Annotated in this window: 92 protein-coding genes, 3 tRNA genes and 2 pseudogenes (2 of these 97 only partly in view); 29 read left to right on the top strand and 68 right to left on the bottom strand. The window is 33.3% G+C overall.

What is annotated here, in order from left to right; all coding sequences use genetic code 11:
- The 5 genes from J2W48_RS06565 to J2W48_RS06545 all read left to right on the top strand — a co-directional run.
- Nucleotides 1-1496, top strand: the 3' portion of a protein-coding gene (locus J2W48_RS06565) for a two-component regulator propeller domain-containing protein (RefSeq protein WP_310279607.1). Its footprint begins 2194 nt before the window's first position; 1496 of the gene's 3690 nt are visible here — the last part of the coding sequence; its start codon lies off the left edge, out of view; the stop codon is at nucleotides 1494-1496.
- A 176-nt stretch (nucleotides 1497-1672) separates the two neighbouring features.
- Nucleotides 1673-4639, top strand: a complete 2967-nt coding sequence (locus J2W48_RS06560; RefSeq protein WP_310279605.1) for a SusC/RagA family TonB-linked outer membrane protein — start codon at nucleotides 1673-1675, stop codon at nucleotides 4637-4639.
- A gap of 16 nt (nucleotides 4640-4655) precedes the next feature.
- Complete coding sequence (locus tag J2W48_RS06555; RefSeq protein ID WP_310279603.1) at nucleotides 4656-6398, top strand: RagB/SusD family nutrient uptake outer membrane protein; 1743 nt, start codon at nucleotides 4656-4658, stop codon at nucleotides 6396-6398.
- A 218-nt stretch (nucleotides 6399-6616) separates the two neighbouring features.
- Entirely contained in the window at nucleotides 6617-7459 is an 843-nt protein-coding gene (locus tag J2W48_RS06550; RefSeq protein ID WP_310279601.1) for a metallophosphoesterase, read from the top strand.
- A gap of 248 nt (nucleotides 7460-7707) precedes the next feature.
- Nucleotides 7708-9534 carry an alkaline phosphatase gene (locus J2W48_RS06545; RefSeq protein WP_310279599.1) on the top strand — a complete coding sequence of 609 codons (1827 nt, stop codon included), beginning with the start codon at nucleotides 7708-7710 and terminating at the stop codon, nucleotides 9532-9534.
- 401 nt (nucleotides 9535-9935) lie between these two features.
- Here the strand turns inward: J2W48_RS06545 and katG are convergent, their stop codons facing one another.
- Both katG and J2W48_RS06535 read right to left on the bottom strand, forming a co-directional pair.
- The gene (katG, locus tag J2W48_RS06540) at nucleotides 9936-12212 is read right to left on the bottom strand and encodes a catalase/peroxidase HPI (RefSeq protein ID WP_310279597.1); all 2277 of its coding nucleotides are present in this window, start codon (nucleotides 12210-12212) and stop codon (nucleotides 9936-9938) included.
- Nucleotides 12213-12843: 631 nt separating this feature from the next.
- Nucleotides 12844-13785 (bottom strand): LysR substrate-binding domain-containing protein, encoded by a 942-nt coding sequence (locus tag J2W48_RS06535; RefSeq protein WP_310279595.1) that lies wholly within the window; start codon nucleotides 13783-13785, stop codon nucleotides 12844-12846.
- A 92-nt stretch (nucleotides 13786-13877) separates the two neighbouring features.
- Between J2W48_RS06535 and J2W48_RS06530 the strand changes: the two genes are divergently transcribed.
- The 3 genes from J2W48_RS06530 to J2W48_RS06520 all read left to right on the top strand — a co-directional run bounded on the left by J2W48_RS06530 (nucleotide 13878) and on the right by J2W48_RS06520 (nucleotide 17465).
- Complete coding sequence (locus tag J2W48_RS06530; protein ID WP_409025166.1) at nucleotides 13878-15401, top strand: catalase; 1524 nt, start codon at nucleotides 13878-13880, stop codon at nucleotides 15399-15401.
- 17 nt (nucleotides 15402-15418) lie between these two features.
- Entirely contained in the window at nucleotides 15419-15940 is a 522-nt protein-coding gene (locus J2W48_RS06525; protein WP_310279594.1) for an ankyrin repeat domain-containing protein, read from the top strand.
- A 571-nt stretch (nucleotides 15941-16511) separates the two neighbouring features.
- Entirely contained in the window at nucleotides 16512-17465 is a 954-nt protein-coding gene (locus J2W48_RS06520) for a hypothetical protein (RefSeq protein ID WP_310279592.1), read from the top strand.
- Nucleotides 17466-17637: 172 nt separating this feature from the next.
- Here J2W48_RS06520 and J2W48_RS06515 read toward each other — a convergent pair whose 3' ends face one another.
- The 38 genes and pseudogenes from J2W48_RS06515 to mraZ form a co-directional block, all read right to left on the bottom strand.
- On the bottom strand, nucleotides 17638-18969 hold the full coding sequence (locus J2W48_RS06515; RefSeq protein ID WP_310279590.1) for a DUF4302 domain-containing protein: 1332 nt from the start codon (nucleotides 18967-18969) through the stop codon (nucleotides 17638-17640).
- A gap of 18 nt (nucleotides 18970-18987) precedes the next feature.
- Nucleotides 18988-19845 carry a zinc-binding metallopeptidase gene (locus J2W48_RS06510; protein WP_310279588.1) on the bottom strand — a complete coding sequence of 286 codons (858 nt, stop codon included), beginning with the start codon at nucleotides 19843-19845 and terminating at the stop codon, nucleotides 18988-18990.
- A gap of 13 nt (nucleotides 19846-19858) precedes the next feature.
- Nucleotides 19859-21337: a RagB/SusD family nutrient uptake outer membrane protein gene (locus J2W48_RS06505; RefSeq protein ID WP_310279586.1), complete on the bottom strand. Its 1479-nt coding sequence runs from the start codon at nucleotides 21335-21337 to the stop codon at nucleotides 19859-19861.
- An 8-nt stretch (nucleotides 21338-21345) separates the two neighbouring features.
- Nucleotides 21346-25041, bottom strand: a complete 3696-nt coding sequence (locus J2W48_RS06500) for a SusC/RagA family TonB-linked outer membrane protein (RefSeq protein ID WP_310279584.1) — start codon at nucleotides 25039-25041, stop codon at nucleotides 21346-21348.
- Between the two features lie 163 nt (nucleotides 25042-25204).
- Nucleotides 25205-26320 carry a FecR family protein gene (locus J2W48_RS06495; RefSeq protein WP_310279582.1) on the bottom strand — a complete coding sequence of 372 codons (1116 nt, stop codon included), beginning with the start codon at nucleotides 26318-26320 and terminating at the stop codon, nucleotides 25205-25207.
- Nucleotides 26321-26414: 94 nt separating this feature from the next.
- Nucleotides 26415-27008 carry an RNA polymerase sigma factor gene (locus J2W48_RS06490; RefSeq protein WP_310279580.1) on the bottom strand — a complete coding sequence of 198 codons (594 nt, stop codon included), beginning with the start codon at nucleotides 27006-27008 and terminating at the stop codon, nucleotides 26415-26417.
- Between the two features lie 1004 nt (nucleotides 27009-28012).
- Nucleotides 28013-29134: an efflux RND transporter periplasmic adaptor subunit gene (locus J2W48_RS06485; RefSeq protein ID WP_310279578.1), complete on the bottom strand. Its 1122-nt coding sequence runs from the start codon at nucleotides 29132-29134 to the stop codon at nucleotides 28013-28015.
- A gap of 62 nt (nucleotides 29135-29196) precedes the next feature.
- A complete protein-coding gene (locus tag J2W48_RS06480; protein WP_310279577.1) occupies nucleotides 29197-32334 on the bottom strand; it encodes an efflux RND transporter permease subunit in 3138 nt (1045 codons plus the stop codon).
- A gap of 8 nt (nucleotides 32335-32342) precedes the next feature.
- Nucleotides 32343-33701, bottom strand: a complete 1359-nt coding sequence (locus J2W48_RS06475) for a TolC family protein (protein WP_310279576.1) — start codon at nucleotides 33699-33701, stop codon at nucleotides 32343-32345.
- 118 nt (nucleotides 33702-33819) lie between these two features.
- Nucleotides 33820-34638: an AraC family transcriptional regulator gene (locus tag J2W48_RS06470; protein ID WP_310279574.1), complete on the bottom strand. Its 819-nt coding sequence runs from the start codon at nucleotides 34636-34638 to the stop codon at nucleotides 33820-33822.
- 402 nt (nucleotides 34639-35040) lie between these two features.
- The gene (locus tag J2W48_RS06465; RefSeq protein WP_310279572.1) at nucleotides 35041-36585 is read right to left on the bottom strand and encodes a sulfatase-like hydrolase/transferase; all 1545 of its coding nucleotides are present in this window, start codon (nucleotides 36583-36585) and stop codon (nucleotides 35041-35043) included.
- 206 nt (nucleotides 36586-36791) lie between these two features.
- Nucleotides 36792-37166 (bottom strand): 6-pyruvoyl trahydropterin synthase family protein, encoded by a 375-nt coding sequence (locus J2W48_RS06460; RefSeq protein ID WP_310279570.1) that lies wholly within the window; start codon nucleotides 37164-37166, stop codon nucleotides 36792-36794.
- A 15-nt stretch (nucleotides 37167-37181) separates the two neighbouring features.
- Nucleotides 37182-38129 (bottom strand): MDR/zinc-dependent alcohol dehydrogenase-like family protein, encoded by a 948-nt coding sequence (locus J2W48_RS06455; RefSeq protein WP_310279568.1) that lies wholly within the window; start codon nucleotides 38127-38129, stop codon nucleotides 37182-37184.
- Nucleotides 38130-38132: 3 nt separating this feature from the next.
- Nucleotides 38133-39026 (bottom strand): RibD family protein, encoded by an 894-nt coding sequence (locus J2W48_RS06450; RefSeq protein ID WP_310279567.1) that lies wholly within the window; start codon nucleotides 39024-39026, stop codon nucleotides 38133-38135.
- Nucleotide 39027: 1 nt separating this feature from the next.
- Nucleotides 39028-40437, bottom strand: coding sequence for a lipopolysaccharide biosynthesis protein (locus tag J2W48_RS06445; protein ID WP_310279565.1), 1410 nt, complete (start codon nucleotides 40435-40437; stop codon nucleotides 39028-39030).
- Nucleotides 40434-41096: a class I SAM-dependent methyltransferase gene (locus J2W48_RS06440; RefSeq protein ID WP_310279563.1), complete on the bottom strand. Its 663-nt coding sequence runs from the start codon at nucleotides 41094-41096 to the stop codon at nucleotides 40434-40436. The genes J2W48_RS06445 and J2W48_RS06440 overlap by 4 nt, the downstream gene beginning before the upstream one ends.
- A 112-nt stretch (nucleotides 41097-41208) precedes the next feature.
- Nucleotides 41209-41904: a class I SAM-dependent methyltransferase gene (locus tag J2W48_RS06435; RefSeq protein WP_310279561.1), complete on the bottom strand. Its 696-nt coding sequence runs from the start codon at nucleotides 41902-41904 to the stop codon at nucleotides 41209-41211.
- A gap of 9 nt (nucleotides 41905-41913) precedes the next feature.
- The gene (locus J2W48_RS06430) at nucleotides 41914-42540 is read right to left on the bottom strand and encodes a methyltransferase family protein (RefSeq protein ID WP_310279558.1); all 627 of its coding nucleotides are present in this window, start codon (nucleotides 42538-42540) and stop codon (nucleotides 41914-41916) included.
- Nucleotides 42537-43511 (bottom strand): glycosyltransferase, encoded by a 975-nt coding sequence (locus J2W48_RS06425; RefSeq protein WP_310279557.1) that lies wholly within the window; start codon nucleotides 43509-43511, stop codon nucleotides 42537-42539. Before J2W48_RS06425 ends, J2W48_RS06430 begins: the two co-directional genes overlap by 4 nt.
- Entirely contained in the window at nucleotides 43508-44182 is a 675-nt protein-coding gene (locus J2W48_RS06420) for a CDP-alcohol phosphatidyltransferase family protein (protein WP_310279555.1), read from the bottom strand. Before J2W48_RS06420 ends, J2W48_RS06425 begins: the two co-directional genes overlap by 4 nt.
- A gap of 15 nt (nucleotides 44183-44197) precedes the next feature.
- Nucleotides 44198-44797 carry a GTP cyclohydrolase II gene (ribA, locus tag J2W48_RS06415; protein WP_310279553.1) on the bottom strand — a complete coding sequence of 200 codons (600 nt, stop codon included), beginning with the start codon at nucleotides 44795-44797 and terminating at the stop codon, nucleotides 44198-44200.
- A gap of 407 nt (nucleotides 44798-45204) precedes the next feature.
- A tRNA-Arg gene (locus tag J2W48_RS06410) sits at nucleotides 45205-45278 on the bottom strand.
- A gap of 68 nt (nucleotides 45279-45346) precedes the next feature.
- A complete protein-coding gene (locus J2W48_RS06405; RefSeq protein WP_310279551.1) occupies nucleotides 45347-45796 on the bottom strand; it encodes a GatB/YqeY domain-containing protein in 450 nt (149 codons plus the stop codon).
- A gap of 197 nt (nucleotides 45797-45993) precedes the next feature.
- On the bottom strand, nucleotides 45994-47961 hold the full coding sequence (gene ftsZ, locus J2W48_RS06400) for a cell division protein FtsZ (protein WP_310279548.1): 1968 nt from the start codon (nucleotides 47959-47961) through the stop codon (nucleotides 45994-45996).
- 79 nt (nucleotides 47962-48040) lie between these two features.
- Nucleotides 48041-49450, bottom strand: coding sequence for a cell division protein FtsA (gene ftsA, locus J2W48_RS06395; protein WP_310279546.1), 1410 nt, complete (start codon nucleotides 49448-49450; stop codon nucleotides 48041-48043).
- A 6-nt stretch (nucleotides 49451-49456) separates the two neighbouring features.
- Nucleotides 49457-50179 carry a cell division protein FtsQ/DivIB gene (locus J2W48_RS06390; RefSeq protein ID WP_310279544.1) on the bottom strand — a complete coding sequence of 241 codons (723 nt, stop codon included), beginning with the start codon at nucleotides 50177-50179 and terminating at the stop codon, nucleotides 49457-49459.
- Complete coding sequence (gene murC / locus J2W48_RS06385; RefSeq protein WP_310279542.1) at nucleotides 50166-51515, bottom strand: UDP-N-acetylmuramate--L-alanine ligase; 1350 nt, start codon at nucleotides 51513-51515, stop codon at nucleotides 50166-50168. Before murC ends, J2W48_RS06390 begins: the two co-directional genes overlap by 14 nt.
- Nucleotides 51516-51667: 152 nt before the next feature.
- Nucleotides 51668-52753 carry an undecaprenyldiphospho-muramoylpentapeptide beta-N-acetylglucosaminyltransferase gene (gene murG / locus J2W48_RS06380; protein ID WP_310279539.1) on the bottom strand — a complete coding sequence of 362 codons (1086 nt, stop codon included), beginning with the start codon at nucleotides 52751-52753 and terminating at the stop codon, nucleotides 51668-51670.
- A gap of 45 nt (nucleotides 52754-52798) precedes the next feature.
- A complete protein-coding gene (locus tag J2W48_RS06375; protein WP_310279536.1) occupies nucleotides 52799-54106 on the bottom strand; it encodes an FtsW/RodA/SpoVE family cell cycle protein in 1308 nt (435 codons plus the stop codon).
- Between the two features lie 217 nt (nucleotides 54107-54323).
- Entirely contained in the window at nucleotides 54324-54518 is a 195-nt protein-coding gene (locus tag J2W48_RS06370) for a four helix bundle protein (protein ID WP_310279534.1), read from the bottom strand.
- 74 nt (nucleotides 54519-54592) lie between these two features.
- The gene (gene murD / locus J2W48_RS06365) at nucleotides 54593-55924 is read right to left on the bottom strand and encodes a UDP-N-acetylmuramoyl-L-alanine--D-glutamate ligase (protein ID WP_310279532.1); all 1332 of its coding nucleotides are present in this window, start codon (nucleotides 55922-55924) and stop codon (nucleotides 54593-54595) included.
- Between the two features lie 64 nt (nucleotides 55925-55988).
- A pseudogene (locus J2W48_RS06360) lies at nucleotides 55989-56342 on the bottom strand (four helix bundle protein).
- A 33-nt stretch (nucleotides 56343-56375) separates the two neighbouring features.
- On the bottom strand, nucleotides 56376-57599 hold the full coding sequence (gene mraY / locus J2W48_RS06355; protein ID WP_310279530.1) for a phospho-N-acetylmuramoyl-pentapeptide-transferase: 1224 nt from the start codon (nucleotides 57597-57599) through the stop codon (nucleotides 56376-56378).
- Nucleotides 57600-57677: 78 nt separating this feature from the next.
- Nucleotides 57678-59141, bottom strand: coding sequence for a UDP-N-acetylmuramoyl-L-alanyl-D-glutamate--2,6-diaminopimelate ligase (locus J2W48_RS06350; RefSeq protein WP_310279528.1), 1464 nt, complete (start codon nucleotides 59139-59141; stop codon nucleotides 57678-57680).
- Nucleotides 59138-61144, bottom strand: a complete 2007-nt coding sequence (locus J2W48_RS06345) for a penicillin-binding protein (protein ID WP_310279526.1) — start codon at nucleotides 61142-61144, stop codon at nucleotides 59138-59140. The genes J2W48_RS06350 and J2W48_RS06345 overlap by 4 nt, the downstream gene beginning before the upstream one ends.
- Nucleotides 61135-61482 (bottom strand): FtsL-like putative cell division protein, encoded by a 348-nt coding sequence (locus J2W48_RS06340; RefSeq protein WP_310279524.1) that lies wholly within the window; start codon nucleotides 61480-61482, stop codon nucleotides 61135-61137. Before J2W48_RS06340 ends, J2W48_RS06345 begins: the two co-directional genes overlap by 10 nt.
- A gap of 8 nt (nucleotides 61483-61490) precedes the next feature.
- Nucleotides 61491-62399 (bottom strand): 16S rRNA (cytosine(1402)-N(4))-methyltransferase RsmH, encoded by a 909-nt coding sequence (gene rsmH / locus J2W48_RS06335; protein WP_310279522.1) that lies wholly within the window; start codon nucleotides 62397-62399, stop codon nucleotides 61491-61493.
- On the bottom strand, nucleotides 62374-62847 hold the full coding sequence (mraZ, locus tag J2W48_RS06330; protein ID WP_310279520.1) for a division/cell wall cluster transcriptional repressor MraZ: 474 nt from the start codon (nucleotides 62845-62847) through the stop codon (nucleotides 62374-62376). The genes rsmH and mraZ overlap by 26 nt, the downstream gene beginning before the upstream one ends.
- Nucleotides 62848-63224: 377 nt before the next feature.
- Here mraZ and J2W48_RS06325 point away from each other — a divergent pair, with 377 nt between their 5' ends.
- On the top strand, nucleotides 63225-63989 hold the full coding sequence (locus J2W48_RS06325; protein WP_310279518.1) for an alpha/beta fold hydrolase: 765 nt from the start codon (nucleotides 63225-63227) through the stop codon (nucleotides 63987-63989).
- 42 nt (nucleotides 63990-64031) lie between these two features.
- Nucleotides 64032-64652 (top strand): ribosome biogenesis GTP-binding protein YihA/YsxC, encoded by a 621-nt coding sequence (gene yihA, locus J2W48_RS06320; protein ID WP_310279517.1) that lies wholly within the window; start codon nucleotides 64032-64034, stop codon nucleotides 64650-64652.
- Here the strand turns inward: yihA and J2W48_RS06315 are convergent.
- The 8 genes from J2W48_RS06315 to J2W48_RS06280 all read right to left on the bottom strand — a co-directional run bounded on the left by J2W48_RS06315 (nucleotide 64649) and on the right by J2W48_RS06280 (nucleotide 73467).
- A complete protein-coding gene (locus tag J2W48_RS06315) occupies nucleotides 64649-65935 on the bottom strand; it encodes an HlyD family secretion protein (RefSeq protein WP_310279515.1) in 1287 nt (428 codons plus the stop codon). The two genes, yihA and J2W48_RS06315, sit on opposite strands and share 4 nt — an antisense overlap.
- A 1-nt stretch (nucleotide 65936) precedes the next feature.
- Nucleotides 65937-68129, bottom strand: coding sequence for a peptidase domain-containing ABC transporter (locus tag J2W48_RS06310; protein ID WP_310279513.1), 2193 nt, complete (start codon nucleotides 68127-68129; stop codon nucleotides 65937-65939).
- Between the two features lie 180 nt (nucleotides 68130-68309).
- Nucleotides 68310-70478, bottom strand: a complete 2169-nt coding sequence (locus J2W48_RS06305) for a peptidase domain-containing ABC transporter (RefSeq protein ID WP_310279511.1) — start codon at nucleotides 70476-70478, stop codon at nucleotides 68310-68312.
- Between the two features lie 8 nt (nucleotides 70479-70486).
- On the bottom strand, nucleotides 70487-71629 hold the full coding sequence (locus J2W48_RS06300) for an HlyD family secretion protein (RefSeq protein ID WP_310279509.1): 1143 nt from the start codon (nucleotides 71627-71629) through the stop codon (nucleotides 70487-70489).
- Between the two features lie 308 nt (nucleotides 71630-71937).
- Nucleotides 71938-72426: a CPBP family intramembrane glutamic endopeptidase gene (locus J2W48_RS06295; RefSeq protein WP_310279507.1), complete on the bottom strand. Its 489-nt coding sequence runs from the start codon at nucleotides 72424-72426 to the stop codon at nucleotides 71938-71940.
- Between the two features lie 9 nt (nucleotides 72427-72435).
- Nucleotides 72436-72921: a CPBP family intramembrane glutamic endopeptidase gene (locus tag J2W48_RS06290; protein ID WP_310279505.1), complete on the bottom strand. Its 486-nt coding sequence runs from the start codon at nucleotides 72919-72921 to the stop codon at nucleotides 72436-72438.
- Between the two features lie 75 nt (nucleotides 72922-72996).
- Complete coding sequence (locus J2W48_RS06285; RefSeq protein WP_310279503.1) at nucleotides 72997-73173, bottom strand: hypothetical protein; 177 nt, start codon at nucleotides 73171-73173, stop codon at nucleotides 72997-72999.
- 141 nt (nucleotides 73174-73314) lie between these two features.
- Entirely contained in the window at nucleotides 73315-73467 is a 153-nt protein-coding gene (locus J2W48_RS06280) for a hypothetical protein (protein WP_310279502.1), read from the bottom strand.
- Nucleotides 73468-74006: 539 nt separating this feature from the next.
- Here J2W48_RS06280 and J2W48_RS06275 point away from each other — a divergent pair.
- Nucleotides 74007-75698: an AraC family transcriptional regulator gene (locus tag J2W48_RS06275; protein WP_310279500.1), complete on the top strand. Its 1692-nt coding sequence runs from the start codon at nucleotides 74007-74009 to the stop codon at nucleotides 75696-75698.
- A 214-nt stretch (nucleotides 75699-75912) separates the two neighbouring features.
- Here the strand turns inward: J2W48_RS06275 and tnpA are convergent.
- Nucleotides 75913-76393: pseudogene (tnpA, locus tag J2W48_RS06270) on the bottom strand (IS200/IS605 family transposase).
- A 200-nt stretch (nucleotides 76394-76593) separates the two neighbouring features.
- Here tnpA and J2W48_RS06265 point away from each other — a divergent pair.
- The 6 genes from J2W48_RS06265 (at nucleotide 76594) to J2W48_RS06240 (ending at nucleotide 84932) form a co-directional block, all read left to right on the top strand.
- The gene (locus J2W48_RS06265; protein ID WP_310279498.1) at nucleotides 76594-78765 is read left to right on the top strand and encodes a prolyl oligopeptidase family serine peptidase; all 2172 of its coding nucleotides are present in this window, start codon (nucleotides 76594-76596) and stop codon (nucleotides 78763-78765) included.
- A gap of 233 nt (nucleotides 78766-78998) precedes the next feature.
- Entirely contained in the window at nucleotides 78999-80804 is a 1806-nt protein-coding gene (locus J2W48_RS06260) for a prolyl oligopeptidase family serine peptidase (protein ID WP_310279496.1), read from the top strand.
- Nucleotides 80773-81165, top strand: coding sequence for a prolyl oligopeptidase family serine peptidase (locus tag J2W48_RS06255; RefSeq protein ID WP_310279494.1), 393 nt, complete (start codon nucleotides 80773-80775; stop codon nucleotides 81163-81165). Before J2W48_RS06260 ends, J2W48_RS06255 begins: the two co-directional genes overlap by 32 nt.
- Nucleotides 81166-83385, top strand: a complete 2220-nt coding sequence (locus tag J2W48_RS06250; RefSeq protein ID WP_310279492.1) for a lantibiotic dehydratase family protein — start codon at nucleotides 81166-81168, stop codon at nucleotides 83383-83385.
- A complete protein-coding gene (locus tag J2W48_RS06245; RefSeq protein WP_310279490.1) occupies nucleotides 83386-84237 on the top strand; it encodes a thiopeptide-type bacteriocin biosynthesis protein in 852 nt (283 codons plus the stop codon).
- Between the two features lie 65 nt (nucleotides 84238-84302).
- Nucleotides 84303-84932: a hypothetical protein gene (locus J2W48_RS06240; protein WP_310279488.1), complete on the top strand. Its 630-nt coding sequence runs from the start codon at nucleotides 84303-84305 to the stop codon at nucleotides 84930-84932.
- Nucleotides 84933-85005: 73 nt separating this feature from the next.
- Here J2W48_RS06240 and gldC read toward each other — a convergent pair whose 3' ends face one another.
- Nucleotides 85006-85341, bottom strand: a complete 336-nt coding sequence (gene gldC, locus J2W48_RS06235) for a gliding motility protein GldC (RefSeq protein ID WP_310279486.1) — start codon at nucleotides 85339-85341, stop codon at nucleotides 85006-85008.
- Nucleotides 85341-86297, bottom strand: a complete 957-nt coding sequence (gene gldB, locus J2W48_RS06230; protein ID WP_310279484.1) for a gliding motility lipoprotein GldB — start codon at nucleotides 86295-86297, stop codon at nucleotides 85341-85343. The genes gldC and gldB overlap by 1 nt, the downstream gene beginning before the upstream one ends.
- 98 nt (nucleotides 86298-86395) lie before the next feature.
- Here gldB and nadE point away from each other — a divergent pair, with 98 nt between their 5' ends.
- Together nadE and J2W48_RS06220 are read left to right on the top strand one after the other, a co-directional pair.
- Nucleotides 86396-87202, top strand: coding sequence for an NAD(+) synthase (nadE, locus tag J2W48_RS06225; protein WP_310279482.1), 807 nt, complete (start codon nucleotides 86396-86398; stop codon nucleotides 87200-87202).
- A 92-nt stretch (nucleotides 87203-87294) separates the two neighbouring features.
- Nucleotides 87295-87924: a LuxR C-terminal-related transcriptional regulator gene (locus J2W48_RS06220; protein ID WP_310279480.1), complete on the top strand. Its 630-nt coding sequence runs from the start codon at nucleotides 87295-87297 to the stop codon at nucleotides 87922-87924.
- A gap of 300 nt (nucleotides 87925-88224) precedes the next feature.
- On the opposite strand, the gene dnaG is transcribed toward J2W48_RS06220, so the two are convergent.
- The 6 genes from dnaG to rlmN form a co-directional block, all read right to left on the bottom strand.
- A complete protein-coding gene (dnaG, locus tag J2W48_RS06215) occupies nucleotides 88225-90204 on the bottom strand; it encodes a DNA primase (protein WP_310279478.1) in 1980 nt (659 codons plus the stop codon).
- 129 nt (nucleotides 90205-90333) lie between these two features.
- Nucleotides 90334-91383, bottom strand: a complete 1050-nt coding sequence (locus J2W48_RS06210) for an ATP synthase subunit B family protein (RefSeq protein WP_310279475.1) — start codon at nucleotides 91381-91383, stop codon at nucleotides 90334-90336.
- A 343-nt stretch (nucleotides 91384-91726) separates the two neighbouring features.
- Entirely contained in the window at nucleotides 91727-92440 is a 714-nt protein-coding gene (locus tag J2W48_RS06205) for a hypothetical protein (protein ID WP_310279473.1), read from the bottom strand.
- The gene (locus tag J2W48_RS06200) at nucleotides 92427-92987 is read right to left on the bottom strand and encodes an RNA polymerase sigma factor (protein WP_310279471.1); all 561 of its coding nucleotides are present in this window, start codon (nucleotides 92985-92987) and stop codon (nucleotides 92427-92429) included. Before J2W48_RS06200 ends, J2W48_RS06205 begins: the two co-directional genes overlap by 14 nt.
- Before the next feature lie 189 nt (nucleotides 92988-93176).
- Nucleotides 93177-94154 carry a polyprenyl synthetase family protein gene (locus tag J2W48_RS06195; protein ID WP_310279468.1) on the bottom strand — a complete coding sequence of 326 codons (978 nt, stop codon included), beginning with the start codon at nucleotides 94152-94154 and terminating at the stop codon, nucleotides 93177-93179.
- A gap of 75 nt (nucleotides 94155-94229) precedes the next feature.
- The gene (gene rlmN, locus J2W48_RS06190; protein ID WP_310279465.1) at nucleotides 94230-95273 is read right to left on the bottom strand and encodes a dual-specificity RNA methyltransferase RlmN; all 1044 of its coding nucleotides are present in this window, start codon (nucleotides 95271-95273) and stop codon (nucleotides 94230-94232) included.
- 194 nt (nucleotides 95274-95467) lie between these two features.
- Between rlmN and J2W48_RS06185 the strand changes: the two genes are divergently transcribed.
- The 3 genes from J2W48_RS06185 (at nucleotide 95468) to J2W48_RS06175 (ending at nucleotide 97933) form a co-directional block, all read left to right on the top strand.
- On the top strand, nucleotides 95468-96643 hold the full coding sequence (locus tag J2W48_RS06185) for an IS4 family transposase (RefSeq protein ID WP_310279463.1): 1176 nt from the start codon (nucleotides 95468-95470) through the stop codon (nucleotides 96641-96643).
- A gap of 171 nt (nucleotides 96644-96814) precedes the next feature.
- The gene (locus J2W48_RS06180) at nucleotides 96815-97180 is read left to right on the top strand and encodes a hypothetical protein (RefSeq protein ID WP_310279461.1); all 366 of its coding nucleotides are present in this window, start codon (nucleotides 96815-96817) and stop codon (nucleotides 97178-97180) included.
- A 111-nt stretch (nucleotides 97181-97291) separates the two neighbouring features.
- The gene (locus J2W48_RS06175) at nucleotides 97292-97933 is read left to right on the top strand and encodes an O-methyltransferase (protein WP_310279458.1); all 642 of its coding nucleotides are present in this window, start codon (nucleotides 97292-97294) and stop codon (nucleotides 97931-97933) included.
- A 254-nt stretch (nucleotides 97934-98187) separates the two neighbouring features.
- Here J2W48_RS06175 and J2W48_RS06170 read toward each other — a convergent pair whose 3' ends face one another.
- The 8 genes from J2W48_RS06170 to J2W48_RS06135 form a co-directional block, all read right to left on the bottom strand.
- Complete coding sequence (locus tag J2W48_RS06170) at nucleotides 98188-98757, bottom strand: phosphatase PAP2 family protein (RefSeq protein ID WP_310279456.1); 570 nt, start codon at nucleotides 98755-98757, stop codon at nucleotides 98188-98190.
- Nucleotide 98758: 1 nt separating this feature from the next.
- Entirely contained in the window at nucleotides 98759-99103 is a 345-nt protein-coding gene (locus tag J2W48_RS06165; RefSeq protein WP_310279454.1) for a Sec-independent protein translocase subunit TatA/TatB, read from the bottom strand.
- Nucleotides 99104-99207: 104 nt separating this feature from the next.
- Nucleotides 99208-101451, bottom strand: coding sequence for a M1 family metallopeptidase (locus J2W48_RS06160; protein ID WP_310279452.1), 2244 nt, complete (start codon nucleotides 101449-101451; stop codon nucleotides 99208-99210).
- Nucleotides 101452-101515: 64 nt separating this feature from the next.
- A complete protein-coding gene (locus J2W48_RS06155) occupies nucleotides 101516-102022 on the bottom strand; it encodes a DUF6702 family protein (RefSeq protein WP_310279450.1) in 507 nt (168 codons plus the stop codon).
- Nucleotides 102019-102774 carry a BamP family beta-barrel-assembly machinery protein gene (locus J2W48_RS06150; RefSeq protein WP_310279448.1) on the bottom strand — a complete coding sequence of 252 codons (756 nt, stop codon included), beginning with the start codon at nucleotides 102772-102774 and terminating at the stop codon, nucleotides 102019-102021. Before J2W48_RS06150 ends, J2W48_RS06155 begins: the two co-directional genes overlap by 4 nt.
- Complete coding sequence (locus J2W48_RS06145) at nucleotides 102764-103504, bottom strand: carboxypeptidase-like regulatory domain-containing protein (RefSeq protein ID WP_310279446.1); 741 nt, start codon at nucleotides 103502-103504, stop codon at nucleotides 102764-102766. The genes J2W48_RS06150 and J2W48_RS06145 overlap by 11 nt, the downstream gene beginning before the upstream one ends.
- Entirely contained in the window at nucleotides 103476-103808 is a 333-nt protein-coding gene (locus tag J2W48_RS06140) for a hypothetical protein (protein WP_310279444.1), read from the bottom strand. The genes J2W48_RS06145 and J2W48_RS06140 overlap by 29 nt, the downstream gene beginning before the upstream one ends.
- Nucleotides 103795-104550: a peptidase associated/transthyretin-like domain-containing protein gene (locus J2W48_RS06135; RefSeq protein WP_310279440.1), complete on the bottom strand. Its 756-nt coding sequence runs from the start codon at nucleotides 104548-104550 to the stop codon at nucleotides 103795-103797. The genes J2W48_RS06140 and J2W48_RS06135 overlap by 14 nt, the downstream gene beginning before the upstream one ends.
- A gap of 343 nt (nucleotides 104551-104893) precedes the next feature.
- Here J2W48_RS06135 and pepE point away from each other — a divergent pair, with 343 nt between their 5' ends.
- Nucleotides 104894-105601 (top strand): dipeptidase PepE, encoded by a 708-nt coding sequence (gene pepE / locus J2W48_RS06130; RefSeq protein WP_310279438.1) that lies wholly within the window; start codon nucleotides 104894-104896, stop codon nucleotides 105599-105601.
- Nucleotides 105602-105647: 46 nt separating this feature from the next.
- Here pepE and J2W48_RS06125 read toward each other — a convergent pair.
- Nucleotides 105648-105720, bottom strand: a tRNA-Gly gene (locus J2W48_RS06125).
- A 92-nt stretch (nucleotides 105721-105812) separates the two neighbouring features.
- A tRNA-Gly gene (locus tag J2W48_RS06120) sits at nucleotides 105813-105885 on the bottom strand.
- Between the two features lie 135 nt (nucleotides 105886-106020).
- Here J2W48_RS06120 and J2W48_RS06115 point away from each other — a divergent pair.
- Nucleotides 106021-106458, top strand: coding sequence for a GNAT family N-acetyltransferase (locus J2W48_RS06115; RefSeq protein WP_310279436.1), 438 nt, complete (start codon nucleotides 106021-106023; stop codon nucleotides 106456-106458).
- A 1-nt stretch (nucleotide 106459) separates the two neighbouring features.
- Nucleotides 106460-108046 (top strand): L,D-transpeptidase family protein, encoded by a 1587-nt coding sequence (locus J2W48_RS06110; RefSeq protein WP_310279434.1) that lies wholly within the window; start codon nucleotides 106460-106462, stop codon nucleotides 108044-108046.
- Here J2W48_RS06110 and J2W48_RS06105 read toward each other — a convergent pair.
- Nucleotides 108035-108757, bottom strand: coding sequence for a murein L,D-transpeptidase catalytic domain family protein (locus tag J2W48_RS06105; protein WP_310279432.1), 723 nt, complete (start codon nucleotides 108755-108757; stop codon nucleotides 108035-108037). The genes J2W48_RS06110 and J2W48_RS06105 overlap by 12 nt on opposite strands.
- 321 nt (nucleotides 108758-109078) lie before the next feature.
- On the opposite strand from J2W48_RS06105, the gene J2W48_RS06100 reads away from it, so the two are divergent.
- The 4 genes from J2W48_RS06100 to J2W48_RS06085 all read left to right on the top strand — a co-directional run.
- The gene (locus J2W48_RS06100) at nucleotides 109079-111502 is read left to right on the top strand and encodes a DUF5916 domain-containing protein (RefSeq protein ID WP_310279430.1); all 2424 of its coding nucleotides are present in this window, start codon (nucleotides 109079-109081) and stop codon (nucleotides 111500-111502) included.
- Between the two features lie 140 nt (nucleotides 111503-111642).
- Nucleotides 111643-113160 (top strand): 2,3-bisphosphoglycerate-independent phosphoglycerate mutase, encoded by a 1518-nt coding sequence (gene gpmI / locus J2W48_RS06095; RefSeq protein ID WP_310279428.1) that lies wholly within the window; start codon nucleotides 111643-111645, stop codon nucleotides 113158-113160.
- A 261-nt stretch (nucleotides 113161-113421) separates the two neighbouring features.
- Nucleotides 113422-114093, top strand: coding sequence for a TetR/AcrR family transcriptional regulator (locus J2W48_RS06090; protein ID WP_310279426.1), 672 nt, complete (start codon nucleotides 113422-113424; stop codon nucleotides 114091-114093).
- Nucleotides 114094-114108: 15 nt separating this feature from the next.
- On the top strand, nucleotides 114109-115343 hold the 5' portion of the coding sequence (locus tag J2W48_RS06085) for a peptidase domain-containing ABC transporter (protein ID WP_310279424.1). It continues 436 nt past the right edge of the window; only the first 1235 of its 1671 coding nucleotides appear in the window; its start codon is at nucleotides 114109-114111; its stop codon lies beyond the right edge, outside the window.

The following is a 115343-nucleotide window of genomic DNA, read 5'->3' as shown; positions in this document are numbered from 1 at the left end:
ACAAAAAAATATCTGAGCAGAAAGAAAAGCTCTTAAGGCTGCACAGCAATCTTAAAAACGAAAATTTTGAAATAGAGAAATTTAAAACCTTTATGCTGGCAGAATTTCAGGATCCAATAGCGAAGATAATTAAGATCTCAGGTACGCAAAAAAAAGACAGCGAAGCACAACGTGATTTACTTTTACAATCAGGTAAACTGGCTGACCTGATTTCGGGATGGAATTATTTGAGTTATGTTAAGGACATTGGTCCCATAAAGAAATCAGCAATTAATTTGTTCCCAGTTTTAAAGAACAGTATTGAGAAACTAAAAAAAGAGCTGCAGCGTAATCAGGTTAACTTAAATTGTGAAATAGATAATAGGGCTTATTTTGTTGCCATAGATGTATTACGATTAAAGCTATTATTGCAGTATTTTTTTAATGATATCAGTAAATATTCTGAAACAGGCTGTACTTTAAATATTGAAATTGGGTATGAAAATAACTTTTTAAAAGTTACCGTAGTTTCTGATAGTATAATCTTAAAAAATAATTGGTACAATATTTTGCATTATAGTCCTTATTTTAAAGCTTTACATCTATTATTGGAAGATTTGAACGGTGAGTTTTTCGATAATTCAGAAGAGCAATTTAAAAGTACTTTACAAATTCCATTAGAATTTGCCACCGAAAATTTTAAAATTAAAGAAACAATTTCCTGGAAACATTTCAACGAACCAGAGCCCTCTGCAGATAAAGAATTGTTTTTAGTTTTCAGTGACCAATCTGATTATACGGCAGCAAATCAGGTTTTGGAGAGTCGTAATTATCATTTGCTTTTTGAAGATTCAGTAGCTAATTTAAACTCTGCTGTAAAACAAATACACTTTTCTGCTTTGGTATTTTACCAGGCCACATTCTCAAAAGAGCTGGTTCATTTTTTAGAGTCCAATAAAAAAATGTCAGGTCTTAAAATGCCCATGATTTATATATCAGAAGATATAAACTATGAACTGCATGAACAATTATTAGAGCTAGGCATCGATACGCTCATTCAGTTACCTGCCAGCGCCTCATTTATCATCAAAAAGATCACTTCTTTAATTGATAAAAACAAAGAGGCACAGCAGGAAAATAAAATGCAGCAAAAAATATTTGAAATTTTAACCGAAGATGATCCCCTGACAACTAACAATGATAAGCTGGTAAAAAAAGCATTAGAACTAATAAAAACAGAGTTGCAGGATCCTTCTTTTAATGTAGAAACACTTGTAGAAAATTTAGGGATTTCGAGAGTAAAATGTTATCGCATATTTAAAGAAGCATTGAATCAATCCCCTTCTGATGTGATTACCTCTTTTAGATTACAAAAAGCAGAAATACTATTAAAAACCAAAAAATTAAATATTTCTGAGATCAGTTTTGAGTGTGGCTATAACGATCCGAAGTATTTTGGACGTTCTTTCAAAAAATATTTCGGAAAAAGTCCTAAAGAGTACAAAGTATTGTCTTAGAAGTTCTGTTAGCTCTGTGTTTACACAAAGTTACTTCAATGTTAGCGAACAAAACAACCCTTTTTTGCCGTTAATTTTATCCCAATTTGAATCTAAAATCCTCTTTTATGAATCAAAATTACCCCATTTAGCAAGTCGCATAAAATACTTTTGGCAAAACAAAAAAGAGTATTTAAATGAAAAAATTTTATGTGATTTTAATTCTTGCCTTAGGATGTATGTCATCTTATGCGCAGGTAACAGTATCAGGAGTAGTGTTTTCTGATGTAGAAAAAATACCCGTACCAGGAGTCTCTGTCTATATTAAAGGAGAGCCAAAAGGAGCTGTTACAACAGATTTTGATGGGAATTTTAAAATTAAGGCATCAACAAATGAAGGTGTTTTAGTTTTTTCGTATGTAGGATTTCAAACAAAAGAAGCTCCGTTTTCAGGGAGTCAAAAATTGACTGTTTCTTTAACTGAAGAGATTAGTACTTTAAATGAGGTAGTAGTCGTAGGTTATGGTTCTCAAAAAAGATCAGATGTAACCGGTGCAATCTCTTCTGTAAAAAGTGAAGATTTTAATAAAGGAGTGGTAGCAAATGCCGGACAGCTTATTCAGGGTAAAGTTGCCGGAGTTAACGTAACTGCCGCAAGTGGTGAACCGGGTGCCGCACAAGATATCATTATTCGTGGAGCCGGAAGTTTGCGTTCTGGGACAACACCTCTTTATGTAGTGGATGGATTTGCTTTAGACAATTCTGGCACTGGTGTTGCTTCAAACCCGTTGAATTTTATCAATCCACAGGATATTGAAAGTATTGATGTACTTAAGGATGCATCTGCTTCTGCAATTTACGGTTCAAGAGCTGCTAATGGAGTAATTGTAATTACCACTAAAAAAGGATCAAAAGGCAGAACGCAAATAAACCTTTCAATGACTACCGGATTTTCAACATTAGCTAATAAAGTCGATGTTTTTAGTGCAGATGAATTTAGAAAACAAGTTGTTGCTGTAAATGGGACTTTGCAAGATGGCGGAGCAAATACGGACTGGCAGGATCAATTAACAAGAACCGGTGTTTCTCAAAATGTTAATTTATCAATGAGTGGAGGAACAGATAAATCAACGTATGCAGCATCTTTAGGGGTAGATAATCAGGAAGGTGTATTAAGAAATAGTGATTTAAAACGCTACTCAGGACGTTTGAATTTAAACCAAAAAGCATTTGACGATAAGTTTAATATTGCTTTTAACCTGACTGGAACAAAACTTGACAATGCAAGACCCGATTCGAGAACTATAGTAGGCAATATGCTGACAATGAACCCTACTGATGCGGTTTATATTAATGGAGAACCTAATGCTAATTTAAGTAATGATGCTGTAAATCCTTTAATTAATGAAAGAATTTATTCTGATGAAACGAACAACAGTCGTATTTTAGCGAATATTGCCCCATCTTATGAGTTTATAAAAGGATTAACCTATAAATTTAATCTTGGCGTTGATTACTCAATGACTGAAAGAGACATACAAGTTTTGCCATACAGAACGGCTACTAACACAACTTTAGGGTCTTTAAACAATATTATTACTACCAATAATAATGTTTTATATGAAAATACACTTACGTATAATTTTAATAAAGGGGCTCATAATTTTACCGTTTTAGCCGGTCAGTCTTACCAGAAAATTCAAGTTTATCAAAAGAATTATAATTTGTCTGGATTCCCGGATAATGGAATTGAACCTAAAAATCAAATAGGAACAGCAAGCGAGCGCACAACTCAGTTTTCGTCTGCAGTAGAAAATGAACTTCAGTCTTTCTTTGGAAGATTAAATTATGGATACGATAATAAATATTTACTTACAGCAACTATACGTGCTGATGGTTCTTCCAAATTTGGTGAAAATAACAGATACGGCTACTTTCCATCTGTTGCATTGGGATGGAATATTACCAAAGAAGATTTTTTAAAAGAATCTGAAGTTTTTAACAATCTTAAGCTAAGAGCAAGCTGGGGACAGACTGGGTCCCAAGAGATTCCTGCTAAAATTACCAAAGCAAGTTATAAAGAAAGTAACGGCGGATATGATACTTATCCATTAGATCCGTCAGCTATAGATTTAGGCGGGTATCCGTATGGTACAATCTATTCACGTTTGGCTAGTCCGGATATTCAATGGGAGGTTTCAACACAGACAAATATAGGTTTAGATTTTAGTTTATTTAATAATAGAATATCAGGTACTGTTGATTATTTTAACAAAGTTTCAAGTAAAATGTTACTGCAAATAGCACCTACAGACCCTATTCAGCCTGTGCCGTTGTATTATACAAATATTCCTGAAATGGAGATAAAAAATAACGGTATTGAGGTAGCTTTAGATTATAGCAGCGACAAAAGCCGTGATTTCTCTTATAGCATTGGCGGAAATATATCTTTTACAAATAATGAAGTAGTAAAATCACCATATACAATATTGACAACCGGTGCAGCGCAGGGTGGCGGACAATCCGGAGCAACAATTAATGGAATTATTAACGGGCAGCCTATGGGTTCTTTTTATATGCTTGACTTCATAGGAATTGGTGCTGATGGTTTAAACCAATTTGCAGATACAAATCAAGATGGTCAGATTCTTGACAATGACCGTATCATTGCAGGCAGTGCATTACCGGATTATATATATGCCTTTTATCTGAATTTGAAATATAAGAATTTTGACCTGGGGGCTAATTTTAATGGTGCCGGAGGAAATAAAATCTACAACCACGTTGCAATGTCTTCATTCAACAGAGGAAGTCTGGCAAATTCATTTAACACCACTGACAGAGCTTCAGAATATTTAAACGAAGCAGCTACAAATTCAAACACCGTTTCTACCAGGTATTTAGAAGACGGCAGTTTCTTAAGATTAAATAATGCAACCCTTGGATATAATCTAAGCCCAAAAATGATTGGACTTGATAATATAATGGATAATTTACGTCTAACGATTACAGGACAAAACTTATTTGTGATCACTAAATACAGTGGTTATGATCCTGAAATAAATACAGGAACTTCAGTTGGCGAAGTTCAGGCTTTTGGAATTGATTATTTCAGTTATCCAAAAAGCAGAACCGTTTTATTTGGTTTAAACGTTGCATTTTAATAAAAAACAATATAACATGAAAAATAAAATAATACTAGGAGCTCTCGCATTCAGTTTGCTATTTAATTGGAGTTGTACCGACCTGGAAGAAAAAATATTAGATGAATCCTTAACTGGAATAGGACAGGCAGATGCGATTAACGGAGCAATTGCTCCAGCATATGGTCAGTTAAAAGCAACATGGATTCATACTAACAATTTTGGTCTGCAGTTAATTGCCAGCGATGAAGGTATTTTGCCTTACAGAGGAGGAACTGACTGGTATGACGGAGGTAAATATTTAGCAGTTCATGCACATACCATTACACCTACAAATGATTTGGTTACAACTACCTGGAATGAAGTGACTATAAATCTTTCCAGAACATTAACTGCTATTGGAGTGTTAACCCCTCTGGCTGAAGGCGGAAATACTGAAGCGCAGGGAGCACTTTACGAAATGAAAGCCCTTAGAGCTTATTTGCATATGATGACATTAGACAGCTGGGGAATTGTGTTTAAAAAAGAATCATCGAAGATAGACTCGGAAATAATTCGCGGACAAGAGGCTGTTTCTTACATCGAAAGTGAGTTATTGTCTGTAGCTGATGTAATTAATACAAACAAAGGACCGGGTAGAATGACGCAGGCTGCAGTCTGGGGACTTCTTTCAAGATTGTATCTAAATGCTGCCGTTTATCGTGATCCTTATGGCACACCTCAATTTGCTACTGCTGATATGGATAAGGTCATTAAGTATGCTGACAACATTATAAACTCAGGCAAATTCAGCTTATCTCCTGAATATTTTGATTTATTTGATGATAACAATAACTCCAATAAAGAATTAATTTTTGCATTGGATCAACGAGGTGTTTTAAAAGATGAACATAACCGTTGGGCCTATTGGTCAATTCCGGGATCCATGTTTCCAAGACCGGAATCAATCAATGCAGATGGCACTGATGGCCCAGCCATTACATCCGATTTTTATCAGACGTGGGTAGATGCTTATGGTAGTGTAGATCCTGCGGATGCTGATTCCAGATTTTACAAAGATAATGCTAAGGTTCCTGCACATTTGAAAGATTTGACAGGATTGTCACCGCTAAATGATCAGGATCATTACTATTGCGTAAAAGCAGAGGAATTTGAAATTGACAGAGGAATTATGAGAGGTATTCCATGGGCCGCCAGAAAAGATGCTAATGGAGCTTTCTTTAAATGTGATGGTGGTTACAGAATCTATCCTGTTAAGCAGATAAAAGGAAATGGAGTGGATAAAAATGTAGACTATGTAAATCTTACTCTAAAAGTAGATTTTACCAACGAAGGCAGTTTCCATAAATCTGGATATAGAGTGTCTAAATACCAGTTCAGTCATACTTCTCCAGACGGAAATTATTACAGTAGTGTAGATATGGTATTGCTTAGATATGCTGAAATTTTTATGATGCGTGCTGAAGCTAAACTAAGAAAAGGGGATAATACAGGTGCCTTAGCCGATATGAATACAGTAAGAACTTCGAGAACCGCCCGTACTCCAATTCCTGCTGCGCTTCCTACTATAAATCTAGATATTTTATACAGAGAATATGGGTTTGAATTTTACTGGGAAGGTTTAAGAAGAACCAATCAAATTCGTTTTGGACATTATGAAGATGCCTGGACAGCAAAATCAGATACGGATGTAGACCACAGGCTTTTTCCGATTCCTCAAAAAGCAATCGATGGCGCATCTAATACTCCCGGATATCTGGTACAAAATCAAGGATATTAAATTCAGGTAAATTATATATTTAATTTGAAGGCTATTAGTTTTCTTTTAATAAGACACTAATCAGCCTTCCTATTTTTAATTGCAAAAAAATGAAAACACAAGTGCTGCAAAAAATGATATTAAAGGTATTTATTTTCACAATCCCGATCCATTTCGCTCTTGGTCAAACTAAAGATACTGCTGTCAAAAAACACCCCAACGCGCTAAATTTTATCGTAATGGGAGATTGGGGCAGATTTGGAGAAGATCACCAAATTCCTGTAGCCAGGCAAATGGGACTTACCGCAACGGCTATTAATCGGGATTTTATAATTTCTACCGGTGATAACTTCTATCCGGTAGGCGTAGCAAGTGAATATGACCCGCAGTGGAAATCTTCTTTTGAGGATATTTATACTGATTTTTCACTCCACTGGAACTGGTATCCAATTTTAGGGAACCATGATTATGCCGGTAATCCGGATGCACAGCTTGCCTATTCAAAAATAAGCCGCCGCTGGAATATGCCTGCCCGATATTACAGCAAGACATTTAATATAAACGGAGATGCAAACCAACAGGTATTAATCGCTTTTATAGATACCAATCCGCTAATTCCTGAATTTTATAAAAATGATGTGTATAGCAAAAATGTCATCTCACAGGATACCACGGCACAAAAAAAATGGCTTGTTAAAACCTTGTCAGATGCGCCTAAAAGCGTGAAGTGGAAACTGGTCGTGGGGCACCACCCTCTGTTTACGGCAACTTTAAAAAGAAGAGAAAGTTATGATACCAAAGCAGTACGAAAATCATTAAAATCACTTTTTGATAAATATGAAGTAGATGCTTACATCGCCGGACATGATCATGATTTACAGCATTTACTGCCAGAAGGAAAAACACATTATTTTGTTTCTGGATCAGCTTCTGAAGCTACCGCAATTGACACTTTACCTTTTAGCAAACTGGCTTCGTCAGAATATGGCTTCATGGTGTTTTCAGTTTTAGCCAATACATTGTATGTACAAGCTGTTAATGAAAAAGGAGAAGTCATCTACAGTACTGAAATAAAAAAATAAAATGCATCCAAGAGAATCTGTTCGCGTTTATTGACTCAATTCTTTTATTAATAATCCATAAAAAATGCCAGCCGTAAGTCAGATTAATGAAAGATGCTGGTATTCATTTGTTTTGTGTTGTTTGTTAGTTTTTTACGCTGCAGGCTTATTTGTAGCTTGCAGTTGTAAAAAGAGATATCCCAATAGTAATAAATAAAATTCTTTGCTAAGTTACCTACGGCTTGCAAATGAATAAATTTCCATTTTCGATGAAAAAAATAATATCCCTTTTTTGCCTCCAATTTTTCCTGTTTGCACAAGCACAGGAATACAGTTCTTCAAATATTCATTCCCATAATGATTATGCCGGTACGCTTCCTTTTTATGGAGCCTATTCTAATGAGGCCGGCGTTATCGAAGCTGATGTTTTTTTAGTAAACAATGAGTTGTTTGTGGCGCATACTTCAACAGAAATTGCACAGCACAACACGCTTAAGAGCTTGTATCTTGATCCACTTTCTTCAAAACTCAAAAATTTAGGTGGTAAAGCATATCCAGGTGATAAACCTTTAATTTTAATGATTGATATCAAGTCGGATGCAGAATCAACTTTAAAACTAATTGTACAGCAATTACAAGCATTTCCACAAATCACTTCTAATAAAAATATTAAAGTTGTAATTTCAGGCAACAGGCCTTTGCCGGCACGTTGGGCGACATTTCCTGAATTCATTTATTTTGACGGAAGGCTTACTGAAAATTATTCGCCTGAACAGTTATCCCGGATTGAAATGATTAGTGCGGATTTAAAAGAACTTACCATATGGAATGGTAAAGGTGTTTTGACGCAAGCTGATTTAGAAAAAATTCAATCGACAATTAAAAAAGTACACGATCAACATAAAAAAATTAGATTCTGGGCTACACAGGATAATGTTAATACCTGGATGACATTGATGAATTTAAAAGTTGATTTTATTGGCACTGATAATGTACCAGCACTAACAGAATTCATTAAAAACATAAAAACAACATTCTATCAAAACACAGAATTTTATCCGGCATACGTTCCTAAAAATTCGGAGACTACCTTCAAGAAGAAGCGTCCGAAGAATATCATATTTCTTATTGGTGACGGAATGGGCTTAACCCAAATTTATGCAGGTTACACGGCCAACAAAGGACAATTAAACCTTTTTAATATTCCAACACAGGGACTTTCTATAACCAAATCTTCTGACAGCTATATTACTGATTCTGCTGCCGGAGCAACAGCTATGGCCACGGGGCATAAAACCAATAACCGATTTATTAGTGTCGATGAAAACGGAAAAACCTTAGAATTAATTACACAGCAGTTAGCAAAGAGAAATTTTAAAACAGCCATAATCTCTGCAGGAAATATTACTGATGCCACCCCCGCAGCCTTTTATGCGCATCAGCCTGAAAGAAGTTACAGCGAACCAATAGCTTATGATTTTTTAAGCAATCCGTCAGATATCTTAATCGGTGGCGGGATAAAAGAATTTAAAGAGAGAAAAGACGGAAAAGACTTGTCTCAATTGCTGATTGAAAAAGGATATTCTCTTTCGGATAAATTCAGCAGTCTGGATACCATTAAAAATTCTAAAATTGTAGTTTTAGATGACTCGGCAGTAGTTTCCATAAAAGACGGAAGAGGAGATTTTTTAGCCCAATCTTTAGCGAAAGCCACAAATACTTTTTCTAAAACAAAAAACCCTTTTTTTATTATGGCCGAAGGTGCACAGATTGATCATGGCGGACATAGAAATGATTTAGAATATGTGGTTCGCGAAATGCTTGATTTTGACAAATTGGTAGGACAGGCAATGGAATTTGTAGATAAAAATCCTGAAACACTTTTAATTGTAACAGCTGACCATGAAACAGGCGGATTATCATTAATTGATGGCAGTATAACCAAAGGATATGTACAGGGAAGTTTTAGTACTAACGACCATACAGCAGTTCCGGTTCCTGTTTTTGCTTATGGGCCAGGTGCTCATGATTTTACAGGAGTCTATCAAAACACAGAAATTTATACTAAAATAATAGAAGTTCTCTTTTCAAAATAATGATGTTTTGAATCATTAAAACCCACTTTCAATCTATGCTATTGATGAATTCGAACCGGTAAAACTCAATAAACATTAGGGGTTGTTAATCAAAAACATACAATATTTTTACCAGAAAAGCCTCTAAAATCAACAATTTTAGAGGCTTTTTCTTGTGAACTCCTTGTTACAAACAAAGGATAAACAATAAAATTCAATGGTAAAAAATACGAAACACTGCTTGTTTGACATCAAACAGTTAACGAAAACCGTAATAAAAATAACTCTATGGCAGATTAACCATTCTTAAACAGCAACCCAGCCATAGAGTATTGTATATATCAGCAAATTACTTGCAATTATAATTACCAACAAAAGCATAGAATTGATTAAAAATACTATACTATCACATAAATAAACAACTATGCCAAATCAAAACGATCAAGGTTCATTACTTTAGTCCAGGCTGCAACAAAATCGGTTACAAATTTCTCTTCTGCATCTGCACTACCATAGACTTCAACTATAGCCCTAAGTTCAGAATTAGAACCAAATACCAAATCCGCACGGGTACCAGTCCATTTGATCTCTCCCGTACTACGATCATGTCCATTATATTCTTCCTTATCTTCAGAAACAGTTTTCCAGGCTACATTCATATCAAGAAGATTTACAAAAAAATCATTGCTTAATACTTCAGGGCGATTTGTAAATACCCCTTTTCGTGAACCGTCAAAATTAGCGTCCAATACACGCATACCTCCTAAAAGGACTGTTAGTTCAGGTGCTGTAAGAGTTAATAATTGTGCTTTATCAATCAAAAGGGCCTCAGTAGCTACAGAATACTTGGCTTTTTTGTAATTTCTAAAACCATCTGCAATAGGCTCCAGGAATGAAAAAGATTCAATATCAGTTTTTTCCTGCAATGCATCTGTTCGACCCGGTGCAAAAGGAACTGTTATATCTATACCTCCGTCTTTTGCAGCTTTTTCAATTCCTGCTCCCCCAGCTAACACAATTATATCGGCAAGAGAAACTTTTTTATTGTCCGATTGTACTTTATTAAATTCATTTTGAATATTTTCAAACACTCCTAATACTTTTTGCAGCTGTGCAGGATTATTTGCCTCCCAGTCTTTTTGAGGAGCTAATCTGATACGGGCACCATTGGCACCGCCACGCTTATCAGAACCACGAAATGTAGAAGCTGATGCCCATGCTGTTGAGACAAGTTCAGAAACCTTTAATCCAGATGAAAGAATTTTTACTTTTAAAGATGCAACATCACTCTGATCTATTAGCTTATGATCTACTGCCGGAATTGGATCCTGCCAAAGCAGTTCTTCCGAAGGTACATCTGCTCCCAGATACAAGGCACGTGGTCCCATATCACGATGCGTCAATTTAAACCACGCTCTGGCAAATGCATCAGCAAACTGATCCGGGTTTTCAAGAAAACGACGTGATATTTTCTCGTATTCAGGATCTAATCTTAATGACAGATCAGTAGTAAGCATTGTTGGAAGATGTTTCTTTGTGGCATCAAAAGCATCCGGAATAATAGCTTCAGCATTTTTTGCTGTCCATTGATGTGCGCCTGCCGGGCTTTTAGAAAGTTCCCATTCAAAAGCGAAAAGATTTTCAAAAAAATTATTGCTCCATTGCGTAGGTGTTTTTGTCCAGATAACTTCAAGACCACTGGTAATAGTATCTGCGCCTTTTCCTGAACCAAATTTATTATGCCATCCGAAACCCTGCATTTCAAGACCTTCACCTTCAGGTTCTACACCAACATTGTCTGATGAAGCTGCACCGTGTGTTTTACCAAAAGTATGCCCACCTGCAATAAGTGCGACAGTTTCTTCATCATTCATTGCCATACGGCCAAAGGTGTCACGAATATCTTTAGCTGCAGCAATAGGGTCTGGATTACCGTCCGGCCCTTCGGGATTAACATAGATCAATCCCATCTGAACGGCAGCAAGTGGTTTTTCCAGATCACGTGTATGAATATCACCGTCTGCATTATCATCAGAGGAAACTACTGCATGTTTTGCTACACCTTCAGAACCTTGGGCATACCTGTCGTCTCCACCAAGCCATACTTTTTCTGATCCCCAATATATATCCTGTTCAGGCTCCCAGACATCTGCACGCCCTCCTGCAAATCCAAATGTTTTAAAACCCATAGATTCTAGCGCAACATTCCCGGTAAGTATCATTAAATCAGCCCATGAAATTTTTCTTCCATATTTTTGTTTGATGGGCCAAAGCAGCCTGCGGGCCTTATCAAGGCTAACATTGTCCGGCCAGCTGTTAAGGGGGGCAAAACGCTGTTGTCCTGCACCAGCTCCGCCACGTCCATCCCCCACGCGATACGTTCCGGCACTGTGCCACGCCATACGTATAAAAAGACCTCCATAGTGTCCAAAATCAGCCGGCCACCAGTCCTGTGAATCAGTCATAAGAGCATGGAGATCTTTTTTTACAAGTTCCAGATCTAAGCTTTTAAAGGCTTCGGCATAGTCAAAATTTTCCCCCATAGGATTTGATAAAGAGGAATGCTGACGAAGTATGCCTACCTTTAACTGGTTAGGCCACCAATCCTGATTTTTTGTTCCTGAATTTACTGCAGTAGCCTGCTTTTTACTTCCGTTATGGAATGGACATTTACTGATGTCATTAGAATTGTTTTCCATTTTTCTTTTGAATTTATTATTAATAACTAAATTTTTATAAAATATTTACAGCTTAAAATCAAAAATAATAGTACCTGATGAAGTACTTATCAGCATATAAAGAGCCAACATTATAGATTTGTAATCTACATAAAATAAAGTCATTACAAAAGTATCTATAACTGCATGTCAAAATCAAACTGATATTTTCTATGACCCTATAGTTAAAAGCTAACATCATGTATTTATGCCATTACAAAACGATTAAAAAACATATTATAATCATCCTGAAAAATGGATATGGTAATTTACGTTTTTTTTCTTACATACACTTATGGCAGCTTTAAGCTTTTCCAATTGTTCGTCAGTATGTAATAATTGCCAGGAAAGACAAAATGTAATTCCTTGTAATTAACTGAACCCCTATGCAATTTCAGTTCATAGATTTGGCAGACTGATAGTCTGCAAGATTGTAACAGTATTGATTAGCCACGAATTAGCACGAATTAATTTGTGAAAATTTGTGTAATTTGTGGCTAATAATTTTTTAGAAGCTAAAGCAAAATCCACTAAAACACATAGCTGTAAACCCTAGGCTGAGACCAATAAAAAAGCAAATATATTGTCCTGTTTAAACAATTATAAAAGTGTACTACTTTATTGGCAATACGCAGATATCTTTCTTGGTAAGAACCTTATCCGGAATATTATCGAGAATACATTTTTTTAAAGCCTTTATTAAATTCTTTTTTACATAATTACTGTAGCAGACCAGACCTATCTCGCGCACAGGATAGGGGGCTGAAAAGTTGTTTAGTTTCTTTTTTTGCTTATCATTAAGTGTAAGAAGTGAGAGTTCTGGCAATATTGTTGAACCCAAATTCAGGTCTACCATCTGCTTTAGGGTTTCGATACTGCCTGACTGATATTCGATTCTTAAATCTTTAGAATCCTTAACTCTTAATTCGCAGAGATTAAGAACCTGATCCCTTAGACAGTGTCCCTCTTCCAAAAGCAAAAGCTTATTAAAGTTAATATCCTCGGGAAGGATAAATTTCTTTTTTTTGTCACAATTTACATTGAGTTCACCATAATGAAAGAATTCCTCAAAAAAAAGTGTGTCTTCTATCAGTTCCTTATCCTGCAAAGGCAGTGCCAATATTGCCACATCAATAAATCCTTCTTTTAATTTTTGCTTTATTTTCTCTGTAGTCATTTCATTGATGATGACTTTAATATCCTTATAAGTATCTGTAAAATCAGATATAAAGAGAGGTAAAAGATAAGGTGCCAATGATGGAATAATCCCTATTCTGATGTCGCCTTTTATCTCGCCGCTGTCTTCTGTTACTATTTCTTTGATCCTGTTGGTTTCCCTAAGGGCAATTTTTGCCTGCGCCACTATTTTTTTCCCAACATCAGTTGGAACCACGGGATGTTTGCTTCTGTCAAATAAGATAACATTTAATTCCTCTTCCAGCTTTTTTATCATGCCACTCAATGTGGCCTGGGTAATATAGCATGCCTCAGACGCTTTTAAAAAATGGCGGTATTTATCCACTGCAACTATATATTCCAGCTGTTGTATATTCATACGGTTAGTTTTTACCTATATCGTGTTAGTTAATATCAGTTTGTATCTAGTAAAGCACAAATATATATTTGCCTTCTTAAATAAATAACATTATGAGATTTAAAAACATTATGGCTGTATTGCTGATAACTATGACAGCAGCTGCGCAACAAAAACAAATCACAACTAATACGGGAACACCTATTGGTGACAACCAAAACTCGAAAACCATAGGTCAGAATGGCCAGGTCCTTCTTGAAGACATACATCTCATTGAAAAACTAGCGGCATTTGACCGCGAGCGTATCCCTGAAAGGGTTGTCCATGCTCGTGGCACGGGTGCTTATGGCGAGTTTGTATCAACAGGGGATTTTACAAAATTCACCAAAGCTTCTGTGTTCCAAAGAGGAAAAACCACTCCGGTTTTTGTACGGTTCTCAACAGTAGTACATGGTAATGGCTCTCCGGAAACACTAAGAGATCCGAGGGGATTTGCTGTAAAATTCTATACCGATCAGGGAAATTATGACCTTGTTGGAAACAATCTTCCTGTATTTTTTATTCGAGATGTAATGAAATTCCCTGATATGGTGCATGCATTTAAGCCCTCACCAATAAATAATAAACAGGATGCAAACAGAGTTTTTGACTTTTTTAGCAATATTCCAGAGAGCACACATATGCTAACCCGAGTTTATTCGGACTATGGCATTCCCGCAAGTTACAGGGAAATGGATGGTTCAGGAGTACATGCCTATAAATGGATAAATGACTCTGGTGATGTTGTTTATGTAAAATATACATGGAAATCTCTTCAGGGAGTAAGAAATTTAACAGCGGCACAGGCAACTGAACTACAGGGAAAAGATTTCCAGCATGCTACTGTTGACTTATATGATAACATCAGAAAAGGTAATTTTCCTCAATGGGAACTTTATGTGCAAATCCTGAATGTTTCCGATTTTGACAAACTGGATATAAATCCTTTAGATCCTACAAAAATATGGCCGGCAGATAGTATTCCTTTACAACTGATAGGAAAGATGACCTTAAATAAAATACCGAATAATTTCTTTCAGGAAGTTGAACAGTCTGCATTTTCTCCCGGTACGCTTGTTCCTGGCATAGAACCATCAGAAGATAAATTACTGCAGGGTCGTTTGTTTTCTTATTTTGATACACAACGGTACAGAATTGGGGCTAATTTTCAACAATTGCCGGTCAATATGCCAAAAATAACCGTTACAACAAATAATCAGGATGGTGCTTTTGCGGCAAGAAAAACCAATGGAGATATAAATTACCAGCCAAGTGCCACACAGAATGGTTTCACAGACAATGCTGATTATAAATATTCGAAATCTGCTTTTGTCAATACAGCCACCGTACAGCAAAAAATAAGCAAACCAAATGATTTTAAGCAAGCTGGTGAATTTTATCGCACATTAAGCGAAAAAGAAAAACAAAATTTAATTCTCAACCTCAGCGGTGACCTCAAGAACGTAACAAATAAAGATGTGGTGCGAAAAATGATTGGTTATTTCTATCTGGCCGACAGCGATTACGGAAAGCGTTTGGCAAAAGAGCTTTCTATAACAAGAGAGGAAGTTGAAAAGATGTTTTCTCTAAGACAATAACTTATTTCCCTGAACCAATGATTAATAACAACCTTTTAATATCGCTGCTATTTCTACTGCTCTCGCATCTGGTTTCAGCTCAGGAAAGTATTTTTTCAGCCGCACGCACTAACAATGTAGTACAGCTAAATAAGATTCTGGTTGAAACCAACCAGGTAGATACAAAAGATGAACGTGGCAGTACTGCCCTGATAATAGCATGTTACAATGATAATTATGAAGCCGCATTATTATTGCTAAAACATAATGCAAATCCAGATGTAAGGGATAAAATGGGTAATACCGCTCTTATGGGTGCCAGTTTTAAAAAACTCGACAGGATTGCGCAACTATTACTGGATAATAATACTAATATTGACCAAATTAATTTTAATGGTGCAACTGCATTAATTTTTGCAGCAACCTTCGGTGCAGATAACATTGTAAAGATTTTATGCGAGAAAGGAGCTGATAACACCCTAAGGGATATGTATAATAAAACTGCCCTTGACTATGCCCTCATTCAGGAAAATGAAACTATTGTGAGATTGTTAAAATAAAACGGGACTTCTGCTTAAGAGGCTGTTCAAAAAAATCCAAAGTACCTGTCTGAGGATCGCATATTTGCAAAAATTGTCCGATTAGGTACCCGAATTAAAAAGAGACTGTCTATACTTTTTAGACAGTCTCTTTTGTTTAACTGCGTTGCAAACGCTACGTTTTGTCTTTTAAATTTAAGTAGGTACTACTCATCACAGTGGAGCGGGCGTATAAATAGATTTTAAGAAACACTTTGGTATTTAAAAAAAACTAGGGCGCCCTTCAGTTTTAATAGCCTGAACCGAAGAACCCCAGAGATTCCAATGAAACGACCTCTACAAAAGCTCAATAAAACGAATGGGATTGTCTATTGAAATAGTATCTTACAAATTCGAAAAAAACATTTGATTACGCGGAATTCCTGTGATATGTTGTACTATTAAATATACACCTTATCTTACCTCAATATAATTATTTTGCTACATTTGAAAAGAAATAAACGACGGTTTTTCACAGACTGACGTTGGGAGAAATTGTAAAATACAATACTTGAAAAAATGAGATGAACCTAATAACACTAAATATTTAAAAATGAAAAATTCAATATTATTACTTATTTGTTTTTTTTTATCATTTTTATCTTTTTCACAAATAGGGATAAATAATGTCGACCCAAAAGCAACTCTTGATGTAACCGGCACACCAACTGTAATTACGGTTCCGGATGGAGTAATACCTCCTAGAATTACAAGAGCTGAACTTATTAATAAAACAGCCTATTCTACGGATCAACTTGGAGCTATACTGTTTGTAACAGATTTAAGTGGTACTGTAAATACTGCAACAGCAAATATTACAGAGGTAGGTTATTATTATTTTGATGGTTCAAATTGGCAAAAAATTGCAGGTCCGAAAATTGCGGAATATGGTCAAATAATCCAGGCTCTTTGGAGTTCTGATTTTAACGGTTATGTAAAATTAGATGGTAGGGCAAAAACAAGTTTAACTGCCAACCAACAAGCCCAAGCCACTGCTTTGGGTATTGGGGCTAATTTGCCACTGGCTGACAATACACCTGAATATCTATACGCTAAGTTATCTTCAACAATAGCTAATGTCGTTCAAACATTAACAAATTTTACGGCTGTTGCTGGAAACATGACGATAAACTCGGGCGTAGTTACACTAAAAGCCAATAAAATTTACGATGTTGAGTGCATTATAGGTGCAGTTGGAACTCCCGGATATTCAGCATATGCTTTTTATGAATTGCAAAATGCTACAACTGGCGTAATTTTACCGTCTGCAAATAGCGGTTTTTTTGGAGATTCCCGCACTATTAGTTATGGGGACATTGGGGATGTAGCCACGAAAGCCTTAATAAAACCAACAGTTGACACGGATATAAGAGTAACAATTACTTCCTGTTCGACATCTGGTAATATTGATTCAGTTAAATCTTTTTTAAAAATTGTACAAATTGACTCTTTCGGTCAAAGCATTGGCACTACAAGTACCAATACATTCATTTATTTAGGAAATTAATATAAAAAATAGTAAAAGTAAACATACTTTCAGTTTTATGAAAGTTTTGTCAAATATTGAAATTTAAAGCTATAGATTCTTTAGGATTTATAAAAATAAAAAAAGGCTGCCTAAAAAAACAGGCAACCTTTTCCCGGGATTTGGGGGCACTCGGGTATAAATAATTTAATTATTAAAAATAAGTTGTTAGTCTAAAATTACTTGATGCACTTGTAAAAGTATATATCGTGTTAGAGAAAGTAACTTTAAAGTTTTCACGTTTTACATACAAACCCTTAGGGTTTAGAAGTTCGGCATCAATTTTTGCTAATACAGCTGGTGTGCTACCTGATGCCCATCCAAGATCTTTAAGAATGATTGTTTTATTTTCAGCATCTTCTACAATTTGTACATCATGAAATTCACTTGCTTTGCCACCTTCAAAATAATATCCTATGTAACTCCCATAATCAGTAGTATTAAAATTAAGTTGAACTTCACTAAGAGTAACTCCAGATGGTAGTGTAGCATTTATTTCTGCTAATAAAGTTTTGGCGAATTGTGAATTTGTAGGGGCATTTGTTAAATACGGAGTCAAATAAGAAAAACCTGTTGCCGGATTTCCTTCTAAAAGAATTTTATAGTCATCAGTTAAAACCAAGGGGGTATTAGTATATTTAATAGAAGCTGTTACACCCCCTGTACCAGTGGCAATAAAATCTCCGGTTAAATCATCATAAGTAAATTCAGATAAACTTTGTGTACCCACTTTTACAGCAGGCTTAACGATAATACCAGTGGGTGTGTAGGCGATTGCCATTTTGTATGATACGTTTGTTCCTGGCTCAATAGAACTTGCCACTGCATAACGGGAAGGAGCTGTAAAAATAAAATCAAATTGACTGATTTTTGCCCCGTCATTTGTTTCTAATAATCTAAATAAGGGTCTTGTAGAAGCTCCTATTAGATTAGTAATCATTACTCTGTTTTTAGCTAAATCTGTCCAGTCTGAGGCAGTTGCTTTTACAAAACGGAGTTCTTCAAAACTTCGATTTGTCCTAAAAATGATTTGTCCGTTATCTTGTCCATAATACAAAAACTGAAAGTCACCTTTGTACCCCTTGCCTTTTAGCTCATTGGTTGGGTAATCATTTGAATCAGACAATAGGTGTATTTTATTTTTTGTTGTAAATAAAAGACTTACGGTATTGCTTATAGTAATACTATATTCACTAGAGTGTACAGCCGTATCATCATCGAAATCGGACGCCATATCAACTGTCCCATTTTTAAATTTAAATATGTGGGTGAATCCTCCCAGTTGTGTAGCGTCTGTAAAGTAGATTGCTTTCCAACCAAATTCAGAAGACTCAAGTATATCACTTAACTCCTTTTTCTGTGCATTTAATCGCTCTGTAGGTGTAGCGTTGAATGGAGAATCTAAGGTTTCCTTGTTATCACAAGAAACCAATTGGATTGCTACAACAGCAACCAAAAGATAATTAATTATAGGTTTTAATTTCATAGTATTTTTTTATATAAATTAATTTATAACAGCATTAGTGTTTTTTTCTGCTGCGTCTCTTAATTGATAAAAATCAATCCCAAAAGCAACTTTAAAATATTTCACAACTACAGCTTCCTTAGCTTTAATGTTTGCTACAGCATTTTTATTAGTTATACCCTCCAGAATTGCTTCATATTCCGCTTTAGAGTTTACTAATAACCATGATGCCATTTCAGCAAAATCTTCATTTATATTAGATTTTGCGTAAGAAGTTATGAATCCTTGTTCTAATGCATCTTTATCCGTTGTATTAAACCAGGCTGCACTATAACCGGATGGTGTAATCTTTGACCATGTTTTTTCATCAAATGGCTTATTCTGATTTAGAATATGAATGTATTCGTGTTGAATTGTATGTACAAAACGTTTCACATTTTCACGTTCATTTGTATTTAAATTATCTGTTTCAAATAAGGTTATCCTTTGTCCGGCTTCAGCTAAACCTAATGTAATAAGACCTGTTGAATTTAGATTAACTCCTCCTACAAGTACAAACTCTCTGGGAGCAATTTTTTTTACAAAATCAGGCCCGGCAATTTCTTTATAGGTATCCAGCCATATTTTTTGTACAACTTCGAGAGCTGGTTGTACATTTGATTGCAACGGAGGAAATAAATATCGATTGTTATCTACCACATTTCGATTCCATTTATATTGGATGTTGATGTTATATGGATTTAAATAATTAGTGTCAATCCAATTATCCAAAGCCGTTTTTGATGGAGCAGACACGTCAAGAATACTTTCTTTAAGTGAATCATCACTTGAACAGCCTCCCAGAAATAAAACTAAGGAGAGTACGACTGCTTTTTTATATAGATTTAATGTTTTCATTTTGTTTTAGGTATTAACGTGGATTTTTCTCTATTCCGGTGCTTGTTACATATAGTGGTAATTGAATCGCTTTGCGAAGATCCTCTTTTGTTAAAACATTATCCGGTTGGTTATATCTTTTATGCGTAACCTTTAAAGCAAAACGCTTGATATCAAACCATCTTAACCCTTCGTGAATAAATTCGATTCTTCTTAACTCTGCAACTGCTTTAATATAAGAGGTTTGAACAGGGGTTAAACTATAAAAAGGGGTGTATTCATCATCAATCACCGGGTATTTAGCAACTATTTTTGCCTCAGTAACTTTATCTGTGGCTGCTGAGTAATCTTTTGTACGTGTAGACAGAAAATACGCTATCTCAGTGTTTGCTAAACTCAATTCGTTTTTCATGATATGAGCTTCTATTTTATTTAAAAATAATTCTTCATTACTAAACAGCACATTTGCTACATGAGCCTGACCCGTGCCTGCATTGACATTAGTAACTTTAAAATATTCTACAAATTTTGCTAAAATTATACTTGAACCATTTTGAGAATAAGTACTGTAAATCCAATCCTTATTAAACAAATTTGTAGTTTTTCCAAAAACTTTATCGCTATCAGCACTTGTTAAACTGAATCTATTAAGACCAATAGTTCTATTATAACGAGATACAGTTGTGGCAACTAGCAAATTTGTGCTTTCTGAAGTTTCTGAATAAATATTAAATTGAGTTGAAGTATCTAAATTATTGTAATCGAAATAGTTTCTTAACTTGCCTATTGGCTCACTGCTTAAATCATTTGTATATTGAAGAGCTTTATCCCAATCTCCCTTAATGAGATAGAAACGACTTGCAAAAGCGTTTGCTGCAGCTTTATTAAAGTGCAATTTTGGCTGGACGTAATCATCTCCAACATTTTTCAGCCCCTCTTCTATATCTTTTTCAAGATAAGCAAAAACTTCAGCTACCGTATTTCTACTGTATTTTTTCAGTAGTTCAGTTTCTGGTTCCAGAACATAAGGAATACCTAAATCTGTAGCAGCTGTAGCAGGGTTATATCTTTGTGAAAAAATAGAAACAAGCATAAAATGTGAGTAAGCTCTTGCTAATAAAGCCTCTCCCTTTTGTGGATTTAAACTAGCAGGATTCCCTAATTTAGCAATAGCATCAAGTGCCTGATTGGCATGAGCAATTGCTTTATAACATGCGTCCCAATAAAATGATGGCGAGTCTTGCTCTATGTCATCTTGCATTTCCCAATTATAATTCTGACTGTTTTTTATTGTTGTTGCCAGGAGATTCTGACTGTCATGTACATTATCAGTCATGGTTTCTGTCATTTCCATATAGCTTGCTAAAGGATACGCATTAACTAATATTTCTGATATTTTTTCGGGTGTATCTAATTGTGTTCTATTATCTGGAATTTCAGAAAGAAAATCATCACAACTAATACTGAGCCCTAGTAGTACTAAAAGCGAAAGGATTATTTTTATTTTTCTCATGTCTTTAATTAAAATGTTGTGTTAATAGAGAATGTATATTGGCTGGTGATTGGTTGAGAAACTCCTCCGGATCTATAAAATTCAGGATCTTGACCGTTAAGTTTTTTATCAGAATAAATTAGCAACGGATTAGCGGTTGATCCTTTTAAAGAAAAAGCATCAACACCTAATTTTTTCTTTAAGGTTTTAGGGAATTCATAGCTTAATGAAACATTTTTCAATCTTACAAATGAACCATCAGCTACACGTTGATCAGAAAAGTTGTATGCGTTATATGCTTTTGATAAATTTCCAGACTGTGAATTAGCAATTACAGGGATATTAGTGAATGCCTCGTCCCCAGGATTAATCCATCTGTTTGTAAACTCTTTGGTAAAAACTGTTAAATCATCGTATCTGGCAGAATAAATCGGATTTAAGCGAACTTTATTTCCACCTGCAGCAACGATAAATATATTTAATGACCAATTATCATAAGTGAAGGTGTTAGAAATACCTGCTGATTTGTTAGGTTCTATTGAGCCCTCGTATTTCAAATATTTAGTTACATTTTCTGAATCTTCAAAATTTGCACCCGTAACATTATCCATTTGACCATCTGCCATTATAAAAGTTGGCAAACCTTGATTGTTTAAGCCTGTAAATTGATAAGAATACAATGCATTTCTTGGATTCCCAAGAGCGTTCCCTCCTGTACCATCAACTAAACCTAAAACAGAAGGTTTGTTTTGTAGCTTGGTAATTTTTTGATCATATACAGAAAAATTAAATGATGTAGTCCATTTTAATCTCGTTTCTTTTAGGTTTCTGGTAACAAGAGACACCTCAATCCCTTTTGTTTCCATATCTGCATTGTTTCCTAGTTTTAATTTCTGTCCTCCGATTCCTGAAGTAGTAACATAATCAACTAAGTCAAACGCTTTACGACTGTATATATCAGTAGTAAATTGAACTCTGTTAAATAAGCCTAAATCTAAACCGATATTAGTCTCAAACTGTTTTTCCCATGTTAAATCAGTATTTTGAAGATCAGCGATATTCAGTCCCGTTTCCCTGTCCCCTAAGCTAAGGTGACTAGTAATGAAATTCTTATAAATAGGTAATGAGTTAGTCGCAGGACCAGCAGTTGCAGTTAAACCATAAGAACCTCTTAAACTTAAGTTATTAATCGCAGTAGTAACATTTTCCATGAAGTCTTCCTCCATAATATTCCATTTACCACTAAAAGTATAAGTAGGCAGCCATCTGGATGAATTGCTGCTTCCTTGCCTGTTGGATCCGTCATAGCGGCCAGTTATCGAACCCGTATAACGTCTGTCATATGTATATCCTACTTTTCCAAAGAAGCCAACAGTTCTTTCTCTTTCTTCATTAAAACCATAATAAGATTCTCCACCATTAATTAATTTTTCTAATATTCTAGGATCTGTAAAAGCGGTGAAACCTTTGTCATATTGTAAACCATAAGCGGTGAAATTATTACCATTTCTGTTAACCGATCTTATTTCCTGACCAAATAAACCTTCAAATTCATGGGTGTTGTTAAAAACATTTTTATAGTTAAAACTATTTCTAATGTTGTAAGAAGTCAATTCATTAGAAAATTTTCTTAATATACCACCATTAGGCAGTACAGATATTTTTGGGGCAGTTAAGTCATCAGGGTTTTGATACAAAAATATATTTGCATTTCTAACAATTGTTGACTCCTGGGCGTTATAAGCCCCTACAATATTAGATTTTTCTAAAATATTGTGCTCTCTGGTTGTATTTGCATAACGGGCATTTGCTGTAAAGTTATAGGTCAGTTTTGGAGTAATATCGTATGCTAAATCTGCCTGAAAGCGGATGTCTTTAACTTTAATATCCATATAGTTGTTTTTTAACTCTTCAACTATATTTATTGGGGCCCAATTGTTTCTATAGTACTCATAATTTCCATTATCATCATAAGGCCTTAATGTTCTATTGGTATTTAATGCATAGTTAAAAGGGTTAATATCAAAATCTCTTGATGTACTTCTTCCGTTTACACCATCTTTACTACTGCTATAAGTACCAGGAGCTGATTGATCTCTAACAGATGCTTGTGTGGATAATGTAAGGTTCAACTTGTCGTTGACGTAAAAAGTATTCTTGATGTTTGATGTTAATTGGTTTACTTTATCAGCAACAGTCCATCCCGGATCATGGTAAAAGCCGAGAGAGGCAAAATAAGTATTGTTTTTACCACCACCAGAAAAACTTAACGAATGATTTTGAGTTATAGACGGTCTGAATAATGTTTTAAACCAATTGGTATTGGCTAATTCATACTTTCTTAAGAAAGCATTTCTGCTTTGCTCGTCATTTTTGACACCAAAAGTTCCGCCAGTTGTATTGTACGTATTAATTTCATTTGCAAGGATGTTATAAACCCCTCCGTAACGACCTTGAGCGGTATCAGGTAATCCAAGAAACCCTTTTCCCTCAATTTCTTTAAGAATACCCATTGTTTCCTGAGAGTTCAAAATATTATATTGATTATAGCTTGGTACTACACGCGCTGTTTGTTCTAGCGAATACGTAATATTTAATGGCGATTCACGCTTTCCCTGCTTAGTAGTCACAACTACAACACCATTTAATGATCTTGAGCCATAAATAGAAGTTGCTGAAGCATCTTTTAATATTTCTATACTTAAAACATCATTAGGATTCAGTCCTGCAATAGAAGAAGTTAATACAGTTTCTGAGTTTCCTGACACTAAATCGGCAAAAGAAAAATGTACGATATCTTCTTGCACAATACCGTCAATTACCCAAAGAGGTTTAGTATCTCCAAAAACAGAAGAGGAACCACGCACGATAATTCTTGGAGCTGCTCCAAAAGTTCCGGTTACGTTTTGTACTGTTACACCAGCAGCTTTTCCTTCAATCATTCTACTAATATCAACGACACCTTCTATCAGTAAATCCTTTCCAGAAATTGCACTTACAGCCCCTGTAAAGGTTCGTTTAGATATTTTTTCATATCCTGTAGTAACTATTACTTCATTTAAATTTTGTCCAATTTCAGAAAGGATTATCGTCATTGAAGTTTCTTGAATTTCAACTTCCTTAGTCTCCATACCAATGTAAGAAACTACTAATATCGAAGTATTTCCGGGCATATCAATAGTAAAAGTACCATCAAAATCTGTCAGCACGACAGCTTTTGTTCCTTTTGCTAATACATTTGCGCCATATAAAGGATTTCCTCTCTCGTCAAGGACTTTTCCTTTTACAATCGGAGTAAAAGATGTACGGTTTAATGCATCTGATGCATGTATAGCTTTTGTAGCATTAACCTGTACTTGTGAAGTGTTATTTTGCAATATGATTTGATTGCTTACTTCAGAAAAAGTAATATTAAGTGGCTGTAGAATATTACTAAGTACAGACGATAATAATTCGTTATTTGCCTTGTAGCTTATTTTTTTGTTTAATTGACTTATTCTTGAGTTATAAGAGAATTTTACTTTCGCTGTCTTCTCAAGCTTTACCAGAGCATTGTATAAAGTCAGGTTTTCGATATTAAGTGTGACTTTTGTTTCTAGTTTTTTTTGACCATTAACACTATTTGCCAACGTTACGGTAGAAAACACAAAGGCCAGTAAGAGTTGGAACAGGGTTATTTTCATGATTCGAAAGAGTAATAGTTGTTTAACTACAGATTTTTTCATATTTTTGATTTGTTTTGATGAGTACTTTTTATCGGGTATTACAGGAACAACACAAATTGTTTTTTTGCAGAAAACAATTTGATTTCATTTAAGCGTCGATTATGATACACCATTTTCGGCGTTTTTTATTTTTTCAAGTTTTTTTTACATAGGCGTTTTAAGGTTAATTACAACCATCAGAATTTATGATGATTTGGTTTCCACTCATTTCATAACTAGTATTGTTTCCTAATGCTTTGCATATAATTTTTAGTTTTTCAGGCAGAGGCTGATCGCTTAACGAACTGGTTAAGTAACACTCTTTTAGTTTCTCTTTTGAGAAATCAATATTGACTACGTAAGCTTGTTCAATGGCTTTAAATATTTGACTTACTGGAGTATCAGCAAAATCAAAAGAAATTTGTTCAATATTGCTTAACGAATGAATTAAAATTTCGTCTTTTGTTATATCAGTTATTTTTTTGAATTTTAAATTTTTACGTGTAAAACGAATGGCTTCATTGGGCAATAAAGTGATCTCTTCATTTTTATCAATGTTCAGTATCTTTTGGTTATACTTAATTTTAACTTTTCCTGTTCTTACAAGTACTTCAATATTTGGCTTGGCAGCATAAGCACTTATTTTAAAACTAGTACCAACAACTCTCGTAACAATTTCATTTGCATAGACAAAAAAAGGTTTTTCAGGATTTTTACTGATTTCAAAAAAACCTTCACCAGAGATATAAACCCTTCTTTCTGTTCCAGCAAAACTGTTAGGATAACTTAATTTACTTTGGGGTTGTAACAGGACAGAACTTCCATCTGATAAGGTTATAATTTGAGGTTTGTCAGAATTATTGATTTGTTCTACCAAACCCTCATTATTTCCATCTACAAGTTCTTTATATATCTCTTTTGAGATATTATTACTGGTAAATAAATAATTATAGCTCCAGGGAAAGAGTATTCCAAACAATAAAACTGCCGCCACAGATCTTAGCCATTTCTTATTCCATAATTTTACTGTTTGTTTATTTGAAATAGTAGTTTCTTTTTGCTCAATTTTATTCCAGGTAGAAATTAATGCAGCCTGTACCGCTGAAGCACTGAAAGAATTGCCAGGTACTTTCATGGCTAAAATCCATAGTCGTGCTTCTTCTACTAATCTTGCACGTTTAGTATCTTCTAACGTCCATTCTTCCCAGTTATCCCTATCAATATTTAATCGTATCCACTCTCGAAAAGAGATGTCTGATAAAAAATCTTCAATTTCTGTATATTGGTTGCGTTTTTGCATTTGAAAATAAGTTTACAAACACATAAAGGATCATTTCTTTAATAACTACTCAGTTAAAATGCATTTTTTTATGATAAAGTTATAATATGCGACATTACCGCATTAAAAATAAGAAAATACTTAAAAGTTCATTTTTTCTTAAATTGAGTAATGCGCGGTGTAATAAATTGTTTGCAGATTGGCAATTAACTTCTAGTATGTCAGCCATTTGACCAACACTAAGACCTTGATAATACCTTAAGTAAAGCGCCTCTTTTTGTCTTGAAGGCAGGAGATTAATGAGTTTGTTTAATTGCATTACTTTGTGAGCAGTAATTTCATCAGAAATGAGTTGGTGTTCAATCGAAAATTCAAATAAAAAATTAGTAGCATCTGCTGGTGCTATTTTATTGAAAATACGATCTTTCGCCTGAAGTCTGGAAAACCTTTTACGAACACTTGATAAAAGATAGGCTTTTACATTGTCATTATCATTTAACGAATGTTTGTATATCCAAATATCAGTAAAAACATCCTGAACACAATCTTGAATTTTTTCCGGATGATTTGAAAAAGAATTTCCGTAACGCACTAAATGCTCATAATGCTTTTTGAAAAGTACCGAAAAAGCTTTCTCATCTCCTGTTTTTAATTTACTCCAAAGTAAAGAGTCACCTGTTAGGTTAGTGGTATTTTTTTTTTGTTCCATTTATTTAAAACTTATATTGATTTGCAAATTCTAATAGTATTAACCTTTAATTTTTATATCAATATCAACTATCAACAAAAACAGAAAAAAGCAGAATTAGTAGATTTTTATATTACAAGAGAGATATAAAAACAGAAGAAAAACTCATGAATTTCTAATTTAAAGTCCAAACCACCAGTCCTTTTTTACTAATAAAAAAATTTTATCAGTTTATTGTCTCAATAAAAATTATAAGTTTTAAAAAAGCGACAAGAGTCAAACGTCATTTATAATTTTTACATATTATTTGCATTCTACACAAAGATTTAACAGCATCATATGATAATTCACAAATCTGTCCATCAAGAAACAGAAAGATGAAATGCAAAAATACCTATTAAGAAAAAAACAAAGCGCCCAGAAATGTATCGTATATTAGGCTTAAATGTGTTTATTTTTAAATTTAAATAACACTGCCAGAAGGGGTATTGTAATTATATGTAATATTTTAAAGGAATTATCCTATATTAAAAATGTCATTTGCAACCCCTGACAAGAACAACATCCTTTTGTTATTCTTTAGCAATAAAAAGATAAAAGAAGATAGCAGGTGGCTTAATAAACAAAGTGAATTGACAAAATAAATATTAAAATTAATTTGTAATGTAAAATTATTAAAAGAATAAAACTATATTATTACCTGGTTCCCAATCGGAGAATTGGAAAAGGGAATTGCTGAAGTTTTTGCTAAACACAGCCCTGATATAACGTGAGTTCGATATAAAAATATTAAAAAAATAGAGATGATTCATGTAAAAGAAAAACACTTGATTTTAAAAAAATGCAATGAGAATTAAAAATATACCCGATCCAAATCTCGTATTTAAAACTCGCACCACCGGTGTGTCTCGTCCTAAAATAAGTTTACATATTTATATTTAATCCTAACATAGATTTATTTAAGTTCTATCAACTTTGTGAAAGATACATATTGGCATTTCTATAAATAACAACATTCACTATTGCTATTTAATTTCGGGGCCTGACTTTTTAAATTTAGGAATAAATACAGTCCCATCCTCTATTTCATCAGTAGCATTCAATAATAATGTATCTCCTGGTTTCAAATCTCCAAATATTTCTAATTTATCTCCGGTGTTGATTCCATTTCTAACGTTAACAGATTGTGTCATCTTATTGCTGAGACGAATTACAAATTTTTTTTCTAGTGTTGTACAAATGGCTGAAGGAGCTACCACAAAAGAACTGCCTGTCCTTTCAAGTTTTAAAACAGCATTGGCATACATTCCTGATTTTAATTCCTGATTTTTATTATCAAAAATAAATTCCCATATTTCAGTTCGATTGCCTTTATTTATAGCTCCCGCTTTCCTGCTCAATTTAGCATAATACTTTTTATCCGGTTGGGCATCAACTGTAAAACCAACAGAAGACGAATCGGAAACAGCAGTACTAAAAGCTTCCTGAACAGGTACTCTTAGCCGAAGCAATGAAGTATTTTCTATTATAAAAATTGGTAATGCGTTTGCTGCCCCAACCAATGTGCCTGTATCTGCATTTCTTTGAACAATAACTCCTGCAAATGGTGATCGTATTGTTAAATAATCTTTTAAGCTGGACATGACATTCATTTTTGATTTTGCAGCTTCTTCAGCCGCCTTATCTGCCAGCATTTGATTCCTGCTTTTTTCCAACTCTCCCATAGCCACTGTACCGCTTACTTTAGCAGCATTTTCTATTCTTTTAAATGCATCCAGACTTGATAAATATCTGGAATGAGCAAACCGAACATCTGCGTTTGCCTGTGACAAATTAGATGACATTTCCGGAGCCTCTATCACTGCTAAAACCTGACCTTTAATAACTCTGTCACCAATATCAGCTTTAATAAGTTTTATGTAGCCGCTTACTTTAGCAAACATCTCAGCACGCTCCAAGGCTATTAATTCAGAGGGGAATGAAAAAGTTTTACTAACTTCCTGTTTTTCCAGAATAAATACTTCAGTCGAATCAATTTTTGCTCCGGTTTTTTCTTCGAGGGCTTTTTTCTCTTTTGATGTACAGGATACTAGCATAATGCTTAACAATACCAAAGTACATGCAATATGATTTATTTTGTTTTTCATTGCTTTTAAATGCTTATTTTTTTACTTTATGTTGTCTGACTCTATAACTTAATAAAATTTTATTATTCGTTGCTATCATAATATTTACTGTTTATATCGTCAGGATCCAACGAATTATTTTGGTATATTTTATTTGATTGAACCTTCTGATAGATTAACGGCAAAAACAACAATGTACTGATAGCTGAAAATAGTAATCCTCCGATTACTGCAATACCCAATGGAGCTGTTTGACTGCCGTTTTCACCAAATCCAATTGCCATAGGAATCATACCTGCTATCATGGCAAGTGTGGTCATTGCAATTGGTCTTAATCGATTACTGGCACCAATTGAAAACGAAAATTCATTGTTTTGTCTTTGATATTCCTGTGCGTTGGTAATAAACAAAATTGCATTTGCAACTGCTACCCCCACAACCATTATAATCCCCATATAAGATTCTATGTTTAATGTTTTTCCGGTAATAAAGAGCAATAATAAAGAGCCCGAGATTACTGCCGGCAGTATAGAAAGCACAACAAGAGAAAGCCTAAATGACTGAAAACTGATAGACAATAACATAAATATTACAACAACAGCAATTAGCAATCCTGACTCTAGTTCCTTCATTGTCTGGCTTAATAAATCAGCTTGTCCTCTTAAATTAATCTTAACTCCTTTGGGAAGCTCTCCCAATGATTCAATAGTTTTATTGACTTCTTTTACCGCACTTCCTAAATCTTTATCATGAATATTGGCCGTTATCGTTATATAACGCTGTTGGTTTATACGGTCATACTCACCTAAACTATTGGTTTTTTTCCATGTGGAGACATCTCTCAAATAAACAGGATTGCCTGCCGTTTTTGTTAAAGGGATAATTTCTAAAGCTTCCGGAGTATTCATTTTATATTGCGGAAACTCTACCTGCACCTGGTAAGCAGTCCCTGTACTCTTATCCAGCCAGTAATTGGGCTGCGTAAATCGGCTCGATGAAGTCGCCGCAATGGTTGATCTGCTAATCTGGTCAACGGTTAATCCCAATTGCCCCGCCTTGATACGATCAATATTTATTTTGATATTGGGATAATCCAATGGAGTTGCAATCTGTACATCTCGCAAATAGGAAATTTTCGCCAATTTTTTTGTTAGGTTCTCAGCAATTTTTCGTGATTCTGAAATATTTTTACCCAAGACAGCAATTTCAATAGGATTAGTAGATCCCAGATTAATAACTTGTTCGGTCATATCACCCGGCTCGAAAGAAATTTGTGCATTTGGCATATCAGCTGCTACCTCTTTACGCATCTTTTCTTTAAATTCTTCTATTGTCTGATCTGAATTCTTTTTTAAATTTATTTTTACAATAGATTCATTAGGTCCTCCGGTCCAGAGATGAATATAGTTAACCGGAAAACTTGGGGGCTGAGTACCAACGAATGCTGAAGTTATTTCTACATTTCCATTGCTGGCTTTATCTGCAATAGCTAATAGTTTTCGAGTGGCTTTTTCTGTTCTCTCTACTCGTGTACCTGTAGGCAAACGTAACCTGACCTGAGCCTGTCCCGCTTCTACTTTCGGAAAAATATCTGTGCCATTTATAAAAAACAGACCAAGAAGACATAAAATGGAAGTTAAAATAAAAACAGGGGTAACCCGCTTTGATTTCTTAGAAAACTCTTCAATCCATTTTTTATATTTTCTCTTAAACGTTTCAAATCGATTATTATCCTGGTGTTGTAATTTATCCTTCATAAGCCAATTAGCAAAAACGGGCACGAAAGTTTGTGACAAAATAAAAGAAGCAATCATTGCAAATCCTACAGCCAGAGACAGCGGCAAAAACATTGATCCAGGAATGCCGGACATGAATATTGCAGGTACAAAAACGGCTAAAATACAAAGCAGGATCATTAATTTTGGAAAAGCTATTTCTAAACAGGCATCAAGTATAGCTCTGGATTTTATTTTCCCCATCTCCAGATGACTATGTATATTTTCAATTGTTACTGTAGCTTCGTCAACCAGAATACCAATAGCCAAAGCCAAACCTCCCAAAGTCATTGTATTGATGGTTTGTCCAAAGGCATTCAGACAAACGACTGAAACAAGCAAAGATAAAGGAATAGTAAGAATTACAATAATAGAACCTCTTTTGTCCCCTAAAAATAAAAAAACCATCAAACCTGTAAGTATGGCACCAAGGCCACCTTCAAAAATCAGGTTCTCCAATGAATTAATTACATAGCCTGATTGGTCAAACTCGTAAGAGACAACAATATCATCAGGAACTGCTGCCTGCATATCTGGCAAGGCGGCCTTTACCCTCTGCACCACATCCCAGGTAGAAGCATCAGAACGTTTGGTTACCGGAATATAAACCGATCTTTTTCCGTTAATTAAGGCATAACCGGTAGTAACATCAGATCCCAATTCAACATTTGCTACATCTTTAATATAAATTGAAGGGCCTGGACCAAGCTGAAGAGGAATATTTTCCAATTCTTTTATATTATCAACAACTGTGTTTGATTCTGTAATTAAAGTTTGCTCACCAACTCTAATATTACCAGCCGGTGTAATTGTATTTGCCTTTGCCAAGGCTTGTACAATCTCATCAGGGTTTAAATCATAGTCTCTTATCTTATCTGGATTTAATTTGATAATTACCGTTTTTTGATTACCTCCTAATGGCGGTGGCGCTGACACGCCCGGCAAAGTGCCAAACATAGGGCGTACTTTAAATAGGGCCAAATCCTGAATTTCCCCCAGTGTTTTAGTTTTTGAACTAAAGACTAATTGACCTACTGCAATACTGCCAGCATCAAAACGTGTGACAAAAGGCGGAACTGTCCCTGGAGGCATAAAGGCCCGTGAGCGATTAACGTATCCTACGACTTCTCCCATTGCCTGACTCATATCTGTTCCCTCCTGAAAAACAATTTTTATCAAAGCAGCACCTTGTATCGATTTTGATTCTACAACTTTTACTCCTGTTACATATAAAAAATGGTACTCATAATAGGATGTAATAAAACCCTCTATTTGTTGGGGTGATAATCCTCCATAAGGCTGGGCTATATAAATAGTAGGCAGGCCCATTTTTGGAAAAATGTCAATTTTCATTTTTTTTATGGCAATCGCTGAGAAAAAAGCAATGCACAAAACAGAAACAATAACTGTAATTGGTTTTTGTAAGGCTCCCTTAATAATATTCATAGCCGTTGTTAATTAATCTGGTTTAAAAATAAATTAAGATCTCCTTTAATAGCGGCTTTGTAAAGTATCGTTTTCCATACCGCCATATAGGCTGTTTTATTATCCGTCTGCGCTTTTAAAAGATTGTATTGCGCTTGTATTAAATCGGCATGATCTGTTAAACCAGAATTGTACCTTGATTGTACTGCCTTATACGCGTAATTAGCTGACTCAATTAGTAATGGTCCTTCTTTTGCAATCTTTAGCGCATATTTTAATGTCATATCAGCATTTAGTAACTGTTTATCAAGCTTTAAAATCAATTCATTTACCTTTTCCTGATCTGCTTTTATTATTAAATCCTGATATTGCAATTCTGATCTTATTTTAAAAGACTGCAAAATAGGTATGCTTAGCTGTAAACCGACACCATAATTAAAACGCTGCAAGCCCATCCCTTCTAATGAATTTACATTACCCTCATAAGATATTCCAGAGCCTCTGGCAAAAGTCGTAGCCCAGACTCCTAGAGTAGGCAAAGTCGTTTTTACAATAGATTTACGTTTGGCTAAGTCCAATTCGATTGAAGTATTATATAATGATAATAATGGGTTTTTACTTGTACTGCCAAAATCAGTTGTATCTGGCAGTCTTGTAAAATAGAATTCACTTTTTATTGACAGACTGTCTTTTGACGCTAAAAGCTCTGCCAGATTAATCATTGCTGCTTCCTTATTTTTCTTTGCATTGAGCAAATCTATTTTGGCTTTTGACACTTCTGATGAAAATAGCGCACTATCAGCACCTGGCTTAATACCATTATTAACTAAAGTTTTTGCCGTTTCATAATTAATGGAAGTTCTTGCTATATTTTCCTGATATACTTTTATAAGTTCGTCATAAATAAGCGCATCTAAATAAGTCGTAATTACTTTAACTTTATGCTGCAGTAATTCATTAGAGGCATCAGCTATAGCATACTTAACTCCAGTCTGTGAATAAGCCACTTCAGCTTCCCTTTGTCCAAATGTTACAGGCTTCCAGTTTAAAAGTAAACTCCCGGCACTTCCAAATACACCCTCATACTCATTACCGGAGGAAGGTGGTCCGCTGATAGGAACCAAAAACTGAGGATTTGCCATTCCTGTAATGTTATTATAAGTAGCATAATTCACTTGATATGCTGCATCCAGAGATGGAATAAGAGTGCTTTTACTCATCTCAACTCTTTTTTGAGCTGCATCGATAGAAAGTTTTTTTGATTTGAGCAGGGGATAATTGCTTTCTGCCGTCTCTAATAATTCATAAAGTGTTTTTTGCGAATGATTCTGTGAGATACAGTTTATAGAACTAAAAATCGACAATAAGACAAAGAAGTATTTTATCATATAAGTACCTTTTTTTTGAAAATCTACATTGTCAAGCATCTGTAGGTTATCAATCAAAGGTACAAAAGCCCCATACCTGAATATGGTACATTTGAAAATACTATGGTATGAAAACAATTTACATGTTACGGAACTTTAAGGGAGTAAATCCAGTATTACGCTTAAAATATTTAACAAAATGGGAGGGATCTTTAAAATCTAATGTAAAGGAAATCTCTGAAACCGTTACGTCTGTATAAATTAACAATCGTTTGGCCTCACTTATAATAAACTCTGAAAGTACATCCGCACAAGATTGATTAACTGCTTTTCGGCATAATGCGTTAAGATTTTGAGGTGTTGTATGAAGCAATTCAGCGTAATATGCAACACTGTTTTTTATAGTACCGCTTTGAGTCAGCAAATCCTTAAAAGCATAAAAAGTATTTTTTTTTACAACAATTTCATTTCTAAAATGTTTTGCTTCCTGTAATATTTTTGATAATAAAGCTTTAAGTAATCCTTCAACTATGGCTGAACTATAAATTTCATCAGAACTATTTTCCTTAATCAGTAATTCAAAAAGCTGATTTAAAGTAACAGTATCTTTTACCTGCAAACTGGATAAACTGCTAAGTGCCGCCAATAATGATTTCAATTCAATATCCAGACTTCTTTCTACAAATTCTGTTTTTAAAATTAATACAAAACCCTCAGGAAGACTCAGTAAATCCCAATGATGTACCTGTTCCTTACGAACACAAAAAATAACAGGAGGTGAAACTTCATATTTATAGTTATCAATAAAATGAGCACCACTTCCTTCAGATAAATAGATAATTTCAAAATAGCTGTTATGCTTATGGGGTTCTGTTTTTTTAATTTCCTTTCTAAAAGTGGCAATTTTTATAAATTTACCTTCAGTATTTTTATCCTTTATTTGAAATTTAGAAGCCATATAATATATCGTGGATTATCAAGTACTATTGAAATCATAAAAATAGAAAATCTAAGTGTTTTTTATTTGGTATAAATAATATTTTGTAAAGAAAACAAAATACCTACCCGTACTATTTATAAATTTCATAATTATGTCCTATTAATATTCAATAAAGAAGTCAAAAGTTCCAGCAGCTTATGTTGGAAATTGGGATGGGAGTTTCGCCGAAGGAAAATTTAAAACAATTTGATAGTTTTAGTGTTTTTTAGAGAATTCGTTTATTCGCATCTAACATAGAGGTGGTTTTAAATGTAGTTAATTGTTTGTCAGCTATTAATTCACATAAACCATCTCTATTTTTCAAACATTTTTTATACCGAACTCACGTTAATTATATATATCTACTGAGATTACATAGCCTTAGACTGAATATTGCTGCAAAAAGCATTCTAAAAATAAGTTTTTTAATTCGTGATGATGGACAATTGGTGTTTTTTCAATATCGACGATGAGGTTATTTGAAAAATTTTTTTGATGCCATAATGCAATAAAATCCTTGTTTTTTGAAATGATATGTACAGGGGTTTTGAACGAGTTTTGATCGGTTGTTATCATCGGCGGCTGGTGATCTCCGAAAATGACAAAAATAGTATCTTCCGACTCGTTTACAATTAAGTTTTCAATGGTCTTTAATTGATATTTAATGGCCTCAAAGTAATTCTCTTTGTTATTATTTTTTGGATCTGTTGGTCTGTAATCCTCTAAAGAAGTGGTATTACAGTCTTCCCATTGATCCAGGATTACGGTGGGGGTATAAAAATCGTAATGGGAATTGAGAGTTTCTACAAAAAAAGCGATGGGCTTACCCTGGTTCTTTTCTTTCATGATTTGAATTGACCGATTGAGAAAGTATTGATCGGGTGCTGACTCAAAAATAAATAGCGGACCTGTATAATTAAGATTTTTGTGGGTAACAACATCTTGTACATCTGCAAATTCTAAAATTTCTTTCCATGGTACTTTTAAATTTTCAAACCCTCCAATTCCTGAAACCAAAAAGGTGCTGTATTGAAATTTTCTTAATACGGTAAAGATGGATTGTACAGGATATTGATCCCTTAGCTGGACTAATTTACGGTAAAGGGAATCTGTTTTTATTTGTATGCCTTTGAGAACTGAAAAAAATGCCATCCATGAGCCTCCGCCACTTACAGGTGAATTTGATAAAAAACTTGCAGCGTGCCATTGATCACTTTGAATTGTTTGGTGCATGGTTTCCAATAGTTGAATGTATGGTTGCGTATATGCTTCGTTTTCGTATAAAATGGCACCATAGGATTCCACAGCTATAAAATAAATGTTAGGACTTTGTTTTAGTGTTTGATCTGGCGATAATATAAGCTCAGTTTTGTTATAAATCTGAGGTATTAAAGCTATCTCGCTCTTTGCTTTTTTACTAAAAAAAATATTAGAACTGATTAAAAATGTAAGAGCCTGAATTTCCATGCCTGAATAGTGTTCAAAATGGCTCTCTGTCTGAAAATAAATATAGTTTATACGGCGAAAAAAAAAGTGTCTAAGTGGTATGAATGCAATAATTAATGCGAGTATCTTTAACATTATGACATTCGTATTTTGAATTTGTGCAAGCATTATGGTGTTTAACTTAATGATGAGAACTAATAAAATTAAAAAAGCACCAATACCAAGTAGTAATTGTTTTTTATAGCCAGCCCATGCGATTTTTAAACCTTGTATAATGAGCTGAAAATCAGAACTAACAGCAGGAAAAGTATTATAAATACCATAAATGCTATAGTGATAGTAAAATACAATTAAGGTAAGTATGTAATATATTTGATATGGAACAGCTACATATTGAAAATTAATATAATTTTTTAATATTGACAGCAAGAGTATAACCATTGTGTACTCTATGTTTAGTCGAAATATGTCTTTATTCATTCGTCCAAATAATGCTCCTCTTACTAATCGCAAGCTTTTTTGCCTGAAGATTTGGTTTATAGGTAAAAAGGTTGAGGTCTCTTTATTGAAAAAATACAAAGGAACAAATAGCAAAAAATTAAGGAATAAATAAATAGCAACTGCGATCATAAATGTAAATAGCTTATTATTGTGTATTATTGTGTTTTGTAAGTCCTGTCGTTGTATTAATTCTCTTCAAAACCAGCCCAGGCATTGGGGTTTTCTTTTATTGAAACGCTGATTTTACCTTCAAAATAAGATTTTACTTTTAAATTTACCTCGTCATAGACATATCGGGCTACAAACTCTGTGGTGGTGAGTTTACCTTTAAAAATATCTAAATCGTCTAAATTTTGATAATCAAGTTTTGATAATATGTCTTTTACTACTTTATGTGCCAGACCAATATCAATTACAACATTATGTTCGTCAAGGCTTGTGGTCTTAAATGTTACGTCTACTACAAACGTTGCTCCATGAACATTTTGTGCCGGTCCAAAAAAAGGATGCTTTAAGGAATGAGCAATCATCATGCTTTCTCTAATTTTTACAAAATACATATTTTTTATGTTTGGTTAATATTTTACTATAGTTATGAAATCTTCATTAGGTTTATTTTTTCTAATTTGATCAAAATAAAAAGGTAATTCATCAAAGGAAATTATGTTCGATATAAAAACCTTATAATCAATAGTTCTAAGTAAATGTTCTGCTAATTGTTTTCGAGTTAAAAAGTTATAAGCTTCTTTTTTTTCATATGGTATTGAAGATACTTGTGAACTGATAATTTGTAGTCTTTTATAATGAAAATTTCCACCTAATTGTAATAAAACAGAGCTGTTCCCGTACCAGCTTAACTCTATAATTTTTCCTTCCTCCACAGTATGATCGATACAATATTGCAAGCCTTTTTCGTTGGCCGATACATTAAATGTAATATCATATTCGAGGCTGTTTGTACATAAATCAAACCCGAAGTGTTTTAACTTTTCTTTTTTGACCGGGTTTGATTCCAGGACAAATACTGTTGCCCCAATATGTTCTTTTATTGTTTGTGCCAATAAAATACCAACGCTTCCAGTACCACAAACTAAAACGATATCTGTTTGTTTTACTTTAGATGTCCAAATAGCATTAATTACCGTTTCAAGATTAGAAAACTGGGTAGCAACGACTGGGTCTATATCTTCCTGAGAGAAAAAATAACAATCATCATTATTAACTATAATTTGATTTTGATGTGGATGCATAACATGTGCCCATCTATGATCATCTGTTTCTCCCACTAATGAATAGCCATATTTTACAGGAAAATCAAAACCACCACCCATGTAATTCACTTTCATTTTAGTATATAGATCTAGGGGTATTTCCCCGTTGGCAACGAGTTTCTCTGTACCTATACTTATTGAAGAATACCTGGTGCATATTTTAACCGCTTGATTTACATTACTAAAATCAAGCGGTTCAGCTTTTATTTCTGATGTTTTTTTATTGTTATGCCAAAATGCCTTTACTCTCATAAACTATAAATTTGAAACTATCATTATAGCATTTCCTATATTATAATACTTCGGATTATTTAAACGTATTGCCTCGTTTAAATCTTGAATTTCCTGCAATTCAATTCCGTTTTTACCTGAACCAAATAACATTGGAGCAATATGAAACTCTATTCTTGACAGCATTTTGTCTTCAATAAATCTTCTAATCGTTAAAGCCCCCCCTTCTACAAGAACAGAATGCACACCATTTTGCTTCAAAACTTCTAATAATGATTTTATAGGTATACACTCAGTTCCATCGTTGATATTAACTATTTCTACGTCAGGGGGCATATGATTATAGAATAGGTTTTTATTACTAAAAAGATAAGTTTTGCCCGGTGTTAAATGTTCAAGTTCCAAAGGTGAATTTGCAATTATGGCCTTAATAGGGCTTTTGCCTTTTACAAGCCTCACATTCAGCTTTGGTCTATCAATCCTAAATGTATTACCACCAACAAGTATTGCGTCAACCAGTGCCCTTATTCGGTGGTTATGAATTAAATTTTCCTGATTGCCAATCCATTTAGATTTTCTGGACACTGTCGCAATTTTGCCATCAATAGTTTGTGCCACATGAACACAGGTGAAAGGTATTGTTGAATGTTTGTTTACTAATATATAGTCCAAATACAGTTTAAAAACATTTTTTAGCAGTTTTGGAAAAGTCTTACTATATAAAACTTCAAAAAAAGCATCTTTTTCTTTATCAGGATAAAAGCAAATGACTGCCAGATATTCTGACAAAGATGAATCTGTGCTTTTTATGACGTTATATTCATAAGTAATACTTAGCGTTTGTGTTGATACATCAATGCTTTTGTAGGCTTCTTTTATATTTAATAACAAATCCCAATAGGCAGGTTTAACTTTCATATTAGATTATTTTTAATAGTTGCCATTGTTTTCTTAATTCCTTTTGATATTTTACCAGAAATATCAAAACAAAAAGGCTAAATTGAATAATAGCTATTGAAGATACAAGTGTCGATTTATTCAAAAATAACATCACACTATTTAATAATGCAAAAAGGGTAATATAAAAATATATCTTTCGCCCTGGAAGTATTTTTACATGAAGAATCTTGTAAAAAATACAAACATTCAACAAATTTGAAATACCGATCGTCATTAGCGCACCATTAATTTTTAGCTCGGGTACTAAAAAATAAAACAGAATTGTCATCAATACTATTTTACCGGCTGTAAAATAATTAATCTTTTTAATTTTGTTTTCATACATTAAAATGAGTGCCAAAAAACGCAATAAAATTAATGGCAAAAATGCAAGGGTTACTATCGGAAAATATAAACTTATGCCATTATATTTTGAATGATTTAAAAACCAATGAATATTTATGCCAAAAGCTGATAAAAAACTTAATGCCATAAAGCCTACTAAAAGATAAAAATCCATTTTTTCCTGAATTAATAATTCAAATTTTTCAGTTTTGTTAGAAAGTATCGAAAATAATTCCGGTCTTATTGCATTATCCAGGCTATTAAACAGTATGAAAATAACACTTGAAATGCTTAATAAAACTGAATAACGTGCCAAATCCTCTAGCGACAAAAACTTCTCTATAAAAAATCTGTCTAATTGATTTTCTAAATTGTATAGTATCAAAAACGGAATAAATGGCAACGAAAACTGAAGTGCCTCTTTGATAACAGATCTTGAAAATTCAATTTTAAAAAGCAGCCTATTATTAAAAATAATCAACAAAAACACAAGCAGGTTAGCACAAAGAGACGAAAGCAAAAACCATAAAAACCCTAGTTTTAATACTTTTATACATAGCACCTGCAAGATTGGTGTAAGTAAAATATTGACAATAAAATAGAAACTATACTTCCTGACTTCAAATTTATTCTGCAAATAAAGAAAATAGAAACCATTCAGCATGCCTACAAATAACGATAACATCATTATAAAAGTATGAGGAAAAAACGAAAAATTGTTTTTAAAAATAAAATGAAACAACTGATTACCAAAGAGGTACATAATGAATATCCAAAAACAAAAAATAATAACCTGAAAATTAAACAAATTCCTAAACAATGCCAACTGTTTAGCTGCATTATCCGGTTCAAAAAAATAAATATGCCTAAACGCCTGATCTACTTTTAAGTTTAAAACTATAGAAAATACTGCAAAAAAAGCATTGGATAATGACAATATTACATACTCATTTGTAGTCAAATATTTTAAAAATACAGGTAATAGAACAAAACTAATAACTGGAGGCAAAACACCTAAAAACGTATATATTAATGTATGCTTCATTCTTGCTTTGTTATAGTAACTAATTGATATTTCATTGCTTTTTTAGCATACAATTTATCAAGTAACAATCCACCTTTAAAAAGCTTTTTAAACATCGACTTACGCTTTAATAATTTAAAAAACAGAAGTTGCATGTTGATTTTAAATAAAGATTTTTTAGGCATAAAATGCGTTAAATCTTCTAACTCAAGTGTAAATTTATGTGGCATGCCAGAGAAATGAGACGATGCGAATAAAAAATTCAAATTCCAATCTGCCATAAAAGCCTCACACATTGCTGTTGTAGTTTTGTTTTCAAAAAAATCATCAACAATGATTAACTTACCATTTGTCTTTAGCCCATTTAATAATGCATTAAAATCTTTATCAAAGTCTAAGGAATGTTTAAGTGATTCTACACAAAAAATTAAATCGTAATTACAAGATTCAGTATTTTCAAAATTGCTGACTTTAAAATCAACGTTATCAAAATGATATTTATTTTTATTGCGATTAGCGCTTTCTATTTCTAAATTGCTAACGCTGATTCCAGTAACTTTTCCAGCATTGTTTTTTGCAAATAGTAAGCTGCCAAAGCCCACACCACAGCCGGCATCTAAGATGTATTTATTTTCTATATCTATTTTTGAAGCCAAATATTCATAAATATCATTAAACACTCCCCCGAAGTTTAACCGTTTATGAATCGGATATTCTCCATTGGATTTTAGTTTAGCTTCAATTTGAAAAAGAGCATTATATAATTGCGTTATGTCGGTTGGTGTATTCAAGTTAATTCTTCTTCAATATGAAAATAAATTCATTAGCATATTGTAATGGTGTAAAACTGTTTTGTTTCTTTTTGTAACCATTAAATTTACCAAAAGTCAAAATCTGTAATATACGCATTATCGGCCATTGATCCGGGATACAACTCATGACTTCAAGCTGTTGTTGCTCAAATAAAGCTTTCCATTGCTGATAACTTTTTGCGTCCTGATGTCCTTTTTTATTAACTGCAAAAAAAAGTTTTTTAGTAAACAGCCAGCGCCAGGAATTAGAATTTCTTACCATAAAACAAATTCTGGAATCAGCAGTTGTAACCCTTTTAATATCTTGTAAAACTTTATCTTTATCAAGCATCCGTTCTAAAGATCCCAGACAGGTAACAAAATCAAACATGTTATTATCAAAAGGCAGCGCTTCGGCATTGGCTTCTACAATTACAGCTTCCGGTAGTTTCAATTTTGCTTTTTCTACTGCCACACTAGAAATATCAACACCACTACATTCCGCTTTATAATCTAATCCTATTTCTAACATTCTGCCCAATCCACAAGCAACATCGAGCAATTTTGCATCAGGTTTAATCCCAAGCAATTCAGCAAAAATATAATACGCCTCTTTCGGTCGAAGATACATTTCGCCTCTTGTTAAATACGTTTTATCAAACCATGCTTTAATCGTTTGCTGCTGATTCTCAATCATCTTTTCCATTTAAAATAATAAAAAGCGTTTCGTTCTAGTAATATATTCCAAATATTCTTCCTTAAATAATTTCTTCAGGAATTCCTCTTCAATTTTCACTCTAAATCGCATATAAAAGAAATATAATATCAATCCTCCCCAAATTAAAAAACTTGGAAACAAAATACCAAATCCGGTAAAAAACAAAAACATACCATCTAATCCCGGATTTCGGGAATAATTAAAAATACCTCTTACATGTAGTTTAAAACTATTTTCTATTTGTTTATTTTCTTTTCGCATATATAACATAGAGCCAAATGTTATCAATCTGCCTATAAACACACAAAGTGTTCCGGTAATAATTAACCAATTATTCGTTTCAAAAATCAGCCATTTACTTCCATGAAGATTTGGAAAAAAATATAAAAAAGGCAGCAAAAAATAAATATTTATAAAAAGGAACGGCACCGCCAAAATCATAATTTTTTTCCACATCGGCCATTCATAGATTTTAGCAATATATTCACTTTCATCAACCCCATAATTATTATTTTTTTTGAAAAAATTCTGTGTATTTGCTACGCTTGGCACATGAAAAAAAATCAACTCAATAAGTAAACTAAGATACCCAAACACAAATGTAAAAATTATCATAACTCTTCCATTTTACTTAAAAACAATTCAAAGTTAGTCTCCCAACTTTGCATATTTACCCCTTTTACAGATTGTACTAATTGTAAATACCTGGCAGGTGAATTTAGAACATCTTCTACAGCACCTGTCATTTCACTCACATCAAAAGAATTCAAAACACCCTGAATACCAATAGATTGATACCTCTTAAAGTTACCCGTGGGTGTAATTATACAAGGTAAATGCGCACAAAGTGCTTCCATAACCCCCATACCATAACTTTCATAATCCGAAAAATGCAGCATCAAATCATATTCTAAAAGCAATTCATTTATATGCTCATGTGGTACAGCATTGTTAAAAGTAATATTCTCTAATTCACAACATTCAACTTCATTTACAAGTTCCAAAAAATAAGATTTTGAAAGTATTTCGCCGAAACAATCTACCCTGAAATCCAAATATCCCAACTTTTTAACAAGCTCCACAAGTTTAACATGCCCCTTTCCTTCAATAAAATTAGCCAAATAAACTATTTTCTGCGGTTTCTCATTAAAGCAATCTTTCGTCTTCCAGCCACTATTAATCCCAGGTTCTATTAAATAACATGTTTTGGTTGCAGGCTGTATGACATTATTCATATAATCCAATGAAACCAGTCCCGTAACAAAAATTATAAACGTCTCACAAATCAGCTTCTCAGCCTTAATCAACCTATTATTATTTACATGCAAACCATTTACAGAAGGCCAAAGATGAATCAAAAAACAAATCTTAAAACACTTTAATCTGGCTGCATTCAGTTTTTCATCAATCAAAATACCATCAATTATATAGGACACATCCTCTCTAAAATCATATCTATTAATATCCGATATAACATCAACTGTCACCCTGTGGCCTTTTGCTATTAAAAATTCAAAAAGCTTCGTATTGTAAACCGTTCCACCACTAATTTTTTTACAAATGTCAGATGTTAAAATAATAATCACACGCTTCTTTTTTTAAAAAAATGTAAAAACGAAATCAAAAACGAAAATAGAACCAACCCATTACCAATCGCAACAATATATTTCCCAAATGAAAAATCCACATAAAAAAACAGCACCAAACTAACAAAATAACAACCTGCAAAAAAACGAGCATACTCTTGTTTTGTCTCTGCAAAAGCATTTCTATTCCATATCGTTGTAACTATTTTATAAAAATACCGCATACATCCCGCAACCAAAACCCATTTCATTTCTGTATATTCAAATCCAATCAACAACGAAAACATCAAACAGAAAAAAGCATCAGTTTCCATATCGAGCTGCCCTCCAAAATCCGTAATCTGATCAAGCCGTCTCGCCAAAAAACCATCAACACCATCCAACACTATGAAAGCAGTACCCAAAACAGCTAGATTTAAACGATCATTCATACTAAATGGTACTACAAAAAGCAGCATCAACCGAAATAATGTCACGACATTAGGTACACCACCCCAACGTTTCTTTTCCGTAAATCCCGGCCAATTTTTAAACAAAAAAAACAAAAAAACAAAAAAGCCTGCAATAGGACAAAAACATACAGTCCCATTGATTATATCGACTAGCAACCCAATCAAAATCAAAATCGAGTGATAAAACAACCAATCGGCAGTCAATTCTTTCCTTTTCATAAAATCATGACATTATTAAACAGGATTCAAATTAAGAAAATGCTTAAAAAAATCTTTTTTTGTACGCAAATAACCCTCATTTTCTTTTGTTGACTCAATCTCAATGGGAATACAATCTGCCAAAGTCACCTTGGTATTCTCAAAAGCCTTCATTTTTTCAGGATTATTTGTCATAAGCATAATAGACTTCACATCCAAATCTTCCAAAATTTTTATAGCTTCATCAAAAGAACGCCCATCAGGTAACAATCCAAGTGCCAGATTAGCCTCTACCGTATCCTTGCCTTCCTCCTGAAGTTTATATGCTTTGAGCTTGTTAATAATCCCAATATTACGTCCTTCCTGACGCAAATAAATCAAAATACCACCATTACTCCTAAAATAATCCATAGCCACATGCAATTGCTTACCACATTCACATTTCAAAGAATGAAAAATATCTCCTGTCAAACATTCCGAATGTAAACGAACTGCAACCGGTTTTTTAAAATCAGTCTTTTCATGCACTAAAACAATATGCGGCATCCAGTCATCTGCATCCTCAGAATATGCCATAATCTTAAAAACTCCCCAATCCGTTGGCAATTGGGCCTCCACCTGATTCTTTAAAGCCATAAGCCAATGATTAATTTTTATTTAAAAAAACCAAAAAGGTTTACATAACGAAAGTATATAACTCAATAAAACAATTTACTTTGCTTTTACCCTACTTAAATTAAAAACAAATACTTTTACAGAGTCCAAAATTGGAAGATATAACCACCAATGCTAAACATAGACCAATCAAATACTGAATATGCTAATAAAAAGCGGACGGTAAGTTAAGACAAATTAAGACTAAGCTTTTTTCTTTGACATAGTAAACTACTTCCTTTCAAAAGTCTAACATATAAGTTAAAAACTTTAAAGGGTTCGAATCGTGAAACTCAATAAACATAAGGTGTTTATTAATCAAATCCAGAGATGATTTGTCGAACCATAAAAAAAGCCTGAGAATGTTTATTCTCAGGCTTTACCTTTTGTGACCGCGACAGGGCTCGAACCTGCAACCCTCAGAGTCGAAATCTGATATTCTATCCAGTTGAACTACGCAGTCAGTTAATTTATGATTTTAAAGTTCCGATTCAATCTAAAATCGGAACTCCAAAACATGAAATTCTTTCTTTATACTAATAATTTCTTAACAATTGTAGATATTGTTTTTCCTTCAGCAGTTCCGCCTAATTGCGCAGAGGCTAATCCCATAACTTTACCCATTGAAGCAATACCTGAAGCTCCGGTTTCTGCAATAATCCTGGCAATTACAGCTTCTACTTCCGCTTCGCTTAATTGTGCCGGTAAAAATTTCTCGATTACAGCAATTTGAGCCAATTCCGGTTCAGCCAAATCTGGACGGTTTTGCTCAGTAAAAATCCTGGCACTTTCTTTACGTGTCTTAACCAGTCTTTGAAGTAATTTAATTTCTTCATCTTCTGACAACTCTTCTTTAGAACCTGATGCTGTTGCAGCTAATAACATTTCAGATTTAATCGCTCTTAATGCCTCTAATGCTACTGTATCTTTTGCTCTCATGGCGGTTTTTATTTCGTCCATGATTAGTGTTTGTAAACTCATTTTATTTTTATTTGGATAAGCCGAAACTTATAAATTGGTAATTATTGAAAGTATGATAGCTCCTAAAAATTGACAATAAAATTATACATAAATGTCAAATATAAGGAACCCAAATCTTAAATTCTGTGCGAAGATAAAAAAAATAACCCGAAAATTAAATCCAATTTTCGGGCTACCTATATATTAATAGCTATAAATTAATCTACATTGTCGTGCAAAAATGAATTATTCGAACGCAATTGTAAATCATTATTACTGTCAGTTCCCACAGATATCCTTGAATTACTGTTATTTGATTGTGAATTGGATAAATCAATACCTAATCTTTTGTAAGCAGGCTCTTTTTCCATTTCATCAATTTTAGAAACATTATTATGGAATTTATAATTAAATTCTTTTAATTTTTTTCTTCTTTCGTCTGCTCTCAATCGTAATGTTTCCTCAATTGTCAATTCCATTGGAGAAACCTCTGAAGTTGTTGTAAAATCAGGTTCACTCGCAAAATCAACTCTTGGTTTCATCGTAATATTTAATTCCTCAGGAATTACTTCTTCGATTACTTTATCAATAGGTTTTGATGTAATTAAATCATTCTCAACCTCCATGTATTCTTCTAACGAATATTTGATAACTCCATTTTCTGAAAGTTCTGTTACCGGAACAAATTGTACCGGTTCGTTAACTTTCATCTCGCGGGTTTCATTAGTCAGTTCGAATAAGATTTTACTGTCTTCAAAAACCGGCTCTTTTTTTACTTCCGGCTCAGTTTTGAAAAGTGGCAAATCAAAAGAAAAAGTAGTTTGTTCCTGTTGCTCAAAAACTCTTTGAACAGGTTTTACTTCTTGTGCAACTTCCGGAGCTGATACCGTAAAATCGATATCAGTAAGTGGTGAAACTATTTCAAACGTGACATCAAGATTTTTAATAAACTCAGACATTACCACTAATTCTTCCTGATTGATTGCCGGAGCAACAGCAACTGGAGTAGTTGGCGTTACTGGCACAACCGTATCCTCCATTAGGTCAAATACAATTTTTTCTTCTGATTTTGAAGAAGGTGTATCATTATTCAGATCAAAAGAAGTAACTGATCTACTGGAAAGATTATGAACACTTCTTTGCTCATCTTCCAATGTATGAATTATCTTTTTAGGTTCTGTATTTACAATTTCATTTTGTTGTTCAACATCAAAACCAGTAGCAATAATGGTTACAGCAATGGCATCACCAAGGGTCTCATCTTCACCAACACCCATGATAATATTAGCATTATAACCTGCTTCAGCCTGAATATGATCATTAATTTCACCGATTTCATCAAGTGTAATTTCATTTGATCCAGAAACGATAAGCAACAATACGTTTTTGGCTCCTGTAATTTTATTGTCATTTAACAATGGTGAATCCAGGGCTGAAATAATAGCCTCCTTCGCTCTGTTTTCACCTGCCGCAACTGAAGATCCCATAATAGCAGTTCCGCTATTTGACAATACTGTCTTGGCATCACGTAAATCGATATTCTGTGTATAGTGATGTGTAATAACTTCAGCAATCCCTCTTGAAGCGGTCGCCAAAACTTCATCAGCTTTTGAGAATCCTGCCTTAAAACCAAGATTTCCGTAAACCTCTCTTAATTTATTATTGTTGATTACGATTAACGAATCTACCTGCTTACGTAATTTCTCTATCCCTAAAAGTGCTTGCTCCTGACGTACTTTCCCTTCAAAAAGAAATGGGATCGTTACGATACCAACTGTCAGAATTTCTCTTTCTTTGGCTAATTGCGCAATTACCGGAGCTGCTCCAGTACCAGTTCCACCACCCATACCTGCGGTAATAAATACCATTTTAGTATTACGGTCTAACATTTTTTCAATGTCGGCAATACTTTCAATAGCAGATTGTTGCCCTACATCAGGATTTGCGCCCGCGCCAAGACCTTCTGTTAAATTTACACCTAACTGAATTTTGTTTGGTACAGAACTATTTTGAAGTGCTTGTGAATCTGTATTACAAACGATAAAATCTACCCCTTTAATACCTTGCTTGAACATGTGGTTGATAGCATTACTTCCGCCTCCACCGACACCTATGACTTTGATTACATTTGATTGGTTTTTTGGTAAATCAAATGAAATACTTCCAAATTCTGAGTTGCTCATCATCTTTTTGGTTTTTGAAATTCTTATTTAATACATTTTTTACTTTCTGACTTGTGGCAAAAAGTAATTCCTTTTCTTTTTATTACTCTGCGTTGTCTAAAAAATCTTTGATTTTATCGACATAACGATCAAAAAATGATCTTCTGATCTTAGTTTCTGTAGACTCTTCAACAGCCAAATTATTCCTAACTTCTCTTGACTGTTCAATAGTTTCTACTCTTTCAACGTAGTTTTCTTCTACTTCGTATCGTTGTTGTACAGGAGTCTGAATATTTCTGTAAACTGGTTTTGGCTGTTCATTTACAACTTCCAATCTTACAGCACTTTGTGTACTGTTTTCAATACTATTCATTACTAGTCCAACTGCCGTAGCAAATAAAGGACTTGAAATTTCCTCGCTTGAATTACCTGCTAAATGCTCATTCGGATATCCAATTCTGGTATCCATTCCGGTTATGTACTCAACCAATTGTTTGATATGTTTCAATTGAGCTCCACCACCTGTAAGAACAATTCCTGCAATTAGTTTTTTACGAGGATCTTCGTGCCCGTAAGCTTTAATTTCAGCAAAAACCTGTTCTACTATCTCCACTACACGGGCATGAATAATTTTGGATAAGTTTTTAAGCGAAATCTCTTTTGGCTCTCTTCCTCTTAATCCGGGAATAGAAACAATTTCGTTGTCTTTATTCTCTCCCGGCCAGGCCGATCCGAATTTTATTTTTAAAAGTTCAGCTTGTTTTTCAATAATGGAACATCCCTCTTTAATATCTTCTGTTATTACATTTCCACCAAATGGAATTACTGCAGTATGACGGATGATACCATCTTTAAAAATGGCCAAATCTGTTGTTCCCCCTCCAATATCGATAAGTGCAACACCAGCTTCTTTTTCTTCCTGGCTTAAAACAGCATCTGCAGAAGCCAAAGGCTCTAATGTCAATCCTGACAATTCAATGCCCGAACTCTGAATACATCTTCCCACGTTTCTGATCGATGATGCCTGGCCTACCACAACGTGAAAACTGGATTCTAATCGTCCACCGTACATTCCGATAGGCTCTTTAATTTCCGATTGACCGTCGATTTTAAATTCCTGCGGCAAAACGTGAATAATCTCTTCACCCGGTAACATTGCCAGTTTATTTACCTGATCAATCAAAAGCTGAATATCATTCTCGCCAATTACTTCTTCCGGATTACTTCGGCTGATGTAATCCGTATGCTGTATACTTCTGATATGTTGCCCGGCAATACCTACAACCACATCTTTTATTTTATAACCTGAATTATTTTCTGCTTCTATTATCGCTTGCTGAATCGATTGTATCGTTTGTGTAATATTATTTACAACTCCTCTCGCAACACCCAGACTTTTGGATTTTCCAATACCCAAAATTTCCAGTTTACCATACTCGTTTTTCTTGCCTATCATGGCAACTATCTTTGTCGTTCCAATATCTAGACCTACTGCAATGTTATCTTTTTCCATTTTCTATTATTTTGTGCAAACCACTTGTTCCGTAAACCTGAGATCAATTTTCTTGTATTTGTATAACGAACTATCCAAAACCGCTTTCTGAAAAAAAGCTTTATAGTTTCTAAATTTTTCATCAACATTCATTGTTCTGCCAAAATCAATGAAGTAATTATAATTTCTATTAAACAATTTTAGGCTGCCATTAGGCATAATTTGAATTGCAATGATGTTTTTTTTCAAAAACGCATCGTCATAAATTGTGCGAAATAGGGCGGCTAATTCTTCGTTATTTTTTTCATTAATTGCTCCCGAAACAATAGGAACACGGGCTGTAAAATTATCTGACAGAGGCATTTTATTTCCCTCATAGTCAATATAAAAAGAGTTTTCGCCATCATAAATTCTGGCTATTGGTGTCTTTTGTTTTACTACCGCTTTTAGAACGCCATCGATACTCACAAATACATCTGATTTTTCAATCAACTCTTGCGAATCAAGGCTTTTTTCTATCTTATTCAAATCTAATTCATCTTTTCGGATAGTTGAAGCGTCTCTTTTATTTTCTATCAACAATTTATTAACCGTTTCAGATTTTAAAAAAAGAGTGTTTTCTCCCACAAAAACAACGCTTGATTTTTGCAGTTTTCTATCTCCGTTTCTATGTTGTGCAAACGAGTACAAAAAAAGTACAACCCCTAAAATGAGTACTAGTCGAATATTTGTCCAATTAAATATTTTCATTGAGCATTTTTTTGATTGACGGAACCATTTCACCAATATCACCAGCCCCGATTGTTACAATTATTGGCGCATCACTGGCTTTGATTGACGCTAATAAATCTTCTTTTGCAACAATTTTTTTGTTTTTATTTGTCATTTTACCCATTAGCCAATCAGAAGTAATACCTTCCATCGGCAACTCTCGTGCCGGGTAAATATCCATTAAAAACACTTCATCAAAAGCTGACAGGCTTTCTGCAAATCCATCCGCAAAATCTCGTGTCCTGCTGAATAAATGTGGCTGAAAAACAGCCAATACCTTACGATTCGGATACAACTCCCTAACCGCCTGATGCACTGCATTTATTTCTGTTGGATGGTGTGCATAATCATCTATGTAAACTAACTTTTCTGATTTTATCTGATAAGAAAAACGTCTTCTGATTCCCTTAAAAGAACCAATCGCTTTTACAATTTTATCTGTTGGAATACCAAAAGTTCCCGCCATTGCAATAGCCATCAATGCGTTCATTAAATTGTGTTTTCCAGGTAATCCAAAATGCAGGTCTTTCATAATTTCTGATGGTGTCTGTACATCAAAAACATAACTTCCATTTTCTATACGAACATTAAATGCCTTATAAGGAGCTTCTTCATTGATAGTACACTGAACACCTTCTATCCACAATTCTTTAGTAATAAAGAGGTTACGCTTATTTTCTATTTTTGAAGCAAATTCCAAAAAAGAAGCTTCGATGGCATCACTAGTTCCATAAATATCCAGGTGATCAGCATCCATAGATGTAATACAGGCAATATTGGGATGTAAATGCAAAAATGAACGGTCAAATTCATCAGCTTCAACGACTGTCACCGTTTCTCCGCTTCCAATTAAATTAGAATTATAATTTTCTACTATCCCGCCAACAAAAGCGGTAACATCTGCGCCACTCTCAAATAAAACATGTCCTAAAATACTGGAGGTCGTTGTTTTTCCGTGTGTTCCTGCAACTGCAAAACAAAAAGTATCCTTAGTAATAATCCCTAAGACTTCAGCACGTTTTTTAACCTGATATTCTCTTTCTAAAAAATAATTCCATTCTGAATGAGTTCTGGGAACAGCCGGCGTAATAACGACCAATGTGTTTTCTACAAAATAATCATCCGGGATCAAACTGATATTATCTTCAAAATGAATATCAATACCGCTTTCAATCAGTTCATTTGTTAGCATAGATGGCGTTTTATCGTAACCTGTAACCTTTTTTCCGATATTCTTAAAATAACGGGCCAGGGCACTCATTCCGATACCGCCAATGCCAATAAAGTAAACATTTTGTATTTGATTTAAATTCATTTCAATTTATTTTTGAGCTATTTACAAGTATTTTTGATTTATAAAAAACTAGTAATTAAGCTTTTGTATTTTCCTTATTCTAATAACTCAAAACGCCTAAAATAGCGTTCTGTTTTTCTGTTTATGTTGTATAATTTTTAAAAAAAATTACATTATAACAACTTTTTAATTTCCTCTGCAATAGCTTTTGTAGCATTTGGCTTCGCCAGTTTTTTAATGCTTTCACTTAATTGATTTTGTTTGTCTTTATCTTTCAATAAAGCTTCAAAAACAATATTGAACTGACTCTCTAATTCTGACTCTTTCAATAAAATTGCCCCTTTTGCATCCACAACAGCCTGTGCATTTTTAGTTTGGTGATCTTCTGCTACGTTGGGAGACGGAATAAAAATTACAGGTTTGCCCACAATGCATAATTCTGAAACTGATGATGCTCCTGCACGGGAAATAATCACATCTGCAGCTGCGTAAACAAAATCCATTCTTTCAATAAAATCTACCACCTTTACATCCGGCAAATTGTATTTTTTATAATCCTCAAAATATAATTTCCCACATTGCCAAATAATCTGAATATCCTGAGAAAGTATATGCTCTAATTCTTTCTCAATTAACTGATTGACCCTTCTCGCACCTAAACTTCCTCCTAAAACCAACAATGTTTTTTTATTCGGATCCAGATTATAAAAAGCAATTGCTTCATCTCTTTTGCTGCTAATATCAATCAAATCCTGACGAACCGGATTTCCAGTCAAAACAATTTTTTCTTTTGGAAAAAAACGTTCTAAATTCTCATAGGCTACACAAATTGCATTGGCTTTTTTGCTTAATAATTTATTTGTGATGCCCGGAAAAGAATTTTGCTCCTGAATTACTGTCGGAATTCCTGCAGAACCTGCAGCACGCAACAAAGGCCCGCTTGCAAAACCGCCTGTACCAATCACCACATTGGGTTTAAAATTCCTGATAATTTTATTTGAATCCCACAAACTGCTTATCAGCTTAAAAGGAAACATCATGTTTTGTAAAGTAATTTTTCTTTGTATTCCGGCAATCCAAAGGCCTTTTATCTCATAACCTGCCTGAGGCACTTTTTGCATCTCCATTTTATCTTTGGCACCTACAAAAAGAAATTCAGCATCAGGAAATTGTAATTTTAATTCATTTGCAATCGCAATTGCCGGATAAATATGTCCTCCGGTACCACCGCCACTTAATATGAATTTATATTTTATCATTTTTTTTAAAGTATAATGCTTAAAAACTATATCGTTTTTAGAGTTTTATTTATTTAATACTGCATTCATTGGATTTTTGGAATTATCTTCAATTGAATACATTTCGGTATCAACTTCTTTTTCATTAACAAAAACCTCTTCAGCCAACTCCTTATCAATTAATCGTTGCAGCGCTTCTCTTCTTCTTTCTTTTTCCAGTTGTTCTTCAACAATTTCCTCGTCTTTTTTTGTTACACTAATAATAATCCCAAGGGCAAAACATGTCATCCAGATCGAACTGCCTCCACTACTAATTAATGGGAGTGTTTGCCCTGTTACCGGTAATAATTCTACCGCTACCCCCATGTTAATCATTGCCTGAAAAATCAAAGGAAAGCCGAGCCCGACGACGACTAATTTTCCAAACAGGGTATTAGCTTTGTGTGAAGCGATTACAAATCGAAACAGAAGCAATAAATATAAAATCAAAACCATTAATCCACCAACGAGTCCATATTCTTCAACTATTATAGCATAAATAAAATCAGACGAAGATTGTGGCAAAAAGTTTTTCTGAACACTTTTTCCTGGACCTAAACCTCCTAATCTACCGGATGCAATAGCTGTTTTTGCCTTTTCTATCTGATAATCATCTTCATCAGGTTTATCTGTTGTAAAATTTTCTATACGGTTTCCCCAAGTTCCTACCCTTGTAAAGAATTTCGAATCGGGAAAAGCTTTAGCCATCAAAAGAAAAAACACAAACATTACTACTCCTGAACCAATAATCAAACCAATGTATTTTAATGGATATTTACCAATAAAAGCCAGCATGATAACCATTGAAAAAATCAAGGCTGTGGTAGAAAAATTGGCTGGCAGAATAAGCCCCAAAGTGATAAAAACCGGAAGCCAAAGTTCTATTAATGAGGTTTTAAAAGGCTCATTTTCTTCTTTAGTCTTAGATAAATATCGTGCTACGTATATGAACAATATAATAGATGCCATCGTAGACGTTTGAAACGTAATTCCGATAAAAGGTACCTGGATCCAACGACTGGCATTTGCACCGGCAATTACAGTTCCTTTTAATAAGGTATAAACCAGCAAAATCCAGACAACCGGTAAAGCTAGTTTTGAAATCGCCCTGAAATAGTGATATGGCACTTTATGCACCCAATAAATAATCAGGAAACCAATACAAATGTGAGCCAAATGCTTAACCAGATATCCTAAAGTATTACCGGTACCCCTTCCAATGTAAGCTAAATTACTACTTGCACTAAAAACAGGCATAAACGAAAACAACGCCAATAAAGCCACGAATGACCATATTACCCTGTCTCCCTTTAATTTGTTTACGAGCTGCTTCATAAGTGTAATTTTAGATTTCTGATTTTAGATTTTAGATTGTTTTTAAACCTTCGGTTTATTTATTCTATTGTTTACTGTTTTTAAGCTACTCACGAAAATCGCTGTTAATTCATTTCCTTCTTTCCAAATTACTTCTAAATCATTTTTATTGATCCACATTTTTTCTTTTATAATTTCTAGCCAAAAAAAGTCTCGTCAGCTTCTTCTAAAACTATATTCATTTTGGATATATAAACTCACGATCACTTCTTGCTCTACAAACTGCTCGATAATTTACTCCAACCGATGTTCCACTCCTTACAATTTGACTTGCAATTACTTTTACAGCATAAGTTGTTGGTAATTTTTCTGCTAAATCTATTATCCTCAAGGAGAACTTCTTTGTTCTCAACTTCATTTCATCTGTCGTCATAATTAAAAGAACTTAAATCTTAATTAAATTTCAAAGTTTAGAAAAATCTAAAATCTAAACTCTGAAATCTAAAATTATAAATTATGTACCGCTTGCTTAAATTGTTTTCCTCTGTCTTCGTAGCTTTCAAATAAATCGAAACTGGCACATGCAGGAGACAACAAAACAGCATCCCCTTTTTCTGTTAAGCGCTGGGCTGTTTTTACTGCATCGCTCATATTATTTACTTCTACCATGATATCAACTACATTTCCAAAAGCGTCAATAATTTTATGATTGTCAACACCCAGACAAATGATAGCTTTTACTTTTTCACGGACCAATGACATTAATTCATTATAATCGTTTCCTTTATCCACCCCTCCAACAATCCAAACGGTGGGAGTATTCATACTATCTAAAGCAAAAAAAGTTGCATTTACGTTTGTCGCTTTAGAATCGTTGATATATTGTACATTCTGAATTTTTAGAACTTTCTCTAATCGGTGTTCAACACCCTGAAAATTAGATAGACTTTCACGAATCGTTGCTTTTCTGATTTGCATCAATTTTGCTACAGAGCTTGCTGCCATTGCATTTTTCATATTATGTTTTCCTTCTAATGCAATGTATTCTGTTTCCATTGAGAACTCTTCCTGGTTAATCTTTATTTCCATTTTGTTGTTTTTTATAAAAGCCCCTTCACTAAACTCCTGAGTCAGTGAAAAAGGAATTAATTTTGCTTTTGTTATATTGTGCTGTAACCATTCTGTAATTGCCTCATCATCTGCGTCATAAATAAGATAATCCGTTTCAGTCTGATTCATGGTGATCCTAAATTTAGAATCAATATATCTCTGATATTTGTATTCGTAACGATCTAAATGATCAGGACTTATATTTGTAATAATGGCAATATCCGGCCTGTAATCAATAATTCCGTCAAGCTGAAAACTACTTAATTCAAGCACATAGGCATCATATTTATTTTCGGCAACCTGCCAGGCAAAACTCTTTCCTATATTTCCTCCTAACCCAACATTCAAACCGGCAGATTTCAGCAAGTGATGCGTAAGCATCGTTGTGGTTGTTTTACCATTACTTCCTGTAATCCCTATTGTTAATGCTTCGGTAAAAGGTTTTGCAAACTCGATTTCCGAAATTACTTTAATGCCAGCCGCAAACAATTTCTTTACTATAGGGGACTTTTCGGGAATTCCGGGACTTTTCATGACTACATCAGCATTCAGAATCAGGTCTTCAGTATGATTTTCCTCTTCCCACGCAATACCATTAATAACCAGAACTTCTTTATAGCTTTCTTTTATCTTTCCAAAATCCGATACAAAAACATCATATCCTTTTTTCTTTCCCAGAATAGCAGTTCCTACGCCGCTTTCTCCGCCTCCTAAAACAACTAATCTCATACTCTATATAATTAAAAATTGAGAATTAAAATTAAAAATCTAACACACGAGGCTTTTAATTGTTTCACATCTTCCCCTTTAAGGTTATTATAATTTTCGCTAATATTTTACCAATTTCTTCTGCTTCATAGTGAATACTTTCGAATTCACTTGCAGAAATATAATCTGTTGCTTTCAATAATTTCAACTAATAAATAGTTTCTCTTGCTTCTTTATATGAAATTTCAAGCTTAAATAAAAACTCTTTATCAGAACGCCCTCCGATTGATTCTTCAATATTTGCTCCAATGGAAGTTCCACATCTTAAAATTTGTTTACTCAGAACAAATTCTTTTTTTGTATTAGTTAGATATTGGTACAAATTGATAATTCTAACTGCGAAAAGAAATGATTTATCCTGAATAATATTTTCCTTTATTTATAAGAACTGTATTTTAATTTTTAATTGATCTTATCTCAGTTTTAATGTAACGATTGATAATATGGCCAGCATAATGGCAACAATCCAAAAACGGGTTACAATTTTACTTTCATGATATCCTTTTTTTTGATAATGATGATGCAATGGTGACATTAGAAAAATTCTTCGGCCTTCTCCAAAACGTTTTTTAGTATATTTAAAATAGGCAACCTGCAAAACCACGGAGAAATTCTCGACCAAAAATATCCCACACAATAACGGAATCAATAATTCTTTACGAACTGCAATGGCTAAAACCGCTATAATTCCACCAATAGTTAAACTTCCCGTATCTCCCATAAAAACAGTAGCCGGATAAGAATTGTACCAAAGAAATCCAATTAATGCCCCCACAAATGCGGATATAAAAACCGTCATTTCACCCGAATGGGGGATATACATAATATTTAAATAATTCGAGAAGATAATGTTACCGGAAACAAATGTAAATATCCCCAGTGCGAGGACAGATATTGCCGAGGTTCCTGCGGCAAGTCCATCAATACCATCTGTTAAATTAGCTCCGTTAGAAACTGCAGTAATAATAAAAATTACAACCGGTATAAAAATTAGCCAGGCCCATTTTTCATATCCTTCTCCTGTCCAGGCCAATAATTTTGCATAATCAAACTCATTATTTTTAACGAAAGGAATTGTTGTTGCTGTTGATTTTTCTTCAATCGGAGCCGGTAAAACAGTTGTTGTTACTTTAAAAACATCACTATAACCAGTATCTGTTCTCACTGTTACGGCAGGATTGAAATAAAGGACCAATCCAACAATAAGCCCCAGGCCAACCTGTCCAATAACCTTGAATTTTCCCTTAAGTCCTTCTTTGTCTTTTTTGAAAATTTTAATATAATCATCCACGAAACCGATAATTCCCATCCAGAGTGTGGTTACAATAAGCAGTACTATATAAATATTATGCAAACGGGCAAACAACAAAACAGGCACTAGTGTGGCAAAAATAATAATCAGTCCTCCCATTGTTGGTGTTCCTGCTTTTTCATTTTGTCCAGCAAGTCCCAGCTCACGAACCGATTCGCCTACTTGCTGATTACGCAAAAAATTGATGATTCGCTTACCGTAAATTGTTGATAAAAGCAATGAAAGCATCAAGGCCAAAGCTGATCTGAAAGTAATGTACTGAAAAACTCCCGTTCCCGGCACATCTAGTGTTTTGTTTAAATATTCAAATAAATAGTACAACATATATCTTTGTTTATTTGGTTAATCGTTTGCTTTTTAAATATCCGGATAAACGAATAACTCTATTAGTCGATTGAACTTTTATTTTCCTAACTGTTCTAAAATTTCTTTTACTGTTTCCATATCATCAAAATGATGACGAACACCATTTACTTCCTGATAGGTTTCATGACCTTTTCCTGCAATTAGAATTATATCATTGGGCTGAGCCAATTGGCAAGCTGTTTTAATTGCTTGTTTCCTGTCGGTTATTCTCAATATTTTTTTATAATTATGTGCCTCAACCCCTTTTTCCATTTCATCCAGTATCACTTCGGGATCTTCATTTCTGGGATTATCAGATGTTAAAATTACCCTGTCACTTAAATCTGTAGCTATTTTGGCCATAATTGGACGTTTTCCTTTATCACGATTCCCGCCACAACCAACAACTGTTATTAATTGTTCGTTTTTAGTCCGGATATCTTCAACAGTCTTCAAAACATTTTCAAGAGCATCCGGAGTATGTGCATAATCTACAATGGCTGTAATAGCGCTTTCTGAAACAATATACTGAAAACGACCCGAAACACTTTCTAAATCAGACAGTAAGCGCAACGTTTCGAGGCTATCCAGCCCTAACTCTAATGCAGTTCCGTAAATTGCCAATACATTGTATGCATTAAATGTTCCTATTAGTTTTACCCAGACTTCATTGTCATTCACTTTTAATAATAATCCTGACAATTGATTTTCTAAAATTTGTGCTTTAAAATCGGCATATGTTTTTAAAGCATATGTAAGTTTTCGGGCAACAGTATTTTGCAACATTACGCTTCCATTTTTATCATCAATATTTGATAATGCGAAAGCTGATTTTGGCAATGAATCAAAAAATGCTTTTTTCACATCCCGATATTCTGCGAAAGTGGGATGATAATCTAAATGGTCGTGCGAAAGATTCGTAAAAACCCCACCCGCAAAATGCAAAGCTTCAGTTCTTTTTTGATGAATTCCGTGTGAACTCACTTCCATAAAACAATGTGTCACTCCGGCTTCGATCATCTCATTCAGATAATGATTGATTGTTAAAGAATCCGGAGTTGTATGCGTTGCTGTATATTCCGTTTCATCAACCATAATTTTTACTGTTGACAACAACCCGACTTTAAATCCTGCTTTTCGAAATAATTGAAACAATAACGAGGCAATAGTTGTTTTTCCGTTTGTACCTGTAACGCCAACTAATTTTAATTTTTCAGATGGATTTCCAAAATAATTAGCCGCCATAAAAGCCAAAGCAGAATTCGTGTCTTTTACCTTAATATATGTAATCCCTTTTTTAATATTTTCAGGCAGGGTATCGCAAATAATTGCTACTGCACCTAACTGAATGGCTTTTTCAATATAGTCATGTCCATCTGAAAGTGATCCGCGAATTGCCACAAACGCATCATTTGATTCAATTTTTCTCGAATCAAAGTCAATTTTGTGGATATCAGTCTCTGTTGAACCTGTAACAGATTCAATAGCCACTTTATATAATATGTCTTTCAGTATTTTCATGATAGTTCTAATACTATAGTTGTGTTTTTGTTTATATCCTGACCAGCCTCTATCGATTGTTTTTTTACCTTTCCTACCCCAATCACTTTTACTTTTATATCAAGATTTTCTAATAAGGCAATAGCATCCATTCCGGGCATTCCTTTTAAATCCGGAATCAGTTTTGGCTTTTTATTTGCCTCTACATCATACTTATCATAACTATATTCCTGTTTTGGAATTTTAGAATCGAGTTTTTTAATTTTATTGGTCGAAGGCACATCTGTAAATATTTTTTGGGCGATTCTTTTAAAAACCGGTCCTGCCACGTCAGCTCCGTAATAATTATTTTTGGATGTATTGGGTTTATGAACCACTACAATACAAGAATATTTAGGATGCTCTGCCGGAAAATACCCAACAAAAGAAGAAGCATAATACACCTCTTCTTTACCCGATTTTCCGTAATTTACCTTAGCCGTTCCTGTTTTACCTGCCATCGAAAAATCTTTCGAATACAGCTTAGAACCTGTTCCTTTTTTAACCACATTAAGCAAAACTGCTCTTACCTTTTTGATGGTTTCCGGGGAACAAACTCTTGGATTTAAAACCTCAACATCAAATTTCTTAATGGTTTTATTCCATTCTTTAATTTCAGAAACAAATTGTGGTTTTACCATCACCCCATTATTCGCAACCGAATTATAAAATGTCAATGTCTGCATAGGTGTAACTGAAACTCCATATCCAAAAGCCATCCACGGAAGTGAAACCCCTGACCAGTTTTTATCTCCCGGATGCGGAATAATTGCCCTTCCTTCTCCTTTAAAATGTAATCCAAGCGTTTTGTGCAATCCATAACCTTTAATATGATCTACAAATTTTGATGGATTGCTTTTGTAATTATCATAAACCGCCTGAACCATTACTGTGTTTGATGAAAGTTCAAATCCTCTTGCCAATGAAATTTTTCCGTAGCCTCCTTTATGCGAATCACGAACGACACGTCCGTAATACCTGATTTCACCGCCTTTACTGTCGTAAACTGTACTTGTATCAGCTACTTTATCTTCTAAAATTGCCATTAAATCAACCAATTTAAAAGTGGAACCAGGCTCATGGGATTCGGCTATAGCATAATTTGTAGTTTCATAGTACGATCCGTCTTGCGCTCTTCCTAAATTAGAAATTGCTTTTACATGACCTGTCTGTGTTTCCATAACAACAACACAACCATGATCAGCCTCATAATCTTCCAGCTGCTTCAACAAAGCATGGTGCGCAATATCCTGAATAAAAACGTCAATTGTCGAAATAACATCATAACCATCCTGAGGGTCAACTTCGTTCACATCCCGAATAGGTTTCCATTGTCCTTTGGCAATTTTCTGTTTTAAAATCTTCCCGTCTTTTCCGTTCAGATAACTTTTAAAAGCCCACTCGATTCCTTTACCTACTTCTACTCCGGTTGCCGGATCAATTCGGTCATACCCAATCGTTCTTTCTGCAATTTTCCCTATCGGATGTTTCCGGATTGTTTCCTGTTCCATGATGAAACCACCTTTAAATGGTCCTAAACTAAAAAGCGGAAATCCTTTAATTCTTCCATATTCGGTATAACTCAGATTACGGGCAATCAGATAATAGCGATTTTTATTGGCACGTGCTTTTCTTAATTCATTTTGATAATAACCACTGGGTCTCCCCAACATAACAGACAAAGAGTCAGAAAGCGGTTTTACATATTTTTCGAAATTTTCAATCTTTGGGGCGTTAGAATCAAACCGGATTTCATAATTAGGAATTGATGTTGCAAGTAAACTCCCATCGGCAGAATAAATATTTCCCTTATTAGCCGGAATTATAAAATTCTTAACTGTTCGCTGTTTGGCTAATTTTCGATAATAATCTCCCTCAACCCATTGGATATTGGTTAACTTAACAACAATAGCAATTGCCATCAAAAAGATGAAAACTGCTACGAGGTAAATTCTATAGGATATATGTTTATCGTCTACTGCCATATTTTTTTAAAGAAACTTTTCTTTTCTTCTTTTTTTACTTCTATTTTTGTTGGAGGAACTGTTGATGGAAAAATTTGCTTTTCGAGCATTTTATTCGATATCGTTGACTCCATTTTTAGCTTCATCAATTCAGAACGCCGGTCTACAAATTCTGATCGCAATTCTTTTACTTCATTATTCAGTTTTGCAATCTCAAAAACCTTTTGTTCGTATCGCTGTGTATTGGCAATCATTATTATAGCTAACAGAATAATAAAAACAATGAATCGCCAGTTTTTTACGGCATCATCATTTATAAGAAACCTTGCTTTTAATATGTCAAATACTCCGCTTTTCATTTTCTTATTTATATCTTTTCGGCAATTCTTAATTTTGCACTTCTTGCCCGGTTATTGATTTTGATTTCAGCATCATCCGGAACAATCAGTTTTCCGATGGTTTTGAATGGAACAGAAAAATTTCCAAAAAAATCACGCTCAGGCTCCCCTTCAAACATTCCGTTTTTAATAAATCTTTTCACCAGTCTGTCTTCCAGAGAATGATATGAAATCACCGATAACCTTCCGCCTGGATTCAGAATTTCTAATGACTGTTCGATGAATTCTTTTAAAACATCCATTTCCTGATTTACCTCAATTCGAATCGCCTGATATATCTGGGCCAATATTTTATTTCGAACCCTTTCAGGCAAATATTTCGCCAGGACTTCTTTTAATTCATCTGTAGTTTTGATTGGCTGGTACTCTCTGGCTTCTATAATTGATCTTGACAAAGCCGGTGCATTTTTCAGTTCCCCATAATCCAGGAACACTCTTTTCAAGTTAGCATCATCATATTCATTTACTACTCTATAAGCATTTAAATCATTTTTCTGACTCATTCTCATATCCAGATCAGCATCAAAGCGGGTTGAAAAACCTCTTTCAGGAATATCAAACTGATGAGAAGAAACCCCTAAATCAGCCAAAATTCCATCTACACTTTTTACTCCGTGAAAACGCAAAAATCTTTTTATAAACCTAAAATTCTCATTTATTAAAGTAAACCTTTCATCCGGTAATGCATTTGCCAAAGCATCTTCATCCTGATCAAAAGCAAACAACTTTCCGTTTGGCCCCAGGCGTTTCAAAATTTCTTTTGAATGACCACCGCCGCCAAACGTAACATCTACATAAACGCCATCAGGTTTAATATTTAAACCGTCAACTGTAGGATGAAGCAAAACCGGATTATGATATTCCATTGTCGTCGTCATTAATATTCCCCATTACTTCTTCGGCTAAATCTGCAAAATCCATATCTTCGCCGCTTATTGATTTTTCATATAAATCCTTATCCCATATTTCAACAATATTAACCGCAGATGAAAAAACCACATCTTTAGCAATCCCTGAAAAAGCCACCAAATCTTTTGGCACCAACAATCTTCCTAATGCATCAATCTCTACCACTTTAACTCCGGCAGTAAATCTTCGAATGAAATCATTGTTTTTTTTTACAAATCGATTGAGTTTATTAATCTTCTGCATCATCAGATCCCACTCATCCATTGGATATAACTCCAAACACTGTTGAAAAACCGAGCGCTTCAAAACAAATCCGTTCTGAAGAGACGAAGCCAATTGCTTTTTTAAGGGCGCAGGCATCATAAGCCTTCCTTTAGCATCAACTTTACACTCATATGTTCCTACAATTGTGTTCAAAAAATTACATTAAGATGTTATACAGCAAAAATATAAAAAATATTACCACATTTTACCACTAAATACCACTTTGTTAATAAGTTTAACCACTTTCACCTACTGCCGATTAATTAATAGACAGTCAATACTTTAGCTAATAATTATTTTACAAACGATATTGATTAATTATTGCAAAAAATACTTAGTTATTCTCTTAAAAAACTAAATATTATGCAAATACTTTAACACTTACAAATCTCACCAAAAGAGACAATAAAAGCTGATTCTTAATCACTTATAAATTCTGCAAAAATTAGGTAGTTAAAAAACGGCAGCAAAAATTCATTTTTATTTATTAAACCCTATATTTGTCGAAATTGAAATTGGCATCAGATTAAATGGACAAAAACTACAAAAAAGAAGGCAGATACAGCTATTATGAAGCTGGTGAAGGAACTCCTATCGTTATTTTACATGGCTTAATGGGAGGCCTGAGTAACTTTGATGCTGTAGCAGAATATTTTCCAACAAAAGGATATAAAGTTATTATCCCTGATTTGCCAATATACACCCAAAGCATTTTAAAAACCAATGTAAAAAGCTTTGCGAAGTACGTAAAAGACTTTATTACTTTTAAGGGGTTTGACAAAGTAATACTATTAGGCAATTCACTAGGCGGACACATCGCACTTTACCACACTAAGCTATATCCTGAAAAAGTAGCAGGACTTGTCATTACCGGAAGTTCTGGTCTTTATGAAAGCGCTATGGGGGATAGTTATCCAAAAAGAGGCGATTATGAATATATCCGAAAAAAAGCTGAAGATGTATTTTATGATCCAAAAATAGCAACCCCGGAACTGATTGATGAAGTTTATGCCACGGTTAATGATCGTATCAAACTAATCAAAACCTTAACGATAGCCAAAAGTGCTATTCGACATAATATGGCAAAAGATTTACCAAAAATGACAGTAGAAACCTGTATTATCTGGGGTAAAAATGATGCCGTAACGCCACCTAACGTAGCGGAAGAATTTGATAAATTATTGCCTAATTCAACTTTATACTGGATAGACAAATGTGGACATGCTGCTATGATGGAACATCCTCAGGAATTTAATGAAATTCTTGAAGAATGGCTTACAAAAAAGAATTTATAGCATTGAACTTTCGACTTTAAAGAGGTTTTAAAAACCAAAATCATGAAAATTAATACCGCCGAATTTATTATCAGCAATTCTGAAGTCGCAAAATGTCCAAAAGATTTTTTGCCGGAATATGCTTTTATAGGAAGATCAAACGTTGGTAAATCTTCGTTGATTAATATGCTTACCAATCACAAAAATTTAGCTAAAACTTCAGGAAGACCGGGAAAAACACAATTAATTAATCATTTTTTGATTAACAATAATTGGTTTTTGGTCGATTTACCGGGATATGGTTACGCTAAGGTATCAAAAAAAACAAAATCGGTTTTTCAGCAATTTATTACTGATTATTTTGAAACCAGAGAGCAATTGGTTTGTGCTTTTGTTTTGATTGATATTCGCCATGAAGCCCAAAATATAGATATTGAATTTATGTCTTATATGGGCGAAAGCGAGATTCCTTTTTGTATTATTTTTACCAAAGCAGATAAAATCAGCAAGACAAAAATTGACTCGCATATTGCAGCCTACAAAAAACAAATGTTTGCCAACAACTGGGAAGAAATGCCCCGTTATTTCGTGACTTCTGCTACTGAATCAACAGGAAAAGAAGAAGTTTTAGCTTATATTGACGAAGTTAACCAAGAGGTTTTTAAAAATAATTCCGGGTTTTAAGTTCTAAAAAGATCTCTGAATTGATATAAAATTCTTTCTGTTAATCGTAAATCTTCGGTTATAATTTCCGCACTTCCTTTCATCTCTTGTTGGAAGTTAATTTGTTTTTTATAAGAAGTTTGCAAGCCGTATGGAAGTGCAACATCCAGCAACAAATTCCCATCTTTATCCGGAACGAGAGAAATATTCTGAATTTTACCGTATAATACCCCAAACTCTCTGTCAGGAAAATTTGAGAGGCGAATATTTACTTTTTGCCCCACTTTTATTTTACCTGAATTTAGCGCTGGTGCTTTTACTTTTCCAACAAAACCATTTTTCGCATCCGGAATAATCGAAAAAACATTATCTCCGGAATTTATGGTCTGGTTTTCTGTCCAAACCTGTAAAAATGTAACCACTCCGCTTACAGAAGTCTTTAAAGTATAAGCCAATTCCCAGTCTTTGATAACTTTTTTAAGCTGATAAAAGGACTGTGCCATATTACGTCCTAAATTCACTTCTTCTTTAGTGCTGTTTATGTGTGAATTCTGGCTCGATTTTGTATTTTCAATCAATGTAGACTTCAATTGCGAAATAGATGACAGGAGGTTTTTATAATTCTTCTGTGCCTGAAGGTAACTCAATTTCCTGGTTTCCATTTCCTGGGTCGAAATAATTCCTTTGTTGAACAACGTTTCAAAACGGGCTACTTCATTTTTTTGAAGCTGCAATTCGCTTTCGTTAATTACTTTTTGCTGCTGCAGAATTTCTAATCGTTCCTTAATTTGAATACTTTCAGAGTTCTGTGCCCTGTTTTCTACTTCAAAAGGCTGCAAATCCTTGTTTAATTCCTGTGCCTGATAATCTTTTTGAAACACGGCATAAGCACTTTCAATTTCTCCTAATTGTGTATTCTTTAATAACCCAAAAGGAAAAGCTTTTTTTGTATCGTTGATATTGTATCCATCAACAATCTTTTTTAATAAAAAAACATCTTTATAATTAGCTGTATTTTCAATAATGGCAAGTGTGGTGTTTTTTGAAACTATCGATTTGTCTTTCACCAAAATTGCTTCAATCCGGCCTGATGATTTCGAGACTATTTTCTCCGGTGGAATGTTGGTGGTAATAACAATTTCGGTATTTACTACGTCAGGATATTTAATAAACCAGGACACAAAAAACAGCATAAATAGGATACCAAATATCAGGACCGTTCCCCAGCGGATCATCCAGTGCGGCACTTTGGTGAGAATGTCCTGAACTTCCTCGCTTCTTAATTCGAATGTATCTTCTGCCATGTTAATTTCCTAATTGCAATTGATTTCTAACCAGTTCAAAATAATTTCCTTTCTGCTCAACTAAAGATGAATGAGATCCAATTTCGATAATTTTTCCTTTATCCAAAACCACAATCTGGTCTGCATTCATAACCGTACTCAATCTGTGTGCGATAACCACTACTGTTTTATCTTTAAAGAAGATATCCAGTTTGCGCATAATTTCCTTTTCATTATTGGCATCTAATGCTGAAGTGGCTTCATCAAAAAACAATATTTCCGGGTTTTTATAAACAGCTCTTGCAATAAGCAATCGCTGTTTCTGGCCTGTGCTCATACCTAACCCTTCTGAGCCAATTTTAGTATTATATCCCAATGGCAATCCACTTACATATTCTTTAATGTTCGCTACATCTGCAGCATACACTAGTCGTTCCTTATCGACTTTATCAACACCAATAGCAATATTATTGGCAATGGTATCGCTAAAAATAAATCCCTCCTGCATGACTGCACCAATATTAGATCTCCATGCTTTTTGTGAAATATTTTTCAGCTGTGCGTTTCCAATATTAATCTCCCCTTTTTCAGGCTCATAAAATTTAAGAAGCAGTTTCATAAGCGTAGTTTTCCCGCTTCCGCTCACTCCTACTATTGCCGTTACTTTATTGGCAGGAATTACCAAACCTAAATTGTCAAGAACCGGAACATCAGATCCTAAATAACGATAAGAGAGATTTTTAATTTCGATGTCAGCATCATATGGAACATCGTGGGTTTGATGAATTTCCTGTTGGGTTTCATCTTCTTTTTCATGAATTTCTGATAATCTTGCCAATGATATTTTGGCATCCTGCAACTCTCTCACAAACTCAATAAGCTGAGTGATTGGGCCGTTTAAACTTCCAACAATCGAACTTATTGCCAGCATCATACCAAGTGTAATTGAACCGTCGATAACCAGTTTTGCAGATAAAAATATGATAAAAATGTTCTTTAGCTCATTAATTACAGAAGAACCAATAGTTTGTGTCTGTTCTAAAACCAATCCTTTTATCGAAACCCGAAACAATCTGGCCTGCACATATTCCCAACCCCAGCGTTTTTGTTTTTCGGCATTATGGAGTTTGATTTCCTGCATTCCGTTAATGAGTTCCATTACCTTGCTTTGCTCCTGCGAAACCTCAGCGAAACGTTTGTAATCAAGAACTTCCCTTCTCTTTAAGAATAAGGTGATCCAGCCAAAGTAAAGCAGGCTTCCTGCAAAAAACACCAAAAATATCTGAATATTATAATACGCGAGAACGCCTCCCATGACTATCATGTTGATGACAGAAAACAAAACGTTTAAGGAAGATGTGGTAAGAATTCGTTCAATCCTGCGATGATCGTTAATCCTTTGCATGATATCACCCGTCATCCTGACATCAAAAAAGGAGATAGGGAGATTCATTAATTTGATGAAGAAATCCGATATTAGTGAGATATTGATTCGGGTAGAAAGATGCAGCAAGATCCAGCTTCTGATGAGTTCTAAACCTGTTCTTCCCGCAAAAAGAAATAATTGCGCAAAAAGAATCAGATATATAAAATGAATGTTTTGGTTTTGTATCCCTACATCAACAATGCTTTGGGTTAGAAACGGAAAAATAAGCTGCAACAAACTACTGGCCAATAACCCAATACTTAATTGTACCAGAAATGATTTGTATCGCAATACATATTGTGACAGCATGCTAAAGCCTAATCCCTTATTGTCTTCTTTATCAAACTCAGACTGAAAAAACTTTGGCGTGGCTTCAACCAGCAGTGCGATTCCCTCCTGAGTCAATTCATCTGCATTATTGCCTATCCAAAACTTAAGGAAATCTTTTTTATTATATTCTATTAATCCAAAAGCCGGGTCAGAGATATAATAAGTTCCTTTTTTGATTCTATAAAGTACTACATAATGATTCTTGTTCCAATGTAAAACACAAGGCAAGGGTGCTTCCTGTAATCTTTCTAAATCTAATTTTACCCCTAAAGTCCTGAAACCTATCTTCTCGGCAGCATCACTCAGATAAAGTAAATTACTTCCTTCACGTGTTGTTTCGCTAATGTCTCTCAACTCCTGAATCCTGATTGTTTTGCCGTAATGTTTCGCTATTATTTTTAAGCATGTTGGCCCACAGTCTTTGCGATCTGCCTGTTTATAATGATTGAATTTTTTCAATTTAGTTTAGAATTAAATCATTATCATAAATAGTCTTAATTAAACCAATCAACTAACAACTTGAATTAATTAAAGTCTCTTGAATTGGTTTTGTAAGGAATTCTTCCGTCCGGGCAAATGTACCGAAATTCACAATCTGTGCAAACTTTGATTTGGTTTTTAGTTATAGACCAAATTCACTTACACTAAACTTTGTTTTTTCCATAAATCAAAATATTTTTCTTTTCTTTCTAATAAAAGATGGTGATTCCCTGACTCTATAACTTCTCCGTTTTCCATAACTAGTATTTGGTCAGCATTTGCAATCGTACTTAACCTATGTGCTATAATTATAATAGTCTTTCCCTGCTTCTTAAAATCATCAATTACTTCTTTAACAATTCTTTCAGAATTAGTATCTAATGATGATGTGGCTTCATCCATTAACAAAATTTCAGGATTTTTGTATAAGGCGCGTGCAATAGCAATTCTTTGTTTTTGACCTCCAGAGAGCATAGCTCCGTTTTCACCAATTTGTGTTTCGAAACCATTGGGCAGTTTTTCTACAAATTCAGTAATTCCTAATTGTTTTGACAAATCTAATATTCTTTGGATATTTGGAAACGAATCACCTAAAGCTATATTTTCGATAATGTTTCCGGAAAACAAATTAAGCTGTTGCGGAATAACGCCAATCAATTGTCTTAAGCTTTTATAATGAATAAACTGAGTATCATAATCTCCTATATAAATTTTTCCTTCTTTTATGGGATATAAATTTTGGAGAAGCGAAATCAAGGTAGTTTTTCCGCTGCCACTTTCTCCAACAATAGCGGTTGTTTCATTTTTTTTGAAAATAGCGTTAAAATTTTTAAATACTTCAATTCTGGATCCATACCTAAAACTAACATTTTCGAATTTAATATCTCCCATTTTTGCTTTTTCCAATTCAATTTTGTTTTCGGTCTTTTCACGCTCCAAATCCATGATTTCAAATAAACGATCTGCTGCAATGAGTGCATTTTGAACTGTTTTATTCATACCAATTAAAGAAGCAACTGGCGAAGTAAAATAACCTATTAAAGCATAAAAAGAGAATAATTCTCCTGGGGTAATCGCTCTGTCAATAACATATCCTGAACCAATCCACATTAGGATTACAGTAAAAACAGAGGCTAAAAATTGTGTAGAGGTCCCTGAAAAAACACCATTTAAACCTGATTTATAAGTAGTGAATAATAGTTTCACGAATCTGTTTTCAGTTTTTAAATTAGAGAAATCCTCAATTCCAAATTCTTTTACGGTACGAACGTGTGTGACACTTTCTACCAATTGTGTTTGAAGTTCGGCTGCATTTTCCATGATACTTCGCTCTACTTTTTTATTGAATTTATTTAGCAGAAAATAAATAAATCCATAAAAAGGAATAACTGCCAGAATGACCAAAGCTAATTTCCAATAATAAGTAAACATTAAAGTAAACGAAAAAATAACGATAAAAACATTCACAATCATATCGATAGCTACTTCATTTATGAATGATCTGATTTTTACCGCATCATTTATCCTTGAAGTGATTTCGCCTATTTGCATCGTATCAAAAAAACGTTGTGGCAGATGCAGCAAATGTTTGTAATAGCCCAGAATCAATTTAGCATCAATTAACTGGCCTGTTTTCATTACAAAAATACTTTTTTTAGAACCTATATAACTTTGAAGCAGAATTATCCCAATCATGGAGACACTTAATAAGTTGAGTAGTTTTCGATTTCCTTCAACCAAAACATAATCAGTAATTTTCTGGATATAAATTGACATTGCTAATCCCAAGACCGTGAAAACAATAGCTCCAATCAAAGCTTGAACCAAAATAGTTTTGTGAGGCTGAATCAAATGCCAGAAACGGGTAATTGGAGAAACTTTATCGTTATATGTTCTAAAACCATCATTTGGGGCAAAAAGAACTAAAACACCTGACCAGATTTTCTGAAATTCTTCATAAGTGTAGGTTTCCATTTTACCAAATGCAGGATCCATTACGGTAATTTTAGACTGACTTTCGGTTTTCGATTTTTCAACTTTATAGATGACTACATAATGTTGCAATTGCTGCTTTATAACCACGTGCGCAATGGCCGGTAATGGGATTTTATCTAACGAATCCATACCTCCTTTTACTCCTTTTGCAGTAAAACCCATTTTTTCTGCAGCCTCAACAATACCAAGTACATTCGTCCCACGCTTATCTGTATGGGCATATTGACGTATTCGTGCTATAGGAAGATTAACCTGGTAATGATTTCCAATAGATGCCAGACAAGCAGCACCACAATCTTTAATATCATGTTGTTTAATTTTTATTGATGCCATTTTAAGTATTAATTATCAATTGATAATTGTTTAGGATTCAGCCAGTCATCTACTTTGTCGAATAGTAAATCAAACAAACTTCTTCTGGCTATAATGTATCGTGTAGTAAGTGTCATTCCTTTTGAAACATTCGTTTTATATCCTGACTTCAGTTTCATTTCGGTTGAGTTTAATTCGCTGCGCACTTTAAAAAAGGTTTGATTTTCCTGAACAGAGATGTTACGGTCTATATCAATCACTTTTCCTTCCAGCAATCCCCATTGATTATAGTTAAATGCATCAAGCTGAAATTTGACTTTTTGATTATTATAAACAAGTCCAATATCATTGGGAGAAACCATGCTTTCTACAATTAAATGATCTACTGCTGAAATTGTGGCTATAGATTGAGCCACATTTAAAAATGAACCAATCTGTAAACCCGAAAAATTTTCGATTGTTCCCGAAATAGGTGCTGTAATAACATAGTTATTTTCTTCAACTTTAATTTTTTCTATGCTGCCTTTTAAATTTTTCGTACGTTCTTCGAGATCTCTCTTTTGATTTTCCCAAGTCGATTTTTGTTCGCTTACATAACTTTTCAGTGTCTCATTAGCCGAACGTAATTCATATTCATACTTTTCATACTCCACTTTGGCAATAATATTTTTGTCATATAATCCTTTATTGCGATTGAAGTTAATTTGTGCTTGTGAAACCTTGCTCTGCAATTCGTTTTTACGGGATTGGAATTTTAAGAAATCTTCTCTGGCAGTCGATGTTTGCAAATAAGTAGTTTTACCGGATAAGATAGAATTCACATCTTGCAAAAGTTCTGCGACTGAATTAGATACTGCATTCTGGGTGTTTTTTTCAGTTTCCAGATTTTTCTTGGCAATTTTTATAAGTGTATCCCCTTTTTTTACCACACCATTATTTTTTAAATTGAGCCAGATAACCCGGCCACTTACAATAGCTGTAACAGGAACGTTGTCAGTAGTGCTGCGAACAATTCCGCGACTTTGGCTGCTTATATCTATTTTTATAATGGGCAATGCAATCAGGAAAATTATAACGACCAAAACAATAACCAAATAAATAGATATACTTTTGGTTTTGTTTCTTGCTATTAAATTCTCAATTGTATTTATGGGGTCTGAACTGAAGTTCATAATATTAAATATGGCTTTTTGAATTCATTGTGTTTAAAATATTTTAAAACAATTAAATCAAAATGTTTTTTAAGATGTTAATTTTTTGATTGTATTTCCAAAGAAAAAACAGCGGACTTATTTTGATAAATATCATACAATTCAATTCAAGTGTTTTCTCGGACTGTGCAATTTTTTTTGATGAATTCTTTTCAGTAGAAAATCTAAAAAACAAAAGATCTGTAAAATCTTTAATATTTCTTAGAATTAAATCTTTATTTGTTTCCATATCTTTTTTTAAGAGTTAATAAATTTGTCATAGTGGTAAATTACTTTACAAAAAGGTAACCATATAAATTATACATTGAATGTAATAAGGCTGTTAAAACAAAATAAAATTTACTTTTAGCTCTACTTTCTAAATAAAATTTATTTAACAACATACCACTAACAAATGTCATTGCTACATATATTGGGTTATAAAAATGAAATAATGAAAATAAAAGACTCGTTAAAATTATCTTCACCCAATTATTTTCTAATCTTAATTTCTCGAGAATCCTAATTGGCAGATATTGAAAAATAACTGTCTCAACCAGCGGAGCGATAATTACAATTAGCATGAATTTTTCATTATATGAAAAATCTCTTAGTCCATTCTCTGTTTCATTAGTAAAATTGAAAAATGTGTTATTTACCCAATTAAAAAAATAACCATTTAAAACAGTTAAGAATAAATAGAAAATAAAAAGCAATGACAAATAATATTTTTTTATAAAAATTAAAATATTACTATTATTCAGAATCTTATTAGTCATAATTAATTTTTAAAATTTCACATAATTTAATATAAATGCAATTGCATTATAAATAGAATGAGCCAGGAAAGTATAAAATATACCTCTTTTTGTTATACTGCCTGCATAATAGATTGTTGCGAAAAGAAAACCTGTAACAACAGCAAAAAGAAAATAGAATATATTATAAGTATGAGATAAGCCAAATATTAAAGCAGAAATTATACAGCTTATAAATGGATTGACTATTTTATTAGCTGTTTCTATAATTGCATATTGGTAAAATAAGGTTTCAAAAAAAGGAACAATAAGAACAATCCAAAATAATTGTTCCTTCAAAGATGAACCAAAATTATTTTCAAAACCTTCTAAAATTTCTTTGTTAAAAAAGAAATGAGCAATTGATGAAAAAATGAACGACGTCAATAAATTAAATAATATTATTAATAATATAAACCTCCATGTTTTTATTTGATTGCAACTTATTTCTAAACACAAATTGTTAAATAAATTCATTTTTTATGCTTTTAAAAAGCTGATTGTTATTAATAACAATCAGCTTTAGTTAAAAATTATAACAGTTGAAACGATTTACGAGAAACGATTTGCGGATCCTGAAACCCCACCTTCTCCAAAACTCTGAAGACCTCTAACAACAACACCAATTCCATAAGCAATATCATACCATAGATTTTGATGTTTTCCTCCATCTATTTCTTGATTCTCAATAACTGTAAGTTCTACTACGTTTAAATTTTCTAAGTTCATTTTATTTGTTTTAATATTAGACATAAATAGATAATAAAGTGTTAGGAATTAATTAGTTGTAAATTGATATTTTAAATTATACAACTACTTATAATATTCCATTCTTTAATATCAACTTTTTTGTTTTTTTATAAATTAGTGTTACCAGTGTTTATTGTATCCTGCACTTAAACCCTCTTTTATATCCCCCCAGTTATCAGCAATTGCAATGACCCATTCAGCCCATCCTCCACCATTAACTTCTTTTTTTTCTAGAGCATTAAGCTCAACTAAATTTAAATTTTCTAAATTCATGATTTATGTTTTTAATAGTTAAACATTTTTGGTAATCACTTTACCACATTTATTGAATATTTTTTAGGAATCAATTAAAACTGAACCAATCCCTATGTAATTGGCCAATTACATTTAGATAAATAATCTACTTCTTATCGTAACGTCTTACTGTAAAAATTGTCATACTTTCCTGAAGCCAAAACTAAATAAACATCATCTTGCTCGCAAATGTTGTCTATCGAAATTCATAAATCTAGAGTCTTAATTTATAAAACTTACTAAAAAAAAATCATAATACATTCATTTTCAGTTATTTATTAATTTATTTTTTTAAAGAGATTTATATATATAAATAAGCCCTTTACACAAAAAAATATTTATTTTTACCAAAACTATTCTTATGTTGTTTTATTTACCGTCGTATTTTTAAATCAGAAAATTACTATAGTTTTTTTCTTCTTTTATAGTAAGAACTCCATTATATCCTATTAATTTTTTGTCCTTACAAATTAGGATCACATATTCAACTTAGCACTATAAAATATTATAGCAGAACAATGAAAAATTTACTCTTATTATTTTTATTATTAGTGACCTCAACACTTTTTTCACAAAAAAAAGAAACTTTTGTTATTCCAGATTCCTTAAAGAAAATGAGTTTTAAAATTTTAGAGGATCATTTTGATAAATCGATTATGAATGAAAAAAAACTAAATATCTATGCTAAAACATATTATAAAAAATCAAAATGGCAAGATGATGAAATAATTAAGGCAAAAGGAATGTACATGCTTGCTTATATTTCTAGAGAAGACTCATTGTTTCGTTTAACAGATTCAATTATTGCTTTAACAAAAAAGAGAAATGATTTCATTTTTCCTGCAAAAGCTTATATATTAAGAAGCATAATCTCTTTTTCTGATGGACAGTTTAATAAAGCATTAGTTGATATACTGAATGCTGAAGGCTATTCTGATAAGTCTGGGAATATAGAGCAAAAAATACTAATTAATCAACAGATTGGTTTAATAAAGATTGAATTAGGTAAACCTCAGGAGGCATTACCTCTTATCATTGAAAATTATAATTACTATAAAAATAAAAATCCTGATTCTCCTTATTATGTCTATTCTGCCTGGATATTATCTAATATTTATAATCGTCTTAACAAACCAGATTTAGCTTTACATTATATAGAACTTTTCTTAAGTAAAATGAAAGAGCAAGACCCATATTATAAATATTTCATGCTTAATAAAGGAATCTCATATCATTTTAAAAAAAACTTTTCATTAAGTAATAAAACATTAGATGAGGCTATAATTTTGTTAAAAACTGATAAAATAAATCAGGCTATAGCCTATTACTATAGAGGAGAAAATGTCTTACAAGGTGAAAAAAGCGATTTTAAATCTAAAAAATATTTTGAAAAAGTAGATTCTATATTAATAACAACACATGAATTCACTGCTATTTTACGTAATAGTTATCTTCATTTAATTGAGATTTACAGGAAATTGAAAGATAATAGCAAACAACTTTATTATTTAAATAGGTTAAATGAAATCGACGAAAAATTAAACAAAAATAATATTGTGCTATCTGACAATATGAATCAGAAATATGATACGCCTCATTTGTTGTTGCAGAAAGAAAAAATAATTTCAGAAATGAACAAAGAGCAAAAAATCTATATTGGAATAGTTTTGGTGGTTTTTATGGGATTAATTTTCGCTTTATTATACTTGTCTAAAATTAGAAAAGAGAAAATAATGGCTGAAGAAAAATTTCAAATAATAATCAATCAATCACAATCGAAAATTGAATCTACTGATGTAATAATTGGAAAAAATAAAACAAAATCTTTAGATTTACCTATATCAATTGCAAATGATTTATTGCAAAAATTAAATACATTTGAAAAGAATATGGGATATTTAGAGTTAAATTTAAAATTAAGTGATCTTAGCATAAGATTTGAAACGAATAGCAGTTATCTTTCTAAAACTATAAACCAATATAAAAATAAAAACTTTAGCCAGTATCTTAATGATTTGAGAATAGCTTATGCAATAAAAAGATTAAAATCTGAAAATAAATTTCAAAAATACACTATTAAAGCCATTGCTGAGGAAGTAGGATTTAGCAATTCTGAGTCTTTCGCTAAGGCTTTCTTTAATAATACGGGGCTACAGCCTTCCTATTTTATAAAAAAATTAATGAAACAGTATAATTTTATTTTATTATAAACAATTGATGAACAGTAGCATAATGTTCTTTTTGATCGAAATTTATAAATCTGATGTATTGTTTCTTTATTTTCAATTACCCAATCTCTACATTTGTAAAAAATTAATTATAAAACCATGAAAAAAAGACAGTTGAAACACCAAAAAAGTTCTCATTAGAAAAATTTAAAATTGCTGAATGAATTACCCCGAGGTAGAGCCTTGAGGTATTACGTTACTCGAAAGATAACAGCAATTGATTTTTGTTAAACGATTTATAAACTGTTTTTTCTTCACCATGGTTTTGAATGTATTTCTGAATAACATCCTCATTCCCATATTGACTAACGGTATCCACATATTGACCAACGGTATTCACTAATATCCACTAGTCCAAAAATTGCCACCCCATAACTGATGCTTAATCTCTGGATGCAATCTAAAAATCTCTTTAGCATTAATACTTTTTACGGTTCTAACCATTATTTCAACTGAAATTTTTTCAACACTTTGTATCAAAAAATGAACGTGATTCTCATCTGCTCCAATCTCGATAAAATGAATCTCATAGCACTCTGAAATATTTTCACATAGAGAAACCAAACTCTTTTCTACAGAATTGGTCAAAACATTCCTTCTATATTTATTTTATTAGGACAAACTAAATGATAAAGCAACAAACTTTTATTATGTCGTTTGAAAATATGTTCACTCATCCAGCAAATATAATAATCTTTCTTTTTACACTAAACCCCGAGGCAGAGCCTTGAAGAATTCTTTTAATTAAAAAATAAAAAAGTAATTGTAGGAGGAAATGCAGGTGATGATGGTGGCGGAATTATAACCGCTGATCCTGCTAAAATTGGTCGTCGAGATTAAAAATAATATCCCGGTTTTATCTTTAAAAGTTTTATCAATGTTCAAAATAAAAGTTTGCATATTTTTTTTAGTTTTAATTTTTACTAATACTCTACTTATAGGTCAGAATATTTTATTGCCAGAGAAGCCTCTGAATGAAAAATATTTTGAGAAAAATATTTCTGATCCATATCGTTATATGGAAAAATTAGATGATTTATTAGTCCAAAAATGGTTTAAGCAAAATAGTTTAAAAACACGATCTTTATTGGACAATATTTCCGGTAGAAAGGCGATTGTTGATAAATTGTTAGAAATTGAAAGTAGAAAATCATATAATGTAACATTGTTAAATATTACTGATGATGATTTCTTTTTTTATTTAAAAAAAACTGATAAAGATAAAACAGGGAGATTATATTATAAGAAATCTGAAAAAGGAGATGAAACTTTGCTTTTCGATCCGGTTGAATATAAAAAAGGATACATAATCAATTATCTAAAACCTTCATGGGATAATAAAACAGTTGCATTAGGTTTATCGAAAAATGGTGAAGAAATTGGCGAAATTGCTTTTTTGGACGTAAGTACTAAAACAATCAGGTCTGAAGTGCTACCAAATGCATGGCCGGCTGAATTAAAAGGAATAAAATGGCTTTTGGATAATTCGGGTATTATTTATCAACACATTCCCGTCATCGATTCAAACAATAAAAATTACCTCTTGAATACTGAATCTGTTATTTATAAATTAGGAGATGACCCTCTATATCATAAGGTTATTTTTTCAAAAAATAGTAATTCGGAACTAACTATCAAATCAGGAGATTTTCCTATTGTTTGTGAATTTACTACAAAGGATAAATATATTTTAGGCTTTTTGGGTGGAGCATCAAACTATTATGATTGTTTTTATGCTAAAATTCAGGATTTAAATGATAAACAAATAGAGTGGAAACCTTTATTTAAAAAAGAAGACAATATTAAAGATCAAATTGTTTTAGGCGACTCTATTTTTTGTTTGTCATCAAAGGGAGCTTCTAATTTCAAAATAATTAAAGGATTTATAGCAAATTTTGATTCTAGTAAATCAAAAACGATAGTACCAGAAAACAAAAATGAATCAATTGATGATTTCGTTATTACAAAAGATGGATTATTTTACTCCACTACCAAAAATGGTGTAGAGGCTCATTTGTATTTTGTGGATGATAAAGAAACAAAGCAAATTAGTTTACCAATTAAAGCAGGAACGCTATCAATACAAATTAAAAATAAATTCCGTTCTGACTTATGGATATCTTGCAGTGGCTGGATTAATGCAAAACAAAGATATAATTATGATGTTTTGAAAAATAAATTTATTGAAGCTCCTTTATCTCCTGTTATCTCTTATCCGGAATATCAAAATTTTGTAGTTGAAGAAATTGAGATTCCAGCGAAAGACGGAGCTTTAGTACCTGTATCCTTGATTTATAAAAAAGGACTTAAAAAAAATAAAATGAATAATGTATTAATAGATGGATATGGGGCGTATGGAATATCCTTAACACCTACATTTCAACCTATTTACTTGTCTTGGGTATTAAATGATGGTGTGTATGTCGTTAGTCATGTTAGAGGAGGAGGAGAAAAAGGAGATGATTGGCATCAGGGTGGTTATAAAGCTAACAAACCTAATACTTGGAGAGATTTAATAGCTACAGCGGAATATCTAATTAAAGAAAAAATAACAAATAATAATAAAATTGCCATTTCTAGCGGAAGTGCAGGAGGGATTTTAGTTGGTAGAGCTATAACAGAAAGACCCGATTTATTTAAGGTGATGCTTTGTGAAAATGGAGATCTGAATCCTTCAAGAATTAAAGAGGTCTCGAATGGACAAAATGGAATGAAAGAATTTGGGAATCCAGATGTCGAAGAAGAATTTAAAGCACTCTACGAAATGGATTCATATCAGCATCTAAAAAAGGGAGTTTCATACCCGGCTTGTTTGATTTCGGTTGGAATGAATGATGCCCGCGTTGCTCCATGGATTTCTGGTAAGTTTGTAGCCCGAATAAAAGCATCAACAATATCTCCTAATCCAATTCTTTTTGCCGTAGATTATGATGCGGGACACGGCATGGATAGTTCTAATTTGCAACTTTATAATGATTTTGCTGATGGGTTTGCATTTGCCTTGTGGCAGATGGGGCATCCTAAGTTTAAATTAAATAAACAGAATTAAACTAATAAAAATCTTTCAAGCTGGTACTTTTCACAAAATTAAGTCAATCTGTAAAAATTCTAAAAAAACCTTTATAATCTTGAAGTTATTGTACCAGGAACAAAAGACCAAAAAGTTCTGTTTTCAGAATTATCCAAATCAGGGAAAGTTTTAAATGTTTACAATGCAATGCAGCTTGCTGAAAAAGTGAGCAAGAATAAAAAAGTATAATAATCTTTTTAAGTACAAATAAATTGAAAAAAAATATAGTCTTATCAGTCCTTGGTTTTTCTGGAATTATCTCGGCACAAGCACCTCTTTTAGCTCCTTCAATTCCAGCAACCGATGTATATCATGGAGTTACAATTGTTGATGAATACAGAAATTTAGAGAATTTAGATGACCCTGCTGTTGTTAATTGGATGAAAAGCCAAACTGCTTATTCTGAATCAATCCTGAAAAGCATTTCAAAAAGAAATGAGTTTTTGCAAAGAATGTTAAACATCGATAAGAAAACTGAATTTATTTATGGTGGTATAAATATAACTACAGATGGTACTTATTTCTATACAAAAATGCGTGGTGAAGATACGTATCGAAAATTATATTGCAAAAAAGGACTTAGTGGTAAAGAACAATTGCTTTTTGACCCAAAGGATTTTAAACCAGAGACTAATAAAAAATATGTCATAAGTTATTATACCCCTGCCAAAGACGGCTCTAAAGTAGCTATTGCAATCACCGAAGGCGGAAAAGAAATTGCCGAAATCGTTATTTATGATGTATCAAAAAATAAATTGTTACCCGAAATTATCCCCAATACCTGGCCTACCGGAATAGGAGGCATAAAATGGCTGCCTGACAATTCTGGAATTACGTATGTTCATATTCCAAATATTGACAGGATGTCTGATGATTTTATCATGAATACACAGTCTGTTGTTTATAAAACAGGAAGCAATCCTAATACAATAAAAGATATTTTTTCCATATCAAATAATCCGGAATTAAAATTAAATAAAGAAGATTTTCCTATTATTAAAATCCCTCAAAAGTTCAACAATTACATATTTGGGCGTATTGGCGGAGCTACTCCTTACAACGACTATTATTATGCAAATGTGATTGATGTTTATAATGATAAAATAATCTGGAAGCCTTTTTTTAAAAAAGAAGAAAAAATTAAAACTTTTATAAGCGATGGAAATGATATAATATTTATTTCGGAGAAAAATAACAAAAGCCAATTATGTAAAACATCGCTTGCCGCTCCGGATTTTTCAGCACCGAAAGTTATAGTTCCACAAATAAACGATGAAATAATAGATGATGTTGTAAAAACGAAAGACGGGCTTTTTTTCTCCACCATAAAAAACGGAGTAGTAGCAAATTTTTATTTTTATGATGGGCATACTTATAAGAAAATAATTTTGCCGGTACCTTCCGGTATGATTTACATACAAACAATAAGTGAAGATGTATCAGATATCTGGATTTCTTGTACCGGATGGACTCAGGAAAGAAAAAGATACAAGTATGATATTAAAACGGATACCTTAAAACTGGAAGATTTTCGTGAACAAGCGGATTATTCAGAGTATAAAGACATCGTTGTAGAAGAAATAGAAATAAAAACACATGACGGATTGGATTTACCACTAACCATTATTTACAAAAAAGGATTGCAAAAAAATGGTAAAAACAGAGTTATCATGGACGGATATGGTGCATATGGGAGTTCAAATGACGTTTATTTTTCTCCATATAGTTTATTGTGGGTTGCAGATGGAGGTATTTTAGTACATACACATGTCAGAGGTGGCGGAGAAAAAGGCGATCAATGGCATAAAGGCGGTTTTAAAGAAACAAAACCAAACACATGGAAAGATTTTATTTCGAGTGCAGAGTTTTTAATTAAGGAAAAATATACTTCTCCTGAATATTTGGGTGCAGAAGGAGCAAGTGCAGGCGGCATCTTAATAAGCAGGGCTATTACAGACAGACCTGATTTATTTAAAGCAGCAGTTATTGATAGGGTCAATAAATACGGTTCGTGCTGAAATAGCACCAAATGGTCTAAATAACGTAAAAGAATTTGGAACTGTTAAAAATAAAGAAGAGTTTAAGGCACTACTTGAAATGGATGCTTTTCATCATATAAAAAAAGGGACTAAATATCCTGCAACTTTGATCACTGCCGGTATGAATGATCCTCGTGTAACAGCCTGGATTCCGGCAAAATTTGCAGCCAAACTCCAGGCTAATAATTCGGGCAATAATCCCACTCTTTTAAAGGTTGATGCCGAAGGTGGTCATGGTGGAGGTGTATCTTCTGACAAGTTGTACGATGGTCTTGCTGATTCCTATGCATTTTTTTATTGGCAGCTTGGTCATCCGGATTACAATTTAAAAAAGAAATAAATGCGCCTATTTAAAATTAAGTATTTCTCTCAATATATTTTACGAACACCTTCATTTCCATTATCATTTTATTTAGATCTTTCAGAAAATTATTCCCGCGAAAAAGCGATTAGCAGCTACAAAATACCTTTAATCAAAGAAGCTCTTACTCTGGCCTCACCAGAACTGACAAAAGAACTTGATAAATGGGCAGAGACTGATTGCTTTGATGAAAAAACAACAGCTTTAGAATTAACGCTCCTGAAATACATTGCCAGAATGTCTTCACGGTGTACCCCTTTTGGTTTGTTTGCCGGATGTTCCGTTGGAAAAATAGACCAGGAGACAAACATTATCTTAGAGCTTCCGGAAAAGCATAAACGTTTTACCCAATTTGATATGCAATTTTGGGTGTCATTGCTTCAAAACATTGCTGCTCGCAAAACAGCAACCTTTCATCTTAAATATTACCCAAATTCGTCTATTTACGAATTTGGGAACTTTTATCGATATGTCGAATATAAATACGTCAAAACAAAGCGGGAACATAGTATTACGGGATTACGACAATCTGAAGCATTAAAAGAAATAATCCTAAAAGCAAAATCAGGGTTAACCATTCATGAAATGGTCCTATTGTTGGCTAATGATGATTCTAAAAAAGAAGAAGCCACAAAATTTATTATTCACCTAATCAATTTTCAGTTTTTGATAAGCGAATTAGATGCTACTGTAACAGGCAATAACGAAAATGAACGGGTTTTGTCGATTTTAAAAAAAATCCCGGATTTAAAAAACGAATATCAGTTTTTAGAAAGCATCAATAAACAAATTTCAGATTTAGATGCCTCTTTGATTCCTGCCGTAAACCAATATCTAAAAATCAGGGAAGACATTCAGGAAAAAGGATTTGAATATGATGAAAAGTACCTTTTTCAAACCGATTTAAATACTACTGTTATAGCAAATAGTTTAAATAGTAGTACTGTGAAAAAAGTATCTCACGCACTTCAATTTTTAAACGGTATTCAACCAAAATACAAATCTGATAATCTTACGAATTTCGTTAGTGCATTCTCCAAAAGATATGAATCACAAGAGATGCCCCTTATGATTGTTTTAGATACAGAAGCCGGATTAGGTTATCCCTTTCATCAGGATATGAATGATTCACATGAAATATTAGAAAATTTCTCTTTTAAATCTCAAAAAAAACAAGACGAAAATCAAATTTGGACTTCGTATGATGCTATTTTAGAAAAAAAACTGCAGGAATGTTTTTCAAATAATCATAGTAAAATAGACTTGTCAGAAAATGATTTTCCTGATTTTGATGCTAATTTTGATCATGCCCCTGCTACATTTTCAGTTTTGATTGAAATTTATAACAATGAAAAGATTGCTATTGAATCTTCCGGAAATGGGAGCGCAGCAAAATTATTGGGAAGGTTTTGTAATGGAAATCCAGCCATTCATAACCTAACCAAAGAAATTATCCAAAAAGAAGAAGCGTATCATGCAGATAAAATTTTGGCCGAAATTGTTCATGTTCCACAATCCAGGACAGGAAATATTTTACGAAGACCGGCTTTAAGAAATTATGAAATTGCCTATCTGGCAAATTCAGGCGTTAAAAAGAAAAATACTATTGACTTAAATGATTTATTTGTTTCTATAAAAAACGATAAAATTATATTGCGTTCTAAAAAACTCGGTAAAGAAATCATTCCCTGCTTATCGAACGCCCACCATTTTTCTAATAATAATAATAATAATAATAATAATGCGCTGCCACTATATCATTTTCTGGGCGATTTGCAATCACAAAACACAAAACCAATCTTTAGCTTTAGCTGGGGAGTTTTAGAGTCACACTACAGCTGTTTTCCAAGGGTAGAATATAGGGGAACCATACTTTCAAAAGCCCGGTGGATTATTAATAAAGAAGATATAACGCCTTTTCTTAAATTAAATAACTCTGAAAAATTTAGAATATTTTCAGACTGGAGGATAAACAAAGGTATTCCGCGTTTTGTGAATTGGATCAATTCTGACAATACCTTATTATTAGATTTTCAAACAGAAACCGGCATGCAGTTATTTTTAAAATCAACTCAAAATAAAGACAAAATTATCCTGGAAGAATTTCTGTTTGCCGAGGGAGAACCTATTGTGAGAAACAGTAAAGAAGAAGGATTTACCAATCAGTTTATTGTATCATTTTATAAAGAGCAATCATAAATGCAAAGAAATTTTTGTTTAGGAAGTGAATGGCTGTATTATAAAATTTATACGGGCGTTAAAACAACAGATCTTATTTTACTTGAAAAACTGCAGCCCGTTATTTTACAATTAAAAAAAAGAAAAATTATTCAACAATGGTTTTTCATTCGATACAAAGATCCTGATGAGCATTTTAGAATTCGGTTTTTAATCGAAAACATTACTAATTTATCAAAAGTAATTAAAGCATTTTATGCTGTTATGAATGAATTGCTTCGGGATAATTTAGTATGGAAAATACAGACAGATACTTATAAAAGGGAATTAGAAAGATATGGGGAAATCACAATAGAGGATTCGGAATTTTTGTTTTGGAAGGATAGCGAAATGATGCTTCACTATCTTTCAGTAAAAAAAACATTTCCTAAACAAGAAATGGCACTTTTATTTAGTTTCACTTCAATTCATTCATTTTTAAATTCGTTTTCTTTAACTGCTTTAGATAAATATAACCTGATGAACAGCCTGCAACATTCATTTAAGGAAGAATTTAAGGCCGATAAAACATTAAAAAAAGAACTAGATAAAAAGTATCGGGAGTTATCCGGCGAATTAGCCTGTTTTGTAACAGAAGATGCTAAACATGACTTTCCTGATTTTTTCGAAATCATTGAAGAAAAACAAATTCAAATCTCAGAAAAGGTTTTAGAAATTAAAAATAAAATTGAAATTCCAATTAATGATTTTATCTCAAGTCATATCCATATGATGCTTAACAGACAATATACTTCCAGACAGAGAATGTACGAACTCCTTATTTATGATCACTTGTATCGTTATTATAAAACCCTTGCGTACAGAGAATCCTGAATTTTAAAATAAACATATTCATATATTTTTTTTAAACTACATTTGAAACAAATCTAATACAGCTTATGAAGGATTTTAAATTAATCTCATTCCTTTTTCTCTTAATTTTATCATCATGTCAAGCGCCACGCTATATGTTTATGACGGGACAAAGAACTGGTGTTGATTTTACATCCGGAAAATGGCTCTTAAATGAATTAGATTGCCCAAAAAATTCTAAAGACAAAATGACCTCTGAATCTTTAACTTTTTTTAGAAAAAACGTTGGAGACAGATTATTCTATATTAATGATGTAAATGGGTTATTGGTTACAAGAAAAATTCATTTAAATCCTAATAGCGTAAAACTAAAAGAACTTAGGGACGGAACTGGTTTTGATTTTTTTATTAATATTTCTACCAAAAAAACCAAAAGCGACTTTTCCAGCGTAGAACTTTATCAGGATGATAGTGATTCAGGAAAAAATGAAGCATCTGTAATTCTGGAAATATATGATTTAAACTTAAAACAAATCATCTATTCGCAAAATGTTGTGGGTATTACTCAAAAAGGAAACACTAAATCTATGTGGGAAACAGAAAAATCCAGCAAACTTGCAGACAATGTAACTTTCTACAAAAACGCAAATAATTTAATGCTGGGAGCCTTAAAGCGAATTTTTAAGGATTTACAGAAAAGATCTGTCAATAGATAAAATACTCAATAAAAAAATCCCAAAATCCAATTTTAAAGTCTGGAATTTGGGATTTTTATTATTGGAATTTTAATTACTTCGTCAAGTCCAGTTTTTCTGCAAAGTAGTCACAAAAATCTTTCATTGTATCCGCCATTTTTTCGTCATCTGTAGCGCGTTTAAAAGTATCGGACATCGCTACTAAAGTCTGGTGAAAGAAAATTTTCATTTCATCAACCGGCATATCTTTAGTCCATAAGTCAATTCGCATGCTTTCTTTCGTTTTGCTGTCCCAGATAGATAACATAATTGCTTTTGCTTCTTCCGCTTCAACTCCTCCGTCTTTTGCTGTCCAGGATAATTTTTCCGGAACGCGGTTTTCATCTAATTCAATATTGAATTTAATTTCTGATTGTATTGTATCTGACATTACTTCTTAGGTTTATATTTTGATTTTTCAAAAATTTCTTTTGGATCCGTTTTTAATAATTCCGGCAAAGTTACAGTATTATTTTTCATATACGAACGTACCATCTGCCAGCCTATCCAGGCACCAACCCTTCCTGGTGAGTCATTATCTATTTCCAGATAAAATTTAGAAAACGGGGCCGGGGCTATAAATCGGGTAGTTAATTTAGTATCAATACTGTATAACATTTCTTTTTCGATAAGGTAACGCCACATATAGCCTTCATTTTCTTCACACCATTTTATTTGCTCTGGTGTGTAGCCTATTTTATCAGCATCTGTATATTCAGGCAATAGCAAATCTTTAGCGTACAATTGCTTTCCCTCAAAAATCATTTGAGAAATCAGGTTTTTATCAGGATAGGCCGGAATATTTCTGTAAGCAAAGCTTGATACGACATCGGGCATAATTTGCTTCTCCTCGAAATTTTCTTTCAAATAATTTGGAAACTGGTAAAATCTATGCTCCTTCCCTAAATATAATTCTAATGCAACTATAACCAGGCTATCTGCGTAAATAGCTTTAGCATCATAATCCATTTCTCCGATTACGGTGATAACTTTAGGCGTTTTTGTTTTTGGAAAATAATACTTTACATGCTGAAAAAGCGCATTGAACTCCTGACGGACCGGTTCAAAATTGGCATATTTTTTTTGCACTTCACTATAAACCTCCCTCCAGATTGGTTCCTGCATTTTACTTAACCAGACACTATCATCATTCCCTGTTGGAAAGAAGTAAGGATATTGTTTTTTAACTTTTGCCAAATCCTCCGGTTTGGTTTCAAAAAAAACCTTATCAAAGCGCTCTACTTGAATATCAACCGGAATTTCTTCTACTGCTTTTTCTACTTTGCTTTTTTGACCACATGATAAAAAAAACAGGCATACAACCACTACAAAGCGATATATTTTCATTTTATTTTAATTAGATTTGTGTTGCTTAACTTAAGTAAAACATATACTTAAAATATTTGTGCAAATATACATCCCTGTATTTTAAAACTTGAATTATTATGGCTAAAAAAAGTACTATTCAAACAGAAAAAGTAAATACCCACATTGTAGAGTGGTTAAAAAATTATGCGAACAACGCAAAAGTGAATGGTTTTGTAATTGGAATATCCGGGGGAGTGGATTCTGCTGTAACCTCTACTTTATGTGCTCAGACAGGCTTGAAGGTTTTATGTGTTGAAATGCCAATACATCAGGCTGAAAGCCAGGTTTCAAGAGGAAGGGAACATATTGAGCAATTAAAAAAACGTTTTCCAAATGTTACCGATATAAAAACAGATCTGACCCAAACCTTTGAAGCTTTTAAAAATTCTGTTCCAAAAACAGGTGATGATGCTAAAATAAGTTTATCGTTAGCCAATACAAGAGCCCGTTTGCGAATGACATCATTATATTATTTAGCAGGAATCCACGGTCTTTTAGTCGCCGGAACAGGAAACAAAGTAGAAGATTTTGGTGTAGGTTTTTATACCAAATATGGAGATGGAGGTGTCGATTTAAGTCCAATTGCCGATTTAATGAAGTCTGATGTCTATGCTCTTGGAGAATTTTTAACAATTCCGGACTCAATTTTAACAGCCGCTCCAACTGATGGGCTATTTGGCGATAACAGAACAGATGAGGATCAATTAGGAGCAAGTTATGATGAATTAGAATGGGCTATGTTAGCTGCAGAAGCAGGAAATACAACAGATGACTTTAACGGAAGATCAAAAACTGTTTTCGAAATTTATAAAAGACTAAATGCCAGTAACAAGCATAAAATGGAGGCAATTCCGGTGTGTTTAATCCCTGAAACGTTAAAATAATATTTTTTAACATTATTTTTCGGTATTTTACAGAATTTATTTATTAATTTTACCACTCCAAAAACATAATTAATTTTAAAAAAGGTAAAACTATGATTAAAGTATGTCTAGCAGACAACCACCCTGTTACGCACTTTGGCGTTAAATCGTATTTTAAAGACCATGATGAAATTTCAATTATTGCCAACGTAGGCAATTTTTCAATGGTTCGGGACATTCTTCAAACAAAGGAGGTCGATATTCTAATTCTGGATTTAGAGTTAGAAGGTCTTTCAAGTATTTTTGAAGTAAAGTCAATTTTGAAAAATTTCCCGAAAACCAAAATTGTTATTTTTAGTGATCTGGCAGAACAGATGTACGCACCAAATGCAATTAAAGCAGGAGTTTCGGGGTATGTACACAAAACAGAAAAACTTGAAACTTTAGGTCTTTCTATTATTAAAGTACACGAAGGGAAAATTATCATCAATGAAACTGTGCGTAAAAACATGGCTCTTATAGCTAAACAAAGCAAGAGCGAACGTTTGTACAGAAAACTTTCGAATCGTGAAATTGAAGTTTTACGTTACTTAAGTGATGGTAAGAAAAATAATGAAATTTCTAAAATCTTAAGTCTGAACGAAAAAACGATCAGTACTTACAAATTAAGATTGTTGACAAAACTGAATGTTACTAATTTAGTTGACTTGGTTAACAAAGCTAAAACATTAGAAATTATTTAGTTTGAATGGTAATCTGACCTCACTCCGGTGAATCAGCAACCAAAAAAAAGCTCTATATTGAAACAATATAGAGCTTTTTGTATTTATAAAATGTCTTTTTCACTAAACCACTCTGCACTGAAAGTGCAGAGGTTTGGTTGGCAGACTGAAAGTCTGCAAGGTTGCAATACTTATTTATTAGCCACAAATTACACAAATTTTCACAAATTAATTTGTGTAATTTGTGGTTAAAATATTTTTAGAGGCTAAAGCTAAATGCACTAAAGTGCATAGTTTTAAACTATTTCTGAGACCAATAAATTAAGAGATATAATTTACTACTACTACACCCTTCTCTCTTGCAATATTATTTTTTAATGTATTATAATCATTAATCATTGGAAGAACTTCAGAACTGTCTCCCCGCGGCTCTTCAATTAATGAATTCTGTAATACTGTAATCACCTTTACTATTAAAAGCAATCGCATTGACAGAATCGTATCTGTTACATTTTGTTCTATAGTAACATTTTTATGCTTTGGAAAAATATTTCGCCCTTCCCAATTATGAATGACCTCCCTTTCATCTTCCATCAGGATACTGGTAACTTCCTGGGCAAGATCCGGATGCAAACGCATTAAATATTGATCTAAACTAAAATTTTCATTTCGATTGTAATAATCAATTAAATCCGTAAAAATATCTCTGAATAAATCATTCGAAAGTTCAACTTCATCTTCCTGTAAACTCAGGTAAATACGTTGAAAAACTTTATGTTTCCTTTTCTCCTCTACTTCTTTGGCAACACCTTCTTCATCAACTTTCAATACAACATCTTTGAATTCCTCAGTGACATCGCCATAAAGCAATAGAATTTTAATCACTTCTCTTTCGAAAATAAACAAGCTATCAACCTTTTCAGTCGCTTCAGGATTTTCATTTTTGATAATTTCAAAAGCTTTTTGTTCCTGCTTTTGCTTTTTACCAACGTCAGTAATGTCTTTCTGAACTAACTGCGCCAAAGTACTCATCAAAACCTGTTCAGAAATATCCATGATTCTGGCACATTCCTGTATATAAATTTCACGCTGAATCCGATCCGGTATTTTAGAAATACTGTTGACCATGTCCCGAATTAAATCGGCTTTTTTTATAGGATCGTTTTTAGCATCGCCCATCAGTATCGACGCTTTAAACTGTATAAAGTCCTTGCTGTTTTCTTCCAGGTAAGCAACTAAATCATCGTGCGAATTTTTTCGGGCAAAACTGTCCGGATCTTCTCCATCAGGAAAAGTGCAAACCCTAACGTTCATTCCTTCTTCCAAAATCAAATCAATTCCACGGATTGATGCACGAAGTCCTGCTGCATCACCATCAAAAAGCACGGTTATGTTTCTTGTCAAACGGTTGATTAACCTAATTTGATCGGGTGTTAAAGCTGTTCCTGACGACGCCACAACATTCTCAATTCCGGCTTGGTTAAACTGGATTACATCCGTATAGCCTTCTACCAAATAACAATTATTTAATTTTGCAATTGATTGTTTTGCCTGGTATATTCCGTAAAGCACCTTACTTTTATGGTAAATATCACTTTCAGGAGAGTTTAAATATTTTGCTGCTTTTTTATCATTCGTTAAAATACGGCCTCCAAAACCCAAAACACGTCCTGACATACTTTGTATCGGAAACATAACGCGCCCTTTGAAGCGGTCAAAAGGGCGATCATCCTTCGGAATCGTTAAACCTGTGCTTTCCAGGTATTCTAATTTATATCCTTTACCTAATGCCTCTTTGGTAAAAGCATCCCAGGTTTCAGGCGAATATCCTAAGCTAAACTTTTTAATAGTTTCATTGGTAAAACCTCTTTCTTTAAAATAAGACAAACCAATCGCTTTTCCTTCTTCCGAATTCAAAAGCACATCCTGAAAATATTTCGATGCAAATTCAGAAACCAGGTACATGCTTTCGCGCACGTCTGTTATTGCTTTTTCTTCATCCGTCTTTTCAGTTTCCTCAATCTCGATATTGTATTTTTTAGCTAAATACCGAATGGCCTCCGGATAGGTAAACTGGGAGTGCTCCATCAGGAATTTAACAGAATTCCCTCCTTTTCCTGTACTAAAATCTTTCCAGATTTGTTTTACCGGAGAAACCATGAACGACGGTGAGCGTTCATCAGAGAAGGGGCTCAATCCCTTAAAATTACTTCCGGCCCGTTTTAAATTAACAAAATCACCAATAACCTCCTCGACCCGGGCAGTTTCAAAAACAGTGTCAATCGTATTTTGTGATATCAAAACGTAAAATATTTATAAAATTTGTAAGCCTGTAAAAATACGCAAATCCAAGTTGAAATTTAATTATTTCACGCAAAAAAAGCACCTCTTTCGAAGCGCTTTTTCTATTAACTAATTCAAAACTTATTTTTAATTCAGATCAAATCTAAGACCTAGTGAAATATTATTTTCCTTTATTAGATTATCCTGAAATAACGGATTCAAATCATACTTTAAATACAAACTTGTTTCCTTATAACCGATGTACGTACTTAGCCCGTAAATAAAATTATTAACATTAAAATCACCTTTTATCTTTTCTGTAGCTTTATAATCGTTGTCTTCATATTTTAAAATTTGTTTGGATTTTACATTAATTCCTGCATACCCCCCAACTCCTAAACGAAAGCCTTTATGTGTTCTGAAATAGCTTTTTTCGCCATTCTGACCCTCTTTTGAAAAGTCAAATTCTAAATGTACCGGTGCCACCAGATAAACATTTCTAAAACGTGATTCTTTTAAATTTATAGTATTGGTAACCAAATCTGTCTGCTCTCCATTAACCACAAAACTGCGATTATCAGTTGGACGGATATTATTGTACATTAATGAAAGTCCGTATTTGGCATGCAGTAAATTATTATTTTTCAATAATCTTGAGTTATACGTAAAACCCCACTCATAAAAATGAGAGCCTGTAAATTTGTAATTTGAATCCTGAAGATTACCGTCTGCCATTATATTATTCAAACCTAAGGCAAATACAAATTGCGAAGTAGTTCTTTTTTCCCTATGAATCGAATCTTGGTCTTTTTTATTATTCCAGTTTTTTTTATCCCAATAGATAACTAATCTGCCTTTTCCTGTTGAATCCTGCTCTTTTATCTTTCCATCCACTTTTTGCTGCACCAGATCATTAAGCTCATTTTGGGCCAGGGTCACTTTTTCCTCAATTATTACAGCTCTGGCTTCTGCTAGTTCTTTTTTGCGTTTATCAGCTTGTTCTTTAGTGATTTTCCCTTCAGATAACTGGACATTTACAGCTTCGACTTCTTCTTTTAATATCTCTTTTTCTTCTTTTGTTATTTTTTCAATATTATTTGCAATTTTTCTTGCTCTTGACTCAAAAGTTTCCTGTCCAAGCACTTTGCTCACAAATAAGAAAACTAAAATAACGAGATAAATGGTAAAATTTTTCATGATTGATGATTTAAAATTGATTGATGATTATTTATTTAATTGTTTTATTCTTTATTCTTTATTCTTCATTCTTTATTCTTCATTCTTTATTCTTCATTCTTTATTCTTCACTCTTCACCCTTCACTCTTCACTCTTAACTCTTTACTCTTTACTCTTTACTCTTTACTCTTTACTCTTCACTCTTTACTCTTTACTCTTAACTCTTAACTCTTCACCCTTCACTCTTAACTCTTTACTCTTTACTCTTTACTCTTTACTCTTCACTCTTAACTCTTAACTCTTAACTCTTAACTCTTAACTCTTAACTCTTAACTCTTAACTCTTAACTCTTTCCCCCCCCTTTCACTCCTGTTGATTTCTGGTTGCCAAAGCCACTTTTACTGTTTGATAATTTTTATTGACTGTTGAAATTACTTTTTCCCGAAACGAAAGTTCCAGTTCGCTATCTACCTGATTAAGCAAATCATTGGCATTGATTTTTACTTTTGATTTTGGCTTAGCCGAATTCTCAGCTACAACTGCTTTTTCTGCTGTATCAAGTAATTGATCGACACTTTCGTTTTTAGCAATTTCGGGAATTACCGTTTGATTGCTGATTGATTGTTTTTCCTGATTTTTGATAATGATTGAAGACTCTGCTATTTGATTTGATTCATTTTTAAGGGTTTTATTTGGTTTTTGATTGAGATTTTTTATTTCTTCTTTATTTGAAACCTGAGTCGAAGTTTTTTCTGAAGCGGCAATTCCGGTTTTAACGGAATCGATAGTATTCAAAGCTGGTTTTACAACTGAATCCTTTTTCATGTTTTCTTCTATAACAACACTTTTTGGTGTCTCAGTTGTATTCTCCTTTTGATTAAAAAAGAAAGTTCCAACCAATAAAAAGCCTGCAACACTAGCTGCGATATACAGCCATATATTTTTCTTTTTAGGCTGTTTTTTTTCTTCGGCAACACTCAACATGGCATCTAATCGACCCCAGGCTTTATCACTTGGTTCAATCGCACGCTTGTTTAGTTTTTCACGGAAATCCTTTTCAAAATTATTCGGTTCCATTGTCTTGTTTTTTTAAAATAGTAATTTGTGTTTGCAGCATTTTTCTGGCGTGCGATAATTGCGATTTCGATGTTCCTTCATTAATCCCTAACATCCTGGCAATTTCATTGTGTTTGTATCCTTCGATGGCGTATAAATTAAAAACCATTTTATAACCATCCGGCAAAGCATCAATTAAAAACTGGATTTGTTCGACCGTAAACTGACTATCAATTTCATTAAAACTTTCTTCAGTATAAATTTCATCCTCAGCAAATTTTACTTTTTTCTGAACCCTTAAATACGAAATACATTCGTTAACCATAATCCGGCGGATCCAGCCTTCAAAACTTCCTTTATGTTCAAATTTGCTTAAGTTGGCAAACACTTTCATAAAAGCCGTTATCATTACATCTTCTGCCAGCTGGATATCCTTTATATATTGGCGGCAAACACTCAGCATTTTTGAAGAAAACCGGCTATAAATCTGCTGTTGCGCTTGCCGGTTATTTTCGACAGCCAACTTTATGATTTTGGTTTCTTCCTGATGTAAATGAATAATTTTCATTAATAAGTATTCAGATTTTTGTTTTTCTAACAGACTTCTATTAGCATAGACGATTGAAGTTGCAAAAGGGTTGCATGGGGATTAAAAAATTTAATGATTAAAAGATCTAAAAATCAAATTTATAAAATAAAAAACTGAATATCAGGTAGTTATATGATATTCAAATTTTATAATTATCTAATCAAAAACTTATTTTTTTCTCTCAATAACGTAGTTGACCATCAAAGTAAGGGCATCTTTGAACTCAGAATCAGGATAATTCCCTAATAATGAAAGTGCTTCCTGCTGAAATTGGACCATTTTATTTTCGGCGTAAGCCAGGCCATTGTTGTTTTTTACAAAAGCAATAACCTCTTTGACGCGTTTTTTGTCTTTGTTGTGGTTTTTGATGGAGTTGATCAGCCACTTTTTTTCCTGCGGAGTACAGGTATTTAAAACATAAATTAAAGGCAACGTCATTTTTTGCTCTTTAATATCAATTCCGGTAGGTTTACCGATAGCTTCTTCACTATAATCGAATAAGTCATCTTTGATTTGAAAAGCCATTCCGATCAGTTCTCCAAATTTGCGCATATTCTCTACCTCAATATCATCTTCAATTACTGATTTTGCGCCAAGAGCACAACAGGACGCAATAAGTGTAGCGGTCTTTTTTCGAATGATTTCGTAATAAATATCTTCGGTAATGTCGAGTCTTCTGGCTTTTTCAATTTGAAGTAATTCGCCTTCACTCATTTCGCGAACGGCGACAGAAATAATTCGAAGCAAATCAAAATCGCCATTATCTATCGAGAGCAATAATCCCTTTGAAAGTAAATAATCCCCGACCAAAACGGCAATTTTATTTTTCCAGAGTGCATTAATAGAGAAAAATCCGCGACGGCGATTACTGTCATCTACCACATCATCGTGTACCAAAGTTGCGGTATGAATCAGCTCAATTACTGACGCCCCGCGATATGTTCTTTCGTTTACAACACCATCCGAAACCATTTTTGCCGTTAAAAAAACAAACATCGGACGCATTTGTTTTCCTTTACGATTTACAATATAATAGGTAATACGGTTTAGCAATGCAACCTTTGAAGTCATCGATTCATAGAACTTTTTTTCAAAAAGTTCCATTTCGTTAAAAATAGGCTGTTTTATTTGAGAAGTAATATTCATTTCGTTTTCAAATATACTACTTTGAAAATAAAATTCGGTAGTTGAAAACCATTTTTGGAAGCAAATTACAGAGATTTAACCTTCTTTGTTCGCCAATTGACCACAAGCGGCATCAATATCTTTTCCTCGACTGCGACGTACTTTTACCACTATTCCTATATTTTCCAAAGCTTTTATGTAAGCCAAAATAGATTCTTCCGAAGCTTGTTGAAACTCGCCATCATCAATTGGGTTATATTCAATTAAGTTTACTTTACAAGGTACATATTTGCAAAATTTCACCAGGGCATCAATTGAAGCTTTATCGTCATTGATTCCTTTCCAAACCACATATTCGTACGAGATTTTGTTTTTGGTTTTTCGGTACCAGTATTCCAAAGATTCCCTCAATTCTGCTAAAGGAAAATTTTTACTGAAAGGCATGATTCGGGCACGGATTTCATCAATAGCCGAATGCAATGAAACAGCCAGTTTGAATTTGACATCATCATCAGCCATTTTTTTAATCATTTTGGGAATTCCTGAAGTCGAAACCATAATACGTTTAGGTGACATTCCCAATCCTTCCGGAGAAGTAATCATATCAATGGCTTTAATGACATTGTTGTAATTCATCAAAGGTTCGCCCATTCCCATAAAAACAATATTTGAAAGCGGATGATTATGATACAAACGACTTTCTTTATCTATTGCAATAACCTGATCGTAAATTTCTCCGGGCTCGAGATTTCGCATTCTTTTTAAACGTGAAGTAGCGCAAAAATTACAATCTAAACTACAACCCACCTGACTAGAAACACAAGCTGTGGTCCTGGTATCGGTAGGAATCAAAACTGATTCGACAACCAGGCCATCATGCAAACGGACAGCATTTTTTACTGTTCCATCCGCACTACGCTGCATGGTATCGACTTTAATATGATTAATTACAAAATTACTTTCCAGCATAGCCCTTGTAGGTTTTGCTACATTGGTCATATCATCAAAACTGTGTGCCCCTTTGCTCCACAACCATTCATACACCTGATTGCCACGAAAGGCTTTGTCATTATTTGCGACAAAAAAATCTCGTAACTGATCTTTTGATAAGGCTCTTATGTCTTTTTTTTCCATTTGCATGGCGCAAAGTTACTAAGTATTTATGGAAACCTTTTAATTCTGAAAAAACTTTATGTTTATCTTTCAAAATTAGTACTGGTGCGTTAACTTTATTAATTTGCTTCTAATGTATTGATTTTATTAGGTATATAGACGTTCTTTGATTTTTTGATTTGAATTGAAAGTTTGTGATTTTACATTTAAAATGTAAAATTATGAATTCAGGCAAATATGTTTTTTCTCAAATATTAGAATTGGTCAATAGATATGAGTTTGAAAAAATAGTAAAAAAATATAATGGTAATTATCGAGTTCGAGAATTAAATTGTTGGAATCAATTTATACAATTATTTTTTGGTCAACTTACCAATCTGAACTCTATACGAGACATTTGTTTGTGTCTCAAAGCTCATCATAATAAGCTTTACCACCTAGGGATCAAGAACTACGTTGATCATACTACTTTATCAAGAGCGAATGAAAAACGGGATTGGCAAATTTTTGCAGATTTTGGATATTATCTGATAAAATTAGTTCGTCCTCTTTATACAAATAGTATTGTTCCTAATTTATCTATTGAAAATGAATTGTTCGCATTAGACTCAACAACAATTTCGTGCAGTATAAATCTCTTAATGTGGGCTGAAGGGAAATATAGTCGCGGAGCAATAAAGATGCATACTGTACTGGACTTGAGAGGCAGTATTCCTAGTTTTATTCTCATTACAGATGGAAAATATCACGATAGTAATATTCTTGATGAAATTACACCCGAGCCAGAAGCTATCTATGTAATGGACAAGGCGTATGTTGACTTTAAAGCATTATTTCGTATAAATACCTTTGATTCTTATTTTGTTACAAGAGCAAAATCGAGTTTAAAATACACTATTATCGAGCAAGATTTCAATATTGACGAATCAACAGGCTTAAGAGCTGATAAAACAATTGAATTAACGATTGCAAAATCGAAAAAACTGTATCCTAAAAAGCTTCGTTTGATAGAATATTATGATGCAGAAAAAGATAATTACCTTATTTTTATGACAAACAACTTTGAGGTATCAGCACTTCAAGTTTCTTATATTTATAAAAATAGATGGCAAATAGAGACATTTTTTAAATGGATAAAGCAAAATTTAGTAATTAAAAAACTTTGGGGACATTCACAAAATGCAGTCAAAATACATATTTGGACTGCAATTTGCACCTATTTAATTGTTGCGTATGTGAAAAAATCTGTTAAAAGCGAATTATCGATTTATCAAGTTATGCGAATTTTAGGTGTTTCTGCTTTTGACAAAACACCCATAAGCCAATTATTAAATGACTTTCAAAACGATCAAAATGTCAATGAACAACAATATAATATTTTTGATAATTTAAAATGAATATTTTAACGCACCAGCACTATTTCAAAATCATAAAATCTGGCACAAGAATTGTCTTGCATTCAAAAGAAAAATAATCTTACAAGGAGCGCTTAATTTTAAAATTTGTACTTTTATTTTTTCACCTTTATAACCTTTATATTTTATCACCTTTTAAAAATTAAACCAATCATGAAAAAACAAATTTTGAGCTTAGCTATTGTAGCATTATTAGCATTCGCCGTACAATCCTGCGAGAAGAAAGAACCAAAACCAGGTGAAGAAGAGTTAACGCTTGGAAACAAGGTTGACTCCTTAACAACAGATATTCAGCAAGCAAGAGATAGCGCTGTTATGAAGGCCGAAAACGCTGCTACTGCAGCAAAAGAAGCTTCTCAAAACACCATTCAGGAAGTAAAAGATGCTACTAAAAAAACAGCTGCAGAAGTAAAAGAAGCTTCAAAAAAAGCGGCAGATAAAGCAGAAGCTGCTGCCAAAGCTGCTAAAGACGGAACGGTTAAAACAGCCAAAGATGTAAATGAAGCGTTGAAAAAATAATTCTGTCTGAATTCAAATATTGAAACCATTCGTTACGGCGAATGGTTTTTTTATGCAAAAAAGGAAACAGATATTTTTTGTATTTTTGCTATTCAAATTTAGAAGATCAGCATGCATTTCATATCACAAGAGTTAGAAGATTACATCGAACAACATTCTGAAAACGAACCGGAATTATTAGCTAAGCTAAACAAAGAGACGTATCAGAAAATACTTTTACCAAGGATGTTAAGCGGTCATTTTCAGGGCCGTGTTTTGAGTATGCTCTCTAAATTGATCCGTCCTGTAAACATTCTTGAAATTGGAACTTATACCGGTTATGCCGCTTTGTGCCTGTGCGAAGGCATGCAGGAAAACGGACAACTGCATACTATTGATATTAAAGAAGAATTAGTTGATTTTCAGAGAAAATATTTTGATGCCTCGCCATGGGGGAAACAGATTTTCCAGCATTTAGGTGAAGCTGTTGCTATCATTCCAACTTTGGGTGTAAAGTTTGATCTGGTTTTTATTGATGCTGATAAAGAAAATTATCTGAATTACTGGGAAATGATTGTTCCGAAAATGAATAAAGGCGGAATCATTTTATCAGATAATGTCTTGTGGAGCGGAAAAATCCTGGAACCGGTTCACCCCAATGACGTCAGTACAAAAGTACTTTTAGAATATAATTTGCTTTTGAAAAATGATCCGAGAGTAGAAACGGTATTATTACCAATTCGTGATGGGTTAACGGTAAGCAGGGTTTTATAATTATCTATGTCATTTCGACGTAAGGAGACTCGAGCGACAGCGAACAGGCGTAGCAAATCACACGCGTAACTCAACAAAGATTGACGAATTCCTGTACTGAGCTTCTAATGTGATTTCTTCTTACGTCGAAATGACAAACAGGACGTAAAATTTCTTTTTGAAAATGGTATCCTAGCCCAGATGGAAGCGGCATCCTTTTGTTTTTTTCTTTAAAAAACAAAAGATAAGATACAGCGGGCAGCTGGAATTAGCTCCTAAACAGTATCCGGAAAATAACGCAGTTTTAATTTTTGATAAATTTTAAAAATTGCAAACCCGAAAATTGCTCCAAAGAAGTAACCTGCAAGAATGTCTCCCGGATAATGCAATCCTAAATAAATCCTGCTGTAAGCAAAAATTAAGGGCCATAAAAACAAGAATCCCAAATATTTAAAATGACGTTTCAGTACCAAAAATAAAAATGTAGCAACAGCCATTGTGTTAGCAGCATGACCTGAGAAAAAACTAAAGGATTTTCGAACCTGGACTATTCTAATAAATGAATTGATTTCAGGATTGTTGCAAGGGCGCAACCTTTCGAAAGTATGTTTGAAAAAATTGGTTGTCTGATCTGTAAAAGCAATTAAAACAGCTATAAAAAGCACTAAATACAAGGTTTGTTTTCCACCTATTTTTTTATAAATCAAAAAAAACAGCACTATAAAAAATGGCGTCCAATTGAGTTGACTGGTAATGATAAGCCACAATTTATCATATGTTTCGGAACCTAAACTATTTAGAAAAACGAACAAATTAACATCTATTCCTTGTATTTTTTCGAGCATATTATCTTTGGCGTTTTACAGGTCCTGAAATTGAATCTATGTCTTCTTTAATTTTTGCTATTTCGGTGGTGTCACCCAATAAATTATTTGTCTCCCCTAATATGTTAGATTTTGCATCATTAATCTGAGCATTGATATTACCTGTTATATCAGTAAGGGATTTTGTATCAAGACCATTCGCCTCTGCTCCTTTTTGAATTTCGCTTTTAATATCGTTGGTTGCGTTTTTTAATTGTGCCATTGCTTTTCCCATAGTACGTGCAATTTCAGGCACTTTATCTGAACCAAAAAGCATTAGTACTATAAACAGTATGAAAACTAATTCTCCTCCTCCTATACCAAACATATCTTTTATTTTTGTGTGCGACAAAGATATTAAATTTTGCAGCTTACAGTTTTAAAATTTACTTAAAAAAAAAGACTCTTTTTCAGAGCCTTTTTGGTTTATGTTTAATCAAATTTTGATTTTTGTTCTGTTTTGGGCCAGAAATTGTTGGTTATATCAATATCAGCCGTCATTAATTTTGGATCTATCTGAATACTTTTGATTGCTTTTTCGGTAGCGTATACTTTTTTAGCACTACTGTTATTTTTCCTCCAGATTTGTGCCGGATACTGGTAATTGTCTTTCGAACCGTCTTCATAAGTGATTTCAACCAAAATTGGCATAATCATTCCGCCCGGTTTATTGAACTCTACTTCATAGAAATATTTAGGTGATTTTAAACCGGTTTTCTCTTCAGCAGTGAAAGTTTGGTTTATATATTCGGCTAATGGTTTAAAATCTTCTATTTTCAATGCTTTTTTTCCGAAAGTATTTACCTCGGCATTATCTCCGGCAATTAAATAAACGAAGGGCCCTTTTTCATATCCAAAACGTCCTTTTCTAACTTTTACATCTTTAAGATCTGCAGTCGGGGTTTCAGAAACATAATATTGTTTTACCTCCCTGATTCCGATATCTACATAATCAGTTGAATAAAACCATCCCCTGAAAAACCAATCTAAATCGACCGCAGAAGCATCTTCCATAGTCCTGAAAAAATCTTCCGGGGTCGGGTGTTTGAACTTCCATCTGTTAGCGTATGTTTTAAAGGCATAATCAAACAATTCTCTTCCCATAACTACTTCTCTTAAAATATTAAGACCTGTGGCAGGCTTTCCGTAAGCATTATTACCAAACTGATGAATGGTTTCGGAATTAGACATAATCGGTTCTAAAAACTTTTGATCACCACTCATATACGGAACAATATTTTTTGCAGGCCCGCGTCTTGATGGAAATGTCGGGTCTAATTCCTGCTCAGCCAAATACTCTAAAAAAGAGTTCAGGCCTTCATCCATCCAGGTCCATTGACGTTCATCTGAATTAACAATCATCGGAAAAAAAGTGTGTCCTACTTCATGAATTACAACACCTATCATTCCGTTTTTTACTTCTTTACTGGTTACTCCATTTTCATCAGGACGACCAAAGTTCCAGCAAATCATTGGGTATTCCATACCCTGATCTTCTGCCGAAACAGATACTGCTTTTGGATAAGGATAATCGAAAGTATGAGAAGAATAGCTTTTCAGAGTATGTGCCACAACCATTGTTGAAGTTTCTTCCCAAAGCGGATTGGCTTCTTTTGGGTAAAGTGATTCTGCCATAACTGTTCTGTTTCCAATTTTTACTGCCATCGCATCATAAATAAATTTTCTTGATGAAGCAATACCGAAATCACGCACGTTTTTAGCACTGAATTTCCATGTTTTTTTCTTCTCGGAGAAACCTTTTTCAGCAGCTTCAGCTTCCGCCTGAGTTACAATTACAACTGGCTTATCAAATGATTTTTGGGCCTGCTCATAACGTTTTACCTGTTCCGGAGTAAAAACTTCGCTTCTGTTTGTTAATTCTCCTGTTGCATCAATTACGTGATCTGCAGGAACGGTAATGTTTACATCAAAGTTTCCAAAAGGAAGCGCAAATTCGCCGCTTCCCCAGAATTGCATATTCTGCCATCCTTCAACATCATTGTAAACTGCCATTCTTGGATAAAACTGAGCAATTACATATAATTTATTACCATCTTTTTCAAAAAATTCATAACCAGAACGACCGCCTTCTTTTTTGTAATTATTAATGTTATACCACCATTTAATAGCCAATGAAATTTTTTCGCCTGGCTTTAAAGGAGTAGCTAAATCAATACGCATCATAGTTTCATTGATCGTATATGGCATCGGTTTTCCTTTAGCGTCTTTAACATATTCAATATTAAAACCACGCTCTAAATCTTTTTTCAGATATTTACTTGAAAAACCTTCCAAAGGCAAAACCTGATTGATTTTTTCTCCTTCAGCCAAAGTCGATTGCGTATTGGCTTTTGCCTGATTCTGATCTAACTGGATCCATAAATACTCTAAACTGTCAGGTGAATTGTTAGAATAGGTAATCGTTTCTGAACCACTTAATTTTGAATTTTTATCATCAAGTTCAATATCAATCTTATAATCTGCCTGTTGCTGATAATAAGCAGGGCCCGGTGCGCCTGACGCTGTACGAAACATATTAGGTGTCGCCATCAAATCATACATTTGGCTAAACTTATTCGTATCATACTTTCCCTCCTGTTTGGGTACAATACTCGTATTTTTCTCCTGAGCCATTAGCATGGCAGGGAAAAGCAATAAAAATGAAAGTTTTTTCATAAACATTTTTGGGATTTTTTGAAGCTGTGAAAATACTAATTAAAACAACAAACTTACGTGTTCATTAATACTTTAACACTTCTTTCCTTGAAGATTCCGTAAAAAGAACGCTTCTTTTAGTATCAAATGCTGAAATATGTGTAATATTTTGCTGTTCAGGATTCCAATCAACTAAAACAGTATTTGAAATTTCAAGGGTTTTAAATTTTTCAACAGCTGTAATTCTCGAATAACAAACCAAAACATCATCAGCTTCGAGTTCTTTTGATAAAAAAGCAATTGGTTTGATTTGTCCGTTTATTTTTATGCTAAAGTTTTCCGAAAGATATTTTTTTAAAAGAAGAACATCTCCCTCCGTTTCTTTATCTGTTCCTATAAATGCTTTTTTATTGTATTTTTTTTCGATTCCTTTATTGAGGTCATCCACAAAAATTCGGGATGTAATTTGAATCATTTTTTTTTCGGCAGCATAATTCACCTGAAAGATACCCATGTAGAATTTATGGAATGTAAAAGATGACAATGACAAAAACAATATCCCCAGTAAAGGATAAATTACATACTTTTTCATTTTTTATTCAACTCTACTTTTTTAAAGTCTTTATTTTTATTGATCATAAAGTCAATCAATTCAAATTTTTCTTCTGGTTTTAAATGTTTCTTAGATTCTGAATCGTTAGAACAGTACATCAAAAACAAATCTATTTCATCTTCTTTTAGCTTTAATGTTTTAGTATAAAAATCAGATGTAAAATTATCTTTAGCGTATTCAACAAAGGCAATATCGCTTATAACTTCATCTTTAACCTCTTCATCTTTACGAAGCAGTTTTTTGACATCCTTAAAAATTCGAACAAAATCAGTTCCGTATTTTATAGTCTGATCTGAATACATTGCGGTGTTTTTTGGCGATGATAATTTATCCTCTTCAAACTGCATATCCACTATACTTTGTGAACCGCCCTGTAACGACTTTACTTTAAGCTCCTTATGAACTAAAACTTCTTTCAATTCAATATTCACTAAATCCAACGGCACAGAAAAAAGCACTTCTGCACAGTCTTTTTCTGTCAATACGATTTTTTTAGATTGAAAAGCGAAACCTGTAAACAATAGAGTGTCTTTTGGTCTGGCCATGATATCAAACAATCCGTTTAAACCAATAAAAGTTCTGGTATTGGCATTTATGTTCATAACATTACCACTCTCTATGGCTAATGATTTATTAACAACCTGCCCGTGCAAAGGTTTTCTCGAATTAGTTTGTCCTATTACAAATTGACAAAACAGACATACTATCAATATTCCAAATTTATCTTTCATGCTCTATAATTTTTAAATATTCTTGTGCTAAACCAGTTATTAAAAACATACTCATGGTTTTGTTCTTATTATTCAAAGATACAGCAAATTCAGGATTATCTACGCAGTAAAGTTGAAATCCTTTAATATCTTCAAGCGGAATTTTTAATCGTTCTGTATAATATACTTCATCAAAAAGATACTCCATTTTCCTGAAAAGCACCTCTTTTTTTTCAACAATTGCTTCTTTTTTAAGCATGGTGGTTCTTCCGGAAATATTATTTAAGAGCTTATCTACCGAAGTTGAATTTGCTGTATAAATCTTTCTTTCGGCAGGAGTGTATTTTTTTTGCCCATGCGGAATGATGCCTAAATTTTCTGCTGTAATATTAGAATTTTCATTCACAATTACCTCTTTCAGTTCTACCTCTTTGACTGTCATTTTTATCTGAAGTGAACTTAATTTTAAATCTTCACCAGTAATTCGAAGTTTTAGTGGCTCTAAATTAACCGAAGAGAAAACCAAAACATCTCCTTCTTTTACCACAATAGAAAACATTCCGTTAACATCAGAAACAGCCGTAACCTGAGTTGTATTGTTGATAATATTTACACCCTCTGCCGAAGATGATTGCTCAAAAATTTGTCCCTGAATTTCTTTGGATACAGCTATTTGTCCAAAACAAATCTGAGCGAGAAATAAAAACAGGGCTGGTAAGATATTATTTATTTTCACTTGAAAGTATTTCATTATATTTTAAAGCCAATTCACTTATTAAAAAAATTAATTTCGGTCTGTCCCTTGTTTCCAGAAGCATCCCTGCATATACATTTTCTACTATGTAAAACTTAAATCCACTTATATGTTCTGAAGGAATTTTTAAATAATCAATAAAGCAGGCATCTTCAAACATATAGCCTAATTTCTCAATATGACTTTCTTTTTTTTCAACCTTAACATTTTTTTCAACATTTTTTTGTTTCCATTTATTGCACTCAAAAGTAATTGGAGCGCTAAGTAAAAACAGGATTAACAAAGCATCATTTGTTTTCACCGGCAATTATTTCTTTATATTTCACCGCCAGTTCTCCTAATAAAAACTCTACAGTTGTTTTATTTTTAGAATTCAAAATAGCAGTAAACTTATCGTTTTCAACTGCATAATATTCAAACCCTTTTACATATTCCAAAGGGATTTTCAACCTGTCAACAAAATGCTCCGGCTTAAACATATTCTCTAAAAGCTTCATAAAAGCCTCTTTTTTCTCGACTGCAACTTCCTTTTTCAACATAGCAGTTCTGCCTGAAAAGAAATTCAATAAAGGATCTGCAGAAACAGAACCTCCAGCCATTGTTCCTGCATTTGCTGTTGCATTTAAGCCAGTAGCGGTCTGTAATTTCCTTTCTGCTGCCGTGTAGGTTTTCTGATTTCCGGGAATAATCCCTAACGAAACAGAATTAATATTATCATATCTTTTGATAATCACTTCCTGCAATTGATGAATAATCGGATATAATTTCACTGAAAAATTCAAATCCGAAAAATTCTCTTCACTAACTACAATCCTCATTTCTTTAAATTGTATGGATGAATAAATAAGTGTATCGCCTGATTTGGCAGTAATCAAAAAACCGCCAGATTCATCCGTTACTGTCATAGCTTCAGTCTTGACATTAACAACATAAACCCCTTCTACATCTCCTGCATTTGAAATTATTCTGCCTTTAAGTGGTGCCTGACCCGAAACAATTTGAGTCAACCCTAAAAACAAGACATATATAATTTTATTCGTCAAAATTCAGAAAATTTAAAATGATTCTTAAAGTTGTAAAAATATCTTAATGTCTTCTAAATTTAGTACTAATGCCATGGTAAAAATATGTTAATTAACCGTTGGGTGCAATTAGGTTTTGATGACAATTTTTCGTCAATTCGAGTGATTTTCAATAGAAAATTGTATCGGGAACAGAAAAATTAAAAACGGTTTTCCAATAACATTTTTTGCATCGTTTCCCCGCACAAAAAGCACCAGAATGACGTTTTTAATAATTCACACAACGAATTAATTAAACTTTCCGGCTTTTATACAAATTTGTTACTATTTAATACCTTTGGCTCAAAAATAATCAATATCAATTATGAAAAGCATTATAATTGCCAGCACTTCAACTTTGCATGGAGGCAGCTATTTAGAATATCTGTTACCAACATTAAAATTACATTTTAAAAGCCTTAAAAGCATTTTATTTATCCCTTACGCCCGACCTGGCGGTATTTCACATGATGAATACACTCAGAAAGTAACTCAGGCTTTTGCCAGTATAAACATTTCAGTAAAAGGAATTCATGAATTTGAAAGTGCTCAGGATGCCATAAAAAATGCAGAAGGAATTTTTACAGGAGGAGGAAATACTTTTTTATTGGTTACCCAATTATACAAATATAATATAATGCAAACCCTTTCTGAAGCTGTTAAAAACGGAACTCCTTATTTAGGAACAAGTGCCGGAAGTAATATTTGCGGTTTATCTATGCAGACTACCAATGATATGCCCATCATATATCCGCCAAGTTTTCAAACTCTGGGCTTAATTCCGTTTAATTTAAATCCTCATTATTTAGATGCAGATAATCATTCTAAACATATGGGGGAAACACGCGAAATGCGAATAGAAGAATTTCATGCTTTTAATACTATTCCCGTTCTGGGATTAAGGGAAGGAAGCTGGCTGGAAGTAAAAGGAGAAACAACTATATTAAAAGGTGATTTATCAGCACGTTTATTTCAACAGCGCCAAACGCCAGTAGAGTTGCCCGCCGAGAGTAACTTAAGCAATTTAAAATAAGTAATAGAAACAAAAAACCCGAAACAAAATTGTTTCGGGTTTCCAGAGCGAAAGACGAGGCTCGAACTCGCGACAACCAGCTTGGAAGGCTGGAGCTCTACCAACTGAGCTACTTTCGCATTAACAGGGTGCAAATATAAATAATTAAATCGTTTAAAAAAACAAAAAACAAAATTATTTAATTTAAATCTAGACCGGGGTTTTGATTTAGAGCGAAAGACGAGGCTCGAACTCGCGACAACCAGCTTGGAAGGCTGGAGCTCTACCAACTGAGCTACTTTCGCATTACTGAAGTGCAAATATAAAAAATAAGTTAAGTTTAAAACAAGCTTTTTACCAAAAAAAATAAATTAAAAATCACTATTTCTAGTAATCTATTTAAAATTAAAATGTTATAGCTTTGCTTTTTTATTCTAAACATGACATTAATTAAAGAAATATCCGCTGAGGAAACTTTTATTGTAAGACAACCCGTTCTTCGAAAAGGCAAACCTGTCGAAAGTTGTATTTTTGAGGGAGACAATTTAGACACCACTCATCATTTTGGATTATTTGAAAATAAAAATTTAACAGGAATAATTTCATTATTCACAACTTCCAATCCTATCTTTGCAGAAAAAAAACAGACACAGATACGAGGGATGGCTGTTTTGGAAGAACATCGAAAAAAAGGTTTTGGTGAAGCTTTGGTTTCCTATTGCGAAACCTATTGCGTTTCACAAGATGTTCAATTGATTTGGTTTAATGCCCGAATAGAAGCTGTTGATTTTTATAAAAAAATGAGATATAAGACCATTGGAAAACCTTTTGATATAAAAGAAGTTGGCGAACATTTTTTAATGTTTAAAAAAATATAATATGACAAAATTTTACGTTATTTTAATAGTGACAGTTTTTATAAGTTGCAACAAAAAGATTCCTGAAATTTCTGATCCAGGGGCAAAAACGGGACAACCTGCCATTATCCTTACAGATGAAAGAACGGTTGAAATTGATACTGCCTTAATAAATTCTTTTAAAAATGAAACCTTAAAACAGTTTTATGCTTCTTCTGAAAATAAAACCGTTTGGGGAAATCTTAAAAAGAGAAATTTTGTGTTAGCACAATTAAAAAATTCAGAAGAACTAGGATTAGACCCAAATGATTATAATGTCGTTAAGCTAAACGGTTACGAATCAAAAATAAACTCTTTAGATGATAAAGATTTTGCATTTTATGATTTGTTGCTGACCCATAATTTCGAAAAATATTTAAATCATCTTAATAAAGGCAAATTAGATCCCAAAAAATTATATCCTGACTGGGCTTTAAGTGAAAAAATATTTGATGTAAACAATGCACTAATTAAAAGCTTCAACAGCAATAAACTGGATAGCCTGATAGAACAAAGCCAATCAAGATCGCAGACTTACAAGCAATTATTGAATGCCTTGAAAATTATTAATGATTTTCCAGAAGACAATATTAAAACTATTGAATCAAAAGAAAAAATAACTTTAAATGATACCAATGCTGCTGTTATAAATATCAAAAAAAGACTTTTGTATTGGAATGATATGATCGGAAATGACAGCTTAACAACAACTTACGATAAAAAAACGTTTGAGTCTGTAAAGAAATTCCAGACCCGGCATGGTTTGGCTCCCGATGGCGTTATTGGAGCAGGAACAATTAATGCGCTAAATTTTTCAAAATCTAAAAGAAAACAGCAAATCATTGCCAATTTAGAGCGTTGGAGATGGTATCCAAATGAATTTTCAGAAAACTATTTTATTGTTAATATCCCGGATTACAGTCTGAATGTTGTTGAAAACAAAGACACAACGGTTGTTAGAAAAGTGGTAGTTGGAACCAGCAAACGTAAAACACCTGTTTTAACCTCAACATTAAAAACAATAGTTTTTAACCCAACATGGACTGTTCCCCCAACTATTTTAAAAGAAGATGTTGTTCCGGCAATGAAACGTAACAGGAATTATTTAAAGAATAAAAGTATCACTATTTATGATTCTGCAGGAAATGTGGTCGACCCGTTAAACTGGAACGAAAACAAGCCTCATAGTTACCGTTATGTGCAAAGTCCGGGATACAATAATTCGTTAGGATTAATGAAAATATTATTCCCTAACAATTACAGTGTCTATCTGCACGATACCAATCATCGTAATTATTTCGAAAGACACAATCGTTCTTTGAGTTCAGGATGCGTTCGGGTAGAAAATCCTTTAGAGCTGGCACAACATATTTTAAGTGACTCCAAAAATTGGTCAAAGGAAAAAATAGACTCGGTTATTGCAACCAAGAAAACGACCAGTATCAGAATTTCAAAAAAATTCACATTGTATCAATGGTATTGGACAGCCTGGAGCGAAAAAAATCAATTGATTTTTAGATATGACATTTATAATCTCGATGCCGATTTGTATGCTAAACTAAGAAACTAGTTTTGGTTCTATCACAAAACCTCTTGAAGGGTGATAGATATACAAACACGATTTATCTTTAATAGTCTGAATAATTTGGTTGGTTAATTCAACGGGAACAGCAGGACACCCCTGACTTCTGCCTAAACGTTTATGATCTTGGATAAAAGAATCCGAAACATAATCAGCACCGTGAATTACTACAGCTCTTTGTCTGGCATTGTCATTAATTCCCTTTTCAAGACCATCCAGACGCAAAGAAGCGCCATGTTTACCCTGATAGATTTCACCTGTGGCATAAAATCCGAGACTGCTTTGATAAGAGGAGTTTCTGTTTGAAAATTCAGAAGCAAATTCTTCACCTGTGTTTCGTCCATGGGCAACCAGAGATTGAAATAAAACGGTATTAGTAGCTAAATCAATAACCCACAAACGTTTGGTGTTAGAGGATAAACTAAAATCTATTAAGGTTAGGATATCTTTCTGAACAATTCCTTTTTCTTTTAATAAGTAAAAACCTTTCAAAGCTTCTGAAAAAGTTCTAAGTTCAGGTAATTTAAAATTGTTTGTATTTAATGTGTTATACACACTTTCAATTTTAGCATCTATAGCCAGTTTTTCAACTTTGGCTATGCTTTTTGAAGTTACAATTTTATTTTCGTAAGTATTTTTAGAATCTGTACCGAAAGACAAAAACAAAAATAGCAATGCGGGATAAATCTTATAAATCATTGATTTCGTTTAGGTTAAACTTGTTTTGGAGCTCGACAAATGTATAATTTTTTTACAACTACAAAAATTTATATCACTAAAAGTGGGTATTTTTGTTTAAACTTTAACACTTAATCTCACAAAAGGTTAAATTTAACTTACAAATAATTATTTTTGACATCACTTTTTAACCAAATGGTATTGATTTGATATTTAATCACTTAAATTTAAAAAAACAAAATTCTACAATTTTTAATATTCAAAAACTGTAACAATTTTAAAAATAACAGTCTGTTAATTCAAAAATTGCCTTACACAAAATATCCCTTTTTATATTTAATTATGAAAAAAACGCTTTTCTTAAGTATAGTATTAACTACTTTATGGTGTTCTGCTCAAAAGAAAGTTTTACAAGCACAAAAAACCGGCGAATTTATCTCTATAGATGGTAAGCTTGATGAAAAAGAGTGGAATGATGCACCCGTGGCTTCCAACTTTGTAATGTACAATCCGGATAACGGAAAAGCAATTCCTGATACACAAAAAACCGAAATCAAAGTTTTATATGATGATAATGCCATTTATATTGGTGCAATGATGCATGATAATGAACCTGATAAAATATTAAAAGAAATCTCTCAACGTGACAATTTTGGAACTGCGGATCTTTTTGGTGTTTTTATAAATGGCTTTAACGATGGACAACAGGATTTTATGTTTTATGTTTCAGCCGCAGATGTTCAGGGTGACTGCATCATGACCGATACTAATGGAGAAGATTATTCCTGGGACGCTGTTTGGGAAAGCAAGGCGGGCCTTACCCCAAATGGCTGGATTGTTGAAATGAAAATTCCGTATGCCGCATTACGATTTTCTAAAGAAGACAAACAAACCTGGGGAATCAATTTTTTCAGGGAAATTAAGCGTCTTCGTTATAAATATACCTGGAATCTGGTTGATTCCAAACTGGGGACATTTACACAGCAAAACGGTACTTTAACCGGAATAGAAAACATCAAACCTCCTACCCGATTGTTTTTATTGCCTTACTCCTCATTTTATCTTAGTGCAGATGCCAATCAAAAAACATATGGAACTTTGAAAGCCGGTATGGATATCAAGTACGGAATCAATGATGCTTTTACTCTTGACGCTATTTTAATTCCTGATTTTGGACAGACGAAATATGATGACCAAATTTTGAACTTAGGCCCTTTTGAACAGCAATTTAACGAAAACAGGGCTTTTTTTACTGAAGGAACTGATTTATTCAGTAAGGGAAATATTTTTTATTCGCGCAGAATTGGAGGACAGCCATCTGCCAAAGCTTCTTTGGATGAAAACGAAGAAATCATTGAAAATCCACAAAGCGTTAATCTTATTAATGCCTTAAAAATTTCAGGAAGAACCAAAAAAGGCTTGGGAGTAGGAGTTTTAAATGCTGTTACTGAAAAAACTTTTGCCACTACAAAGGACGCAATCACTGGGAATACGAGACGACAGGTTGTAGAACCATTAACTAATTACAATGTATTTGTATTGGACCAGCGTTTTCGAAAAAATTCATCCATTTCCTTTATTAACACAAACGTAACCCGCAACGGGCATTTTAGGGATGCAAATGTTTCTGCATTAACCTGGGATTTAAATACTAAAGCGAATACTTATAATTTATCCGGAAATTTTAAATACAGTAATATCAACGAAGTACAAGATAAAGATGGCATTTACAGCTCTCTTAGCTTTGCAGAAACAAGTGGGAACTATCGGTATAATATGGGAATGGATTTCGTTTCAAAAGATTTTGATTCTAACGATTTAGGAATTATTTTCCTGACTAATTATTATAATTTTTATGGAAATGCCAGTTACCGAATTCTAAATCCGACAAAACATTTTAATAATTTCAGACTCAATTATAATATGTATGCTGAATTTAATAAAGAATCCGGTAAAGTACAGGACAATAATATTGAAGTCAGTGTTGATTTAACCACCATAAAAAACCACTATTTTGATTTTGGAATAACTTTTATCCCTTTAGATTCACATGATTATTATGAACCCAGAGCTGAAAACAGATATGTTATTATTCCTAAAAGGCTAGGATTATGGAGTAATTTATCGACTAATTATAATAATAAATTTGCTTTAGATTTGAGTCCGTCCCTTACATTTGCAGATGAACCGGGCAGAATTTCCTATGGTGTGAATGTAGGCCCGAGATATCGTTTTAATGACAAACTTTTATTTACTTACATGTTTAGCTTTTCCAGAAGGAACAACAACAAAGGTTATATTGACACCATTGATGACACCGTTGGCACTCCGGAAACTATTGTATTTGCCAATAGAAACGTAATAACATATTCTAATACCATAGGAGGAAAATATGCCCTGAACAGCAAAATGACACTTAATCTTGCTGTACGTCAATATTGGTCTTATGCCGAAAATAAAAACAACCTGCAACTTCAGGATAATGGGACATTAATTCCTTTTCCAGAGTACTCGGAAAACAAAAATTCGAGTTTTTATTCCTGGAATACCGATTTATCGTACTCATGGTGGTTTGCGCCGGGCAGTCAAATTTCTGCCCTGTACAGAAATAATGCTTCAAATTTCGAACGCATTATCGATAAAGAATTCAACCATAACATATCTGATTTATTGAACAATGAAGCTCTTAAACACATTTTTTCAATAAGTATTAAATACTTTATCGACTATAATGGTGTCAAAAACAAGGTCAGAAATAAGGTTTAGCGTGCATTAATTTTAAAAAATAAAGGCTTCTGTAATTAAATTAGGATTTTTGAACAGGCTTCATTTTATAAAACATAATTGTAGCAATGCTTTCTTGCACATTTTAGAAATGGTTTATCTTTGCCAAAAACTAAAAACCAATGAACAAAAAAGTTATCCTTATGATTTTAGATGGCTGGGGGAAATCACCCGACCCTAAAGTATCAGCAATAGACAACGCACATGTACCATTTATAAACAGCCTGTATCAAAATTACCCAAGTGCCCAGCTTCGCACTGACGGATTAAATGTTGGTTTACCAGATGGACAAATGGGAAACAGTGAAGTTGGACATATGAACCTTGGTGCGGGAAGAATCGTATACCAGGATTTAGCTAAGATAAATTTAGCAGTCGCCCACAAAACATTTGCAAAAGAACAGGTACTTATTGATGCTTTCACTTATGCAAAAGATAATAATAAAAAAGTACACCTTCTTGGATTGGTTTCTGATGGCGGGGTACACTCTCATACTTCACATTTACGCGGATTAATTGATGCCTCGCAGGAATATGGCCTTGATAATGTTTTCATTCATGCCTTTACAGACGGAAGGGACGTTGACCCGAAATCAGGAGCAAAATACATTCAGGACCTGGAAGATTACATCAAAGAAACCCCTGTAAAAATTGCCTCTATCATTGGACGTTACTACGCAATGGATCGTGACAGACGTTGGGAACGGGTAAAACTAGCTTATGACTTGTTGGTAAACGGAATCGGGACATCATCAACTAATAGTGTTGCCAGCATTCTGAATAGCTATGCAAATGATGTTACGGATGAGTTTATTGCCCCTATTGTAATGGTTGAGGAACATGAAAAACCTCTTGCAACAATTATTGAAGGCGATGTAGTTATTTTTTTCAATTTCAGGACTGACAGAGGCCGTGAACTTACAGAGGTGCTTTCGCAACAGGATTTTCATGAGCAAAACATGCACAAATTAAACCTGTATTACGTAACACTTACCAATTACGATGAAACGTACCTGAATGTAAAAGTGGTATACAATAAAGACAATATCACCGAAACCCTGGGGGAAGTTTTAGAAAAAGCCGGTAAAAAACAAATTCGTATCGCTGAAACCGAAAAGTACCCACACGTAACTTTTTTCTTTTCCGGCGGAAGAGAATTACCATTTGAAGGTGAAACCAGACTCTTAAGAAATTCTCCAAAAGTGGCCACTTACGACTTAAAACCAGAAATGAGCGCGTTTGAACTAACAGCAGCTCTTGTTCCGGAATTACATAAACGTGAAGTTGATTTTGTTTGCCTTAATTTTGCCAATGGCGACATGGTTGGTCATACCGGAATTATGAGTGCAGCAATTTTGGCTTGTGAAGCGGTTGATATATGTGTAAAAGAGGTTATTGAAGCTGCTCTTGCCAATGATTATACCACTATTGTAATTGCCGATCATGGTAATTGTGAAACTATGATTAACCCAGATGGAAGCCCAAATACGGCTCACACAACAAATCCGGTACCGATTATTTTAGTTGATAAAGATTTGAAATCTATTCAGGATGGTGTCCTGGGAGATATTGCTCCAACTATTTTACAGTTAATGGGAGTTGAGCAACCTCTTGCAATGACATGTCATTCGTTATTATAAAAACATGTTTTCTATTCTTAAACAATTTGTATTTTAAAAGACATACTATATAATCTTTTGTTTACGCTTTACATAGCGTAATTCCTGATCTTTTCCCATAATGATACTTTTTGTGTATCGCTTATCGCTATTTCAGGACAAGACAATTTTAATAAATAAAAAGCTGCTCTGATATTAGAGCAGTTTTTTTTTACACAAATAAAAGTTAAAATCTCAATATTGATAGTATTGCTATTATATTTGCATTTAAAATAACTTTTTATGAAAACTATACTATCAAATTTAAAAATTCATGTAAACGAAAAAATCTATGTAAAAGATCCCGAAACATCTATATTAGGAAAAAAAATAATTGAGCAAAGTATTCTTCTTATTGATGCTATTGGTTTCGATAATTTTACATTTAAAAAATTAGGAGAAAAAATAGGTTCAAACGAAAGTTCGATTTATCGTTATTTCGAAAACAAACACAAATTATTAGTCTATTTATCTTTCTGGTATTGGAGCTGGATGGAATATAAACTCGTTTTTAGCACTACTAATATCACAGATAAAAAAGAAAAACTCAACAAAGCCATCACAATAGTTACTGAAAAAACAACTGATGACATTTCTCCGGAACATATTAATGAAGCTATTTTAAATAAAATAATTATTGCAGAATTTACAAAAACACTTCATACAAAAGAAGTTGATCAAGAAAACAAAGAAGGTTTTTTTTTAATCTACAAAAGAGTCATTAATAGAATTGTTGCAATTGTTAAGGAAGTTAATCCTGAATATCCGTTTGCTAAATCATTAGTTTCGACCATCGTTGAGGGAAGTTTACACCAACATTTCCTGACGGATCATTTGAAAACAATTACCGATTGTAATGAAAGCATTACAACTACTCAATTTTACCTAAATCTTGTAGAAAACGTTTTACGATAATTATAAAAAACCAACATGACTCCATTAAAACGATTTTACAATTTACTAGAACTAGATAAAAAAGACATTTACCAGATCTTTTTCTATGCAATTTTTGCCGGATTAATTAGTTTATCACTTCCGTTAGGAATACAGGCAATCATAACTTTTATACAATCCGGAAGAGTAAGCGCATCCTGGATCGTGCTAATCATATTAGTTGTTGCCGGAGTAGCACTTGTTGGAATTTTATCTTTAATGCAATTGCGAATTACGGAAAATTTACAACAAAAAATATTTGTCCGGGCTTCGTTTGAATTTGCTGGTCGCCTGCCAAAAATAAAATCGGAGGAATTATATGGCATCTATCCGCCAGAATTAACGAATCGGTTTTTTGACACCATGACCATTCAAAAAGGAACTTCAAAATTGTTAACAGATTTTTCTGCTGCTTTACTTCAAATTGTTTTCGGAATTATCTTGCTATCCTTATATCATCCGTCTTTTATTGTATTTGGTCTTTTATTGTTCTTGCTATTATATTTCATTTTTAAATTTTCGTATAAATCAGGTATAGAAACCAGTTTAAAAGAATCAAAATTTAAATACAAAGTCGCAAGTTGGTTACAAGAAATGGCTCATAATAATTTTAGCTTCAAAAATGAATTAAATCATGATTTTGCCCTTCAAAAAAACAACTCACTGGTAACAGATTATCTTAAATATCGTGAGAAACATTTTAATATTATTAAAAGGCAATTTACACAATTGATCATTTTCAAAATTATCATTACGGCAAGTTTATTATCTATTGGAGGATATTTGGTATTGAGTCAGGAAATGAATATTGGACAATTTGTTGCAGCAGAAATTATCATTTTATTAGTGATTACATCTGTCGAAAAAATTATTCTTGGACTTGAAAGTTTCTACGATGTTTTAACTTCTGTTGAAAAAATAGGACAGGTAACGGATTTGGAATTAGAAGAAAATTCAGATTCTCAAAACGAAAATTGCTATAATAACATCACTTTAGAAACTGAAGATTTAAAATTCAAGTTTCCGGATTCACCAACTAATGCTTTAGACTCTATAACTCTTAAAATTGAACAAGGGGAAAAAATTGTAATTGACGGAAAAAACGGCTCAGGAAAAACAACCCTTATTCGATTATTATCAGGTTTATTAAAACAAAGTTCCGGTGCTTTTTATATCAACGACGATACTTTTAGAAAAATAAATGTAAAACAATATCGCTCGCAAATAGGCCG

The organism is Flavobacterium piscis, assembly GCF_031457575.1.
Lineage (GTDB): Bacteria > Bacteroidota > Bacteroidia > Flavobacteriales > Flavobacteriaceae > Flavobacterium > Flavobacterium piscis_A.
The sequence above is the reverse complement of the archived record's forward strand: the minus strand, read 5'-3'. Positions and strand labels throughout refer to the sequence as shown.

Coding starts and splice junctions, on each gene's coding strand:
- J2W48_RS06560 (WP_310279605.1), top strand. CDS start 1,673: ATGAAAAAATTTTATGTGATTTTAATTCTTGCCTTAGGATGTATGTCA.
- J2W48_RS06555 (WP_310279603.1), top strand. CDS start 4,656: ATGAAAAATAAAATAATACTAGGAGCTCTCGCATTCAGTTTGCTATTT.
- J2W48_RS06550 (WP_310279601.1), top strand. CDS start 6,617: ATGGGAGATTGGGGCAGATTTGGAGAAGATCACCAAATTCCTGTAGCC.
- J2W48_RS06545 (WP_310279599.1), top strand. CDS start 7,708: ATGAAAAAAATAATATCCCTTTTTTGCCTCCAATTTTTCCTGTTTGCA.
- katG (WP_310279597.1), bottom strand. CDS start 12,212: ATGGAAAACAATTCTAATGACATCAGTAAATGTCCATTCCATAACGGA.
- J2W48_RS06535 (WP_310279595.1), bottom strand. CDS start 13,785: ATGAATATACAACAGCTGGAATATATAGTTGCAGTGGATAAATACCGC.
- J2W48_RS06530 (WP_409025166.1), top strand. CDS start 13,878: ATGAGATTTAAAAACATTATGGCTGTATTGCTGATAACTATGACAGCA.
- J2W48_RS06525 (WP_310279594.1), top strand. CDS start 15,419: ATGATTAATAACAACCTTTTAATATCGCTGCTATTTCTACTGCTCTCG.
- J2W48_RS06520 (WP_310279592.1), top strand. CDS start 16,512: ATGAAAAATTCAATATTATTACTTATTTGTTTTTTTTTATCATTTTTA.
- J2W48_RS06515 (WP_310279590.1), bottom strand. CDS start 18,969: ATGAAATTAAAACCTATAATTAATTATCTTTTGGTTGCTGTTGTAGCA.
- J2W48_RS06510 (WP_310279588.1), bottom strand. CDS start 19,845: ATGAAAACATTAAATCTATATAAAAAAGCAGTCGTACTCTCCTTAGTT.
- J2W48_RS06505 (WP_310279586.1), bottom strand. CDS start 21,337: ATGAGAAAAATAAAAATAATCCTTTCGCTTTTAGTACTACTAGGGCTC.
- J2W48_RS06500 (WP_310279584.1), bottom strand. CDS start 25,041: ATGAAAAAATCTGTAGTTAAACAACTATTACTCTTTCGAATCATGAAA.
- J2W48_RS06495 (WP_310279582.1), bottom strand. CDS start 26,320: ATGCAAAAACGCAACCAATATACAGAAATTGAAGATTTTTTATCAGAC.
- J2W48_RS06490 (WP_310279580.1), bottom strand. CDS start 27,008: ATGGAACAAAAAAAAAATACCACTAACCTAACAGGTGACTCTTTACTT.
- J2W48_RS06485 (WP_310279578.1), bottom strand. CDS start 29,134: ATGAAAAACAAAATAAATCATATTGCATGTACTTTGGTATTGTTAAGC.
- J2W48_RS06480 (WP_310279577.1), bottom strand. CDS start 32,334: ATGAATATTATTAAGGGAGCCTTACAAAAACCAATTACAGTTATTGTT.
- J2W48_RS06475 (WP_310279576.1), bottom strand. CDS start 33,701: ATGATAAAATACTTCTTTGTCTTATTGTCGATTTTTAGTTCTATAAAC.
- J2W48_RS06470 (WP_310279574.1), bottom strand. CDS start 34,638: ATGGCTTCTAAATTTCAAATAAAGGATAAAAATACTGAAGGTAAATTT.
- J2W48_RS06465 (WP_310279572.1), bottom strand. CDS start 36,585: ATGAATAAAGACATATTTCGACTAAACATAGAGTACACAATGGTTATA.
- J2W48_RS06460 (WP_310279570.1), bottom strand. CDS start 37,166: ATGTATTTTGTAAAAATTAGAGAAAGCATGATGATTGCTCATTCCTTA.
- J2W48_RS06455 (WP_310279568.1), bottom strand. CDS start 38,129: ATGAGAGTAAAGGCATTTTGGCATAACAATAAAAAAACATCAGAAATA.
- J2W48_RS06450 (WP_310279567.1), bottom strand. CDS start 39,026: ATGAAAGTTAAACCTGCCTATTGGGATTTGTTATTAAATATAAAAGAA.
- J2W48_RS06445 (WP_310279565.1), bottom strand. CDS start 40,437: ATGAAGCATACATTAATATATACGTTTTTAGGTGTTTTGCCTCCAGTT.
- J2W48_RS06435 (WP_310279561.1), bottom strand. CDS start 41,904: ATGATTGAGAATCAGCAGCAAACGATTAAAGCATGGTTTGATAAAACG.
- J2W48_RS06430 (WP_310279558.1), bottom strand. CDS start 42,540: ATGATAATTTTTACATTTGTGTTTGGGTATCTTAGTTTACTTATTGAG.
- J2W48_RS06420 (WP_310279555.1), bottom strand. CDS start 44,182: ATGAAAAGGAAAGAATTGACTGCCGATTGGTTGTTTTATCACTCGATT.
- ribA (WP_310279553.1), bottom strand. CDS start 44,797: ATGGCTTTAAAGAATCAGGTGGAGGCCCAATTGCCAACGGATTGGGGA.
- J2W48_RS06405 (WP_310279551.1), bottom strand. CDS start 45,796: ATGAGTTTACAAACACTAATCATGGACGAAATAAAAACCGCCATGAGA.
- ftsZ (WP_310279548.1), bottom strand. CDS start 47,961: ATGATGAGCAACTCAGAATTTGGAAGTATTTCATTTGATTTACCAAAA.
- ftsA (WP_310279546.1), bottom strand. CDS start 49,450: ATGGAAAAAGATAACATTGCAGTAGGTCTAGATATTGGAACGACAAAG.
- J2W48_RS06390 (WP_310279544.1), bottom strand. CDS start 50,179: ATGAAAATATTTAATTGGACAAATATTCGACTAGTACTCATTTTAGGG.
- murC (WP_310279542.1), bottom strand. CDS start 51,515: ATGAATTTAAATCAAATACAAAATGTTTACTTTATTGGCATTGGCGGT.
- murG (WP_310279539.1), bottom strand. CDS start 52,753: ATGATAAAATATAAATTCATATTAAGTGGCGGTGGTACCGGAGGACAT.
- J2W48_RS06375 (WP_310279536.1), bottom strand. CDS start 54,106: ATGAAGCAGCTCGTAAACAAATTAAAGGGAGACAGGGTAATATGGTCA.
- J2W48_RS06370 (WP_310279534.1), bottom strand. CDS start 54,518: ATGACGACAGATGAAATGAAGTTGAGAACAAAGAAGTTCTCCTTGAGG.
- murD (WP_310279532.1), bottom strand. CDS start 55,924: ATGAGATTAGTTGTTTTAGGAGGCGGAGAAAGCGGCGTAGGAACTGCT.
- mraY (WP_310279530.1), bottom strand. CDS start 57,599: ATGTTGTACTATTTATTTGAATATTTAAACAAAACACTAGATGTGCCG.
- J2W48_RS06350 (WP_310279528.1), bottom strand. CDS start 59,141: ATGAAAATACTGAAAGACATATTATATAAAGTGGCTATTGAATCTGTT.
- J2W48_RS06345 (WP_310279526.1), bottom strand. CDS start 61,144: ATGGCAGTAGACGATAAACATATATCCTATAGAATTTACCTCGTAGCA.
- J2W48_RS06340 (WP_310279524.1), bottom strand. CDS start 61,482: ATGAAAAGCGGAGTATTTGACATATTAAAAGCAAGGTTTCTTATAAAT.
- rsmH (WP_310279522.1), bottom strand. CDS start 62,399: ATGACGACGACAATGGAATATCATAATCCGGTTTTGCTTCATCCTACA.
- J2W48_RS06325 (WP_310279518.1), top strand. CDS start 63,225: ATGGACAAAAACTACAAAAAAGAAGGCAGATACAGCTATTATGAAGCT.
- yihA (WP_310279517.1), top strand. CDS start 64,032: ATGAAAATTAATACCGCCGAATTTATTATCAGCAATTCTGAAGTCGCA.
- J2W48_RS06315 (WP_310279515.1), bottom strand. CDS start 65,935: ATGGCAGAAGATACATTCGAATTAAGAAGCGAGGAAGTTCAGGACATT.
- J2W48_RS06305 (WP_310279511.1), bottom strand. CDS start 70,478: ATGGCATCAATAAAAATTAAACAACATGATATTAAAGATTGTGGTGCT.
- J2W48_RS06300 (WP_310279509.1), bottom strand. CDS start 71,629: ATGAACTTCAGTTCAGACCCCATAAATACAATTGAGAATTTAATAGCA.
- J2W48_RS06295 (WP_310279507.1), bottom strand. CDS start 72,426: ATGACTAATAAGATTCTGAATAATAGTAATATTTTAATTTTTATAAAA.
- J2W48_RS06290 (WP_310279505.1), bottom strand. CDS start 72,921: ATGAATTTATTTAACAATTTGTGTTTAGAAATAAGTTGCAATCAAATA.
- J2W48_RS06285 (WP_310279503.1), bottom strand. CDS start 73,173: ATGAACTTAGAAAATTTAAACGTAGTAGAACTTACAGTTATTGAGAAT.
- J2W48_RS06280 (WP_310279502.1), bottom strand. CDS start 73,467: ATGAATTTAGAAAATTTAAATTTAGTTGAGCTTAATGCTCTAGAAAAA.
- J2W48_RS06275 (WP_310279500.1), top strand. CDS start 74,007: ATGAAAAATTTACTCTTATTATTTTTATTATTAGTGACCTCAACACTT.
- J2W48_RS06265 (WP_310279498.1), top strand. CDS start 76,594: ATGTTCAAAATAAAAGTTTGCATATTTTTTTTAGTTTTAATTTTTACT.
- J2W48_RS06250 (WP_310279492.1), top strand. CDS start 81,166: ATGCGCCTATTTAAAATTAAGTATTTCTCTCAATATATTTTACGAACA.
- J2W48_RS06245 (WP_310279490.1), top strand. CDS start 83,386: ATGCAAAGAAATTTTTGTTTAGGAAGTGAATGGCTGTATTATAAAATT.
- J2W48_RS06240 (WP_310279488.1), top strand. CDS start 84,303: ATGAAGGATTTTAAATTAATCTCATTCCTTTTTCTCTTAATTTTATCA.
- gldC (WP_310279486.1), bottom strand. CDS start 85,341: ATGTCAGATACAATACAATCAGAAATTAAATTCAATATTGAATTAGAT.
- gldB (WP_310279484.1), bottom strand. CDS start 86,297: ATGAAAATATATCGCTTTGTAGTGGTTGTATGCCTGTTTTTTTTATCA.
- nadE (WP_310279482.1), top strand. CDS start 86,396: ATGGCTAAAAAAAGTACTATTCAAACAGAAAAAGTAAATACCCACATT.
- J2W48_RS06220 (WP_310279480.1), top strand. CDS start 87,295: ATGATTAAAGTATGTCTAGCAGACAACCACCCTGTTACGCACTTTGGC.
- J2W48_RS06210 (WP_310279475.1), bottom strand. CDS start 91,383: ATGAAAAATTTTACCATTTATCTCGTTATTTTAGTTTTCTTATTTGTG.
- J2W48_RS06205 (WP_310279473.1), bottom strand. CDS start 92,440: ATGGAACCGAATAATTTTGAAAAGGATTTCCGTGAAAAACTAAACAAG.
- J2W48_RS06200 (WP_310279471.1), bottom strand. CDS start 92,987: ATGAAAATTATTCATTTACATCAGGAAGAAACCAAAATCATAAAGTTG.
- J2W48_RS06195 (WP_310279468.1), bottom strand. CDS start 94,154: ATGAATATTACTTCTCAAATAAAACAGCCTATTTTTAACGAAATGGAA.
- rlmN (WP_310279465.1), bottom strand. CDS start 95,273: ATGCAAATGGAAAAAAAAGACATAAGAGCCTTATCAAAAGATCAGTTA.
- J2W48_RS06185 (WP_310279463.1), top strand. CDS start 95,468: ATGAATTCAGGCAAATATGTTTTTTCTCAAATATTAGAATTGGTCAAT.
- J2W48_RS06180 (WP_310279461.1), top strand. CDS start 96,815: ATGAAAAAACAAATTTTGAGCTTAGCTATTGTAGCATTATTAGCATTC.
- J2W48_RS06175 (WP_310279458.1), top strand. CDS start 97,292: ATGCATTTCATATCACAAGAGTTAGAAGATTACATCGAACAACATTCT.
- J2W48_RS06170 (WP_310279456.1), bottom strand. CDS start 98,757: ATGCTCGAAAAAATACAAGGAATAGATGTTAATTTGTTCGTTTTTCTA.
- J2W48_RS06165 (WP_310279454.1), bottom strand. CDS start 99,103: ATGTTTGGTATAGGAGGAGGAGAATTAGTTTTCATACTGTTTATAGTA.
- J2W48_RS06160 (WP_310279452.1), bottom strand. CDS start 101,451: ATGAAAAAACTTTCATTTTTATTGCTTTTCCCTGCCATGCTAATGGCT.
- J2W48_RS06155 (WP_310279450.1), bottom strand. CDS start 102,022: ATGAAAAAGTATGTAATTTATCCTTTACTGGGGATATTGTTTTTGTCA.
- J2W48_RS06150 (WP_310279448.1), bottom strand. CDS start 102,774: ATGAAAGATAAATTTGGAATATTGATAGTATGTCTGTTTTGTCAATTT.
- J2W48_RS06145 (WP_310279446.1), bottom strand. CDS start 103,504: ATGAAATACTTTCAAGTGAAAATAAATAATATCTTACCAGCCCTGTTT.
- pepE (WP_310279438.1), top strand. CDS start 104,894: ATGAAAAGCATTATAATTGCCAGCACTTCAACTTTGCATGGAGGCAGC.
- J2W48_RS06115 (WP_310279436.1), top strand. CDS start 106,021: ATGACATTAATTAAAGAAATATCCGCTGAGGAAACTTTTATTGTAAGA.
- J2W48_RS06110 (WP_310279434.1), top strand. CDS start 106,460: ATGACAAAATTTTACGTTATTTTAATAGTGACAGTTTTTATAAGTTGC.
- J2W48_RS06105 (WP_310279432.1), bottom strand. CDS start 108,757: ATGATTTATAAGATTTATCCCGCATTGCTATTTTTGTTTTTGTCTTTC.
- J2W48_RS06100 (WP_310279430.1), top strand. CDS start 109,079: ATGAAAAAAACGCTTTTCTTAAGTATAGTATTAACTACTTTATGGTGT.
- gpmI (WP_310279428.1), top strand. CDS start 111,643: ATGAACAAAAAAGTTATCCTTATGATTTTAGATGGCTGGGGGAAATCA.
- J2W48_RS06090 (WP_310279426.1), top strand. CDS start 113,422: ATGAAAACTATACTATCAAATTTAAAAATTCATGTAAACGAAAAAATC.